The organism is Mycobacterium sp. 663a-19 (assembly GCF_035616495.1).
Lineage (GTDB): Bacteria > Actinomycetota > Actinomycetes > Mycobacteriales > Mycobacteriaceae > Mycobacterium.
Map to the genome: position 1 here is coordinate 114,803 of NZ_JAPJAV010000002.1, position 110,891 is coordinate 225,693.

Sequence of the window (110,891 nt, forward strand, 5' to 3'; positions counted from 1 at the left end):
AACGTTACGGTTTTCCTCGGCCCTCCTCGCCGGTCGTTGAATCGCTTGACGCGGAACGGCTTTCAGCCGCGTTCACGGAGCCGTAGCGCACCCGCAGCTCGGTCTTGAGCACCTTCCCGGCCGGGTTGCGCGGCAGCGCATCGACGATCTCGAGCGCCTTGGGGTGCTTGTAGCGCGCGAGCCGCTCGTTCAGGAACCCGTCCAAGTCGTCCAGCCGGAGCCCGTCGTCGGTGACGGCCGCGACCGCGATCGGCACCTCGCCCCACTTCTCGTGGGCGCGGCCGATGACGGCGACCTCGACGATGCTCGGGTGGGCGGCCAGCGCGTTTTCCACCTCCGCGCAGTAGATGTTCTCGCCGCCGGAGATGATCATGTCCTTCTTGCGGTCCACCACCCAGACGTAGCCCTCGTCGTCCATCCGGACGAGGTCACCGGAGTGGAACCAGCCGCCCGCGAACGCCTCCGCCGTGGCCGCCGGGTTGTTCCAGTAGCCGCTCATCAATGTCGGTGCGCGGTAGACGATTTCGCCCACCTCGCCGACGGGCACATCGTTCATGTTCTCGTCGACGACGCGGGCGGCGACGGTGGGGATCACCTTTCCGACCGACCCGCGCTTACGGATCGCGTCGTCGCCGAGCAGCATGCAGGTGACCGGCGACATCTCGGTCTGGCCGAAGGCGGCCAATATCTGGGTGCCGGGGAACGTCGCCGACATCTCGCGCAGCAGCGCGTCCGGCGCCGGGGCGGCCCCCCACGACATCACCCGCAGCCGCAGATCGCGCGGCCGCGCCTGCTGCTCGGCGCACACCGCCTGCCACTGCGCGGGCACCAGAAAGATGCCGGTGACCTTCTCGGCCTCCAGCACGTCGAGCAGCTGGCCCGGGTCGAACGCGCCGAGCGGGTAGATCACCGTGGGGATGCCGAGCAACATCGACGTCAGCATGTTGCCGATCCCGGCGATGTGGAAAAACGGGACGCCGATGAAACCGACGTCGTTGTTGATGTCGGCGCCGTTGGTGTACAGACCGGTCATCGTCTGGCCGGTCAGGTTCGCGTGGGTCAGCACGGCGCCCTTGGGGCGGCCGGTGGTGCCCGACGTGTACATGATCAGGGCCGGGGAGTCGTTCGGGATGTCCACGGGCTCGTGCGGATCGCCGGTCTCGTTGATCAGGTCCTCGTAGCCGACGACACCGTCGTCGGTCGCGCCGGCGGCGACGACGATCGTGTCCAGCAGCGGCTGGATGTCACGGACCCCGGTGGCCACCGGCGCGAGCACGGGCTCGGTGATCATCACGCGGGCTTCGCAGTCCTCGACCAGGAAGGCGATCTCGGCCGGGGTGAGCCGGAAGTTCAGCGGGACCGCGATGGCCCCGAGCATGTTGGCGGCCAGCACCGACTCCATGAATTCGGTGCGGTTGAGCATCAGGATCATGACCCGGTCGCCGAAGCGGACCCCGCGCCGGCTCAGCCCGTCGGCCAGCGCCGAGACCCGGCGCTGCAGCTCGCCCCACGTCACCGTGTTGCCCAGGAATCGCAGCGCCGTGGCGTTCGGCTGCATCATCGCGTGGCGCTCGAGCTGGTTCACCCAGTTCTGCCGCCGGGCGCGGTACGGCTGCTGCGTGACTTGGGAAGTCTGCGCGAGGTGGCCGGCCAATTGAGCGGTCAACTACTACCTCCCCTTACACTCGCGCACCGCTTGCGCCAGGTTGATATTTGATAAAACATGGTGTTGTGTGGGTCACACTATGGCTTTGACGCCCCCCTGACAAGCCCCTTTTCCAGCCCCTATCGAGTCCCGCCGAACCCCTGAAAGCCCTGACAGCCGCCGTGAACGCACCGATTTCCACGAAGCCGCGGAGCCGGCGGCCACTGCGCAGGGCACAGCTGTCCGACGAAGTCGCGGGTCACTTGCGTGCGGCGATCATGTCCGGCAGGTTGCGCCCGGGAACCTTCATACGCCTGGACGAGACGGCGGCCGAACTCGGGGTCAGCATCACGCCGGTGCGCGAGGCGCTGCTGAAACTGCGCGGCGAGGGCATGGTGCAGCTGGAGCCGCACCGCGGTCACGTCGTATTGCCGCTGACCCGCCAGGACATCCAGGACATCTTCTGGCTGCAGGCCACGATCGCCAGGGAGCTGGCCGCCGCGGCCACCGACCACATCACCGACGGCGAGATCGCCGAGCTCGACCGCATCAACAACGCGCTCGAGGCGGCCGTCGGGTCGAGCGACGCCGAGACCATCGCGGGCATCGAGTTCGCGTTTCACCGGGTCTTCAATCAGGCCAGCGGCCGGATCAAGTTGGCCTGGTTCCTGCTCAACGCCGCGCGCTACATGCCGGTGCTGGTGTACGCGGCCGACCCGCACTGGGGTGTGGCAGCCGTCGACAACCACCGGCAGCTGATCGCGGCGCTGCGCCGGCACGACGCGGCTGCCGTGATCGAGCACACCGTCTGGCAGTTCACCGACGCGGCGCACCGGCTGACCGAGATGCTGGACGGAGCGGGAATCTTCGACTGATCACCAGAGCCGCGACCGTGCGTGTTCGTACGCTGACACGCCGTCGCAGGCGTACAACTGCGCACGCTCGAACCGCTTCTTAGTTCGCCGACAGCTGCTCGGCGCGCTGCTTGAGGTTGTCGGCGAGGTGGTCGAGCACGTTGTTGAGCATGGACTTGACCATCGGCGCGGGCACCGGCATCGACGGCTCGACGTCGATATCCACCGTGAGCAGGCTCGACGCGCCGATCTCCACCACGCTGAACAGCTGCTCCTGCTTGGCGAACAGGTCGCCCTGCTGCATGACGGTCTGAATCTGGTTGTCGCCCGGGTAGTACACGGCCTGGATATAGGTGCCCGCCACGCCCTGCACCTCGGTGTCGAGCCGCAGCTGGCTGGGACGCCCGTCGTCGTAGCGGGCGAGCACCCACAGGCCCTTGATCTCGTCGTTCCATTCGGGATACGCCTCGAAATCGGCGACGATGGCCATGATCGACGCGGCGTCGGCACCGACCTCGACGGTCTTGCTCAAGACGGGCATGGCCGAAGCATATTGCTTCTATTTACGGGGCTCTGCCGGTGCCACGGTGGCCGTCGACAGCAGCGCGCGGATGGCGCCGGGGATCGGCACGGGCTTGCGGCTCGCCCGGTCGACGTAGACGTGCACCCAGTGCCCCAGGGCGGTGACGGCCTGCGCCTCGTCGGCGGCCAGCTCCTCGGCGGCCCGGAACACGCCGAGCCGATACGTCACGCTGCTGCGGCCGAGGCGGGTGACCGCCAGCCCGATGACGAGCCGTTCCGGGAAGTGCAGCTCGGAGAAGTAGCGGCAGCCCGACTCGGCGACGATGCCCAGCGACGGGATGGCCAGCGGGTCGACGCCGACGCTGGTGTTGATCCAGCCGTTGATCGCGGTGTCGAACAGCTGGTAGTACACCGCGTTGTTGAGGTGCCCGAACATGTCGTTGTCGGCCCACCGGGTGAGCACGGGCCACAGCACCGGGAAGTCGCGGCTGGTGAGCCCGTCCGGCGCGGGCGGAACCACTGGGACCGAAGCCATGCTGTCCTGACTACCAGTAGCGCATGGCTTGCCGAAACAGGTCCGCCAGAACCGGTTTGTCCATCTCCCGCGGGGCGTTCTGTAAGAGCCGCTGCTGCGGGTAGGCGCCCTCGGTCAGGGCCGCGACGTCGTCGTCGGTGTAGCCCACGGCGCCGAGCCCGTTCGGCATGCGGACCGCGCGCATGATGCGGATGAGCTCGCCGGCCAGCACCTCGCCCGCGTCCTTCGCGTCGGCGCCCCGGGTGTCGGCGCCGAGCAGCCGCGCACCCTGAAGGTGGCGCTCCGGGCTGACCTCCGCCGTGAAGCGGAACGACGACGGCGCGTTGAGGATGACCGCCATGCCGTGCGGCACGAGCGGCTCGTCGGCCGGGTAGCCCGGGGGGCGGTAGTCGCGCACCAGCCCGGCGACCGCGTACGCCATGCCGTGCGGCGCGTGCACGCCGGCGTTGCCGAACGCGATGCCGGCAAGCGTTGCCGCCCACATCATCTGCTCGCGGGCCTCGCCGTCGGAGGCGTCGTCGACGGCGCGCTCCAGGAACCGCCCCAGCAGGCGCAACGCCTCGCGGCAGCCCAGGTCGCTCCACGGGTTGGCGCCCTGACTCATGGGTCGCAGGCTGGGCCTTTCGGGTGCGCGCCGTTTGGTGTGGGGCCGCGCGGTGTAGGACTCCAAGGCGTGCGACAGCACGTCGAGCCCCGCCGCGGCGACGACCTCGGCGGGCAGGGTCGCGGTGCAGTCGGGGTCGACGAGTGCCTCGGTCGGACGCAGCGCGTGCGAGGCGATGCCCGTCTTGGCCTTCAGCGAGATGAGGTCGAAGATCGCGATGCCGGTGACCTCGCTGCCGGTGCCCGCGGTGGTGGGGCACGCGATGTGCGGCCGCAGCGGGCCGGGCACGGGTTTGCTCTCGCCGATGGGCGCGTTGACGTAGGTCAGCAGGTCGGCGGGATGGGTGGCGTACAGGTTGGCGGCCTTGCACGTGTCGATGACCGAGCCGCCGCCCAGCGACACGTAGCCGTCGGGGTTGCACTCGCGGGCGAAGCGGGCCGCGTCCAGAAACGACGCGTCGGTGGGCTCGACATGTACTGCGGTGTAAGCGATTACGTCCAGCCCGGCCGCGGCCAGCGAGTCGCGCGTCTTGGCGAAGATGGGCAGCCCGGCCACGACGGCGTCGGAGAACAACGCCACCCGCCGCAGCCCCAGCGCCCTGGCCCGGTCCCCCGCCTCCGCCAGGCAACCGCGCCCGAAGGTCACCCGGGACGCGTCGACGGTGAAGGCTCCGTCGCAGTCCTCGGCGGCGATTGGGACATCGCAGCGCGCCATGCTCGCCATCCTGTCAGACGGCGCTCAGGACAGGGCGCCCGCCAGCGCGTCGCCCTGCAGCTCGAACAGCCGCTGCGAGGCCGACCAGTCCGGCAGCAGCGAATCGAACCCGTGGCAGGCCCGCGGGAACACATGCAGCTCGGCGGACACCCCGGCGCGCAGCAGCGCCATCGCGTAGTCGACCGCCTCGTCGCGGAACGGATCGATCTCCGCGCAGGTGATCAAAGCCGGTGGCAGGACACGCAATTGGGCCCGGCGTGCGGGCACGGCGGATCCGGCCCCGCCCCGATCGGGGCCCAGGTAGTGGCGCCACATCAGCTCCGCCGCCTCGCCGTCGAAGGCCGGGCTGGTGCGAAACTCCGCCTTCGACGCGGTGGCCCGGTCGTCGAGCACCGGCTGATGCAGCAACTGGAACACGACCGGCGGCCCGCCGGCGACGCCGTGCGCGAGGCACGCGGCCAGGGTGGCGCCGGCGCTGCTGCCCCCGACGGCCACGCGCGCGGGGTCGACGCCGAGTTCCGTCGCATGGGCCGCCACCCAACGCAGCGCGGCGATCGCGTCGTCGAGCGCGGCCGGGTACGGATGCTCGGGGGCCAACCGGTAGTCGACCGACACCACGGTGCAGCGGCCGCGGCGCGCCAGCTCCACGCACTGCCGGTGATCGGTGTCCAGGTTCCCCAGCGCGAACCCGCCGGCGTGGCAGTAGACGAGCGCCGGCGCCGGATTCGTGTCCGCGCCGCGATAGATGCGCACCGCGACGCCGCCCGCGGTGTCGTCGACGATCCGCACGCCTTGGGTGTCGGTGTTGTGCGCGGCCTCGCGGCGGCGCTGGTTGAACTGTTCGCGCATCGGCTGAATCGAGTCGAGAGCGAAGTCCGTCCGCGCGGCGATCGCGCGCAGCGCGGGATCGAGTCGCTCGAAGCCGTCCATCATCGGATCTGCAGGCATTGCCCACCGTCGATGACCAACTCCGAGCCGGTGATGAACGACGCCTGCTCGGAGACCAGGAACGCGACGGCGTCGGCGATCTCGGCAGGCTGGCCGATCCGCCCGAACGCCGACGACGCGGCCAGCCGCAATTGGGTCGCGTCGTCGAGCATCGGCGTCGCGATGGGCCCGGGAAACACGGCGTTGACCCGGATGCCGAGCGGCGCGAGCTCGGCGGCGGCGTTCTGGGTCAGGCCGCGAAGCGCCCACTTCGCGGAGCCGTACGCGGCGTGTCGCGGGAAGGGGCGGATCGCTCCCGTGCTGCAGATGTTGACGACGGCCGCGTGCCCGGCCGCGCGCAGCTGCGCCAGCGTCGCCTGAATGCCCAGGAACGCGCCCAAACAGTTGACGCGCCAGGACTTTTCGAAGCCCTCGACCGTCTCGTCGGCCAGCGATGCCCGGTGCAGCACACCGGCGTTGTTGACCAGTGCGCTGAGCGACCCGAACCGGTCGACGGCGCGTTCGACGGCCGCGTCCCATTGCTCGGGTGAGGTGACGTCGAGCCGGATTGCGATCACCCCGTCGTCGCCCAGCTTGTCGACCGCGCTCGTCAATTCGTCGGACCTGAGATCGCAGGCGGCCACCGAATACCCGTCCGCGCGAAGGCGTTTGGTGATGGCCCAGCCCTGGCCGCCGGCGGCGCCGGTGACCAGGGCGACGCGCTGCGCGGTCATGCCGACGGGACCTCGGGGCTGTCGGCCAGTCCGGCGCTGGTGACGAATCGGCACCGCCGCCGCCGGAACAGCCAGCGCCCGTCCACGCGGACCAGCTCGTCGTCGTAGAGGGCGGGGCGCAGCTGCAGGCTGCCGGCCCGGACGAACAGCACCTGCGAGCGAGCCGACGCGGTGTCGTCGTGGACGTCGACGTGTGAGACGCCGGTCAGGTGCAGCCCGCGCGGCGCGTCCCGAAACATCTTGGCGATGCCGTCGCGCCCGGCGAAAGACCGTCCGTAGACCAGGAATTCGGCGTCGTCGGTGAACAGCCGCACGCACCCGTCGACGTCCCCCGCGTCGAGGGCCAGCGCGTAGCCGGCGATCAGTTCGCGAATGGCCCGCTCGTCAGTCACTGTCCGGTCGCCTCGCGCAGGTGCTCCGCCGCGCCGCGCCGCAGCGCCTGCGATTCGGCGGCCAGGGTGATCATCCGGAATCCCAGCTGCGCCATGGCGCGACCCGCCTTGCCCGTGCCGGCATGGATCCCGGTGACCAGCCCGGCGTCGGTCGCGACGCGATGGATTCGCACGATCGCGTCGAGCACGTCGGGATGCCTGGTCGCCCCGACGACGTCGACACCGAGCGAGATCGCCAGATCGGCCGGCCCGACGTAGATTCCGGTCAGGCCCTCGACGGCGCAGATCTCGCTGAGGCCGGACAGCGCGGCGGCGGTCTCGATCATCGCGAACACGCTCACCCGGGATTCGTGCGCGGCCGGGTCGAGGCCCAGCCCGGCGCGCAGCGGGCCGAAGCTGCGGACGCCCGCCGGCGGGTAGCGGGTGGCGGCCACGGCCGCGGCGGCCTGGTCGGCCGACTCGATCATGGCGATGACGACGGCGTCGGCGCCGGCGTCCAGCACCCGCCCGATGGGTGCGGCGTCGGCGTTGGGCAGGCGCACCACCGTGGCAATCGGCACGTGCTCGATGCGCGGCAGGACGCCGGCGATGTCGGCGTCGTCCAGGTACCCGTGCTGGGCGTCGAATCCCAGGTAGTCGTAGCCGGCGCCGGCGAATTCCTCCGGCCCGATCAGCGATGGGCCGATGATCCAGCCGCCCCAGGCCGGGGTTTGGCGGTTGGGGTCGAAGACGCTCATTCGGCGATCGCGATCTTGATGCGTCGCGGATCGGGCCGGCAGGCCAGCTCGAACGCGCTCTGGACGTCTTGGACGTCTTGGACACCGAAGGTGTGGGTGAGGTAGGAGCCGAGCAGCCCGGGGTGGTCCGCGGCGAACTTGCCCGCGAGTTCCAGCACCCGCCGCCGGTCAAGTGTCACACCGGATTTCAGCGTCAGGTTGTTGCGCAGCATGAGTCGCATGCTAATCGGGTAGGCGTCGTCGTCGGCAACGCCGAAGTAGAAGACGGTGCCGCCGGGCGCGGCGGCCTCGATGGCGTGCCCGAGGGTGGCCACCTGGTGACCGACAGCCTCGATGACGACGTCGGCCCGGTCCGCGGGCGCCAGCCGGCCGACCCAGCGGTCGCTGGTGGCGCGCACCGGGTCGTCGACGCCGAATGTCGTTGCGACACTTGCCCGGTCGACGGGGTCGACGCCGGTGACGCGGCGGGCGCCGGCCGCCTTGGCGACATAGGAGAACAGCAGGCCGATCGAGCCCTGACCGATGATCGCGACGTGCCGGCCGGCCAGGTCGGGCATCTGCTCGCAGGCATACAGCACGCACGCCAGCGGTTGCAGGCCGACCGCCTCGGCCGGGGTCAGCGCCGGGTCATACGGCGCCAGCCCGTCGCCGTCGGTGATCACGCGCTCCATCAGGCCGTCGAACCCGGAGGCCCAGCCCACCACCCGGTCGCCGGGGCGATGCTCGGGATGACGGCTGGCGATCACCTCGCCGGCGACCTCGTGGATCGGGAACCCGTCCTTCTCCGCGGCGTTGGGGCCGTCGTCTCCGGGCAGCCGGCCGCGGGCGCCGCGAAAGGCGGGCAGATCGCTGCCGCACACGCCCGCGGCCAGGAACCGCAGCAGCACCTGGCGGTCGGCCAGGCCGTCGGGGGTCTTGTCGGCGATCGACGTCCGCTCGAACTGGTAGGGGGCGACGATCCGGTAGGACCACACGTCAGACCTCCACCGGGATCTTGTTCCAGCCCCATTGGAAGCTGGACGGCAACCGGGTCGCGGCGTGGACCTGGATCGCGTAGTCCGGCACCCGGCGGAGCCATTCTTGCAGCAGCACATCGATTTCCAGCCGGGCCAGGTGGTAACCGATGCAGAAGTGCTGGCCGCGACCGAACGCCAGCGAGCGGCGGATGGGCCGGTTCCAGACGAACTCGTCGGGCTGTTCGTACTCCCGCTCGTCGCGGTTGGCCGACGCCAGCAGGGTGATGACCCGCTGGCCGGGCCGGATGGTCTCGCCGTGAATGGTGAAGGGTTTCCGCGCCGTTCGGGCGAACCATTGCGCGGGCGCGCAGAACCGGATCATCTCCTCCCGCGCGATCGGCACGTTGGCGCGTGCGTCGGCGCGCACCGCGGCGAGTTGTTCGGGCCGCCGGGACAGTTCCCACAGCCCGTGCGCGACGATCTTCGGCGCGGTCTCGGTCCCGCCGATGAAGATGCACAGCATCTGCGTCGCGGCCTCGACGTCGGACAGCGCGCTGCCGTCGGGCAGTCGGTAGCCGAGCAGGCCGTCGACGACGGGCAGCGCGTCGCCGGACGGGTCGTTGCGGCGACGCTGCACGGACGGCACGAGGTATTCGAGGTAGTTCGGCCGGGCCTCGGCGACCTCGACCCCGACGCCGGGCTCGGCGAGGCTGCCGGCGTTGACCGTGGCCAGCACCTGCGGCGCGAGATCGGTTGGGATGCCGAGCAGTTCGCACACGATCGAGGCGACCACGACACCGCCGTAGTCCTGGGTCAGGTCGAACGAACCCCGCGGCAGCAGCAGGTCGAGCCTCTCGTTGGCCAGCGCGCGGATCCGGTCCCGCAGCCCGGCGACGGCCCGGGGCCGCAGCGGCTGGGTGTGGGCGCGACGGATCTCGCCGTACAGGCCGGCGTCGAACACCGCGTGGAACGGCAGCGGATGCAGGGGCGGGTCGGCGACCGGCCCGTCGTTGTGCTCGGCCAACACCGATGCCGCGGGCAGCGTCCCCTCGGAGGCGACGAACGTGCCGTCGTTCACCTCCAGCACCCGCCAGATGTCGTCGAAGCGGGACAGCGCGTAGGTGTCCCACTGCGGCATGTAGTACAGCGGATGCTCGTCGCGCAGGATTCGGTAGTACGGCAACGGGTTTGCCATCACTTCCGCGTCGAACGGATCGTACGAAAAGCTCACTGCAGCGGCGAGGGCGGTAGGGCCTGCAGGATCGAGTCCTCCCAGCCGTCGCGCAGCGCGGGCGCGACGCTCATCCAGGTGACGATCTCGGCGGGCGGGCTGTCCTTCCACGAGGGGTAGTTGTTGGCGAAGCATTCCCAGCCGCCGTCGAGCGCCCAGTAGTGGATGACCTCGTTGTAGCGGAATGTCGTGGTGAACGAGCCCAGCCAGTGCTTGCCCGTGCGCTCCGACCACGGCACGTAGAGCCGCTCCAGCTCGCGGATGTAGTCGTCCTGGCGTCCGGGCTTGGTCTGCATGATCTCCTGAATCACCAGCGGCGCAGCGAAATTGGCCTCGCGCAGCTGGGCCAGCGTCTTGTTGCTGGGTCCGGGGTACATGATCCGCCCCTCCCCCGAGGCGCCGATGTCGGCCAGGAACGCCGACCACTTTCCGGCCGCGGCCTCGTGACTGCCGCCGCGGGCCTGCGCCGCCCCGATCCTGGCGTAGTCGGCGAAGGCGTCGATCTCCCAGATGATCGTCACCTGCGGCCAGTGGCCGTTGTAGGGGGTGGATTCCCAGATCGCGAACAGCCGGGCGCCGAGGTCGGCCATCATCGGCTGGTAGGTGTCGGTGAAGACTTCGGTGAAACGATCGCTGCGTCCGGAGCCCAGCGAGATCGTCTCGTGCAGATACAGCAGCGTATGGCCGTAGTACTTCTTCATGGTCTAGTCGAGCCGCGAACGGGTGTTACACAGCAGCGGCTCGGTGGGATCGACCGGCGCGCACGGGATCCCGGCCGCCGCGAGGGCGTGGCCCTTGAACGTGCGCGCCGCCCCGCTCAGCACGTGCTGCGCCCTGGTCATCGCGCGATTGACTCCCAGCGGCCACCCGTCGCCCCACAACGCGACTTCGGTCAAGCCGTTGTCCAGCGACTCGAGCACCCGCTCGCGCACCCGTTCATCCGCGGCGAACGCCTCGGCGCCGACGGCCAGGCCCTGGCTCGTCGGACCCGCCAACTGCGCCCCCAGCTCCGCCGTCGCCACCCCGAGGATCCGCAGCGGCCGGGGGTCGCAGTCGCGCGGCAGCGCCACGGTCACCTCCCACCCGGCCATCACCCGGTCGTAAAGCCAGCCCCCGGCCGATTGCACGACGTCGGCCGCGCCGGCCGCCACGACGTCCAATCGATAGCGCAGGCACTCGCCGTCCGCCCGGCCCGCCCGCGCGGCGCCGATCCGGCTGCTCTCGCCGATGTATGCAGTGACCATCAATCCGTTCCTCGCCGACTCACCGGACAGCCTTACACTTCGACGTAAATTTGTAAAGGTTCGGTGCCGGCTCAGGGCCGGCGGCGCGCCTCGAGTTCGGCCAGGATCTCGTCGGTGTGCTGGCCGAGTTCCGGTGCCGCGGAACGCGGTGCCCACGGCGTGCCGTGGAAATCCGCCGGCGTCGCCACCATCGGCACGCCGGATTGGTTGTCCGGGACGTCGACGATCCCGCCGGCGGCGTGGAACTGTTCGTCGGCGACGACGTCCTCGATGCTGTTGACGGGCGACCAGAAGAAATCGGGTTCCTTCGCGAAGATCTCGGCCCATTCGTCGAGCGATTTCGTCGCGAAGATCGCGTCCAACTCCGCGATGAGGGCCGCGCCGTTGACGGCGCGGGCGCGGGCATCGCCGAATCGGGGATCGTCGAGCCACTCGGGGCGGCCGACGGCGCGGCACAGCGGGGGCCAGTGCCGGTCGCCCTCGAGGCCGACGATCCAGAACCGGCGGCCGTCGCCGGCGGCGTAGTTGTTCATGCACGGGTTGCCCATGGTTTCGCGCTGCCCGATCGCGATCGGCTGGCCCGTCATCAGGTAGGTGTTGATGTCGAAGCTGACGGTGTAGGCGCCCTGGCGGTACAGCGACGTGGTCACCAGCTGGCCGGTTCCGGTGCGTTCGCGGGCGAGCAGCGCCGCGCAGATGGCCGCGGCCAGGGTCATGCCGGCCGAATGGTCACCCATGCCGCCCCGCTGGAACGGCGGGGTATCGCCCGGCCGGGTGAGCAGGTGCGCGACGCCGGCGCGCGACCAGAACGCCGCGACGTCGTAGGCGGCGCGCTCGGCGTCGGGCCCGGTTTCCCCGTACCCGGTGATCAGGCCGTACACCAGGCGGGGGTTGTGGGCGGAGACCGGCTCGAAGTCGAGGCCCAGCCGTCGCAGCGCGCCCGGGCGTACGTTGGTCACGAAAACGTCTGCGCCCGCGAGCAATTCGAACGCGGTGTGGTGTCCCGCTTCGGTGGCGAGGTCCAACACGATGCTGCGCTTGGAGCGGTTGTCCATCTCGAACGGCGGGTTGACTCCGAGGTCGCAGCCCAGCATCCGGCCGAACATGCGCCCGGGGTCGCCGCTCGGTGGCTCGATCTTGATGACGTCGGCACCCCAGTCGGCCAGGATGCCGCCGGCGGCCGGCCCGGCCACCCAGACTCCGAGCTCGACGACCTTGATGCCTTCCACCGGTCCCGCCATGGGTTACTTCTTACTCCGTGCCGCCGGAGCCTCTTACAGCGTCCAATTGATTGTGAAATCATGGCGCAGCACCAAGTCGACGAGTATGTCGGTCCGATCCGCGAGCACCCACCACTCTGTCGTCAATGCTTCATGTGAGAAGAACGCGTAATTGGTTGAGGTTTGGGGCGTGGTTCGTGAGCGGTACACGATCGCATCGAGGTCGGGCCACCAGCGTCGAGCGGCGTCGGCCAGCTGATGACACCGCTTCCAAACCTGGCTCTTTTGACCGGTGCTGATCTGATCGTCGACGTCAAGGGCGTCAAGGTTTCGCTGGGTCCTGAGGTCCAGGACCCGCAACGGTCGCGCAGCCACGAGCCTGATCAGGTAATGCGACGCGTGATCGGCGGGGACGGTCCGGCCGCTGTCTCGATAGCGTTCGCGAAAGGCGCCCGCACAGGCGGTGGCGGCATAGCGGGTACGAAAACCGCCTGACGCTGGATCGAACCTATAGCGAGGCTCGGCAAATCCGTCCCAATTCCAGTCGGCGGGTTCAGCGCCGTCAACCCGCCAAATTTCGGCGCCCGCGCGAACAATTCGACTGGCAAGGCCGACGGGGCGGTCGAACGGGAGCGACCCCCGATATCCAGCCGGCAGGCTAGGCACCGACGGCGATCAGCAGCTGCCGCGCAGTCCTTGCGGTCTTCTTACGACGCAGCGCCTGCGAGATCGACGCACCCGCCAAGTCGTCACGCTTGATGCGCATGATTCGATCGCCCACAACGGGATCGGACGTGAACCTTCCGAGCAGCTCGAGGATTTCGGGTAAATCTGAACGCAATCGATCGGACTCGAACTGCCAGGCCGGGAACCACGTGTTGTTGCCGACGGTCAAGCCAAGGAGTTGGCCGCGCCGGCGAAGCTGGTGGACCGCCTGAGGTGAGTCGTATCCCAGGCGGGATTGGGCGTCTCGCGTCGAGATCGCGCCCTCGAGGAAATCGCTCATCAGACCGCTGCGGCGCTCGTCGTTGAGCTTGCGGGCGGCGACTCGTTCCAGCTGTTCTCTCGGCGCCGTCGGCGCGTCGAGTAGGTCCTCGAGGAGCTCGGCGAAATCGGGATCGCGTCGAGCTCTTTCCTCGACTTGGCTGACAAGCAGGGCGACTGGAGGCATACAGTCATCGTACGCCGGTGCTTGCAATTGAAACAATTGTAACAAGCCGCCGGGTTGTGCCGAACGAGTACGATTGGGGCGATCGCGCGGGAACCTTAGGAGAAGCGCCATGAGTCTGGTAGCCGGACGTGGTCCGCTCAGCGGCGATCCCGCCGGGCGGTTCATTCCGCCGCTGCCCGCCGACGTGGTCTACATCGAGCCACATCCGCGGCGCGTGCAGGCCCTACGCAACGGGCGCCCGGTGATCGACACCGAGCGGGCGCTGCTGGTGCACCGGCGCGGTCATCCGCTCAGCTACGTCTTCCCGGTCGACGAGGTCGGCGACCTGGCAGGCGAACCCGAGCCGGAGGCGCCGGGCTTCGTCCACGTGCCGTGGGGCGCCGTGGACACCTGGGTCGAGGAGGGCCGCAAACTCGTTCACTACCCGCCGAATCCGTACCACCGCGTCGACTGCCGCCCGACGAAGCGTCGCCTGCGCGTCTCGGTTGCCGGCGCCACGCTGGTGGACACGGACGACACGGTGATCCTCTTCGAGACCGCGCTGCAGCCGCGGCTCTACGTCGACCCCGCACACGTGCGCACCGACCTGCTGCGGCGCTCGGAGACATCGAGCTACTGCAATTACAAGGGCTTCGCGACGTATTGGTCCGTCGGCGCCATCGAAGACGTCGCCTGGAGCTACGAGGATCCGCCCCCGGAAAGCCTTCCCATCAAGGGGTTTTTCAGCTTCGACGACGCCCGCGCCGACGTCGTCGCCGAGCTGCCACCCACCTAGCCCCGCGAAACTGTATTCCACTACACATCGCCCGAGTAGCGGCGTCGGTAGTTACAGTCTCGCGGAAAGCCTTACAACGTCAGGAGTAGCTCGGGCGCCCGAGCTTGAGCGCGTGCTGGGCGATCATGTTGCGGAACACCTCGAGGGTGCCGCCGTAGATCCCGAGCGGCAGCGCCAGCCGGTAAAGGTGTTCGGCGGCGCCGTCGGCGGCGGAGCCGGGGGCGTCGGCGGGCAGCGCCGACGCCGTCCCCAGGATGTCCATCAAATCCGCGGAGACCTCGCGCATCGTCTGCGCGATCGCGACTCGCCCGAACATCCCGGGCGTGGACAGCGCCGCCTCCATCCGTGCGACGGCGCGCCCGAGCCGGTATTTCACCGACTCGTCGTCCACCTGGGCGACGAGCGCCGCGACGGTGTCGACGACCTCGGCCATCACGTCGCCGTGGGCCCCCATCGCCGCAATGTATTGCAGGCCATGGTCTTCCGGATCCACCATGCCGTGCTCGGAGTCCAGCGCCGCGCGCATCACTGTCCAGCCGCCGTTGACTTCGCCGATGCGGTAGAGGTCGTCGACGCGGACGTCGCTGTAGTAGACGATGTTGGTGCGGTCGCCGTCCAGGGTGCGGATGGGTTGGATCTCGATGCCCGGCGAATCGAGCGGCACCAGAAACATGGTCAGGTTCTTGTGTTTCGGGCCCTGCGGGTCGGTGTTGGTGAGCAGGAAGACGTAGCGCGCGTTCTGCGCGTTGGACGTGAACATCTTGGAGCCGTTGATGATCCACGCCCCGTCGGAGCCGTCCTGCACCGCCCGGGTCTTGCAGGTGGCGACGTCGGAGCCGCCCTCGGGTTCCGTGTAGCCCAGACAGAGCCGGATCTCGCCGGACAGCACCCCCGGCACCACCATGTCGGCGAGCTGCGGCGCGCCGAATTGCTGCACCAGCCGCGCCACGACCGAGGTGGTCCCCCAGTGATACCAGGGCGTGTGGGCCCGGGCGATCTCGAGCGCAAAGATGCGCCGCCGGACCGGGCTGAACCCGCCCTCGGACTCCAGCCGCCAATCCGCGGCCAGGTATCCGGCTTCGCCCAGCGCCAGATGCACTCGCTCGTCGAAGTTTTCGCCGAGTTCGCGCTGGCGGCGCAGCACGTCGTCGGTGACGTGCTTGGCGATGAACGCGCGGGTCTCGTCGAGGAACGCCTGGTCCTCGGGGCTGAGCTCGACGGGTGAGAAGTCCATCTAGAGCGCGTCGATCACGAGGGTTCGGAAACGCTCGAGGGTGTCGAGCGCGTGCGCCATGCTGTCGCCGGGCAGGCCGACGCTGACCCAGGTCACCCCGATCTTGGCGAGCTTTTCCAGGCCGTCGAGGTAGGCGTCGGCGTTGAATTCGTCGCCGGCCGGGCTGCCGCCGTCGAAGTTGGTGAAGGTGATGTCGATCGCGGACCAGTCCCGGCCGGCCGCGTCGCAGCGGCGCCGCAGGTCCTCGATGCCGTCGGTGAGGCGCTGCACCGAATCGATGACGGCGGTGCCGGCCGTCTGCGCCAGCTGCGGCGGGGCCGGGAACGGGCACCAGCCGTCGCCGTACTGCGCGACCCGCTGGCGGGACGCCGTGGTGTTGCCGCCGATCCAGATCGGCGGGCTGCTGACGGGCCGGGGATGCGCGGTGATGCCGCGCGCGCTGAAATGCCTTCCCTCGTAGGAGATGTCGTCGGTGGTCCAGATCGCCCGGATCACCTGCAGCGCCTCCTCGAACAGCTCCGCGCGCTCGTCGTAGCTGACACCCAGCGCCGCGAACTCGCGCTTGAGGTAACCGACTCCGACCGCGAGCGTGAACCGGCCGCCGGAGAGCAGATCCAGCGTGGCGCCGGACTTGGCCACCACGAACGGGTTTCGGTAGGGCAGCACCACGATGTTGGGGATCAGCCGCAGCGTCGTCGTCGTCGCCGCCGCGAAACCCAGTGCGACAAAGGGATCCAGCGCGTCGTGCCCCCCGGCCTCCAGCCATCGCTGCGACGGTGCCGGATGGTCGGTGAACCCGAAGCCGTGAATCCCCGCCGCCTCGGTGGCCGCCGCCACCTTCCCGATGCCGTCCCCGCTCGCCAGCTCCGGGTTGTACGGATGGCTGTGCATCGGGTGCGTGATGGTGAAACGCATGGCGGTCAGAATCGCGCGCGCGAGTCGATCGCCGTGTCGCTGGTGCGCAGCGGGCGGATCAGCGCCTCCTGCGCGAACGAGCACAACAGCTCGCCCTCCTCCGAATGCACGGTGCCGCGCACGTACGACATTCCCGCGCCGACCTGGGTGCTCTCGTGCGTGTAGAGCAGCCACCCGTCCCAGCGCACCGGCTCGTGGAACGCGACCGAGATGCTCATCGGCGCGGTGGACACCGTCAGGTGCGCCTGGGCGGTGCCGATCCCCGGGTGCGCCCGCATGGTGGTCGAAATGCCAAGGTGCCCGGTGAAATACGCGAGGAGCGCCTTGGCCAGGTCGTCGCGCGTCGGGATCGGGTCGTAGCGCAGCCACGCGTAGAGCTCCGGCGGGCCGACCTCGTCGGGGCTGTTGACGTCGACCACGTCGACCAGGCGCAGTTCGCGGCCGACCATCGGCATCTCGGACACGTTTGCGTCGACGGGCGCGGCGACGTCGGGCCGCGGCAGGTGGTGACGGATGACGTCGGCGGTCGGGACGTCGGCCAGCACCGTGATGCTCAGGCAGCGCCGGCCGTTCTGATGCACCGCGACCACCGCGGTGGCGGTGGACCGGCCCTCGGCGACGACGTCGAGGACGAGCTCGATGGGCGGGCCGACGGCGACCGCGCGGGAGAACACCGCGTGCGCCGAGCGCACCGACTTGTCTCCGAATCGCTTGGCCACCGCGACGATCGCCTGGGCGAGCACCTGGGTGCCCTCGACCACCTGCCGCTCGTCGCCGACGGCGATGCCGGTGTCGCCGGTGAACCGGTCCTGCCCGTCGGCCCGCACGTCGAACAGGTCCAGCAGGCCCTGCACCGTCCACTCGGTCTGCTGGGATTCCTCGGAAACCTTGCTCAAAGCGCACTCCACCTCTCGCTAGCAGCTCACGGCTCAGCGTGACACTTTGAGTAGGATTTGTAAAGGTGGGCTAACAATGCGCGGGCGCGGCAAATTGACACCGGTACCCGCGGTGCGTGACACTTTTGCGGTGTTTTGTAAAGGCATGGGCGGATGATCCCCGAGCCGGTCGCCAACGGCTTCTGCTTCGGCGAGGGCCCGCGCTGGTTCGAGGGCCTGCTGTGGTTCTCCGACATGCTGGGCGAAGCCGTGCACACCTCGACCATGACTGGCTCGTTGACCACGCTGCCGCTGCCCGGCCACTCGCCGTCCGGGCTGGGCTTCCGGCCCGACGGGTCGCTGCTGATCGCCTCGACCGAAGACCGCCGGGTGTTGTGCTACGACGGCGAGACCGTCGTCACGATCGCCGACCTGACCGACATCACCCCGGCCGCCCTCGGTGACATGGTCGTGGACGACGCCGGGCGCGCCTACATCGGGTCGCAGGCGTTCTCCGGCGGGGTGATCGTCCGCCTCGATCCCGACGGCAGCGCCGCCGTCGTCGCCGGGGACCTCGACTTCCCCAACGGGATGGTCATCACGCCGGACCGCAAGACGCTGATCGTCGCCGAGTCGGTAGGCCGGCGGTTGACCGCGTTCACCATCGGCGAGGACGGCGCGCTGCACGGCCGCCGGACCTTCGCCGACGGCCTCGACGGCCCACCCGACGGCATCGCGCTGGACGCCGACGGGGCGGTGTGGACGTCGATGACGCTGGCCCACCAGTTCGAACGGGTCGCCGAGGGCGGCGCGGTGACCGACCGCATCGACATGGGCGAGCGTGTCGCCATCGCCTGCGCGCTCGGCGGCCCCGAGCGCCGCACGCTGTTCCTGCTGTCGAGCACCGACGCGTATCCCCAGCGCCTGGCCGGCACCCGGCTCTCCCGGCTGGACGCCGTCACGGTGACCACCCCCGGCGCCGGCCTGCCCTGACACCCGAAAGGTGGACGATGACCGACTCCTACTACGAGCTCATCGACCCGGCCGGCGCGCTGGGCGAGAAGTTCGGTGCCACCGACCTGGCGCGCGGCACCTGGTCGGCCGCGATACAGCACGGCGGGCCGGTGTCGGCGCTGCTGGTCCGGGCGCTGGAGCGGTGTGAGCGGCGCGACGACACCCGGCTATCGCGGGTCGTCATCGACCTGCTGGGCGGGGTGCCGGCCGAGGGCGACCTGTGGGTCACCTCGCGGGTGCTGCGCGGCGGCAAGCAGATCGAGCTGGTCGGCGCCGAGATGCTGGCCCCCGGCCCCGATGGCGAGCCGCGGCCGGTGGCGCGCGCCAGCGGCTGGCGGTTGCAGCACCACGACACCGAGGCGGTGGCGCATTCCCCGGCGCCCCTGCCTCGGCCGCGGACCGAGGCCCGCAGCCGCGACATGAAGCCATTGGATTGGGACCGCAACTACGTGCACAGCCTGGACTGGCTGTGGCTCACCGAACCGCTGAGCGCGGGCCCGGGCGAATCCTGGATCAACCCGACCGTGGACCTCGTCAAGGGCGAGACCATGACGCCGCTGGAGCGCCTGTTCGCGGTGGCCGACTGCGCCAACGGCATCGGCAGCAAGCTGGACATCAGCAAGTGGACGTTCGTCAACACCGACCTGGCCGTGCACGTGTTCCGCGTTCCCGACGGCGACTGGATCGGCATTCGCGCGGAGACCAGCTACGGGCCCGACGGCGTCGGCACGACGGTCGGCACGCTGTTCGATGAGCAGGGCGCGGTCGGCGCCATCCAGCAGGCGGTGCTGGTGCGCCGGCGGCCCAAGCGAGCCTGAGCCGGAGGAAATCGTGACACCTCGGCAATACTTCGTAAAGTTTGAGATATGACCGTTCCGGCCGCGGCGACCGACGCCGACACCTCGACGCGCCAGCGCATCCTGCTGGCGACCGCCGAGGTGCTCGGCCGCAACGGCAAGACCAAGCTCAGCCTGTCCGAGGTCGCCGCGCAGGCCGGGGTGTCGCGCCCGACGCTGTACCGCTGGTTCGCCTCCAAAGAGGAGCTGCTGTCCGCGTTCTCGCAATACGAGCGGCAGCTGTTCGAAAGCGGATTGGTCAAGGCCACCGCGGGCCTCAAGGGCGTCGACAAGCTCGACGCCGTGCTGCGGTTCATCGTGGAGTACCAGCATTCCTACTCCGGCGTGCGCATGGTCGACGTCGAACCCGAGCACACCATCGCCCAGTTCTCCCGCGTCATCCCGCAGATGCGCGACGGCCTGCAGCGGCACCTTCCCGGCCCCAACGCCGCGGTCAAGGCGGCGACGGTGATCCGGATCGCCATCTCGCACTACATCGTGCGCAGCGACGACGCCGAGCAATTCCTGGCCCAGCTGCGTCACGCCGTCGGCATCAAGGGCAGCTAGTCCGTTTGCCGCGACCGTGCGTATGCGTACAACTGCGCACGCTCGCGGCGAAGACGGATCAGTCGAAGAGCACCGCGGCGTTGAGGTAGCCGGCCGGGTCCAATGCGGCCTTGACCGTCCGCATTGCGGCGATATCGGCTGCCTCCCTTGACATTCCGAGGTACGCGCGCTTGCGGCTGCCGACGCCGTGCTCGGAGCTGACGTTGCCGCCGCACTGCGCGATGAGTTCCATCATCGGCCCGTACAGCGCCGCCTCCCGCTCGACCGGGCAGCGCAGCACATTGAGGTGCAGGTTGCCCTCGCCGATGTGGCCGAACAGCACCGGCAGCGCCTCGCGATCGCTCGCCGCGATCAGGGCGACCGCCTCCCGGGCGAAGCCACCAATTGCCGCCAAGGGCAACGAAACGTCGAACTTCAGCGGCGGCCCGTACACGCCGAGCACCTCGGCGAGCGACTCGCGGACCCGCCACAACCGTTGCTGCGCGGCCACATCCACGCCCACCGCCGGCTCGCCGCACATCCGCACGCCGTCGAGCAGGCCGGCGAGCCGATCGGTCTGATCGTGGTCGCCGGCCAGCTCCACCAACAGCAACCAGTCGCCGTCCACCGGCGCGCCGACCCCGAGGCGCTCGCCGGTCAGCGCGGCGGCGCGGCCGTCGATCAGCTCCAGCGCGGCGATCCCGTCCACGTCCCGGAACACCCGACCGGCCTCGACGAGCGACTCGAGGTCGGCGAACCCGCACACCGCCGTGACCCGGTGCGACGGGGTGGGGTGCAGCCGCAGGTCCAGCGCGGTGATGACGCCGAGGGTGCCCTCGGCGCCGACGAAGAGCGCCGGCAGGTCGTAGCCCGTGTTGTCGCGCAGCACCGCGCTGCGCCGGCGCAGCAGCGAGCCGTCGGGCAGCGCCACCTCCAGGCCGACGACCTGCTCGCCCATGTTGCCGTACCGGACCGTGCGCAGCCCGCCGGCGTTCGTCGAGGCCATGCCGCCGACGGTTGCGGTGTCCCGGGCCGCCAGGTCCACGCCAAACACCAAACCCGCTGCGGCAGAGGCGCTTTGGAGCGCGGCCAGCGTGGCGCCGGCGCCGACCGAGACACGGCGCTCGACCGTGTCGACCTCGCCGACAGCACTCAACCGCTCGGTGGACAGCAGCACGTCGTCGTGCTCGGGAACGGTTCCGGCCACCAGCGAGGTCCGGCCGCCCTGCACCGTGACGTGCGCCCCAGCGTCGCGGCACACCCGCAGCACCTCGGCGACCTGCTCGGCCGAGCCCGGCCGCACCAGCGCGCTGGCCCGGCCCCGGTAGCGCCCGGTGTGGTCGACGCTGCGGCCGGCCAGGACGTCGGGATCGGTGACGACGTGACTCGATCCGACCGCATCCGCCAGGCCGCGCAGCATGTTCGCGGTTATCGCCCTAGAACTCCTTGTGCGGCACGTCGGTCACCAACCCGCCGTCCATCACGAACTCGCTGCCGGTCGTGTACGACGACTCGTCGCTGGCGAGGAACAGCACGAACGTGGACACCTCCCGCGCCTCGCCGGGGCGGCCCAGCGGCACGGTGACCATGTCCTCGGGCAGCTTCTCGGTCATCGGGGTGCGGATGAAGCCGGGGTGTATCGAGTTGACCCGAATGTTGAACGGCGCCAACTCCAGCGCCGCCGACTTGGCCAGGCCGCGCACCGCCCATTTCGATGCGACGTAGGGGTGCACGGCCGGCGCGCCGCGCAGCCCCTCGATCGACGACACGTTGATGATCGAGCCGCCCCCGGCCGCGGTCATCGGGTCGACGGCCACCCGCATGCCCAGGAACGTGCCGGTCAGGTTGACGTCGATAACCTTCTGCCACTTGCCCAGATCGAAATTCCGCAGCTGACCCAGCGCCACGATGCCGGCGTTGTTCACCAGCACGTCGAGCTTGCCGAATTCGCCGGTGGCCGTTGCGACCGCGGCGTCCCACTGGTCGGGCTGGGTGACGTCGAGGTGGACGTAGCGCGCCGACTCGCCGATTTCGTCGGCCAGCGCCTTGCCCTCGTCGTCGAGGATGTCGCCGATCACCACCTTGGCGCCCTCCTCCGCGAGCAGGCGGGCGTGCGAGGCGCCCATCCCGCGGGCACCACCACTGATCAGTGCGACTTTGCCGTCTACCCGTCCCACGCGGGTCTCCTTTCGATTCGGTCCAATTTAGGTGGCCACCAAGGTGTTTGGCGCGTACAGGCCCCTGCCGGTCACCAGTGGCAGGTCGAGGGTGGTGCAAATCCCGGGCGGCGCGGCGACCACCGCCGGGATGGCGTTGACGATGCGGCCCGCGGCGCCGGCGATCGCGGCGTGGTTGTGGTCGCCCTTGCGGCTGCTCGGAACGACGTCCACGGCGTACGACGGCTCCCCGGTGATCTCGATGCGATACGAGCCGCCACCCGAAGCCGGTTGCCGCCACTCGGGTTTCAGGTCGGGGCGCAGCCGGGTGACGTGCTCGATCACGATGGCGGGATGCCCGGCGACCATGCCGCGGATCTCGAACTGCAGCGCGGCCTGCGTGCCCTTGGCGACGTGTCCCACCGCGATGTCGAAGTCTTCCGGCGCCGGCTCGCGCTGGTACGACTCGGTGATCTCGTCGACCTCGATGCCGAGGCCGGCCGCCAGCTGACGGATCGCCGCTCCCCAGGCGATGCCCAGCACGCCCGGTTGCAGGAGCATCGGCACCTCGTCCAGGGGCCGGGCGAACCCCATGTAGTGCATGACTTCCCGGCCGTTGTAACCCGCGTAGTCGTGGATCTCCATGCACCGCACTTGCTCGACGCGCTGACAGGTCCCGAAGAGCGCGAACGGGAGCAGGTCGTTGATGAACCCGGGGTCGACGCCGTTGATGAAGAGACTCGAATTGCCTTGCCGCGCAGCGGCTTCCACCGGTTCGACGTATTTCGCCGGCAGCACGCCCCACGGGTACTGCAGCAGGCCGGGCGAAGACCCGACGACGTTGACGCCGGCGGCCAGGATGCGCATCACATCCGTCATCGCGTCCGGCATCCGGGTGTCGCCCATGGCGCAGTACACGACGCAGTCGGGGTCGGTCGCCAGGATCTCGTCGAGGCTTCCGACGGCCGTGACGCCCGTGGTGACGTTCCCGTCCAGGCCGACGCCGCACAGTTCTCCGGCGTCCCTGCCCACCTTCTCGGGTGTGGACACGCACACCCCCGTCAGTTCGAACTGCGGATTGGTGATGAGTTCGGCCAACGCCAGGCCCCCGACATTCCCGGTGCCGACGTGCGCGACGCGGATCGCCATCAGAGTCTCCGTCCTTCGAAAGAAGCTGGAAAACCTTTCCAGACACTAGTCCACAGTTCGCGGCGGCATTCGGGCAGGCAGAATGGGCGCCATGACACAGCGCGAGGATGTCCGGTTCGCGTCCGGCGCCGACCGGATCAGCGCGTGGCTCTACCGGCCGGCCGCGGCCCACCCCACGCCGCTGCTGGTGATGGCGCACGGGCTGGGCGCGGTGCGCACCATGCGGCTGGACGCCTACGCCGAGCGGTTCAGCGCGGCCGGCTACGCCTGCCTGGTGTTCGACTACCGCAACTTCGGCGACAGCGAGGGCCGGCCGCGTCAGCTGCTCGACATCGGCATGCAGCTGTCCGACTGGGCCGCGGCCGTGGACTACGCCCGCACCCTGCCCGGCATCGACCCCAACCGAATCGGCCTGTGGGGCACGTCTTTTGGAGGTGGACATGTCATCGCCACGGCGGCCCGGCTGCCGGGCATCGCCGCCGCCCTGGCCCAGTGCCCGTACACCGACGGCATCGCCTCCTTGCGCGCGATCAGCCCGGTGACCGTCGCACGCATCACCGCGCGGGCGATTCGCGACGCCGTCGGGGCCATCGCCGGAAGGCCGCCGGTGATGATCCCCACGGCGGGCAGGCCTGGCGAGGTCGCGTTGATGACCGCACCCGACGCGTACCCGGGCTACCTGCGGCTGATCCCAGAGGGCCGAACCGTGCCCAACGAGGTCGCCGCCCGCATCGGGCTCAAGGTCGCCACCTACCGCCCGGGCCGCCTCGCCGCGAAGGTCCGCTGCCCAATCCTGTTCTGCGTGTGCGAAACCGACTCGGTGGCCCCCGCCGGCGCCACGCTGCGCCATGCCGCGCGGGCCCCGCGCGGTGAGGTCAGTACGTACCCCGAGGGCCACTTCGAGATATACGTCGGCGACGCCTTCGAGCGGGTGGTCGCCGACCAGATCGCCTTCCTCGACATGCACCTGACTCCCGCAGCACCGACTTAGCCGAAACGGGGGACGCCCCGCGGGGGCCGTCCTATGCTCAGTCTCGAGTCCAGGGGGAATGGGGAGATGGCGAGAAGGACGGGGCGATGTCGTACGTAGTCACCACCCCGGAAACGCTGGCGGCCGCGGCCGCGGATGTGGAGAACATCGGTTCGGCGATCAGCACCGCCAGCTCTACCGCGGCGGGGCCGACCACCGGCTTGGTTCCGGCGGCCGAGGACGAGGTGTCGGCGGCCATCGCCAAATTGTTCGGCGCCTACGGCCAGGAGTACCAGGCGGTCGTGTCGCAGGCCACGGCGTTCCACAACGAGTTCACCGAGGCGCTGGCATCCGCGGGAAATGCCTACCTGGACGCCGAGGCCGCCAACTCGTCCCTGATGATCGGGCCGCCGAACGCGCTGACGGCGGCGGCCGGCACCGGCGGGCCCGGCGGGCTCGGCGCGATGATGCCCATGTCGTCGCTGTCGTCGATGACGTCGATGTCGAACGCGACGTCGGCGGACCCGCTGATCGCGTTGATCATGGGCGGCACCGGTAACCCGACGCCGAATCCCGGCTATGTGGCAAGCATCTTCAACTCGTTCATCCAGCCGAACCCTGCCTTCGCCGGGGCGATTCCGCAGGGCCTGTTCACCCCCGAGCAGTTCTGGCCGATCACCCCCAATCTCGGCAACCTGACGTTCGGGCAATCGGTCTCGCAGGGCGTGAACCTGCTCAACACCGCGCTCGTCGGCCCCACCGGGGTGCTCACCCAGGGAAACAGCGCCCTGGTCGTCGGCTACTCGCAGAGCGCCACCGTCGCCACCAACGAGATCAGCGCGCTGATGGCGGCGGGCTCGCCGTATCAGGGCGACCTGTCCTTCATGCTGCTCGCGGATCCCAACAACCCCGTCGGCGGCATCCTGGAGCGCTTCCCTGGGTTTTACCTGCCGTTCCTGGACGTGCCGTTCAACGGCGCGACGCCGCCGCTTTCCCCCTACGCGACGAGCATTTTCACGATCCAGTACGACGGCATCGCCAACGCGCCGCAATACCCGCTGAATTTCGTGTCGGACGCCAATGCCTTCGCGGGCGCCCTGACCTTGCACCACACCTATCCCACGCTGACGGCCGCCCAGCTCGCCAACGCGGTGCAGTTGCCGACGTCGCCGGGTTACACCGGCAGCACCCAGTACTACGAGTTGCTGACGCAGAACCTGCCGCTGCTGCAGCCGCTTCGCGACATCCCGTTCGCCGGCAATCCCCTCGCCGACGTGGTCCAGCCCGATTTGCGGGTGCTCGTCGACCTGGGTTACGGCTCCTACGGGCCCGGCCTGAACTACGCGAACGTGCCCACCCCGGCCGGTCTGTTCGAGGTGGTCAACCCGTTCACCACCGGCCCCGACCTGCTCCTCGGGTCCGTGCAGGGGCCCCAGTCGGCGCTGGTGGATCTCGGGCTGCTGCCGCAGTCCGCGCTGCCGACCGCCTACCCGTATCTCCCGTCCATCGATCCGAACCTGAACTTCTTCCTGGGCCAGCCGAGCGTGACGGGGCTGTCGGTGCTCAGCGGCGTCACCGGGGACCTGCTGCACCTGATTCCGCCCATCCACTGACGGCCGGCGGCTCGGTTAGGGCCCGAGCGGAGAGGTGTTCCGGATCGTTTCGTCGCGGATCAGGCCGCGGAGCAGCGCGGTGCTGAATTCGGCGGCGATCTCCTTGGCGCTGCGCCGCCCATGCGGTCGCAGCCAGCGGTAGCTGCCCAGCGTCATCCCGATGTAGCCGAGCGCCACCACGTGCGAGTCGCACTCGAAGAACTCGCCGCTGGCGATCCCGCGGTCGATGAGGCCGTGCACGTGCTCGTAGACCTGCGCCTCCTTCTCGCGCACCTCGGCGACCTGCTCGCTGGTGAACCACTCGGTGATGTAGGGCTGTTCCTGGAAGTACACGGCGGCCCGCTCGGGATTGCTCGCGATGCCGGTGAGCAGCCGGATGGTGTATTGGTAGAGCGCCTCGCGCGCCGTCCAGGACGGGTCGTCGTGCACGGCGGCCAGCGTGCCCTCGGCGGCCTGACGGTAGATGTCGAACAGGATCAGCGACTTGCTGGCGTAGTAGTGGTAGACGGTCGCCTTGTTCAGGCCGATCACGTCGGCGACGTCGTCCATCCGGGTGCCGTGGTAGCCGCGGGCGGCGAACAGCTTGGTGGCGACGGCCAGCAACTCCTCGCGGCGGGTCAACCCGTTCTCGGATGGCATCTGTGCTCACTATCGTCATTGCCGGCGGGGCTGGTCGGATGCCGGGCAAGGCTAATTATCAATCAACTGGTTGGACAGTTTAGGCAAATCCCGGGTGTCAGACGGACAGGGATGGGACTAGACTTCAATTTTCGAAGCTGAAGTCGCGACTGGAGGGGTGGCCGATGGATCCGAACCCGGACTACGACATGAGCGACGAGATCGAATTCTTCTTCAGGTACGTCCCATGGGGTCTGCGGGGGGTCGTCGACGGCAACGGATACCCGCCGCCCGCATATCCGCCGGTCTAGAACGGCGCGAGCAGACATAAAAGCCCCCCACACGCTCGGCGTGTCGGGGGCTTTTATGTCTGCTCGCGCTCGCTAAAGCGCCTTTAACTCCTCGGCGACCTCGGTCACCGACTTCTTCGCGTCGCCGAACAACATCGTCGTCCCCTCGGCATAGAACAGCGGGTTGTCGATGCCCGCGAACCCGGAATTCATCGACCGCTTCAGCACGATCACCGACTTGGCCTTGTCCACGTTGAGGATGGGCATGCCGTAGATCGGACTGGAGGTCTCGTTGCGGGCCGCCGGGTTGGTGACGTCGTTGGCGCCGATGACGATCGCGACGTCGGTGCGGGCGAACTCGTCGTTGATGTCGTCCATGTCCTTCATCGCGTCGTAGTCGACCTCGGCCTCGGCCAGCAGCACGTTCATGTGCCCGGGCATGCGGCCGGCCACCGGGTGGATCGCGTACTTCACCGGCACGCCCTTCTCCTCCAGCAGCGACGCCATGTCCTTGACGGCGTGCTGAGCCTGCGCGACGGCCAGGCCGTAACCCGGGACCACGATCACCTGGTTGGCGTAGGCCAGCTGAATCGCCGCGTCTGACGCCGAGGTGGACTTGACGTGCTTGTCGCCGCCGCCTTCGCCGCTGGGAGCCACGCCGCCGCCGCCGAAGCCGCCGGCGACGATCGCGGGGATAGAACGGTTCATCGCCTTGGCCATCAGGTTGGTCAGGATCGAACCCGAGGCGCCGACGATCATGCCCGCCACGATCATCGCGGTGTTGTTCAGCGCCAACCCCGCTGCGGCGGCCGACAGCCCGGTCATCGCGTTGAGCAGCGAGATGACCACCGGCATGTCCGCGCCGCCGATGGGCAACACCACCATCAGGCCCAGCACCCCGGCCGCGGCGAGCAGGCCGATCATCCACCACAGCGACGCCCCGCCGGTGCCGGGATGCGCGTGCACGCCGATCACCACGGCGGCCGCGACGGCCCCGGCCAACAGCAGCACGTTGACCGGTTGCTGGGCCCTGCCGAGGCCGATCGGCGATCCGGAGATGATCTCCTGCAGCTTGCCGAACGCGATGATCGATCCCCAGAACGAGATCGACCCGATAATCGCGGCGAACAGCGATGCCACCACGATGTGCACGGTCGGCGACTCGTGGTGCTGGAAGGCCGAAAAGCCCGATGTCTCAATGAATTCCGACAGCGCGATGAGCGCGACGGTGCCGCCGCCGACACCGTTGAAGAACGCCACCAGCTGCGGCATGGCGGTCATCTTGGTGTAGCGGGCCGGCGGCACGCCGAGCACGACGCCGACCACGAGGCCGGTGACGATCAGCACCCATTGGTCGGTGTGCCGGATCTTGATCAGCGTCGCCGCCACCGCGATGGCCATGCCGACCGCGGCGATGAGGTTGCCGCGCACCGCGGTCTTGGGCCCGGTCAGGCCCATCAGGCCGTAAATGAACAGCGCGAACGAGACGATGTAGAGGCCGATCACCAGGTAGTTCATTTGGCGGCCGGCTCCTCAACCTTTGCCGGGGTCCGCTTCTTGCCCTTGAACATGCCCAGCATCCGGTCGGTGACGATGAAACCGCCGATGACGTTCAGCGTGCCGAACACCACCGCCACGAACAGGATGATCTGCACCGCCAGCGACGGGTGCTCCACCTCGCCGAACACCACCAGCGCGCCCAGCACCACGATCCCGTGGATCGCGTTGGTCCCCGACATCAGCGGCGTGTGCAACGTGTTGGGCACCTTGGAGATCACCGCGAAGCCGACGAACCCGGACAGCACCAGGATCGCCACGTTGGCCAATAACTCGTCGTACATCAGGAATCCTCCCCGCGGGTCACGCATGCCGCCGCGACGACCTCGTCGTCGAAGTCCGGCGCCAACTTGCCGTCGGTGATCAGCAGGTCCAGCAGCGCGGTGATGTTCTTGCTGTAGAGCTCGCTGGCGTGCTCGGGCATCGTCGACGGCAGGTTCAGCGGCGAGGCGATGGTGACGTCGTGCTTGACCACCGTCCGTCCCGGTTCGGTGAGCTCGCAGTTGCCGCCAGCCTCCCCGGCGAGGTCCACCACCACGCTGCCGGGCTTCATCGCCTCCACCGCCGCGGCGGTCACCAGGCGCGGCGCGGGCTTGCCGGGGACCAGCGCCGTGGTGATTACGACGTCGAACCCGCTGATCGCCTTCTCCAACGCCTCCTGCTGCTGGGCGCGCTCCTCCTCGGTGAGCTCGCGGGCGTAGCCGCCCTCACCCGACGCGTCGATCCCCACATCCAGCCATTGCGCGCCCACCGACCGCACCTGGTCGGCCACCTCCGGGCGTACGTCGTAGCCCGAGGTGCGCGCCCCCAACCGCTTTGCCGTCGCCAGCGCCTGCAGCCCGGCCACGCCGACGCCGAGCACCAGCACAGTCGCCGGCTTCACGGTTCCCGCGGCCGTCGTCAGCATCGGAAAGAACCGGGTCGACTCCGAGGCCGCCAGCAGCACCGCCTTGTACCCCGCCACGTTGGCCTGCGACGACAGCGCGTCCATCGCCTGGGCCCGCGAGATCCTGGGGATGGCCTCGAGCGCGAACGCCTGCACCCCGGCGCGCTTCAGCGCCCCGATCGAGTTCTCGGCGTTGCGCGGCGCCAGGAAGCCGATCAGGGTCTGCCCGCTGCGCAGCCTGGCGACCTCGTCGGCGGTCGGCGGGGCGACCTTGACCACGACGTCGGCGGCCCACGCGTCGCCGATGCTGGCGCCGGCCTCGGTGTAGAGCTGGTCGGGCAGCAGCGCCCCCTCGCCGGCGCCGGACTCGACCACCACCGCCACGTCGCTGCTCACCAGCGATGCGACCGCCTTCGGCACCAGCGCGACGCGCCGCTCATCGGGCCCGGACTCGGCCACCACCCCGACCCTGACGGCGTCGGCCTGCGGATCTGTCATGGCGCGTACATCTGCTTTCCTCACGTCTTCGGCTTGCCGCAGACACCCTATCGGCCGTCACCATAGCGGGATGTCTTGGCCATGTTCCGACGCCGGCCGGGGCCCGAAGTAGCGCCGCTCGGCCTCGGCGATCGGCACGTCGTTGATGCTGGCCTCCCGGCGTGCCATCAGCCCCGACGGGGCGAACTCCCACAGCTCGTTGCCGTAGCTTCGGTACCACTGACCGCTCTCGTCGCGGCACTCGTACTGAAACCGCACCGCGATGCGGTTGTCGTGGAAGTCCCACAGGCACTTGCGCAGCGAGTAGTCGAGCTCGCGCCGCCACTTGCGGGTCAGAAACGCCACGATCTCGTCGCGGCCGACGATGTGTTCGCCCCGGTTTCGCCATTCCGAGTCGGGCGTGTAGGCCCGGCTGACCTGCTCGGGGTCGCGGGTGTTCCAGGCGTCCTCGGCGGCCTGGACCTTCTGCAGCGCCGTGTCACGGGTGAACATGAGTCCAGTTCTAGCGCGAGCAGACACAAAAGCACCTTCTCAACGGCGTGTCGCGGTGCTTTTGCGTCTGCTCGCGCCGCCTTATCGCACGTGTCCTATCGTGGCGGACATGGACTTCGCGATGTCGGCCAAAGCGAGCGACTACCACAAGCGGCTGTCCGACTTCATGACCGAGTATGTCTTTCCGGCCGAGGCCGACTACGACAAATACCGCCACGAGGCCGGCCCCGACGACCACACGGTCCCGCCGATCATCGAGGAGCTGAAAATCAAAGCCAAGGCGGCCGGCCTGTGGAACCTGTTCCTGCCGGCCGAGTCGGGCCTGACCAACCTGGACTATGCGCCGCTGGCCGAGCTGACCGGCTGGAGCCTCGAGATCGCGCCCGAGGCGCTCAACTGCGCGGCACCCGACACCGGCAACATGGAGACCCTGCACCTGTTCGCCACCCCCGAGCAGCGCAAGCAGTGGCTGGAGCCGCTGCTGGCCGGCGAGATCCGCAGCGGCTTTTCGATGACCGAGCCGGCGGTCGCCAGCAGCGACGCCCGCAACATCGAGACGTCCATCGTGCGCGACGGCGGCGACTACGTGATCAACGGGCGCAAGTGGTGGACCTCGGGCGCGTCCGACCCGCGCTGCAAGATCCTCATCGTGATGGGTAGGACCAACCCCGACGCCGCCAGCCACCAGCAGCAGTCGATGGTTCTGGTGCCCATCGACACGCCGGGTGTGACGGTGGTCCGCTCGACGACGGTGTTCGGCTACCAGGACCAGCCCGGGCACTGCGAGATCGTCTACGACAACGTGCGGGTGCCGGTCACCAACCTGCTCGGCGAGGAGGGCGGCGGCTTCGCGATCGCCCAGGCGCGGCTGGGGCCGGGCCGCATCCACCACTGCATGCGCGCCCTCGGCGGGGCCGAGCGCGCCCTGGCGCTGATGGTGGACCGCGCGCGCAACCGCATCGCGTTCGGCCGCCCGCTGGCCGACCAGGGTCTGGTGCAACAGGCAATTGCCAAGTCGCGCAACGAGATCGACCAGGCCAGGCTGCTGTGCGAGAAGGCGGCGTGGACCATCGACCAGCACGGCAACAAGGCCGCCCACCTGCTGGTGTCCCAGATCAAGGCGGTGGCGCCGCAGGTGGCGTGCGACGTGATCGACCGCGCCATCCAGGTGCACGGGGCCGCCGGCGTCAGCGAGGACACGGCGTTGGCCCGGATGTACGCCTGGCACCGGGCGATGCGCATCTTCGACGGCCCCGACGAGGTGCACATGCGGTCCATCGCGCGCGCCGAGCTCGGCCGGGAACAGTCCGCGCTGGCGGCGGCGGTCACGCCCCATGGCTGAGGCCGCGGTGCGAGAACTGCCGGGCGCCTGGAACTTCCGCGACGTCGCCGACTCCACGCCCGCGCTGCGGCCCGGGCGGCTGTTCCGGTCCAGCGAGCTGAGCCGCCTCGACGACGAGGGCCGGGCGACGCTGCGCCGGCTCGGGATCACCGACGTCGCCGACCTGCGCGCGTCCCGGGAGGTCGCCCGGCGCGGCCCTGGGCTGGTTCCCGACGGCGTCGAGATCCACCTGCTGCCCTTCCCGGACCTGGGCGAGGACGAGGCCGACATCGACGGGCAGGCCCCGCACGAACACGCGTTTCAGCGACTGCTGACCGGCGAGGGCGGCGACGGCCTGTCGGTGGACGAGGCCGCCGCCCGCTACATGACCGACGAATACCGCCAATTCCCAACACGCAACGGCGCGCAGCGCGCGCTGCACCGCGTCATCACGCTGCTGGCCGCCGGCCGCCCGGTGCTCACGCACTGCTTCGCCGGAAAGGACCGCACCGGCTTCGTGGTCGCCACGGTGCTGGAGGCGATCGGCGTCGACCGCGACACCATCGTGGTCGACTTCCTGCGCAGCAACGACGCGGCACCGCAGCTCCGGGAACGGATCTCCGAGATGATCGCCCAGCGCCAAGACACCGAACTCACCCCGGAGGTGGTGACGTTTACCGAGGCGCGGCTGTCCGACGGGGTCCTCGGCGTGCGCGAGGAGTACCTGGCCGCCGCCCGCCAGGCGATCGACGAGACGTTCGGATCGCTGGGCGGCTACCTGCGCGACGCGGGCATCTCCGCGGCCGACGTGGACCGGCTGCGCGGCGCGCTGCTCGCCTGAATCGGGCGGCGCCGCAACGCCTTACAGCTTGAAGCCGGCCTTCTTCGCGGCGGACAGGTCGGTGATCTCGGCCCAGTGCGCGGCGACGTCCTGAACCGACGGCGGCTCGTCGAAGTTGACGCCGTCGTTCTGGAACAGTGCGGCGCGCTGCACCTTGCCGCCACCGACGATGAAAACCGATGCGCTGTCGGCACATTCCTCGGTGCACAGGTAGGCCACCACGGGCGCGACGAAGTCCGGGGTGAGCTTCTCCAGCACCTCGGGCGGCATGATGTCCTGGGTCATCCTGGTGGCCGCGATCGGCGCGACCGCGTTGGCGTTGATGTTGTACTTGGCGCCCTCCAGCGCCAGCGTGTTGATCAGGCCGACCAGGCCGAGCTTGGCCGCGCCGTAGTTGGTCTGGCCGAAGTTGCCGAACAGCCCACTGGTGGACGTCGCGACGACCACCCGGCCGTAGCTCTGCTCGCGGAAGTGCGGCCACGCGGCGCGGATCACGTTGTACCCGCCGTACAGGTGCACCTTGAGCACGGCGTCCCAGTTCTCGAACGACATCTTGTGGAAGGTGCCGTCGCGCAGGATCCCGGCGTTGCTGACGACGCCGTCGATCTTGCCGAACTCGTCGAGCGCGGTCTTGATGATGTTCTCGGCGCCCTCGGGCTCGGCGACGCTGTCGTAGTTGGCCGCCGCCCGGCCGCCCGCGTCCTTGATCTCCTTGACCACCTGGTCGGCCATGTTGTGGCCCGCGCCGGTGCCGTCGCGGGCCCCGCCGAGGTCGTTGACGACGACGCTGGCGCCCTCCCGGGCGAGGGTCAGGGCGTATTCGCGGCCCAACCCCCCGCCGGCTCCGGTGACGACGATGACGCGATCCTGCACTCCGGGCATCGGATTCCTCTCAGCTGTGAAAGATGGGGTTTAGCAAGTGATTTGGTGCGACAGGGGTGTCAGAACATCCTGCGGGCCATCTTGAAGGCCCGCTCGGTGTACGGCGGGTAGATGAAGCTCGACAGGTCGGGCCGCGTCGGCTTGGTCAGCACCGACTTGCGGTGGCTGAACTCCTCGAAGCCGTAGCGGCCGTGGTAGGCGCCCATGCCCGACGCGCCGACCCCGCCGAACGGCAGCTTGGCCGTCGACACCTGGAAGGCGAGGTGGTTGACCAGCATGCCCCCGGCCGGCACCTCCTTGATCACCCGCTCGCGGGTCGCCCGCGTCTTGGTGAACAGGTACGCCGACAGCGGCTTGGGCCGCGAATTGACGAAACGTATTGCGTCGTCCAGGGATTGGACGGTGATCACCGGCAGCACCGGCCCGAAGATCTCGTTGCGCATCAGCGGCCCGTCCGGATCGGGATCGACGACGACGGTGGGCTGGATGCGCAGGGTCGACGCGTCACAGCCTCCGCCGACGGCGACCTTGCCGTCCCCGCCGGACAGGTAGCCGCTGATCCGGTCGAACTGGCGCTGGTTGACGATCTTCACCCCGTCCGGCTTGTCGGAGGTGAACTTCGTGATGGCGGCGGCGATCTTGTCGACGAGCTCGTCGCGGATCTTCGCGTCGGCCAGGACGTAGTCGGGCGCGACGCACGTCTGCCCGGCGTTGAGCAGCTTCATCCACGCGATCCGCTTGGCCGCCACGTCGATGTCGGCGTCGGCCGCCACGATCACCGGGCTCTTGCCGCCGAGCTCCAGCGTGCACGGGGTCAGGTGCGGCGCCGCGCCCTCGTACACCTTGCGCCCGATCTCGGTGCCGCCGGTGAACAGCACCCGGTCCAGGCCCTGCGCGATGAGCGCCTGGCTGACGGAGCCGTCGCCCTCGATCACGGCGATCGCGTCGTTGTCGAGGTAGCGCGGCACCAGCTCGGCCATCAGGTGCGCCGACGCCGGCGCGATCTCCGAGGGCTTGAGGATGACGGCGTTGCCCGCGGCGATCGCGCCGACCGCCGGGCCGAGCGTCAGGTAGAACGGGTAGTTCCAGGCGCCGATGATCAGCACGGTGCCGTAGGGCTCGTACTCGATCCAGCCGCGGCCGGGCAGCTGCGGCATCTCGAGCAGCTGGTAGCGGCGCCGCGTCCACCTGCGCACCTTCTTGGCCGCATACTTCGCCTCGCCCGCGGTGGTCGCGACGTCGGCGATGAACGACTCGAACGGGTTGCGGTCCAGGTCGTCGGCGAGCGCGGCGGCGATGGCGGCCTCGTTTTCCTCCATCAGCTTGGCCAGCTGCAGCAGCTGGCGCTTGCGCCACTCGATGTCGCGGGTGCGGCCGGTGGCGAAGGTCTTGCGAAGCCGGTCCACCGTCGCGGCGATCTCGCCGCCTTGAGCTGCCGGGGCCCCGTTGGACTCAGACGTCTTCGGTGTAACCGATTCGGTGGTCATCAGTGTCTTCCTTCCCGGAGGGTGCCCACTGCTCGTCGCGCGAGCGCTCATGGGTGATACCCGCGATCCTAACCATCCGGTTGGGCGGGGAGTAAGGCGCAGCCGTCAGGGCCTGACGGCCGTGACCAAGCTGTTCACGAACGGCCGCGCGGTATTACAACCGCTCGGCGATCACAAAGTCGGAGAACGCGTCCTTGTCGTCGGCCAGCGGGACGTTCTCGATCCAGCGGCCCAGCCGGCGCATCTCGTCGGTCGAGTGCTGCGCGCGGGCGCGCCAGCCGTGTTCGTTCAGCCACTCGGTGACGTCCGCGCGGTGGTCGTCGCGGTACATCAGCTCCCCGACGTCGACGGTCTCCTCGAAACCGATCTCGTCGGCGACCCTCCGGAACCGCTCGCGCATCTGCTGGCGCCGCTCGTCGGCGTGGTTGGGGGCGGTTTCGGCCGAGACCCGGCTGCCGGGCGCGCTCAGCTCGCCGATCTGGGTGAACAACCGGTCCTGCGCCTCGGCCGGCAGGTACATCAGCAGGCCCTCGGCCAGCCACGCCGTGCGCTGCTTCGGGTCGAAGCCGGCGGCGCGCAGCGCGGCGGGCCAGTCCTGCCGCAGGTCGATGGCCACCTCGCGGCGATCGGCGGACGGCGCGACGCCGTTTTCGGCCAGGGTCGTCGACTTGTAGTGCAGGACCTGGGGCTGGTCGATCTCGTACACCGTGGTGCCGCCCGGCCAGTCCAGGCGGTAGGCGCGGGAGTCCAGCCCCGACGCCAGGATCACGACCTGTCGGATGCCGTCGGCGACGGCTTGCTTGAAGAAGGTGTCGAAGAAGTTCGTGCGCACCGCCTGGTAGCCGCGCATGTGGTGGAGGTGGGCGGCGGATTCGGCGTCGAGGTTTTCGATCCTGGCCGCGACCTCCGGGTCGAGCATGGCCTCCCACAACACCCCGGCGCCGGAGTTGGTCACCAGGAGCTTGGCGTACGGGTCGCGGATCAGCGCGTCGGGCTGCTCGGTTTCGACGGCCCGGGCGGCGGCCACCATCACGGCGGTGGTGCCGACGCTGGTCTTGATGTCCCAGCTGTCGTCGTGGGTGCGCAGTGAGCTCATCGGGTTGCTCCTTGGTCGGGTCAGGCGGTCGGGTCGCCGAGGCGCGCGCGCAGCAGCGTGCTGCGGACGGCCTCGTCGGCGAGGTCTTCGGGAACCGGGCGGCCCAGGCGGGCCATCTCGTCGTGGTTGTTCACGCTGTGCACCCGCCAGCCGTGGTCGGCCAGCCACGCCGCGGCGTCGGTGCGGTCCGGCTCGTGATAGGTCAGCGCCTGGACGTTGACGTCCAGGCCGAGCCGCTCGCGCATGCGCAGCCACCGCTGCGAGTTGCTGCGCGAATTCATGCCGAACACCTCGACGGCGACCCGGCTGCCCGGCGCGCTGAGCGCGGTGAACATCTCGAACAGCCGGTCCTGGGCGTCGCTGGGCAGATAGGGCAGCAGGCCCTCGGCCAGCCAGGCGGTCGGTTGGGACGGGTCGAATCCGGCGGCGGTCAGGGCCGCCGGCCAGTCGTCGCGCAGGTCCACCGGGACGGGGCGCCGGCTCGCGGTCGGGACCGCGCCGTGCTCCTCGAGGATCCGGGTCTTGTACTCCAGCACCCGGGGCTGGTCGATCTCGTAGACGGCGGTGCCCGCCGGCCAATCCAGCCGGTAGGCGCGCGAGTCCAGCCCGGCGGCCAGGATCACCGCCTGCCGGATCCCGGCGCGTGCGGCGTCGGCGAAGTACTCGTCGAAGAAGTGCGTGCGCACGGCCTGGTAGTCGATGCCGAGCCGGTGGGCGCGCCGCCCGTGCGGATCGTCGTCGAGCCAGGCCAGTTCGGGGTCGGCCAGCCGGGTCCACGCGGGGCCGGCCGAGCACACCAGGACGCGCGCGAAGTCGTCGCGAATCAGCGGGTCGGGTCCGGCCGTCTCCACGGCGCGCGAGGCGGCGACGCCCAGCGCGGTGGCGCCGACCAGTTCGGTGATGGACCAGCTGTCCCCGGTGGTCCGCAACGACGGCGGAAGGGCGGCGTCGACATCAGTCATGGCCACACCATGCTACCGAATAAGTTAGTTAGCCTATACGCTTTGTGCGGGATCTCACTGCCGCTGCGGCCGGGTGCCGGTCAGGTTTGGGGACGCCACAGCGCGCCCTCCAGCAGCTGCCGCAGCACCCCGGTGACGGCCAGCATCTCCCGGTAGCTGCGGACGTAGCCGGAATAGAAGCCGACGCCGCAGAGCACCACGAGCAGGGTCTCGACGACCGCGGGGGCATCGATGTCGGCCGCGAGCTCGCGATGCGCGATCGCGTCGTTGACCACCCGCGTCAGAAACTCGCGGGTCATCCGCACCGCGTCGTTTTCGGTGGTGTTCAGATCCGGATGCCGCTGCGACTCCAGCACGGTGGTGACCAAAAATGCTGACGCGGAAGGGTTTTCGGAGTTCGCTTGCATCGCCGCCGAGATGAACGCGGTCAGCCGCCCCAGCAAGGTGGTCTCGCACTCGGCGCGCCGGATCCCGGCCGCGACGACGAGTTCGTTGGTTTGGTTCACCACTTCCCGATACAGCGCCCGCTTGCTGGAGAAGTAGTGGTTGATGGCCGGCCTGGTCAGATCGGCGCGGACGGCGACGGCCTGAAACGTCGCCCCGTCGTATCCGCGTTCACTGAAGACCAGGCGAGCGGCGTCCACGATTCGCTTGCGGGTTTCGTCAGCCTTTGCTGCGGGCGGACGGCCCGGCCGGCGACTAGCCGTTGGCGCCATTACTGCAGTGTGCCACCACCTCGATGCGGCATTAACGCGTTGGGTGGAATATGGCCGAACTTCCCGGCCTGGTAATCCTGCAGCGCCTCGACCAGCTCCGCGCGCGAGCTCATCACGAACGGGCCGTAGTGGAACACCGGCTCCCGGATGGGCCGCCCGCCCAGGAGCAGCACGTCGAGCGCCGTTGTGCGCGACGACTCCTGGACCGACCGGGCGCGCACGGTGATGCGGTCGCCGGGCCCGAGCACGGCCAGCTGGCCCGAGCGGATCGGGTGGGCGACGGGGCCGACGTATCCGCTGCCGGACAGCACGTAGACCAGCGCGTTGAAATCGCGCCGCCACGGGATGTCGAGCCGGGCTCCCCCTTGAATCGTCGCGTGCGCCAACGTGATCGGGGTGTGGGTGGCGCCCGGTCCGCGGTGGCCGTCGATCTCGCCGGCGATGATGCGCACCAGCGCCCCGCCGTCGCCGGAGGCCAGCAGCGCGGCGTCGCCGCCCTCGATGGCCTGATACCGCGGCGGCGCGAACTTGTCCTTTCTCGGCAGGTTCACCCACAGCTGGACGCCGTGGAACACGCCGCCGCTTTCCACCAGCTCGGCGGGCGGGGTCTCGATGTGCAGGATGCCGGAACCGGCGGTCATCCACTGCGTGGCGCCGTCGGTGATCAGGCCGCCGCCCCCGTGGGAGTCCTGGTGCGCGAACTTCCCGTCGATCATGTAGGTGACCGTTTCGAAGCCGCGGTGCGGGTGCCAGTCGGTGCCCCGGGGCTCCCCGGGCTGGTACTCCACCTCGCCCAGCTGGTCCATGTGCACGAACGGGTCCAGCGCGGCGGCGCTCACCCCGACGAACGCGCGGACGACCGGGAAGCCCTCCCCCTCGTAGCCGCGCGGGCCGGTGGTGATCGATCGGACCGGGCGCTCGGTGTCGACGGGAGCGGGCGCGCCGATCCGGGGCAATGTCAGGGTGTCTGCGGTGACGGCGGGCATGGGTACCTCCTCAATGAGAACTACCCATATAACCGGACCGTGGTCCGGATATTCCGTCCAGCTGGATGGGTTGGCCAGTGTGTTTGCTAGGACTTGGCCCGGGCGGTGCGCGCGGCGTCCCGTTCGGTGGCCGTGCCCTCGTGGGTCAGCTTGCCGCCCGCGCTTTCCAGATGCGCCCGGACGAACCACTGGAACTTCTCCAGGTTTTGCGCCTGGTCGATCAGCAGGTCCTGGGTGACCCGGTCGATATCGTCCGTGTCGTCGATGGCCTGGCGAATGTCCTCGATCACGCCGGTGTAGACCAGGTCCAGTGCGGCCAAATGCGCCTGGACGGTGTCCCTGCCGACGGAATAGTCGTCCCACGAGCGGTCCCGGATGATGGCGGCCGGGGTCCCCTGCGGCGAAGCGCCAAGGGCCGCAATGCGTTCGGCGACGTCGTCGGCGAAACCGCGTACCGCTTCGACCTGCGGGTCGATCATCTCGTGCACGCCGATGAAGTTCGGCCCCACCACGTTCCAGTGAATGTGCTTGAGCGTCAGATGAAGATCGTTGTAGGTGCTCAGCTGCTTCTGCAGCAGTTCGGTGAGCCGAGCCGCCTGTTTGTCGGTCAATCCCGGAATGGTGAACTGAGTCATAGTTTTTTCGGGCTCCCTTCCTTCGGGTTCGCACACGGTACTTGCGCTGAGGGATACCCGACGACCGGGTGGGAAAACACCGGCAGGTCAGAGGGAATGTATTTGCTGCACCGGCAGCCGGGCGCCGCGCCGCGGCTCGTACGCCAGGCCGCTGGCTTCGAGCAGGCGGACCACCCGATGGCGGTGCGGCCGCATCGGCTCCAGCAACTCGAGCATCGCCGCGTCGTCGACCGGGCGGCCCAGCAGCGTCCAGCCGACCATCTTCGGGATGTGATAGTCGCCCACCGAGACGGCATCGGCGTCGCCGAACGCCCGTTGCGCGGTCTCGGAGGCGGTCCACTCGCCGACCCCGGGCAGCGACGTCAGCGCCTGGCGCGCCTGCGCCGGCGGCCGCGAAGGCAGCCGTTCCAGCGCGGCCGCCCGTCGCGCACAGCCCACCACGGTCTGAGCCCGTCGCGGGTCGACGTTGGCGCGGTGAAACTCCCACGACGGCACGTTGCGCCACGCCTCGGCCGACGGCGGCACCCGCATGCCGGGCGGCGCCGGTCCCGGCGCCGGCGTCCCGTACCGCGACACCAGCACCCGCCACGACCGAAACGCGTCGGCACCGGGCACCCGCTGCTCGATGATCGCCGGGACCAGCGCCTCCAACACCCGCCCGGTGCGGCCCAGCCGCAGGTGCGGGACCCGTCGGTGCGCGGCGGCGACCGTCGGGTCGCGCGGCACGAAGTCCGAGGCGTCGTCCTCGGCACCCAGCAGCGCGGGCAGCGCGTCGAGGAACTCCTCGGCGCCGCCGCCCCACGCCTCGCAGCGGACGGCGTTGGCCGCGGCGCGGCTGATCCGCGCCACGACGGGCCCGCTGGGCAGCAGGCTGGTTTGCCAGATCGCGCCGTCGTCGGCGATCCGGAAACACGGATCCAGCGGGCCGCGGCGAAGCGGCGCCAGCGTGTGCCCGAAGCTGACGGTCCCGGCAAACGTCACCGTACGGGCACCGTTCACGCGGACTCCGAACCCGATTGACCGGCCACTATTTTCCAAGACAGTATTGCGATGTGATGACGCCGTTCGACAACCCGCATGCCGAACTGGCCTGGATGTTCCTGCAGAGCGTAAGCGAGGGCGGCGACACGGAGGAGGGTTTCGCGCTGCTGAGCGACGACTTCACCTACTGGAGCATCATCACCCGCGCGTGTTTCGACAAGGAGACGTTCCGGCGGGCCAACGAGCGGCGCAGGCAAATCGTCGAGATCAACATCGACCTGCGGCGCTGCGTCACCGAGGGCGACACGGTGGTCGTCGAGGCGCAGGCCTCGGGAACGTCGAAGGACGGCGTCGAATACGACACCCCGTTCGTCTGCATCTTCGAGACCCGCGACGGGCAGATCGTGTCGATGCGCGAATACAGCGACACCAAGTCGGCCGCCGTGTTCACCGGTTGAGCCCGATTGGGCCCTACCGATCCAAGACGCTGATCTCGGCCTTGTCGGGGTAGAAGGCGACGTGTCCGGCGATCGCCGCGACCGCCGGGTAGGGCTGCTCGTAGGTCCAGATCGCGTCCTGCACGGTGTCGCCGGCCGAGGTGGTCACGCTGTAGTAGCTGGCGTCGCCCTTGAACGGGCAGTGGGTGCTGGTGTCGGTGCGGGTAAGCCGGTCCCGCACCACGTCGCCCAGCGGAATGTATTGCACCGCAGGCAAAGTCGCCTCGCGCAATTCCAGTGCCGCGGTCGTGTCGGCGATCAGCTCGCCGTTGACGCGAACCTGCACCCGGCCCGGAGTCGGCTCGATGGTGATCGGGTGCCCGGCGCTGGGTTCTTTGATTTCCGGGTGGCTCATGCTCGGTCCCTCCTCAAGACGCGGATACGGGTTTCAACACCGGGCCGTGCTCAACGCTTCCCAATCAGGCCGGCCCGAACGCGTAGCGATGGTATTGCGCCATGTTGGCTACCGCGGGGACCAGCGACATGACCCTGCCCATCGCGCGGTATGCGCGCGGCAACCGCAAGAAATTGTCCGATTCGAACCACCGCACCCAGGACAGCAACCGGATCCCGGGGACCGCCTCGAGGATGTCGCCGGGGCCCTCGATGCCCCAGCGCAGCGTCGATCCGGACCGGCGCACCACCGAGTTCATCCACTGCGACCTGATGCCCAGCCGGTTGAAGGCGTCGAACTGCAGCTCGCCGGACCCGAAGCCGTCGACGACCCGCCGCAGCAACGCCACGCCCTCGCGCTCGCTCAGGTACATGGTCAGGCCCTCGCCGATCATCAGCGCGGGCCGGTCGTGGGGAATCTGGGCAAGCCAGGCCGGATCGGTCACCGACGCGGCGACGACGTGGTGGTGCTCCGCGGCGGGGAAAAGCCGGCGGCACAGCGCGGCGACCTCGGGGTGGTCGACGTCGTACCAGTCCACCTGCGGACCCGGTTGAAGCCGGAAATAGCGGGTGTCCAGCCCGCAGCCCAGGTGCAGGACGACGGCACTGGGATGCGCGTCGAGGAATTGGCGCGCCCACGTGTCGAAGTGCGCCGTGCGGGTCGTCACCGACGGTGAATTGCGCGCGGTGATAGCGGTTTTCGCCCAGTCATAGTCGATCCGCTCGACGATCCCCTTGGCGTAGCGATCGCCCAGAATCGGGTTGGGCGCGTCGGCGTCGAGCGCCTTGGCGTACAGCGTCGCCAGCATCGTCTGCGGCGGTCCGTTGAGGTCGACACGAACTCGGTCCACCGGGCCGAGACTATTCAAGATCAATTGGGTTTGAAAAGATCGCGCGCCGCCGCCGGATCGCGCATCGCGGCCCAGAAGCGGGCGGCCTCGCGGATCGATTCCTCGACCGGGCGTGGCTCCCAGCCCAATTCGCGCATCGCCTTGCTGGCGTCGACGTCGGCCTCGGCGCGCATCATCCGCACCGACGTGAGGCTGAGTTCGGAGTCCTTGCCGGTGAGCCGGGCCCGCAGGCTGCCCAGCGCGCCCAGGGCGTAGAGCACCGGAACCGAGATCGAGCGTCGCGGCGGGGCGACGCCGGCCTCGTCGGCGGCGATGCGGATCACCTCCTTCAGCGGGATCATCTTTTCCGAGACGAGGTACCGCTCGCCGATCCGCCCGTATTCGGCGGCCAGGATCATCGCCCTGGCGGCGTCGTCGACTCCGACGACCTCCAGCTGGATGCCGTCCATCGAGAAGGGCAGCTTGCCGAAGACGGCGCCGGCGATGAACGCGCCGTGCGGGGTCCGGCCCCAGTCCCCGCTGCCGTAGGTCGTCGACACGCACATGGCGACGGCGGGCAGGCCGGTCTCGGCCACGTACCGCATCACCAGGTCTTCGGCCTGAACCCGGGACTGCACATACGGCGTCAGCCGACGGGGGTCGACAACGTCGTCCTCGGTCGCCACGTGGCCGTGGCGGCGGCCCACCGTCGCGTAGGTGCTGGTGAAGATGAACCGGCGCAGGCCGCGCTCCTTGGCCGCGACGTCGAGGACGTTGCGCAGCCCTTCGACGTTGGTGCGAAACAGCGGTGCCGGGTCGCGCAGCCACGCGCGGGTGTCGACGACGCAGTAGTACACGTCGTCGGCACCGTCCATCGCCTCGCGCAGCGTTTCAGAGTCGAACACGTCGCCGTGAAAGCGGGTCAGCTCGAGGTCGTCGATGGCGCGAGTGTTGGCGGTCGGGCGCACCATCGCCCGCACCTCGGCGCCCTCGGCGACGAGCTGGCGGGTGACATGCGACCCGAGAAAGCCGTTGGCGCCGATGACCAGCTTGGGCTTGGTACTCGCTTTCGGGCTCATTTGAGCTCCTCGGCTCCTCCGTATTGCTGCATCCACCGCGCCGCGTCCTCGTCGAGCGTGCCGAGGGCCTGCGCCTTGCGGCACCACTTCAACCCGGCCCGCAGGAAGCGCAGCGGGTTGTAGATGTCCTCCTCGCGGCTCCACAGGCCGTCGCCGGCGTAGGTGATGATCGTGATGTTGGTCGCGCCGATGACGCTGCCGTCGCCGGGGTCGCGCATCGGGTTGTCCAGCTCGAGGATCACCCGCCCGGTTGGGTCGTCGATGACCGACCACAGCGTCGGGAACGCGACCATGTGGCTGCCCGGGAACGTCGTCATCGTCCGCTTGATCCACTCGCGCACTTGATCGCGTCCGTGCATGGTGCCCGCCGCGTGTTCGATGTACTCGACGTCCGGCGTGTACTGCTCGGCCCACGCGTCCCAGTCCCGGGTTTCGGCGGCCCGGGCCACGGTCTCCTCGAATTTCCCGAAGGCGGCGGCCAGTTCGTCGCGGGAGAACGTGCTCACGCGGGCCTCTTCGCAGCGTTGCGGCTCATCGGCGGAGTGTAGCCTGGGCTTCGTTGTGGGCGGCTAAGGAGTACAGGCAATGACGAGCACTCGAAGGGCGATCCTGGCCGGCGGCTGCTTCTGGGGAATGCAGGACCTGATCCGCAAGCAGCCCGGTGTGATCTCGACCCGGGTCGGCTACAGCGGCGGCGACACCCCCAACGCGACCTATCGCAATCACGGCACGCACGCCGAGGCGGTCGAGATCATCTACGACCCCGCGGTCACCGATTACCGCGCGCTGCTGGAGTTCTTCTTCCAAATCCACGATCCGACAACGAAAGACAGGCAGGGCAACGACCGGGGGTCCAGCTACCGGTCGGCGATCTTCTACACCGACGAGGAGCAGAAGAGGGTCGCGCTGGATACCATCGCCGACGTCGAGGCGTCCGGCCTGTGGCCCGGCAAGGTGGTGACGGAGGTGAGCCCGGCCGGGGACTTCTGGGAGGCCGAGCCCGAGCACCAGGACTACCTGCAGCGCTACCCCAACGGGTACACCTGTCACTACGTGCGCCCGGGCTGGAAGTTGCCGCGCCGCGCCACCGCCGACCAATAGGCCGATCAATAGGCCGACCGCTCAGCGCCGGCGCACCACGATCCGTCCCCCGTCCTTGGGGGTGTAGGCAACCCCGCGGCAGTGCCACCGCTCGCCCGGTGCCGACGTCGTCTCGATGGTGAAGTGGCGCAACACCGTTCGAAGCACCACGTCCATCTCCATGTTGGCGAACGCGGCGCCCACACAGCGCCTGGCGCCGCCGCCGAACGGAATCCACGCGAACGTCGGCGGCTTGGTTCCGATGTAGCGGTGCGGGTCGAAGCGCTCCGGGTCGGGGAAGACGTCGGGGTCGTCGTGTATCTGCGCGATGCTGACGATCAGCGAATAGCCCCGCGGAATGGTCCATTCGCCGAGCTGGAAAACCGGCGGATAGACCCGGCGGGCGGCGAAGTCGATCACCGTCCTGGCCCGCTGCACCTCCAGGATCGTCGCCTGGCGAAGCTCGTTGCCGCCGCTGTCGGCCTCCTCCACCAGCGCGGCCAGCAGATCCGGGTGCCGGGTGATCCGCTCGAACGCCCAGCCGAGCGTGGCCGCGGTGGTTTCGTGCCCGGCCGCCAGCAGCGTGAGCAGCTCGTCGCCAATGTCCTTGCGCGACATGATCGAACCGTCGTCGTAGGTGCTGCGCAGCATCAGGGCGAGCACGTCGGTCCGGTTCTCGAAGTCCGGGTCCGCCCGTTCGAGGTCGATCAGCTTGTCGATGACGATGTCGTATTGCCGCCGCCATTGCGCCAGCCGACCCCACGGCGTGAACCGGCCATAGGTCCGCGCCGGCTTCGGCAGCGCCGCCATGCGCGAGCCCAGCGTGACCCACGGCGGGATGAGCCGGCGCAGCTCGTCGAGTTCGGCCCCGTCGGCCCCGAACACCGCACGCAGGATGGCGTTCAGCGTGATGCGCATCGTCGACGGCATCGTCGGGAATGGCCGGCCCTCCGGCCAGTCGGCCGTCTCGCGCAGCGTCTCCTCTTCGATGATGGCCTCGTAGTTCTTCATGCTCTTGCCGTGGAACGGCGGCGCGAGCAGCCGTCGCCGGCGGCGGTGATCGTCGCGGTCGAGCGCGAACACCGAGCCGCTGCCGAACAGCCGGCTCAGGTTGGGCTGGATGTTGCCGAGCTCGTCGGGGCTGGTGGTGAAGATCTGCTTGGCCAGCTCGGGCTCGCCGACGATCACGACGCGGCCGAACATCGGCAGGTGGACCGCGAAGACGTTGCCGTAGCGGCGCGCGAGGCGCTTGATCATCCCCCGCCGCGAGGTGGCGAAGAACAGGCCGCTGATGGCCTTCGGGACCGGTACCGACGGGGGCAGCCTGATCGCTGACGGTGGGGCGGTGACCAGTTCACTCAATGATTGCTCCCAACATCTGCCCCGAAACCGGGCTGGTACCACGGTGTACCACGGGTCTTTACGGGTACGGTACTCTCGAGTACCAAGCCTGACAAGGGTCTACAAGGGTCACCGAAAGGGGCGTCGGCGGTGATATCAGCGGTGACAGCCGATGTACTCGGCGACGCTCCGGCCGCGCCGGACCCGTTCCGGCTGCGCCTGCTCGAAGGCCTGGCCGCCTCGATCGACGAGCGCGGCTATCGCGCCAGCACGGTCGCCGACATCGTGCGCAACGCGCGGACCTCCAAGCGCACGTTCTACGACCACTTCGCCGGCAAGGAACAGTGCTTCCTGGAGCTGCTGAGCACCGACATCGAGAAGCTCGGCGAAAGCATTGCGGCCGCGGTCGATCCGGAGGCCGACTGGCACCACCAGATTCGCCAGGCCGTCGAGGCCTACGTCGGATACATCGAGGCGCGCCCGGCCATCACGCTGAGCTGGATTCGCGAGCTCCCGTCGCTGGGCGCCGTCGCCCGCCCCGTGCAGCGCCGCGGGCTGCAGTTGCTGTCCAGCCTGCTGATCGACCTCAGCGCCAGCCCGGGATTCCGGCGGGCCGACCTGCCGCCGTTGACCGCACCGCTGGCCGTAATCCTGCTGGGCGGGCTGCGCGAGTTGACCGCGCTCGCGGTCGAAGACGGCAGGGCCGTCCGGGAGATCGTCGAACCGGCCGTCGACGCGTCCATAGCCCTGCTGGGTCCGCGACACTAGGCTCAAGCGATGCGGCTATCAACTCGAAACCAGCTCAAAGGCACCATCACCGAGGTCGATCTCGGCAACGTGATGGCGATCGTGAAAGTCAAGCTCGACGGCGGCGACCAGATCGTCACGTCCTCGGTCACCAAGGACGCCGCGACGAGCCTCGGCCTGGCGGTGGGCCAGCCGGCGACGGTGTTCATCAAGTCGACGGAGGTCACGATCGGCGTCGAGTGACGCGGGGCGCCACCCCCGGATAGCGCGACACTTAAATCACGCACACGACACGCCGAAAAGTGGTGCCGTAGTTTAAGTTTCGAGGCGAAGGAACGCCCGGATCCGGTCGAGGACCAGCTCGGGTCGCTGCTCGACGATCCAGTGGCCGGCGTCGTCGACCAGCTCGACCTCGAAATCGCTTATGCGCTCGGCATATCCGTCGGTCAGGTCGGCGGTGATCACCGGGTCCCTGGTGCCGGTCAGCCAGCGGACGGGGACGTTCACGCGCGCGTCGTTGTATTCGCCACGCATCCAGCTCCGCATCTCCTTGGTCTGGAACGAGCGATACCAGCGCGAGCCCGCCTCCGCGTGGCCGGGCTGTTGCATGCACTCGAGGTACATGCGGACGTCGTCCTCGGGGAGTGTGAAACCGCCGCCGACCCAGGAGCCCAGGACCCGGAAGAACCGGGAGTCCGGACGACTGATGATCCGCGGGCCGACGACCGGCAACGAGATCGGGATCTGATACCAGAACCGCCAGATGTTGCGGACCGACGACAGGTCGCGCTTCACCCAGGGTGCCACGGTGTTAACGCCGAAAAAGCCCGTCACCCTTTCCGGGTGGCGCAGCATCAAGATGAACGCGACCGGCCCGCCCCAGTCGTGGGCGACGAGCTTGACCGTCGCGACGCCCAACCGGTCCAGGACGCCCACCAGATCGCCGGCCATCTCGCTCTTCAGGTAGGTGCTGCGCGGCGCGGAACTCCAGCCCGCGCCACGCAGGTCGGGGCACAGCACCCGGTAGCCGTCGGCGGCCAGCGGCCCGATCATCTCGTGCCACTCCCACCAGTTCTGTGGGAAGCCGTGGACCAGCATGACTACCGGCCCGTCGGCCGGACCGGCATCCGCGACGTGGATCGTGACACCATCGCCGACGTCGACGTACCTGTGTTCCAACGCGACAGAGCCGTCCAGTTCGGGCATGGTGACCATGCTCAGAAGGTAGCGGACGCGGCTACGCCAGGAAACGCTCGACGTAGGGCGCGAAGCGCGCGGCCAGGTCCTTCTGCGTCAGGCCGAACATCTCGCACGAGGTTTCGATGTTGCCCAGCCGGCCGCGCCGGTGGCCGGAGAGGTAACCCGCGATCGCCGTTCGCGCCTCCTCGCCGAACGGTTCCCCGGCCAGGTCGTAGACCCGCTCGGCGACGCCGAGTTCGTCGGCCATGAAGTCGTCGAAACGGATGTCGATCGAGCGGTCGGGACCGATGGTGTCGCGATCGCGGACGAGCGCGGACAGCATCCGCTCGAGGCGGTCGATCCAGAACCCAGCGATCCGCCGCACCGGCACCGGGGAGCGGTGCATGCGCGCGGAGTAGGTGATCATCGCGATCATCGACAGCGCCACCGGCACCGGGTCGCGGTGCGTGAACACGACGATGCTGTCGGGGAAGACACGATTGAGCACCGGCACCTGCTCGAGGTGCTGGGGCGACTTGAGCAGCCACCGCCGCCCGCCGCGCAGGAACTGCATCGCCTTGAGTTGCCGCGCCAGGTATTCGTAGTGCGGCGTCTGGTCGTGGGCCTGGTAATAGTCCCGCCACCGGGGCACGTCGGCGAGCGTCTCGAAGAGCATCGTGGAGAAGTCGTTGGCCAGCAACTGGATCTCCTCGTGGACGTGGTCGGTGGTCATCTCGTGCATGAGCGCGAAATGCGGCATCACCGTGTTGATCACGCCGACCGCGACGTCCATCCGCGCCCGCCGCGGGTCCGGCTCTTCGCCGTCTTCGGCCGGCAGCGGGAACGGCTCGTTGCTCTCCCAGTAGGGCATGGTCCGGAACGTGGGCGCCGCGGCCAGCAGGTTGTGCAGGTGGGTGGTGCCGGTGCGGGGCAGCCCGGCGATCACCACCGGAGCCCGCAGCTCGATGTCGTCGATCTCGGGATGCCGCTTGAGCAGGTCGGTGAACAGCAGCCTGTTCTTGAGCAGCTGCAGCAGCTGGCCGTAGAAGTTGACGACGCCGGCGCCGTGCAGCCCGTCGATGTCGCGCAGCGCGGCGAGGTAGACGTCGAGCCTTTCCCGATAGTCCTGCGCGCCGAAATCGTCGAGCCCGGTGTCGGCGCGGGCCTGCGCGTGCAGCGCGTCGGCGTCCAACGGGCAATTCGGGGCCATCGCGGCCATCATGTCGAGGATCTGCTGGGCCTCCGCGGAGAACCGGGGTTGGGCCAGGTCGTCGAGGCGAACGAGAGCGGCTTCGGTCACGGCGACTTATGTTACTCTGAGTTTCGTAATGGTAGTAGACCTCGGCCGGCCCCGTGACCCGCGCATCGACGGTGCGGTACTGGCCGCGACGGCCGAACTGCTCGCCGAGACCGGCTATCCCGGGCTGTTGGTGTCCGCCATCGCCGAGCGGGCCGGCACCAGCAAGCCGGCGATCTACCGGCGCTGGCCGAGCAAGGCGCACCTGGTGCATGAGGCGGTGTTCCCGATCGGTGCCGCGACCGAGATCCCCGACACCGGTTCGCTGCCGGACGACCTGCGCGAAATGGTGCGCCGCGCAATGACTTTCCTGACGACGCCGGCCGCCCGCGCCGCGCTGCCCGGGCTGGTCGGGGAGATGGCGGCCGACCCCACCCTGCATTCGGCGCTGCTGGAGCGGTTCGCCGGCGTCATCGGCGGCGGCCTGGCCGAGCGGCTCGAGGCCGCCGCGGCCGCCGGCGAGGTCCGGGCCGACGTGCCGACCGCCGAATTGGCCTCCCAACTGACCGAGGCCATCGCCGGCATCACGCTCATGGGCCTGCTCACCCGCGCCACCGAGCTCGACGACGCCTGGGTCGACCGCACCACCAGGTTGCTCCTGAAAGGAATCAGCGCATGACCGAACACGAGTCGACCGCCGCGTGGCGGGAGCTACTGGCCACCGTCGACGGGCTTGACCGCTCCTTCCTGGGGGGAGACCGTGCGGTCACCGACGACCGGCACATCGCCGACGGCTACCGCATGCTCGCCACCACGCTCGGGGTGGCGTTCGACACCTACCTGTTCCCCGAGCCCGGTCGCCCGCAGTTCGTGGCGGTCAACACGCCGTTTCGCCGCGACCGCCGGTGGGGCGGCGACAACACCGACGCCTACTACTTCATCTGCCCGGTCGATCCGAACCGGCGTTACCGCATCAGCGGCAACAAGGGTGACAGCGTGTACTTCTCGGTGACCGCCTACAACGAACCGTCGCCCGGCGCCTGGTCGGACCGGGTGGTGGCCATCGTGCGCGACACCGATCTCGACGTCGACGCTGACGGCAACTTCGCCTTCGAGTTCCCTCCGACGCCCGACGCGGCCGTGCTGATGACCCGGGACTACCAGGCCGATCCGCTGACCGGCCGCCCGGTCACGTGGCAGATCGAGGCGCTCGACGAGCCGGACCCGATACGGCACGGCGACGCGGAGACCGCCGCCCGGCTGCGGGCGGCGGCGGCCTGGTTGCGCACGATGTTCGCCATCGTGCCGCTGCCCGTCGGGTCACGGGCCGGCGACGAGCACGCGCTGGGGCACGAGACCGCCCACGCCGCAAACGAATTCGCCGACCCCTACCAGGTGCCCGACGCCAACTTTGGCTGGTCGGCACGCGATGCCTGCTACTCGTACGGCAGCTTCGTGCTCGACGAGGACGAGGCCCTGGTCATCACGCACCGGCCGCCGTTGTGTCGGTTCTGGAACCTGGTGGTGTGGAATCAGTTCATGGCCACCTACGGCGCCTCCGACGCGCGTTGCTCCATCAACGGCCACAGCGCGGTGCCCAACGCCGACGGTTCGGTGACGGTCGTCTTGTCCCGCGGGATGACGTCGCATCCGAATTCGCTGACCGCGCTGGGCTATCCGCGCGGCAACCTCGCCTTCCGCTGGTTCCTCGCCGACGGGGTGCCGGCCCGGCCCGAGGTGAAACTGGTGAAGGCGTCCGAGGCGCCGGCCGCCTCCAACTAACCCGCCGACCGCCTCCACCTAACCCGCCGAGCGTGCAGCTGCTGCGAAATTTTTGCGAAAAAGCCTCCACCAGTTCACGTTCGGCGAAGGTCACTCGGGGAAGGCCAGCTTGACGATCTTGCGGACCACGGTGCCGAACTGCCGCAGCAGCGGGCCCTTGTTGTAGGGGATGCCGTAGCGCCGGCAGATCCGTTCCACCTCGGGGGCGATCTCGGCGTACCGGCGGGCCGGCATGTCCGGGAACAGGTGGTGCTCGATCTGGTGCGACAGGTTGCCGGACATCAGGTGGAAGACCTTGCCCCCGGTCAGGTTCGCCGAGCCCAGCACCTGGCGGAAGTACCACATGCCGCGCGACTCGTCCTTGGTCTCCTCGACGGTGAATTCCTGTGTGCCGTCCGGGAAGTGGCCGCAGAAGATGATCATGTACGACCACACGTTGCGCATCAGGTTGGCCGTCAGGTTGCCGGCGAACACGAACGGCGCGAACGGGCCGGCCAGCAGCGGGAAGGCGACGTAGTCCTTCAGCGTCTGCCGGCGCGTCTTCGCCCAGATCACCCGCAGCACCTCACGCTTGTCGGCCAGCCGGATCTCGCCGGAGCGGATGCGCTCGGTTTCCAGCTCGTGCAGGGCGACGCCGTACTGGAACAACACCATCAGCAGGAACGCGTAGACCGGGTTGCCCAGGAAGTACGGCGTCCAGCGCTGGTCCTCGCTCATCCGCAGGATGCCGTAGCCGATGTCGCGGTCCATCCCCACGATGTTGGTGTGGGTGTGGTGCATGTAGTTGTGCGAGTGCCGCCACTGGTCGGCCGGGCAGGCGGTGTCCCATTCGAACGAGCGCCCGGAGATCGTCGGGTCACGCATCCAGTCGTACTGGCCGTGCATGATGTTGTGCCCGATCTCCATGTTGTCCAGGATCTTCGCGATGCCGAGCATCCCGGTCCCTAGCAGCCAGGCCGGGGGCAGGAACAACAGCACGCGTCCACCGACCTCGAGCGCGCGCTGCGCCTTGATGACCCGGCGGATGTAGTCGGCGTCCTGCTCGCCGAGGTCGGTCATCACGCGTTCCTTGATGGCGTCGAGCTCGCGGCCGAAGGCGTCGGCCTGCTCGGGGGTCAGGGTGATCGTGTTGTGAGTCATGGTTTTCCTCCTAGAGGGATAGGTCGACGTCGCCGACGGGGACGGACACGCAGATCTGCACGTCCTCGTCCGGGGCGGTGGAGACGGCGCCGGTGACCAGGTTGCGCACGGTGCCGGCGGTCTTGCGTCGGGTGCAGGTGTGGCAGATGCCCATGCGGCAGCCGTTGTCGGGCGTCAGGCCCGCCGACTCGGCCTGTTCCAGCAGCGAGCGGCCGTCGTCGACGACGTCGATCCCGCTGTCCGCGAACGTGACTCGGCCGCCCGACGGGTTCGCCGGGGCCTCGAACGACGGCGGCACGAAGCTCTCGTAGTGGACGTTGTCGCAGTGTTGCCGCACCGCGTCGAGCAAAGCGGTTGGCCCGCAGGCGAATACGGCGTTTGGCGCGGGCATGGCCTCGGCCAGGTGCTCCGGCCCGAAGCGGCCGGCCAGGTCGCCGTCCCGCGATCGGGTGTAGCCGTGCAGCACCCGCACGCCCGGCAGATCATCGTGGGCGGCCAGCTCGTCGCGGTAGCACGCCTCGACGGGGTTGCGGGCGTAGTGGATGAACGCGATCTCGCCGCCGCGGGTCCGCGGGTGCCGCTCGGCGACCAGCGTGCGCAGCATCGCCATGACGGGCGTGATGCCGCTGCCGCCGGAGACGAACAGTATGCGTCGCGGTCGTTGCACCGGCAACACGAAGTCGCCGCCGACGCCGTCCAGGCCGACCACCATGCCGCGGCGGGCGCGCTCGTACAGGTGGGTCGAGACCAGCCCGCCGTCGTGGTGACCGATCGTCAACTCGAGGTGCGAGTCGCCCTCGGCGTTGGCGGGTGAATAGCAGCGGGTGTGCCGGCGGCCGTCGATGTCGACGGTGAGGTTGACGTACTGCCCCGCCCTGATGGTGTGCGCGGCCGTGAAGGCCTCGTTCGGGGCAAGGGTGAGGGTGACGCTGCGCGGGGTGGTCCTGCGGACGTCGACGACTTTGGCGCGGGCCTGTCCCAGCGTCCACGTCGGCGCCACCAGCTCGGTGTAGCGGTCGACGCCGTGCGGGCCGGTGAGCAGGTCGACCAGGTCGGAACCCAGGACCCGCTTCTGGAAAGCTTTGACAAAGCCGCGACCGGAGGTCTGAGCGGTTTGAGTGAACATATGTACACCGTGCTGCCGTGGGCCGCAGCTAGTCAAGGGTTTCTAGGCTTCTGTGGTAGGGTTCACAACAGTGAACAGTCGTACTCCTGGCTCACGGTCGCACCGGTCCGGCCGTGAGCGCTCACGCGAAAGCCCCTCGCGCGGAGAGCGCAAGGAGGCGACCCGGCGCGCCATCATCGCCGCGGCACTCAAGCTGCTGCAGGACCGCAGCTTTTCCAGCCTGAGCCTGCGTGAGGTGACCCGCGAGGTCGGCATCGTGCCCGCTGCGTTCTACCGCCATTTCGAGTCGATGGAGGCGCTCGGGCTGGTGCTGATCGACGAGTCGTTTCGCATCCTGCGCGACACGCTGCGCGAGGCGCGGGCGGGCAAGCTCGACCCGAACCGGGTCATCGAATCGTCGGTCGAGATCCTGGTCGCCAGCGTCGCCGAGCGACGCGAGCACTGGCGGTTCATCGGCCGGGAACGCAACAGCGGCCTGTCGGTGCTGCGCTACGCCATCCGCACCGAGATCCGGCTGATCACCTCCGAGTTGGCCACCGACCTGGCGCGCTTCCCCCGGCTGCACGAATGGAGCACCGAGGACCTCAACGTGCTGGCGACGCTGTTCGTCAACGCGATGATCGTCGTCGCCGAGGCGATCGAGGACGCCCAGAGCGCCGAGGCGCTCGAAGACATCCGCCGGCTCGCGGTCAAACAGCTGCGGATGATCGCCGTCGGTATCGCGGGCTGGCGCAGCGGCCCGTGATCGGCGGCCGCTACCGCGGCGCCCGCCACATCGCCCACATCGTCGGGCCGCCGTCGGGCAGCACGATCTCGCCGGTCACCGTGAACCCGAAACGCTGGTAATACGGCACGTTTTCGAGTTTCGTCGACTCGAGATACGCCGGGCAGTGCTCGGCGTCGCAGCGGTCCAGCCGCGACCGCATCAGGACCTGCCCGAAGCCACGGCCGCGGACCGTCGGGTCGCTTCCGATCACGGCCAGATACCAGTGCGGCTCTTCGGGGTGGACGCGTTTCATCAGTTCCTGGACCGCGCGTCCGCGCATGGAACGCAGCCCGAACACCCGCAGGAACGTCGGTGTCATCGCCAGCTTTCCCCGGCGCGTCTCCAGCCAGTGGTTCGGCGGGTCCCACAGTGCCGCCGCGCCGATCCCCGGCCCGTCGCAGGCCACCTCCACGCCGCCGAGCGCCAGGTGGTGATGGCGGGTCATCGTCGTGAACAACCGGCGCAGGTGCGCGATCCGCGGCTTCTCGTCGGGAAGGAGCCAGACCATCACCGGGTCGTCGTAGAACGCCCGGGCCAGGGTGCGGGAAAGCTCGCCGACGTCGGCTCTGCGCGCCGGGCGCGGCTGCGGGCTCACCCCGGCAGACTACGAGACGAAGCCGGCCGTCCCGAAACCGGTGTGTCGGGCCGCGCGACGGGTATCCGGAGCCGATGGCTGACATCTCGCGGCGGGTGTTCGGGCGGATGGCCGCCGGGGCGGGCATGCTCGGGACCACCGGGCTGTCCGGTGGCTGCGGCAAACGGGGCGCCGATCACGGCCAGCCCGCCGCGGGGCCGCCGGCGGGCAAGGGCGTGGGGTTTGTGCTCTCGCACGAGCAATTCCGCACCGATCATCTGGTGGCGCAGGCCCGGGCGGCCGAGGAGGCCGGTTTTCAGTACGTGTGGGCCAGCGACCACATCCAGCCCTGGCAGGACAACGAGGGCCATTCGATGTTCCCGTGGCTGACGCTGGCGCTGGTGGGCGCCAACACCACCCGCGTCTCCTTCGGTACCGGGGTGACCTGCCCCACCTACCGCTATCACCCGGCGACCGTGGCGCAAGCCTTCGCCTCGCTGGCGATGCTGTATCCGGGCAGGGTGTTCCTGGGCCTGGGCACGGGCGAGCGGCTCAACGAACAGGCCACCACCAACGCGTTCGGCAACTACGCCGAGCGCCACGACCGGTTGGTCGAGGCCATCGGGGTGATCCGCCAGCTGTGGAGCGGTTCACGAATATCGTTCGCCGGCCGCTACTTTCAGACGAACGCCCTGAAACTCTACGACGTGCCTCCCACGCCGCCACCGATTTTCGTCGCGGCCGGCGGGCCCAAGAGCGCGAAGCTGGCCGGTCGGTACGGCGACGGGTGGATCACTCAGGCCCACGACGTCACCAACCCCAAACTGCTCGCCGCGTTCGGCGCCGGCGCGCACGCCGCGGGGCGCGACCCCGCCGGCATGGGTAAGCGCGCCGAGATGTTCGCCGTCGTCGGCGACGGCGCCGCGGCCGGGCGCGCCGCCGTGCTGTGGCGGTTCACCGCCGGGGCCGTCGACCAACCCAATCCCGTCGAGATCCAGCGCGCCGCCGAGTCGAACCCGATCGACAAGGTACTGGCGAATTGGACGGTGGGCACCGACCCCGCCACGCACATCAAGGCCGTGCAGGCGGTGCTCGACGCCGGCGCCGTGCCGTTCCTGCATTTCGCGCAGGACGACCCAATCAGCGCGATCCAGTTCTACCGCGCCAACGTCCTGCCCAAGCTGCGCTGAGCACGAAAAGCGTTGGTGTGCTTCATATCTGGTAGTCAGGAGATGTAGCGGACGATGCTTTCGGCCACACACGCCGGCTTCGGCGACCCGTCGATCTCGACGGTGGTCGACACGATCGCCTGCACGGCGCCGTTGCCGAGGTCGTCGACGCTGACCAGTGAGCTCTGCGCGCGCACCCGGGACCCGACCGGCACCGGTGCGGGAAAGCGAACCTTGTTGAGGCCGTAGTTGATCGCGAGCTTGATGCCGTTGACCGTATAGATCTGGTGCTGCAGGCGCGGCAGCAGCGACAACGTCATGAAGCCGTGCGCGATGGTGCCGCCGAACGGGCCCTTGGCCGCCCTCTCCGGGTCGACGTGGATCCATTGGTGGTCGCCCGTCGCATCCGCGAACAGGTTGACGTCCTCCTGAGTGATGGTCACCCAGTCGCTCTGCCCGAGGCTCTCGCCCGCCGCGGCGGCGAGGTCGGCGACTGACTCGAAGGTGCGCATTCGGTGTTCTCCTTCGTCGTGGTACCAAGCAGACTATCCGGCCGCCTCGGCCGTGTTTCCGCGGCGGCCGTCGCGGGAACGCCATGTCGACGAACCCGCCGAGCGTCAGCAACACGGAAAGGGATTCCGACATGCGCAAGGGCCACAAGACCGAGGCCGACGTCGAGCCCGAGGTCCACGAATCGCGGTCGCGCGCCCGCAAGGGCGACGACGACGGCACCTACGTGGGGGCGGCGGGCCCCGATGACGCCATCGACGCCGGCGAAACCGGCGCCGAAGCACGCAGCCGACGCCGCTGAGGCTTTGACCGTGAATCCTTGGCTTTCGGTGTGAATCGTGGGCGGTGAAATCGCGCCGTAGTCCCGCTGTGGGTGCACACCGAAAGCCCTGGGCTCACGCTCGATGGCCGGGCTAACACGCCAGGCTCAGGAACAGTTTTTCCAGCTCATCGACCGACACAGCCGGCCGGCCCGCCGGCCTGAACCTCGGTCGCCATCACGCCTTTCCCAGCATACCCCACTGGGTATATACCTAACGCTGGCTGATACCCCACCGGGTATGGTATTACTGGTTTGGCGGTGTGTGCCTGCCGGCCCCCGAGGTGCAGGCCAAATGGCCCTATCGGCGAGAGCGGCGGCGGCTGAAACTCCCTACCAGAGACCACGAGCGAAAGGAAACGTCAGTGTCCACGTTTCTGAAGCGGGCTTGGGTGCCGCTTGTCGTCGTGGCGGCGGTCGCGCTGGGCGGTGTCGCCGTCGACCGGCTCCGCGGCGTCTTCGGCTCCGACGCGATCTTCACCGCGACGGGCAGCGGCGCCGCACCGCTCGAGCCCTCGCACATCAAGCGGGTGACCTACGAGGTGTACGGGCCCAGTGGCACGACGGGAAGCGTGAGCTACCTGGACAAGAACGCACAGGCGGAACAGGTGAACTTCACCACCCTGCCGTGGACTCTCACCGTCACGACGACGGTTCCTGCCGTCATCGCGAGCGTGGTGGCACAGGGCAACAGCGACGACATCGGGTGCCGCATCAGCGTCAACGGTGAGGTCAAGGACGAGCGGTCCTCGGCCGGGCGCCATGCCCAAACTTCCTGTCTGGTGAAAGCCGGATGAACACCGACGACGACGCCCGTCCGAAATTCATGCGATTCGTCCACAGGTTCGCGTGGCCGATCATCATCGGATGGCTACTGCTCACCGTGGCCTTGAACGTGCTTGTGTCGCCGATCGAGTCCGTCGCGCGAAACCATGCGGTGACGATGTCGCCCCAAGATGCGCCGGCGATGATCGCCGCCAAACGCATCGGCGCAACCTTCCACGAGTCGGACTCCGACAGCACCGCGATGATCGTCCTGGAGAGCGACGGGCAACTCGGTGACCAGGCGCACCGCTACTACGACGGCCTGGTGCAGATGCTGCGGGCGGACCCCAAGCACGTCCAGCACGTCCAGAACGTGTGGGGCGATCCGCTCACCGCCGCCGGTGTTCAGAGCCGCGACGGGAAAGCCGCCTATGTCCAACTCAACCTGGCCGGTAACCAGGGCAGCACCCTGGGCAACCAGTCCGTCGACGCGGTGCGCAAGATCGTCGAGAAGTCCGAGCCCCCGCACGGGCTCAAGGTCTACGTCACCGGCCCGGCCCCCCTGACGACGGACATGAACGAGGCCGCCGACAAGAGCATGTTCAAGATGATGGGCGTCACGGGCGTGGTCATCATGGTCATGCTGTTCATCGCCTATCGATCCGTCAGCACCGTGCTGCTGGTCCTCGTCATGGTCGGTTTCGAAATGGGCACGGCGAGGGGGCTTGTCGCGCTGCTCGGAAGCCACCAGCTCCTGGGGTTCTCGACGTTCGTCGTTGCGATGTTGTCCTCGTTGGCGATTGCGGCGGGAACCGATTACGCCATCTTTCTCATCGGCCGCTACCAGGAGGCGCGGCAGGCCGGCCAGGACCGAGAAACGGCCTACTACACCATGTTCCGCGGAACCTCGCACATCATCTTGGGCTCGGGGTTGACCATCGCGGGGGCCACGTTCTGCCTCCACTTGGCGCGCCTGTCGTACTTCAAGGCGCTCGGCATTCCGTCCGCCCTGGGCCTGCTCGTCGTCGTCGCGGGGGCCATGACCGCCGCGCCGGCCGTGGTGGCGGTGGCCAGCCGGTTCGGCCTGCTCGACCCGAGACGGATGATCAAGACGCGCGGGTGGCGCCGCGTCGGCACGGCCACCGTACGGTGGCCGGGCCCGGTTTTCGCGGCCTCGCTGGTGATCGCGATCGTCGGCATCCTGATCATGCCGAGCATGAAGGTCAGCTACAACGACCGCTATTACATACCCGGCGGCCTGCCGTCGAACGTCGGATATGCGGCCGCGGAGCGCCACTTCAGCGCCGCCACTATGAATCCCGACATCCTCATGCTCGAAAGCGACCACGACATGCGGAACAGTGGCGACATGATCATCCTGGACAGGGTTGCCAAGGAGGTCTTCGCGTCGCCCGGAATCGCGATGGTGCAGAGCATCACCCGGCCGCTCGGCGGCCCGATCGAGCACACTTCCATACCGTTCCAGATCAGCGCCCAGTCGATTCCCATCCGGCAGAACCTTCAGTTCATGAGGGACCGCATGGACGACATGCTCAAGATGAGCGACGACCTCGGCGCCATGATCGCCTCGATGCAGCGGATGCAGGGCTTGATCGGCCAGATGAGCGGTGCGACCCATCACATGGTCGGCGACATGCACGAGATGCAAGCCACCCTGGACGAGATGCGCGACCACCTCGCCGACTTCGACGATTTCGCTCGGCCGCTCCGCAGCTATCTGTATTGGGAACAACACTGTTTCAACATCCCCGTGTGCTGGGCTACGCGGTCGGTCTTCGAGGCGATCGACGGCGTGGACAAGTTCAGCGAGAACATGAGCACGCTCATCAAGGACGTCGGCAGCGTCGACGCGATACTGCCGCAGCTGCTCGCCGAGTTCCCGCCGATCATCGCCATCGCAAAATCGATGCAGGGCACCCTGCTCACGATGCACAGCAGCTTCTCCGGTCTGGTCACGCAAATGTCGCAGATGACCGACACCGCGAGCGCAATGGGTCAGGCGTTCGACGCCTCCCGCAGTGGCGACTACTTCTATCTGCCGCCGGAAGCGTTCCAGAACCCCGACTTTCAGCGTGGTCTGAAGCTTTTCCTGTCGCCGGACGGCAAGGCCGCGCGCTTCATCATCACCCACGCGGCGGATCCGGCGACCCCGGCGGGCATCTCGGCGGTGATGGGGGAACTGTCCGCCGCGCATCATGCGGTGAAGGGGACAAACCTGACCGGCGCCAAGTTCTACCTCGCCGGCACGGCGGCGATCTATCGCGACATCCAGGCCGGCTCCCATTACGACCTGCTGATCGTGGGACTCGCCGCGATCACGCTGATCTTCGTCGTCATGGTGATCATCACGCGGGCGCTGGTCGCGTCGCTGGTGATCGTCGGCACGGTGCTGCTGTCGCTGGGGGCCGCGTTCGGTCTCTCGGTGTTGGTGTGGCAACACCTGTTCGGTCTCGAATTGAACTGGATTGCACCGGTTTTCGGGTTGATCATCCTGCTGGCCGTCGGATCCGACTACAACCTGTTGCTGGTGTCGCGGTTCCAGGAGGAGGTCGGTGCGGGGCTGCGAACCGGCATCATCCGATCGATGGGAGAAACCGGCGGCGTCGTCACTGCGGCGGGCCTGGTCTTCGCGTTCACCATGATGTCGATGGTCGCCAGCGACCTGCGCTCGATCGGCCAGGCCGGCAGCACGATCGGTCTCGGCCTACTGTTCGACACGTTGATCGTGCGCTCGCTGATGACGCCGTCGATCGCCGCGCTGCTCGGTCGGTGGTTCTGGTGGCCGCTGCGGGTGCGGCCGCGCCCGGCGAGCTCCATGCTGCGGCCCTTCGGCCCGCGCCGCCTCGTTCGTTCCCTACTTCTCGGTGAGGACGGGGATGCGCCGGCGCCGACCACCGAACCCCGGAAAGTCATGGCTTCGTCGGTGGGTGAGACCGCGGGCGCAAGATGACGGTGTGAGGCTGCTGCTGATCGCCGACACCCACGTCCCGCGACGCGCCCGCGACCTGCCCGCCAAGGTGTGGGACGAGGTCGCCGGCGCCGACGTCGTCGTGCATGCCGGGGACTGGGTGGCGCCGGAATTGCTCGACGAGCTGGAAGCCCGGGCCGCCCGGCTGGTGGCCTGCTGGGGAAACAACGACGGGCCCGCGTTGCGCCGACGGCTGCCCGAGCGCGCCGACGCGGTGCTGGACGGGCTGCGCCTCACCGTGGTCCACGAGACGGGCGCCGCGGCGGGCCGGGAGGCGCGCATGTCGCGGCTCTACCCGGACACCGACGTGCTGGTGTTCGGCCACAGCCACATCCCTTGGGACACAACGGCACCCACGGGGTTGCGACTGCTCAATCCCGGCTCCCCCACCGACCGGCGCCGGCAACCGCACTGCAGCTACATGACCGCGAGTGTCGACAATGGCGTACTCATCGGCGTCACCCTGCATCGCCTGGACAAGTAACGCGGTTCCGACAGCCGATTGTGACCCGATCGCAACGATTTCGGGCCGACATCGAATCGTTAGCCAACCGCGACTTCGAACTGCGGCCGTGACAGCCGGATTGCCCGCCCGCCCTGTGTTTGACTCCCCGAGAACGGATTCGACCGCGCCTTGCGGCAGATGAAAGTTGAGATGGGGTAGGAGCTATGTCGTTCTTCGAGCAAGTGCGGAAGTTGCGTGGCGCAGCGGCGGCCATGCCGCGCCGACTGTCCATCGCGGCTGTGGGGGCTGCCCTGCTGACCGGTCTGGTCGGTTTCGTCGGCGGCTCGGCGACCGCGGGGGCATTCTCCAAGCCGGGTCTGCCAGTGGAATATCTGGAGGTGCCATCGCCGTCGATGGGCCGCAACATCAAGGTTCAATTCCAGGGCGGTGGCCCGCACGCGGTTTACCTGCTCGACGGCCTGCGCGCCCAGGACGACTACAACGGCTGGGACATCAACACCCCGGCGTTCGAGGAGTACTACCAGTCCGGCCTGTCGGTGATCATGCCCGTCGGCGGCCAGTCCAGCTTCTACAGCAACTGGTACCAGCCGTCGCAGGGCAACGGCCAGAACTACACCTACAAGTGGGAGACGTTCCTGACCCAGGAGATGCCCACCTGGTTGCAGGCGAACAAGCAGGTTTCGCCGTTCAACAACGCGGTGGTGGGCCTGTCGATGTCGGGCGGCTCCGCATTGATCCTGGCCGCGTACTACCCGCAGCAGTTCCCCTACGCGGCGTCGCTGTCGGGCTTCGTCAACCCGTCCGAGGGCTGGTGGCCGACGCTGATCGGGCTGGCGATGACCGACTCGGGCGGCTACAACGCCAACAGCATGTGGGGTCCGTCCACCGACCCGGCGTGGAAGCGCAACGACCCGATGGTGCAGATTCCGCGGCTGGTCGCCAACAACACCCGGATCTGGGTGTACTGCGGCAACGGCACGCCCAGCGACCTCGGTGGCGACAACATGCCGGCGAAGTTCCTGGAGGGCCTCACGCTGCGCACCAACGAAACCTTCCAGAACAACTACGTGGCCGCGGGTGGACGCAACGGCGTGTTCAACTTCCCGGCCAACGGGACGCACTCGTGGCCCTACTGGAATGCCCAGCTGGTCGCGATGAAGCCCGACATCCTGCAGGTGCTCAACGCCGGCAACAACTCGGCCTGACGGCGACCGAACACCCCGAGTCGGCATCGGCAGCAGCGCCCCGGTCAGCGCTGCTGCCGATGCTTTTCGACGGCTAATCCAGCAGGGCCCGCCGATCCTGGTGGAAGTAGGTGTATCCGGTGGGTTGTCGGTGGTGACGGTTAGGTTGCCTGGGTGTCGCGTTTCCGGTTGCTTCCGACTGCTGAGCAGGTGGTGGTGTTGGCCGAGCATTGTCGCCATGCCCGGTATGTGTGGAATTTGGCGGTCGAACAGCAGCGGCACTGGCAGCCGGGTCGGCGCGCGCCGGGCTATAACGAGCAGTGCGCGCAGTTGACTGCGGCCCGTGCCGAATACGAGTGGTTGGCGGCGGGCTCGCAGACGGTGCAGCAGCAGGCGTTGCGGGATTTCGCTCAGGCGATGCGCAACTTTTTCGCTGGAACGCATCGCCGCCCGACGTGGCGCAAAGCCGGTGTGCATGAGGGCTTTCGGCAGGTCGCGGTGAAAACCCATCACGTTGAGCGCCTGAACCGCCGGTTCGGTCGGGTGTGGGTGCCCAAGATCGGCTGGATCCGGTTCCAGCTGTCGCGGCCGGTCCCCGAGAGTGTGAAGTCCTACCGGGTCACCTGTGATCGGGCGGGCCGCTGGCACATCGCGTTCGCCCACGCACCTGAACCTATTCCCGGGCCCTGCGACGGCTCCGTGGTGGGTATCGACCGCGGCGTGACGGTGGCGGCCGCGTTGTCGACCGGTGAACTGCTCTATGCCCCCGGCCTGAGCCGCGGCGAGGCCAAGCGCGTGAAGGTGCTGCAGCAGCGCCTGGCCCGCGCCCAACGTGGTTCCAACCGGCGCGCTCGCACCAAACGCGCGATCGCCAAACTCAAGGCCCGTGAGACCGACCGACGCAAGGACTGGGTCGAAAAGGCCACCACCGACATCGCGCGGCGGTTCGAAACGATCCGCATCGAAGCCCTTGATGTGCGTGCGATGACGCGCTCTGCGCGCGGAACGGTGGAGCACCCCGGTGTGGGAGGTGCCGCCAAACGCGGCCTGAACCGGGGGATCAGGCGCAGCTGTTGGGGCCTGCTTGCTGCGCGTTTGCATGACAAAGCCTCTGGCCGGGTCGAGGAGGTCCCTGCCGCGTACACCTCGCAACAATGCGCCGTGTGTGGGCACGTTGCTCCCGGAAACCGTAAGAGCCAAGCGGTTTTCGAGTGCCAAGCTTGCACTGCGGGGCCATGCAACGCGGACGTGAACGCCGCACGCAACATCGCCGCCGGACGGGCGGTGACAGCACGGGGAGACCTCGGCGCTAGCCGGTCTACGAACCGTGAACCTCAACTCTGCTCTCCCGCCGCATAGGTAGTGGGACGGGGTTGGAATCCTCTGGCCACAGCCAAAGGAGGACGTCAAGAACGTGACGAAGTAGCCGGCGGCGGCGGCGCGGCGCCGGCGGCGGAGTGGGTGAACGCGGTCGCGCCGAGCACCCCGGCCAGCCCCGCCAGCACCCACGACAACCGCGCCTCGCTGTCGAAAACCTCGCTCGCCACACCGACATGCTTGCAGAGCGCGCCGGTGCACGCAGCGAGGACGAGGTCAGGCGGTGGTGAGCCGCGCGATGGACCGCAGCGGGATCGGCAGCCACCCGGGCCGGTGCCGCGACTCGTAGCCGGCCTCGTAGACCGCCTTGTCGAGCTCGTAGGCCGCCAGCAGCAACGCCGAATCCCGCGGGTCGGTGCCCGACCCGGCGGCGTAGCCGTCGCAGAAGGCGGTCCGGTTGCGCTCCACCCATTCGCGGGCGCGGGCGGCCAGCTGCTTGTCCGTGTTTTGAGAGCCCTGGTCCACCAGCTGCCCGTAGGCGGCGTACTCGAACGAGCGCAACACCCCGGCCACGTCGCGCAGCGGCGAGTCCGGCGCCCGGCGCTCGTCCAGCGGCTGACCCGGCTCGCCCTCGAAGTCGATCAGCAGCCAGCTCTCCGGGGTGCGCAGCACCTGGCCCAGGTGCAGGTCGCCGTGTATCCGCTGCACGGTGATCGTCTCGCCGGCGAGCTTGGCGAACCGCTGCTCGATCGTGGGCGCGTACTCCTGCAGCTCCGGAACCAGCGCCACGGTCGACGACAGCCGCGCCAGCACGTTGTCCAGCGGGAAGGTCACCTGCGCGGTCCCGAGGCACTCGGCCAGGGTGGCGTGCACGGATGCGACGGCCTCGCCGAGCCGGTTCGACTCGCCGGCGAAGTCGCCGCCGACCTCGTGGGCGTACAGGTCGCCCTCGGCGAACAGGTCCCGGACGCTGGCGGTGGCCATCGCCCAGCCCTCGGCCGCGTTGGACGCGAACTCGGTGACCATGCCCAACGGGCACGTCTGGTCGCCGAACACGTCGGGCGCGTCGATCTCGTAGGTGCCCAGCAGCCGGGCCACGTGCGGGTTGCCGGCGCGACCCAGCGCCCGGTTCAGTTCGATGTCGGGGTTGATGCCGCTGCTGACGCGGCGGAACACCTTGAAGATCGCGTCCCGGTCGAAGATCACGCTGGTGTTGCTCTGCTCGGCGTCCGAGACGTGCGGCATGGCCTCGAGCGGCAGTTCGACGCCGGGCTCCTTGACGAAGCGCAGCTGCGCGCCGGACGCGTCGCGCTCGGCCGACGAGTCGATCAGCGACAGCAGAAACCGCGGCGCGTCCTCGTCGTAGAGGGCGTCGAACCCGGTCCGGTCGTCGGCGGCGCCGATGGTGGCCACGGTGCTGTATTCGGACAGCGGCGCGAAGTCCCACCCGACGATCACCTGGTAGCGGTCCGCGGAACCGTTGGAGTAGTGCGCGTCGACCAGGACCAGGTCGAGATCCTCCCGGAGCCCGACGACGACCCCGGCCTCGGCGGAGACCAGTTCCCGGTTGCGGCCGGCGTACCAGCGTTGCTGCGGCAGCCACTCGGACCAGGGCAGCTTGTGCGGGGAAGTCATGCGTTCTCCTCGGACGGGGACAGCTGGAACCAATAGAACCCGTGTCCCGGCAGGGTCAGCAGGTAGGGCAGGTGCCCGATGCGTGGGAATTCCACGTGCCCGGTCAGCTCAATCGGGGTGTACCCGCTCCAGTGCTGCAGGCTCAGCTCGATGGGCTGCGGAAAGCGCGACAGGTTGTTGACGCAGAGCACGGTGTCGCCGTCGTCGGCGGCCTGGCGCACGAAGGCCAGCACCGACGGGTTCGACCCGCCCAACTCCTCGAAGATGCCGATGGCGAAGGCGTTGTGCCGGCGCCGCACCGACAGCATCATGCGGGTGAAGTTGAGCAGCGACGTCGAGGTGTCGCGTTGGGCCTCCACGTTGACGGCCTGGTAGCCGTAGACGGGGTCCTGGCTGGGCGGCAGGTAGAGCCGGCCGGGGTTCGCGGTGGAAAAGCCGGCGTTGCGGTCCGGCGTCCACTGCATCGGGGTGCGCACCCCGTCGCGGTCCCCCAGCCAGATCACGTCGCCCATGCCGATCTCGTCGCCGTAGTAGAGGACGGGTGAGCCGGGCAGCGACAGCAGCAGCGCGGTGAACAGCTCGATCTGGTTGCGGTCGTTGTCCAGCAGCGGCGCCAGCCGGCGACGGATCCCGACGTTCGCCTTCATCCGCGGGTCCTTGGCGTACTCGGAGTACATGTAGTCGCGCTCTTCGTCGGTGACCATCTCCAGCGTCAACTCGTCGTGGTTGCGCAGGAAGATCCCCCACTGCGCCAGGTCGGGGATCTCCGGCGTCTGCGCCAGGATCTCCGAGATCGGGAACCGGGACTCCCGGCGGACCGCCATGAAGATGCGCGGCATCAGCGGGAAGTGAAACGCCATGTGGCATTCGTCGCCGCCGGTGCTGGGGTCGCCGAAGTACTCGACCACGTCGGCCGGCCACTGGTTGGCCTCGGCCAGCAGCACCCGGCCGGGAAACTCGTCGTCGACGACCTTGCGGACCCGCTTGAGGAACGCGTGCGTCTCGGGCAGGTTCTCGCAATTGGTGCCCTCCCGCTCGAACAGGTAGGGCACCGCGTCTAACCGAAACCCGTCGATGCCGAGTCCGAGCCAGAAGCGGATCACGTCGATCATCGCTTCTTGCACGCCCGGGTGGTCGTAGTTCAGGTCCGGCTGGTGGGAGAAGAACCGGTGCCAGTAGAACTGGCGGCGGACCGGGTCGAACGTCCAGTTCGACTCCTCGGTGTCGACGAAGATGATCCGCGCGTCGGTGTAGCGCTCGCTGGTGTCGCTCCACACGTAGTAGTCGCCGTACGGCCCATCGGGATCGCGGCGCGACTCCTGAAACCACGGGTGCGACTCGGAGGTGTGGTTCATCACCAGGTCGGTGATCACCCGGATCCCCCGCTCGTGGGCCGCGTCCAGCAGGTCGACGAAGTCGTCGACCGTCCCGAACTCGGGCAGCACCTTGTAGAAGTCCCGGATGTCGTAGCCGCCGTCGCGCAGCGGGGAGTCGTAGAACGGCGGCAGCCAGATGCAGTCGATCCCGAGCCACTGCAGATAGTCCAGGCGGTCGATGAGCCCCCGCAGGTCACCCTGCCCGTCCGCGTCGGCGTCCCGGAAGGCCCGGACCAAGACCTCGTAGAACACCGCGTGCTTGAACCACGTGGGGTCGGCGGGCAATGCGGCGGCATTGTCGAAATCCTCGACGTCCGGATGCTCGACCACGCCGCCCTCGACGCGACTGCCCTCCGCGGGATCGTGCTCGACAGCGTCTCGTGCGTCGTTCATCGCTTCCACGATGCCACGTGTACCCGAGGCGCGACTTCGGGAACCACCCGGGCAAACTCGCCGGGCGGCAACCGAATTAGCGAGCCGCCCGGCGATACCCGTGCGCGGGTCAGGCCGGGGGCCCCTCCGCCGCCGTCACGTTCACGGTGCGCTCTCCGACGCCGTTGCTGCGCAGGTGCACGGCGAGGGTGTCGCCCGGGTGATGCGGGACGAGCGCCTCCGTCATCGCGGTGGCCCCGTTGATCGCGACGTTGTCGAGGCCGACGATGACGTCACCCGGCACGATCCCGGCCGCGGCCGCCGGACCGGTCGCGACCACGCGCTCGACCCGCGCGCCGTTGCCGCCGTTGTCCATCACGCCCAGGCCGAGGAAGGCCGTCGGCCCGATGTGCACGGTGTTCGACCCGGCGCCCGACCGGATCTGGTTGGCGACCCCCATCGCGGTGCCGATCGGAATGGCGAACCCCTGGCCCTTGGACATCTTGTAGCTGTCGGTGGCGGCGGTGTTCATGCCGATCACCTGCCCGTTGCCGTTGACCATCGGCCCGCCCGAGTCGCCCGGCCTGATCGGCGCGTCGGCCTGGATCAACCCGCCCAGCGTCTCGTTGGCGCCGGTGAGGGTGTCGGTCGCCGAGACGGTCTGGTTGAGCGCGACGACCTTGCCGGCCACCGCGCTGGGCGTCCCGCCCTGGCCACCGGCGTTGCCCAGCGCGACGATCGGGTCACCGATCGCGACGCCGTCGCCGATGTTGGCGGCGGGCAGGCCGCCCCCGCCGCGCAGCTGCAGGACGGCGACGTCGGCTGTCCGGCTGTAGCCGATCACGTCGACGCCGTAGGTCTGCCCGTTGCCGACGGCGAACGCGCTGATGTCGGTGGCGCCCGAGATCACGTGGTTGTTGGTCAGCACGACGCCGCCCGGATCGATGACGATGCCGGTTCCCGCCCCGACGGCGTTGTTGTAGCCGAACTTGGTGCTGATGTCGACCACCTGCGGCCCGACCTGGCCGACCACCGACGAGGGATCGAGCGGTAGCAGCGGGCTGTCGGCGAACCGGTCGAGCGGCGCGGCGGGCGGGCCGGCGGCCGCGGGCACCGTCGCCAGGCTCAGGCCCAGTCCGACCACGGCCAGCACGCTGACCAACCATGACCACCAGACCGAGCGGTGGTGCCCTTTGCTCATCCCGTTACCTCCTGCGTCGCGGTGCGAACCATAATCGGCCCAGGCTCCGGGTCTGGGCGGCCTTGATTAACCCGTATAACCGTAATGCAGGTAGCTATGCGCGCGGTGAGGATCCCGGCGCGGGCGCGATGGGGTGGGCGAGGTGGCGGCTGACGTCGCCGACCATGTCGATCAGGGTCAGGTCGCGATAGCAGAACCGCCACCGGCCGTCGACCCGCTCGAATCGGTCGTGGTAGCGGCCGGTCACGATCGTCTGCGGCGCGGCCGGGTCGGTCTGCTGCAGCACCGTGTAGTAGCTGCGGCAACTGGCGGTGCCGGCTTCCTCGTCCACCTCGACGATCGGGTTGGTGGTGACGTGCTTGGTTCGGGGCGTCCCGTCGGCGTGCAGCACGATCAGCGACTTCCAGATGTCCAGCAGCTGCGCGGCGTCGACGGTCTCCTCGGCGCCCACCCGGATGCGGGCGTGCGCGAAGAGCTCGGCCGCGGCCTCGAGGTCGCCGGCGTCGATGCATTCGGCGTAGCGGTACAGCAGGTTGGTGATCTGGGTTTCCGCCAGCATGCGGTTAACCTAGGCCCCTAGGCTGGCGTGGTGGGCGAATTCGACCCCAAGGCCAGGTTCACGTCATCCGCGGTGGCCCGGCTGGCCACGGTCGCGCCCGACGGCACGCCGCACCTGGTGCCGGTGGTGTTCGCGCTCGGGGACGACGCCGACGTCGTCTACACCGCGGTCGACGCGAAGCCGAAAACGACGCGGCGGCTGCGCCGGCTGGCCAACATCGAAAGCAATCCGCGGGTCAGCCTGCTCGTCGACCACTACGCCGACGACTGGACGCGGCTGTGGTGGGTCCGCGCCGACGGTGTCGCCGCGATCCATTCCGGCGGGGACGCGATGCGCACCGGGTATCGGCTGCTGCGCGCGAAATACCCTCAGTACCAATCCGTTCCGCTGGACGGTCCCGTCATCGCGGTCACGGTGCACCGCTGGGCGGGCTGGCACGCCTGACGGGCCGGCCCGATTGTGGTCGGCCCGTGGCCTTGTATTGGGCGGCCGTTGGGGGAAAAGTTGCGTACGCGGCCTGTGGGCCAGAACACACTGAGACACGCCGCGCGGACCTAAGCCCGGAGATAGTCCCAGAGAAGGAGAAAACCATGGCCGACAGAGCAGGCGCTCCCCAGGGCGCGGGAGCGGCTCCGACTGCGGACGGCCCGAGCGCCGTCCGAAACGTGGTTCTGGTGGGGCCGTCGGGGGGCGGCAAGACCACCCTCGTCGAGGCGCTGCTGGTCGCCGGCGGGGTGCTGAACAGGCCGGGTTCGGTCACCGAGGGCACCACGGTCTGCGACTTCGACGAGGCGGAGATCCGGCAGCAGCGCTCGGTGGGCGTCGCGGTGGCATCCCTGTCGCACGACGGGATCAAGGTCAACCTGATCGACACGCCGGGCTACGCCGACTTCGTGGGCGAGCTGCGGGCCGGGCTGCGCGCCGCGGACTGCGCGCTGTTCGTGATCGCCGCCAACGAGGGCGTCGACGAGCCGACCAAGTCACTCTGGCAGGAATGCAGCCAGGTCGGCATGCCGCGGGCGGTGGTCATCACCAAGCTCGACCATGCCAGGGCGAACTACCAAGAGGCGCTGACCGCCGCGCAGGAAGCGTTCGGCGACAAGGTTTTACCGCTTTACCTGCCGACGGGTAACGGACTGATCGGCCTGCTGTCGCAGACGCAGTACGAGTACACCGACGGCACGCGGACGACACGCTCTCCGGATGAGTCGGACGCCGACCGGATCGAGGAGGCGCGCGGCACCCTGATCGAGGGCATCATCGAGGAATCCGAGGACGAGTCGCTGATGGAGCGCTACCTCGGCGGCGAGACGATCGACGAATCGGTTCTGATCGACGATCTGGAAAAGGCCGTGGCCCGGGGCTCGTTCTTCCCGGTGATCCCGGTGTGCAGCGGCACCGGCGTCGGCACCGTGGAATTGCTGGAGATCGCCACCCGCGGCTTCCCGTCCCCGCTGGAACACCCGCTGCCGGAGGTCTTCACCCCCCAGGGCGCTGCGCACACCGCGCTGGCCTGCGACGCGAACGGGCCGTTGCTCGCGGAGGTGGTGAAGACGACGTCGGACCCCTACGTCGGCAGGGTCAGCCTGGTCCGCGTCTTCTCCGGAACCATCAAGCCCGACGCGACGGTTCACGTGTCGGGCCACTTCTCGTCCTTTTTCGGGGGGTCCAACGGGAGCAGCAACACCCACCCCGACCACGACGAGGACGAGCGCATCGGGGTCCTGTCGTTCCCGCTGGGCAAGCAGCAGCGCCCGGCGTCGGCCGTGGTGGCCGGTGACATCTGCGCGATCGGCAAGCTCAGCCGCGCCGAGACCGGCGACACGCTCTCGGACAAGTCCGAGCCCCTGGTGCTGCGGCCCTGGACGATGCCGGAGCCGCTGCTGCCGATCGCCATTCAGGCGCACGCCAAGGCCGACGAGGACAAGCTGTCCGTCGGGTTGGGCCGGTTGGCCGCCGAGGACCCGGCGCTGCGGATCGAGCAGAACCAGGAGACGCATCAGATCGTGCTCTGGTGCATGGGCGAGGCCCATGCCGGTGTCGTTCTCGACGCGCTGGCCAACCGGTACGGCGTCACGGTGGACACGATCGAGCTGCGGGTGCCGCTGCGGGAAACCTTCGCCGGCAAGGCGAAAGGCCATGGGCGCCACATCAAGCAGTCCGGTGGGCACGGCCAGTACGGGGTGTGCGACATCGAGGTGGAACCGCTGCCGGAGGGCTCCGGGTTCGAGTTCGTCGACAAGGTGGTCGGCGGGGCGGTGCCGCGGAATTACATCCCCAGCGTGGAGAAGGGCGTCCGCGCGCAGATGGAGAAGGGGGTGCACGCCGGGTATCCGGTGGTCGACATCAGGGTCACGCTGTACGACGGGAAGGCGCACAGCGTCGACTCGTCGGACTTCGCGTTTCAGGCCGCGGGCGCGCTGGCGCTGCGTGAGGCGGCGGCCGCGACGAGGGTGATCCTGCTCGAGCCGATCGACGAGATCTCGGTGCTGGTGCCCGACGATTACGTCGGCGCGGTGATGGGCGACCTGTCGAGTCGCCGCGGCCGCGTGCTCGGCACCGAGGCCGCCGGGCACGAGCGCACGGTGGTGCGGGCCGAGGTGCCCCAGGTCGAGCTGACCCGGTACGCGATCGACCTGCGCTCCCTGGCGCACGGGGCGGCGTCGTTCACCCGTTCGTTCGTCCGCTACGAACCCATGCCGGAATCCGCGGCCGCCCGGGTGAAGGCCTCCGCCTGATCGTCATGACGACGGTCAACGGGCTCCCGGCGCACATCCTGCTCAACCATTTCGTCGTCGTGCTGGGCCCGCTGACGGCGATCCTGGCGATCCTGTGCGCGCTGTGGCCCGCCGCGCGGCGACGGCTGATCTGGCTGGTGCTGCTGCTGGCCGTGATCACCCTGGTGTTGACCCCGCTGACCACCGGCTCGGGAATGTGGTTGCGCGACAAGCTCGGTCCCTCCCCCGCGATCAGCAAACACCAGGAACTCGGCGAAACGCTGATCTACCTGGTGGCGGCGCTGGCGGCCACCGTGATCGTGCTGGCCGGCGTGCACGTCCGCCAGGCGCGCGGGCGCACGGTGAAGTTCGCGCTGCACGCCGTGCTGGGGCTGCTGGTGATCGCGGCCGCGGTGGCGACGCTGGTGCAGAGCTATCGCGTCGGCGAATCGGGTGCGCGGGCCGCGTGGGGAACCACCGCCTCGGCCGCCTCGGCTCAGGCCCTGCGGCCGAACTGTTCGGCGACGGCGCGGCGGTCCAGCGAACCCTTTGCGGTGTGCGGCAATTCGGCGGCCACCTGAAACTCCGCGGGCACCTCGAACGCCGCCAGCCGCTCGCGGCAGAACACCGCGAGCTCGGCCGGGGTCGGCGCGGCGGGCTCGCGGGGCACGATCACCGCCGCCACGGTCTCCCCGTACATCTTGTCCGGCACGCCGAACACGGCGGCCTCCATGACGCCGGGATGGCCGGCCAGCACGCCCTCCACCCGCTCCGGCGAGATCTTCTCGCCGCCCCGGTTGATCAGTTCCTTGATCCGGCCGCGGATGGTCAATTCGCCCGTCGCCGAAAGGGATCCGAGGTCGCCGGTGCGCAGCCACCCGTCGGTGAAGTTGGCCGCCGTTATCGCCGGGTCGCCGAGGTAGCCGCGCACCACGGTGGGGCCGCGCAGCCAAACCTCCCCGACGGCCTCGGCGGGCAGGGGCCGTCCGTCGGGTCCGCTGATGCGGATTTCGGGCCCCGTCGACCGCCCGACGAGACCCGTTGTCGCCGCGGGGTTTTCGGTGTCATCGATGCCGGTGGTGGCCACCTGGTGCGTCGCCTCGGTCATGCCGAACGCGCACACCACCGGCGCCGAGAACTCCTTGTGCAGCGCCTGCGCCGTTTCCGGGGTGAGCGGGGCACTGCAGCTGCGGATGAATCGCAACGCGGCTCGCCGGCTTGCGGGCCGGCCGGGCTCGGCGCGCTCCAGCAGGATCTGGTGAATCGTCGGGACCGCCGTGTACCAGGTGGCCCCGACGGCGTCGACGTCGTCGGCGAACGTGTGCGCCGAGAAACGCCCCCGCGCGGGCAGCAGCACCGTGCCCCCGGAGGCCAGCGTCGACAGCAGGGCGGCGAGCAGTCCGTGGCCGTGGTACAGCGGCATCACCGCGACGGTCGCGTCCCCCGGGCCGAGCCGGTAGCCGGCGACGATGGCCCGCACCGAGCCGGCGATGTTCCCGCGCGTCCAGGGGACCATCTTCGGCACGCCCGTGGTGCCGCCGGTGAACATGATCATGGCGTCGTCGTCGCGGAGGCCCTGGGGCGTCGAGACGCCGCGCGCCGGCGCCGCGGCCGCGTCCAGGCCGACCTCCGCGGAGTCGTTTCGGGCGGTCACCGCGACCGGCCAGCACCGCAGCGCCGGTTCCGCGTCGTCGCCGGCGCCGCGGCCGTCGTCGACGAGCACCACCCGCACGCCGGCGGCCTCGCACCGGGCGCGCTGCTCGGCGACGGGCAGGGCCGGGTCCAGCGGGACCGCGACGAGGTCCGCCCGCGACGCCGCCAGCAGCCCGACGACGAATTCGGCGTTGCTGGCCGCGCGCAGCGCGACCCTGTCGCCCGCGGCCAGACCGCCCAGCTTCAGCCGCCGGGCCAGGTCGTCAACCAGCCGCATCAGGTCGCGGTAGCCGATCGGTGTCCGGTCGGCGGTGACCACGAGCGCCGGCGCGTCCGGGCGCCGGGACGCGGCGGCCTCGACCAGGTCGGCGACGCGCGGGTCCGCGGATTCGCCGGGCGGTTTCGCCGTGAACTGGTCGGACGTCATCGCCACGCTCCCTCCGCTGTCCCTTGTGCGACCAACGCACCTCATCGCACCATGCCGCGCCGGTTGCCCGTTCGTCCAATACCCAGCCGCGCACGCCGGATAATCGTCGGCTATCGAACGTCTTGGACACCCGCGGGGCCGGTGGACCACAGTGGTGACACGGCACGCGAGAGGAGCCGCCACCATGACCACCGCTTCGGCACGCTTGACCGACGGCTTCCACCTCGTCGTGGACGCCCTCAGGGCCAACGACGTGGACACCGTGTACGGGATCGTCGGCATCCCGATCACCGACCTGGCCCGCACCGCGCAGGCGTCGGGCATCCGCTACATCGGGTTTCGGCACGAGGCCTCGGCGGGCAACGCGGCCGCGGCCGCCGGGTTTCTCACCCAGCGGCCCGGGGTGTGCCTCACGACGTCCGGGCCCGGTTTCCTCAACGGCCTGCCCGCGCTGGCCAACGCCACCACGAACTGCTTCCCGATGATCCAGATCTCGGGGTCCAGCGACCGCGCGGCCGTGGACCTGCAGCGCGGTGACTACCAGGACCTCGACCAGCTCAGCGCCGCAAGGCCTTTCGCGAAGGCGGCGTATCGGATCGGCCGCGTCGAGGACATCGGCCGCGGCGTCGCGCGCGCGATCCGCTCCGCGGTCTCCGGCCGCCCGGGCGGGGTGTACCTCGACATTCCGGGCGAGATCCTGGGCCGGGCCATGGACGCTTCCGCCGCGGCGGACACGATCTGGCGGGTCGTCGACCCCGCACCCCGCCAGCTGCCGGCCCCCGACGCGGTCGACCGCGCCCTCGACGTGCTCGCGGGGGCGCGGCGACCGCTGGTCGTGCTGGGCAAGGGCGCGGCGTACGCGCGGGCCGACGGCGCGATCCGAGAGTTCGTGGAGGCCAGCGGAATCCCGTTCCTGCCGATGTCCATGGCCAAGGGACTGCTGCCCGACTCGCACCCGCAGTCCGCCGCGGCCGCGCGCTCGCTGGCCCTCGCCCGCGCGGACGCGGTGCTGCTGGTCGGGGCGCGGCTCAACTGGCTACTCGGCCAGGGGGATTCGCCGCCCTGGGCGGCCGACGCCAAGTTCGTGCAGGTCGACATCGCGGCATCGGAGTTCGACAGCAACCAGCCGATCGCGGCGCCGCTGGCCGGCGACATCGGGTCGGTGATGGCGGCGCTGCGCGACGGCCTGGCCGCCCGGCCGATCGCCGTGCCCGCGGAGTGGACGGGCGAGCTCGCCGAGCGCCGGGCCGACAACGACGCGAAGATGCGCCGGCGCCTGGCCGAGGAGACGCACCCGATGCGGTTTTACGGCGCGCTCGGCGCCATTCGCGCCGTGCTCCGGGATCAGCCGGATGTCTATGTGGTCAACGAGGGAGCCAACGCGCTCGATTTGGCCCGCAACGTCATCGACATGGAGGTGCCGCGGCACCGGCTCGACACCGGCACCTGGGGCGTGATGGGCATCGGGATGGGCTACGCCATCGCCGCCGCGGTCGAAACCGGCGGGCCCGTCGTCGCGATCGAGGGCGACAGCGCGTTCGGTTTCTCCGGCATGGAAGTCGAGACCATCTGCCGGTACCGGCTCCCGGTGACGGTGGTGATCCTGAACAACGGCGGCGTCTACCGCGGCAGCGAATCGGCCGCCGGCAGCGACCCGGCACCCACCGTGCTGAACGCCGGTGCGCGGCACGAGCTGATCGCGGAGGCGTTCGGCGGCAAGGGATATCACGTCGCCACGCCCGCGCAGCTGCGGTCGGCGCTGGCCGAGGCGCTCGCCTCGGCCGGCCCGTCGGTCATCGACTGCGAACTCGACCCGGCGGCGGGCGTGGAAAGCGGTCACCTGTCGAACCGCAACCCCGCCAGCGCGGCCACACCGCCACCGGTCAACGCCGGCGGGTGATCCCCAGTTGACGGAAGAGCACCGCTAGCAGACCAGCCAATCCAGCGTCTCGGGCAGGGTTCGCACGTCCACCCCGATGGCACGGCATTCCTGGACGCCGCGGTCATACAGGCCGGACATCGCGTCGGAAACCAGCACGATCCGGAAGTCGCGTTCGGACGCCTCGTAGATCGACGTTCGGGGGCAGTTCGGAAAGTTGCACCCGGCGAAAACCAGTGTGTCAACCCGGCTTTCGCGCAGGTGCCGTTCGAGACCGGTGGCGTAGAACGCGCCCCACCGCGACTTGTACATCACGTGTTCGACGGCGCCGATCCGCTGCAAGCCCCCGGCCAGCAGCAATTCATGGTCCAGCTCAACGACTTTGGGCAACAACTCGGGGGCGATCTGCGAGCCGGCGCTGCCGGGCACGGCCATCCGCGCACCCCGCTCCACCGCCTCCCGCCGCACCGCGTCCACGTTGGACCCGTCCGGTCGGTACAGCCGGACGACATGCACGATCGGGAGGCCGCGTCCGCGGAAGGCCGTCGCCAGCTTGGCCATTGCCGGGATCGCCGCGTGCGTGCCGGCAACCGGCATCGCGGCGTCGTGCCCGGGGATGTCCAGGAAATCCCGCTGCACGTCGATCAGCACCAGCGCGGCCGAGCGCGCCATGGGACGCGTGTAGCGATCGTTTGCCGTCATGCCGCTCCCTCGCCGCCCTCCCTCGTGACGGGACCGAACTCAACAGGTAGTCGGATCGTTATCGTGACGGCCCGACGGGCCGCCATTGTTTGCTAAAACCCGCAACGGGTAGATCGTCAGTAGAATACCGTTGTGTTGATCGCACCATCTCGAAGGGCGGAGGCCATGCGCCGTACGGTTCGTTATCTGTTCGTTATGGTGGCGATCACGGGCCTTGGCGTGCTGGGCAGCGGCGCCCGCAGCGTCGCCGCGGTCCCGCTGCCCCAACCGATTCCCGCGGTTGCCCAGGTTTTGCCGGCCGACGGCGCGGTGGTGGGCGTGGCGCACCCCGTGGTGGTGACGTTCACCGCGCCCGTCACCGATCGCGTTGGCGTCGAACGGACCATCCGCGTCACCTCGCCGAGCAACGTGCCGGGACACTTCGAATGGGTCGACAGCAATGTCGTGCAGTGGGTTCCGAACCGCTACTGGCCCACCCACAGCCACGTCTCGGTGGGTGTGCAGGCGTTGACGACGGGCTTCGACACCGGTGACGCGTTCCTCGGCGTCGCCAGCCTTTCCTCGCACACCTTCACCGTCAGCCGCAACGGCGAGGTGCTCCGCGAGATGCCGGCGTCCATGGGCAAGCCGTCCCGCCCGACGCCGATCGGCAACTTCTCCGCGCTTTCGAAGGAGCGCACGGTGGTGATGGACTCCCGGACCATCGGCATCCCGCTGAGTTCCCCCGACGGATACAAGATCACCGCGTCGTACGCGGTGCGCGTCACGTGGAGCGGTGTCTATGTGCACTCGGCCCCGTGGTCGGTCGACTCGCAGGGCCATGCCAACGTCAGCCACGGGTGCATCAACCTCAGCCCGGACAACGCGGCCTGGTACTTCAACAACGTGAACATCGGCGACCCCATCGAGGTCGTGACCTGACGGCCTGAGCGAGCGGGGGCTTGCGGCCGCAACGGTTTGATTCGCCTGCGAAGGAGATCGAGATGACGGCTGCGACGGCGCGCGCCGTGCGGTTCGACCGCTACGGGGGCCGTGATGTGTTGTACGTGGCCGACATTGACATGCCGTCGCCCGGGCCGGGCGAGGTGGTGGTCGAAGTCCGCGCCGCCGGGATCAATCCCGGCGAGGCGGGCATCCGGGTGGGTGCGCTGCACGAGATGTTCCCCGCCACGTTTCCGTCCGGCGAGGGCAGCGACCTCGCCGGCGTGGTGACCGCGGTGGGACCCGGGGTCACCGAGTTCGCGGTCGGCGACGAGGTGCTGGGTTTCAGTCTCCGGCGATCCAGCCACGCCACCCACACCGCGGTCCCCGTCGGCCAGCTGATCCGCAAGCCTCCCCAATTGAGTTGGGAGATCGCGGGTTCGCTGTACGTGGTGGGCGTGACGGCGTACGCCGCCGTGCGGGCGGTCGCGCCCCAACCGGGGGAAACGGTCGCCGTTTCGGCGGCGGCGGGCGGGGTCGGCAGCCTCGTCGTGCAGCTGCTGGTCCTGCGCGGGGCGCGGGTGCTGGGAATCGCCGGGCCCGGCAACGCCGACTGGCTGCGCGCGCACGGCGTCGTCCCGATTTCCTACGGCGACGGCCTGGCCGACCGGCTGCGCGCGGCCGCGCCCGACGGAATCGACGCCTTCATCGACTTGTTCGGCCCGAACTACGTCCAGCTCGCGGTCGACCTGGGCGTGCCGCCCGAGCGGATCGACACCATCATCTCGTTCCAGAAGGCGGGCGAGGTCGGCGCCAAGACCGAGGGCAGCGCGGAGGCCTCCACACCGGAGGTGCTCGCCGAGATGGCCGACCTGGTCACCACCGGCGCCATCGAATTCGACGTCGCCGCAACCTATCCGCTGGACCGCGTCGCCGACGCGTTCGAGGAGCTCGAGCGCCGCCATACCCACGGCAAGATCGTCTTGCTGCCCAACGGTTCGCCGTAGTCGCGCGAATACCGTTCAGGCGATGGCGGTCTGGACGACCTTGACGACGACCAGCGCGACGGCCACCACCAGGTAGCCGCGCAGCGTGAACAGTGCCGCCCGGCGGGTCGGCGACAGGGTCGCGCGGGGCAGGACCGCGAGGTTGGGCGTCTGCCAGTTCTCCCGGTCCTGCCGGCGCACCGCGCGCCGTTCGGCGGGCGTGAGCAGCGGCGTGTCGTCGAGCTCGTCGACGTCTTCGGGTTCCAGCCCACCCCCGAGCGTCCGCACGACGGCCTCCGCGTCGCGCAGGTCGTTATACCGCCGGTCGGCGACGATCACGGCGGCGCCGCCGGCGATGCCGATCAGCGCGCCGGCCACCAGCCCGCCCTCGATGGTGGCGGTGGACAGGCGCGGGAAGAACGTCGTCGCCGTCAGCGCGAGCGACAACAGCACCAGGGACCACACGATGGTCCACGCAATGATGTTCTGCCGCACCGTGTTCACCCACGGGCCCAGCACGGCCCGGTCATTGCAGAGCAAAACCAGGAACACGGTCGCCGACGGCAGCAGCACGCCGGCGAGCGCCTGCACACCCTGGGTCACCAGGCCCAGGATGTGGTCGGGGCTGAACGCGACCGCCGCCGACACCGCGAGCAGGAATGCGTAGCCGCCGTAGAACAACGGGGCTTCGCCGATCTTCCAGTGCAGCGAGTGCCGCTTGCCCAGCGCGTCGCCGACGGCGTAGGTGGTGGCCAGCCCGATGGCGTTGGCGCCGATCAGCGATGCGTCCAGCAGGATGATCGCGAACAACGCTCCGACCGCGCGGCCGGCGTGGTGGGAAAGCGCGGACGCGACGGCGCCCGCGTCGGTGAAGTGGCCGACGTCGGCGGTGCCGGCCAATCCGAACGCGGCTACCGCCATCAGCACGGTCGCCCCGGCCATGACGACGACGATCCCGATGACCAAATCGGCTCGCGCGTAAGGAATCCAGCGTGCCGTGATGCGCTTGTCGACCACGTTGGACTGCTGGAAGAACAACTGCCACGGCGCCACCGTGGTGCCCACGATCGCGACGACCAGCAGCAGCACGGTGGAGTTGAGCCCGCCCGGGAACTGCGGCATCAGCCCGCCGGCGCTCGCCGTCACCGAGGGGTGCACCAGCAGCACCATCGGGACGATCAGGACGTTCACCGCGATCAGCAGGAACATCAGCGCCTCCCAGCGGCGAAACGAGCCCCCGGCCACCACGGCGAACAGCAGCGCGGCGGCGGCCGGGATCGCAACGATCCGCGGGCAGCCCAGGAAGCCCAATGCCAGTGAGACACCGATGAATTCGGTGACGATGGTCAGGGCGTTGAGGATCAGCAGGTCACCGACGCTGAAGGCGCCCCAGAACTTGCCGAAGCGCTCGAAGATCAGCCGCGCGTGACCGACCCGGGTCACCGCGCCGAGCCGCAGCACCATCTCCTGGTTCACGTACAGCACCGGAATCAGCATCGCCAGCGTCCACAGCAGGCCCATCCCGTAGTTCTGCCCGGCCTGCGCGTAGGTCGCGACGCCGCCGGCGTCGTTGTCGCCCACCATCACGATGAGTCCCGGGCCGGTGATGACCATCAGCGTCCGCAGGCGGCGCCAGCGCCCACCGAACGCGCCGGTGCCGTCCCGCCGGATGCGTCCGAACGCGCCGACGATGTCGCCGGCGTGCGCGGAATCCAGCACGGCCTGCCCGGACGCGTGCAGTCCGCGCTGCTGGGCCGAGATCGAGGTCATAGGATCACCGGCGGGTGTCGGCACGGTCCGACGGGTGTCCGCCGAGCGAGGCGGTGACCACCGCGATCGGCATCCGCGAGACGTACAGGTTGGCGCGCTCCTGCGGCGTCAGCGCGTGCCCCGCGCACAACCTGCCCATCAGCTGGCGGCCCGCACGCAGCATCGACCGCCCACGCAACCTGGTAACACCGGAAACACGGTGTGCAACAACAAAAGCCATGATCGTCACCTCTTTCGGGTCCGATCGGCTCGTGACATTTCGCGCCGGAGCGTGCGGGGCGGCGCGCCGTCGACGGCGCGGAACCCGCGAGTGCTCGTGAAGTTCAGGCGGTACGAAGAGTGCCGGAACCGGATCGGGACAAGACGGATTTCGGATAGGGACTATCACCGGGACTCATCTCGCCCTCACCTCCTCACGGCCGGGACACGCACGGGTGCCATCACATTTCACCTGAACGGAAGGGGCGATAACCGGCGCCAATGACGCCGGTCGCACCCCTCTCGTCGGAGCTTCGGCACTGCACGGCGTATCCGGAAGATCTCCGGAAGCCACTTGGGCTCAACCCTTGAGCCGGGAAGAGCTGTCCTGACCCGGGGCGTCTCTCGACGTTCGGGGTCAGTGGCCTGTATCCATGCAGACGCCTCACCTACCGAGGTGCTTGCCCGTCCATGCTGGCACGCGGCCCGCTGCGCGTCAAACTCATTAGCGGTTTCGTTACGCCGTCGTGGCTACCCTCGAGGACATGGCCACAACATTGCGGGATCCCCGGGTTTCCACCGTGCTCGATCGGATGTACGCCGAATCGAAGGAGCAGATGTCGCTGCTGCGTGAGCGGCGCGACCAGTTCGACCGGCCGATGACGGCCGCGGAACGCGCCGAGGCGATGAGCGAGTTCTACATCCCGGTGACCCCCGAGGCCGGCCGGCTCCTCTACGCGCTGGTGCGCGCGACGCGCCCGGCCACGGTGGTCGAGTTCGGCATGTCCTTCGGCGTCTCGGCCATTCACCTTGCGGCGGCGGTGCGCGACAACGGTTCCGGGCGGGTGGTGACCACCGAGCTCAGCGGCACGAAGATCGCCGCCGCGAAGAAGACTTTCGCCGAGACTGGACTGGACGACGTCATCACCATCCTCGAGGGGGACGCGCTCAGCACGCTGCGGGGCGTGGACGGACCGGTCGGGTTCGTCCTGCTCGACGGTTGGAAGGACCTGTACCTACCGGTGATCAAGCTGCTCGAACCGCGGCTGCCGACGGGCGCGTTGATCGTCGCCGACAACACCAGCGCAGCGGACACCGGGCCCTACCTCGACCTCGTGCGCAATCCCGAAAACGGCTACACCAGCTTCAATTTCGCGGTCCGGGAAAGCGACAGCATGGAAATCAGCTGCCGCACCGACGATTGACGATCACCGCAGGGATTCCTCCAGCCACGGCGTCAGCCACTTCACCCCCTCCGGGGTGAGGTGGACGCCGTCGCTGCGCACCTTGATCCCGTCGACCTTGGCGGTGTAGACGCCGTCCGGGCACAGCTTCTTGTTCAGGTCGAGGATCGCGACGTTGGGATGGTGGGCAACCGTGTTGCGCAGCATGGTGTTCCACTGGTTGACCCGGTCGGGCTGGTCCTCCGGGTACAGCCGGCCATCCGGCTTTTCGCCGCCGCGGCTGTAGGGCACGGTCGCCACCACCACGCGAACCCCGGTGGAGCTCACGATGTTCAGGGCCCGCTCGAGTTCGCCGTTGAGGTACGCGTCGAAGGTCGGATCGCCGATGTGGGTCCACTGTCCCTCGTTGACCCGGTCGACGGTTTCCCAGCGGCCGATGATCAGTAGCGCGACGTCCGGCTGGTCCTGGCTGACCTGGGCCGACCAGCGGGCCGGCCAGCTGTCGCATTCGGGCCGTTGCTCCAGCGTCTGGCCGATGTAGCGGTACGGCGTGCCGCGCACCAGGCTGCAGCCGATGACGGTGTGATCGAGGAAGGCGAATCCGGGCGTCGGCGGAAGGTAGTGCATCCAGGTCCAGCCGATCGAATCGCCGAACACCGAAACGGTGAACGGCCGGTTGGGATCCCTCGGCCGCGGGTGACCGGTGCCCGGCGGCGACGGCGACACCGCCGCGACCGCCGAGACGCCCGGCGGCAGCCCGTTTTCCCGCAGCGCGGGCCCGGTCCCCACCGGGATCAGCAACAGCGTGATCGCGGCGGCGCTGGCCACCGTGGCGGCCGCCAGCGGCAACAACGGCACCCGCGCCGGGGCCCAGCGCCGGACCGGCTGCTCGATCAGCCACCACGACGCGGCGGCCACGGCCACCGTGGCCGCGCACCGGGTGGCGAACAGCGGCAGCCCGGTCCATCCTGTGCGTTCGCCGTTGAGCGCCAAAAAGATTGGCCAGTGCCACAGGTACACGCCGTAGGAGATGGTGCCCAGCCACACCAGCGGCGGCGCGGCCAGGATGCGGGCGACCAGGCCGCGCTGTTCCAGGGCCACCGGGGCGATCACCAACACGGCCGCGACCGCCACCCCGATCAGCAGACCGTGGCGGAATTCACCCACGTCGCCGGTTGCGTAGTGGGCGGCGGCGGCCAGGCCCGCCACCCCGGCGAACGGCAGCAGGCGGGCGACGCGGCGCCCCCACCGGGTCCGGATCATGCACCAGCCGCGGTTCAGCGAGGGCCAATCCCGGACCAGCAGGGCCGCCGCCGCCGAGCCGATCAGCAGCGCCTGCGCGCGGGTGTCGGTGCCGAAATAGATTCGGTCACGCGTGCTGTCGGAGACGAAGACGATGGCGGCCGCGGCGGACGCCAGCGCCCCCAGCGCGGCGATAACGAAGACGGCGAAGCGGACCCCGCCCACGGTCGCCCGCATGAAGTAGCGCCGGGCCCGCGCCGCCAGCAGCAGGGTCACCGCGATCAGCAGGACCGGCCAGACGAAGTAGTACTGCTCCTCGACCCCGAGCGACCAGGTGTGCTGCAGGGGCGAGGGCGGGGCGCCCTGCGTGAAGTAATCGGTCTTCTGGGCCACGAACCGCCAGTTCGCCATCCACAGGAACGCGGCGATCGCGTCGTCCCGCAGCCCGGTGAGGGCCTGGTAGGGCAGGAGTTCGCGGGCGGCGCCCACGGTGAGCACCATCAGCACCAGCGCGGGCAGCAGCCGCCGCGCGCGGCGAATCCAGAAGCCGGTCAGCTCGATACGGCCGCTGCGCCGCAACTCGTCGAGCAACAGCGAGGTGATCAGGAACCCACTGAGGACGAAGAAGACGTCGACGCCGATGAACCCGCCGGTAACCCCGGGGATGCCGCCATGCCCGGCGAGCACCAGCGCGACGGCTATCGCACGAAGCCCGTCCAGGGCGGGTATGCCGCCGCGCCGTTCTGGTTGATCCCAAATCGCCAGCCGGCCGGCGCGTCGCACGGGTGCGACCCATCGGGGGCGCCGAGCAGAAGGCGCCGGCGCGGGGTGCGTCCCGCCCGGCTCAGCGCTCGCCTTTAGCGCGCCCTGACCTCGCCCGGCGCCGTAGTTGCTGCCGATACGTCGTTGCCCCTCCTCGTGATCTCAGCAAGCTTAGAGGCGGCGCCGCCCGATCCAGGCGAAGACACGCGAAGACACGCAAGGGTTTTGGCTCACCTACCGGCCAGCAGCTTGGTGGCCAGTTCGCGAAGCTCACCGGCCTTGATCTTGGCGTTGCCGGTGACCGCCACCTCGTCCTCGCGGAAGAACAGCAGATGGCGCGGCACCTTGTAACTCGCCAGTCGTTGCCGCAGGAAGGCCAGTAGCTGCTCGGTGTCGAGGGTCACGCCGTCGTGCGGCACCACGCAGGAGACGACGACCTCGCCGAGCGTTTGGTGCGGAACACCGACGGTCTGGGCCACTTTGACGCCGGGGTGTGCGATCAGGGCCTCGTCGACCTCGCGGGGCGAGACGTTGGCGCCGCCGGTCTTGATGATGTCGGTGAGCCGGCCCTGCCAGTACAGCCGGCCGGCGTCGTCGAGGTAGCCGCCGTCGCCGGTGGGGAAGAAGCCCTCGGGGTCGAGCGTCTCGTCGAGCGGGACGCCGATGTAGCCGAGCATCAGGGTGGGCCCCTTGACGCCGATCTCGCCGGCTTCGCCGCGCGCGACGACGCGGCCGCTGAGCGGGTCCGTGATCTTCAGCGTCACGCCGGGCAGCGCCACCCCGAAGCTGTCCGCGTGCACCTCGGGCGGGGTGTTGGCGGGGTAACCCGTTGTGATCGTGAATGTTTCGGTGTTGCCGTACGCGTGGCCCGGCTCGTGCCACTCGCCCGAAACGGTGGGATGGTGCGCGATCGGGGTCTTGTAGTCCGCGAACCGCACGCTGCTCAAATCGACGCTGCCCCAGTTGGGCGCGCCTTCCAGCTGGGCCCACTGGTGGGGCCAGGCGAACGGGAAGTTCACCCGCTCGACGGCGATGAGCTCGAGCGCCTCGGCGGCGTCGAAGGTCGACTGCAGGACCAGGGCCCCGCCGCTGGCCAGCGTCGAGCCGAGCACCATCGCGAAATTGCCGGACCAGAAGAAGCCGTTCGCGGTCCAGCCGCGGACGTGATCGTCGGGGGTGAACCCGTACATGCGCCGGAACCGCCACAGCTGGATGCACACCCCGCGATGCGCGCTGAGGATGCCCTTCGGCTTGCTGGTGGAGCCGGACGAGAAGAACAGCACGGCCGCATCGCTGGGCCGTGTCGCCGCGGCCGTCGCCTCGACGAGCTCGCGGGGTTCGCCGTCACCGGACGCCAGGAACTCGTCCCAGGTTTCGATGCCCGGCGCCGGCTCGCCGACCGAAACCAGTCGGCGCAGGAACGGGTACTGCGCCGGTTGCAGCCCGGCCAGGATGGCGGCGAAGTCCTTCGACGGCACCCTGCGCTCGAACAGCAGCACCGACACGGCGGAGGCCCGCAGCAGGTAGTCCAGCTCGGACGGCGTGGAAAACGTGCTGAGCGTGACGGCCACCCCGCCCGCCAGGGACGTACCGAACACGGCGGCAAGCCATTCCGGCCGGTTGGTCATCAAAACACCGACCCGGCCGTCCTTGCCCAGCCCGCACGCGCGCAACGCGCGCGCCACCTGCATCGCGCGCTCCCACAGCTCGGTGTACGTCCACCGGACCACGCCGTCGGCGGTGCGCCACACCAGCGCCTCCCGCTCGCCGTACGCCCCTGTCACCTCGCGCAGGAAACCGGGCAGCGTGAGCGCCCCCAGCCCGGGCTCGTCCGCCAGCGGCGGCCCGGTCACTATCGAAAGGCGGTGCGCCGCTTCCGAATCCGTCTCGTCGGCCATGGCTACCACCGTCTACAACGGCAGTTCGACCTCGGCCGTGCAGCCCACTAGCATGTCGCCGTTCTGGTTGGTCAGGCGCAGCTTGACCTGCACGAGGGGCACACCCCAGGTCGATTCCGGTTGCTTGTCGACGACCTCGGCGTCGAAATAGGTCACGTCGCCCTCGAAGGCGGGCGCCCGGAAGTCGGCCTTGGAGTGGCGCACCATGCCGTCGTGGCCCGCCCAGTACGCCAGATAGTCGGTGCACCATGCGCCCATCGTCGCGCCGTACCCGTAGGCGCGCGCCATCCCGACCTCGCTGGCCCGGTCGGCGTCGATGTGCCCGCGCGACGGGCCGACGTAGAGCCCGTCGCGCTTGCGCGGGTCGATCTTCGCGTCCTCCTCGTCGAACGCGAAGTCCTTGCCCCAGCCCGGATCCTGATAGACCCACGGATCCTCGATGCCGGGCGGCGCGACCCATCCGAAGGTGCCCCAGATGTTGAACAGGAACGCCCGGTACTCCGTGGTGAAGCTGGCGATGCTGTGCGGACCGATCACCCGGCGCGGCAGCGTGTCGCCGACCTTCACCTCGTCGAAGCGCGGTGACACACCCAAGCGGTTGGACTCCAGCCACTCGCGCCGCAGCCGTTCGACTTCCTCGAGCTCGGTTTGGGTCCAGCGTTTGATGTCACCGAGCTGGTTTTCGAACATCCCGCGCTTGGTCGCCTCCTCGTAGAGGTAGCGGATCGCGGTGGAACGCTCGCGCGCCACCAGGGTGCCGTGCTGGTTGGTGTGGACGGTGTCGCCGCGCGAGAACATCGTCGGGCCGGCGAACTTGGTCTCGGTCACCTTGTAGTCGTGAAACCGCCTCTTCTGGAACAACTTGTCGCCGGGCCGCACGGGGCAGCCGTAGAACCACCATTCCTCCCCACCGAAGATCAAGTGGCTGTTCGGAATGTGGCCCACGCACGCGGGCGCCGCGCCGTGCCCGTAGTCCAGGGCCACCGCGATGGACTGCGGCGCCACGATGCCGCCGAACTTCGAGTCGCGGGCGAACAGTTCGTCCCAGTGCAGCGGGTTGGGGTAGTCCATCGCCATCACCCACCGCCGGATGTCCGACGAGCTGCACGGGTCCCACAGTTGCCCACCGCCGACCGGCTTGCCGACCCGGTGATCGACGTCGGACAAATCGAGCTCGGCCATCAGCGCTCTCCTCAGCGGTTGACGTCGACGACGATGCGGCCGCGCACCGTGCCGTCCATGAGTTCCCCGGCCGCGGGAATCGCCTCGCCCAGCCCGATCTCGCGGGCGATGGAATCCAGCGTGCCGGGATCGAGGTCGCGCGCCAGCCGTTGCCAGGCGGCCAGGCGCCGCTCCTTGGGCGCCATCACGCTGTCGATGCCCAGCAGCGAAACGCCGCGCAGGATGAACGGCGCGACCGTCGCCGGGAAGTCCATGCCCTGGGCCAGCCCGCAGGCGGCGACCGCGCCGCCATAACGCGTCTGCGCGCAGGCATTGACGAGGGTGTGACTGCCGACGGTGTCCACCACGCCCGCCCAACGCTCCTTCTGCAACGGCTTCCCGGCCGCGCCGAACTCGGCGCGGTCCAGCACCGTCACGGCGCCGAGTTGCTGCAGGAACTTCTCCTCCGACGACTTTCCAGTCGCCGCGGCCACTTTGAACCCGGCCGCGCTCAGCAACGCGATCGCAACGCTGCCGACGCCACCGGTCGCCCCGGTCACCAGGATCTCGCCCTGCTCGGGCGAAACCCCATGCCGCAGCAGGGCATCCACGCACAGACTGGCCGTGTAGCCGGCGGTGCCGATCGCCATCGCCTGGCGGGTGCTGAACTCCGGCGGCAGGGGAATCAGCCAGTCACCGTTGAGCCGGGCGCGCTGGGCCAGCCCACCCCAATGCGTCTCACCCACCCCCCACCCGTTGAGCACCACGCGGTCGCCCTTGCTCCAGTCGGCGTGGCTGCTGTCGGTCACCACGCCGGCCAGATCGATTCCGGGCACCATCGGGAACTTCCGCACCACGGGCGATTTGCCCGTAATCGCCAGGCCGTCCTTGTAATTCAGCGTGGAGTACTCGACGTCGATGCCGACGTTCGCGTCGGGCAGCTGCGTCTCGTCCAGCTCGGTGACCCCGACCGTCTGCCCCGCCCCAGTTTCCGAGCCCTTTTCGATCAAAACTGCCGAAAACATCCGTGTCTCATCCCTTCTGGGGCGCATAGCCCAAGGTGCTCTTGACCTCCAAGTACTCGTGGAACCCGGCCTCGCTCCACTCCCTGCCGTTGCCGCTGTGCTTGTAACCGCCGAACGGCGCGTTCAAGTCGAAGGCGTGATTGATCGTCACCCAGCCGGCGCGGATCTTGCGGGCCACCTCCCGCGCCTTGTCGAGGTCGGCACCCGAGACGTAGCCGGCCAGGCCGTAATCGGTGTCGTTGGCGATCTCGACGGCCTGATCGATGTCGTCGTAACCGAGGATGCACAGCACCGGCCCGAAGATCTCCTCGCGCGCGATCGTCATGTCGTTGGTGACGTTCGCGAAGACCGTCGGATTGACGTAGTAACCCGTGTCCAGCCCCGCCGGCCGGCCCGGGCCGCCGGCGACGACGGTCGCGCCCTCGTCGATGCCCTGCTGGATCAGGCGCTGAACCTTCTCGAACTGCGCCCTCGACGCCACCGGCCCGATCGCGGTCTTGTCGTCGGGGCTGCCCACCTTCACCTGCTCGGCGGTCTGGCGCGCGATCGTGATCGCCTCGGCCATGCGCGAATTCGGCACCAGCATGCGCGACGGCGCGTTACAGCTCTGCCCGGAATTCGGCATCATGTTGACCACGCCGGCGCGGACGCTGTCGGCGAAGCCCGCGTCGTCGAGGACGATGTTGGGGCTCTTGCCGCCGAGCTCCTGGGTCACCCGCTTCACCGTCGGGGCGGCGTTCTTGGCCACCTCGATGCCGGCGCGGGTGGATCCGGTGAACGACACCATGTCGATGTCGGGATGGCTCGCCAGGGCGGCACCGACGCCGGGGCCGTCGCCGTTGACCAGGTTGTAGACGCCGGCCGGCACGCCCGCGGCATCCAGAATCTCGGTGAAGATGTAGGCCGAGAACGGCGCCACCTCAGACGGTTTCAGGATCATGGTGCAGCCCGTCGCCAACGCCGGGTAAACCTTGCACGCGATCTGGTTGAGCGGCCAGTTCCACGGCGTGATCAGCCCGCAGACGCCGATCGGCTCCTTGACGATCAGCGTCTCCCCGTGCTGCTCGTCGAACTGGAAGTTCTTCAGCACGTCGATCGCGGTCATCAGGTGGCCGAGCCCGAGCTGCACCTGCGGGCCGGCGGCCAGCGACGGCGGGGCGCCCATCTCCTCGGTCACCGCGTCGGCGAGATCGCCCGCCCGCTTCTGGTATTCGGCAAGGATCGCCTGCAGCAGGTCCAGGCGTTGTTCGCGACTGCTTAGCGACCAGCCGGCGAACGCGCGCCGCGCGGCCTGGACCGCCGCGTCCACGTCGGCGGCCGAGCCGAGCGAGATCTTCCCGGAGACCTGCTCGGTCGCCGGATTCTCGACGTCAAACGTGTTGGGCCGCGCCGGGTCAACCCAGCGCCCGTCGATGTAGAACTTCAGGTATTCGCGCATGACATCACCTTCTCGTTACTGGGTTCCTTCGGCATACCAGGTGCGGAATTCGTCGTACTTGGGCATCTCCTCGGAGTTGGCCTTCGGATCGATGCAGACGTGCACGACGGCCGTCTTGCCGCTCGCGTAGGCCCGTCGGATCGCCGGGCCGATCTCGTCCTCCTTCTCGACGTACTCGCCGTGGCAGCCGAAGCCCTCGGCGACCTTGTCGAGGCGGACGTCCTTGCTCCAATGCACCCCCGGCTGCGGCGACGGCTGGGGGAAGGTGCGCTTGTAAACGCCCACCTCGAGACCCCACTGATGGTCGACACCCACCACGCATACCAGTGGAACGTTTTGCCGTGCAGCGGTTTCCAGCTCGGCGATGTGGAAGAGGAACGCCGAGTCGCTGGTCAGCAGCATCACCGGGCGTTTGCCGCCCTCGGCGACCGATGCGCCGATCGCGTACGGCAGGCCGGTGCCGAGATGGCCGAAGTTCTGATTCCAGATGACGTCGCGCGGCTTGGCCTGCGAGTAGGTCCACTGGAATATGACGGTCGCGCCGCCGTCGCGGACCATGATGCCGTTCTTCGGGAAGGCTCGGGTGGCCTCGACGACGAACCGCGCCGGGTGCACCGGCGTCCGGCCCGTCGGCGCGTTCTCGGCGAGCTGCGCCAGCTCCGCCGCATCCGACTTGATCCACCGGTCAAGGTCGGCCGACGGCGTTCTCGGGGTGTCGCGCAGCGCCTCCACCAGCTGGGGCACCACCCCGCGAAGGTCACCGACCAGGGGGATGTCGATGGGGCGGTTGACGCCGATGGCCACCGGATCCTGTTCGACCAGAATCCATTTGCGCTTCGCGTCGTTCTGCGCCCAGTGGCGGGTCCGGCCGTAGTGGCTGGGCTCGCCGAGCTCCGTGCCCAGCGCGACGCACAGGTCGGACTCGACCACCGCCTCCACGGCCGCCGGCGAGAATCCGTAGGCGAAGGTGCGGTCCTCGAGACCATCGATGAACGACGTGCCGCCGGAGGTTTGGATCACCGGGCAGGCCATGAGGTCGGCCAACTCCTTGACCGCCGCGCCGGTGCGCGACGTGTGGACGCCGTGGCCGACCAACAGGATCGGACTCTTCGACGCCCGAATCAGCCTCGCAGCCTCGGCCACCTCGCGCTCGCCCGCGGTCTGGTTGACGAGCCGGTACCGGTTGGGCGGCAGCGGATCCGGCACGTCGAGCTCCTCGAGGATCACGTGCGACGGGTACTCGACGTAGGCCGGGCCGGGTGTGCCGGACATGGCCCGGCGGATCGCCTCGTGGATGATCTCGTCGGTCTGGTCGGCGTACTCGATGGAGGCGCTGTACTTCACCGACGGCGCGAACAGCGGCTCCTGCCGGACGAATTGGATGCGACCGCGCCGGACCCGGCGCTCGGTGATGCGGGCCCTCTGACCGCCGAGGAAGATCACCGGTGAATTCTCCACCTTCGCGCATTGAATCGCCCCGGCGATGTTGGCCATGCCCGGGCCCAGCGTGCCGATGCACAGGCCGGGTTTGCCCGTCATCCGCGATGCCGCTTCGGCCATGAAGCCCGCGCTCAGTTCGTGATGCGGCGCGACCACCGACCACCCGCGGGCGTCGGCCTCGGCGAACATGTGCACGAAGTTCGGGTCCGGGATGCCGAACAACGTGTTCACGCCCTCGGCCTCGAACAGGTCGAGGATGCGCTTGTAGACGGGCACGGCCATGGTCAAAAGTCCCTTTCCTCGCGAGCAGACGCAAAAGCACCCTCTGACGGGGTATTTCGGGTGCTTTTGCGTCTGCTCGCCCCAATTTCGGCGAGCACTTCCGCGGTGTCGGCGCCCAGCTCCGGCGCCGGGCCCGCGACGCGTCCCGGTGTCCGGGAGAACCAGGTGGGCACTCCCGGGAAGCGCACCGGCCCGTGTGGGGTGTCCACGGTCTCGAACATGCCCACGGCGTTCAGATGCGGGTCGTCGAACAGCGCACCGGGCGTGTTCAGCGGTGCGGCCGGTATCTCGAGTTCTCGGAACAGCGCCAGCCACTCCTGGGTGGAGCGCTGTTTCATCGTCTCGGCCACCAGCCCGTAGATGGTGTCGATCTGGCGTGCGCGTTGTTCCAGCGTCGAGTACAACTCGCTGGCCCACGGGGGCCGCACGGCGCCGATGAAGGCCTCCCAGTGCTTGTCGTTGTAGATCAGCGCGGCGATGTGGCCGTCGCTGGTGCGATACGGGCGGCGGTTGGGCGCCACGGTCCGCGGGTACACCGCCGGCCCCAGCGGAGGGTCGAACAGGGCGCCGTTGGCGTGTTCGACGAGCATGAACGAGGCCATGGTTTCGAACATGGCGACCTCGACCTCCTGCCCCTCCCCGGTGCGCTCCCGGTGATACAGCGCCATGGTCGTCGCGTACAGCGCGGTCAGCCCGGCGACCTTGTCGGCCATGATCGTTCCGACGTAGTCGGCCTCGCCGGTGAGTTGCTGTTGCACCGCCGGAAGGCCGCATTCGGCCTGGATGGTGTCGTCGTAGGCGGGCCGGTCGCGGTCGGGTCCCCGCCGCCCGTACCCGTAGCAGTTGGTGTAGACGATCGCCGGGTTGATGGCGGCGACGTCGTCATAGGCGAAGCCGAGCTTGGCGATCGCCTTGGCGCGCATCGAGTGGACGAACACGTCGGCGGTCTCGACGAGCGCGCGCAGCGCCCGGGCCCCGGCGTCGGTTTGCAGGTCCAGGACGACGCTGCGCTTGCCGCGGTTGACGTTGACGAACACGCCGCTCATGCCCGGCGCGGGACCGACCGAGATGTAGCGGGTGTTATCGCCTTGCGGCGGTTCGACTTTGATCACGTCGGCGCCCATGTCGGCCATGATCTGCGTGCAGTAGGGCCCCATCACCATCGCGGTGAGGTCGATCACCCGCACGCCGGCCAGCGGCCCGCTAGGCATGGCCCGCCCCCTGAGCGGCTTGGGCGGCCATCGAGAAGCTGTATCGGATGTGGTCGCCGTGGCCGTCCGGCACGACGGGGAAGACGACGGGATGAGACGCATCGCGGATCGCGTCGAGATGCCCGCCAACATCCTCGACCGTCCACGCGGGGCGATGCACGCCGGGGCTTTCGGCGATGACCGCCCGCGCCACCCGGCCCGCCAGCGCGATGAACACCTCCCCTGTCACAGAACAGGTTTCGTGCGCGAGCCAGCCCACCGTGGGCGCGACGAGCTCCGGGCCCATCGGTGGGTACGCCGAGGTGTCGATGCCGGCGGCCATCCGCGTCACCGCGGCCGGCGCGATCACGTTGCATGTCACGCCGTGGGCGGCGCCTTCGAGCGCCGCGACGTCCGACAGCCCGATCACGCCGGCCTTGGCGGCGGCGTAGTTCGCCACGTTGTGGTTGCCGTACAGGCCGCCGATCGAGGACGTCAGCACGATGCGCCCGTACCCGGCCTCGCACATGACCGGAAAGGCGGGCCGCAGCACATGGAACGCGCCGCGCAGGTGGACGTCCAGCACCGCGTCGAAGTCCTCGTAGCTCATCTCCGTCAGCGGCGCGTAGCGCACGATTCCGGCGTTGTGGATGAGGATGTCGACGCGCCCGTAGGCGTCGAGCGCCGCGTCGATGATGGCCCTGCCGCCGGCCGCGGTGGCGACCGAGTCGGTGCTGGCGACGGCTTGCCCACCGGCGGCGGCGATCTCGCGCGCCACGTCGCGGGCCGGGCCGGGATCGGTGCCGTCGCCGGCGAGGTCGCCCCCCGCGTCGTTGACGACGACCTTCGCGCCCCGGGACGCGAGCAGCAGGGCGTAGGAGCGGCCGAGCCCGCGGCCGGCCCCGGTGACGACCGCCACCCGGCCGTCGAAGTTCAAGGAGTTCAAGTCAGCCATCCCCGAGGACCAGACCGTCGAGGTCACCCTTGGCGCGCCAGGCCTTGAGCATGTCGTCAAACACGTAGAAGCCCGGCATGTACGGGTCGCCGATGGCCGAGCGGATGCCCTCGCCGCCACCGCCGCCCTCGTTGTTGTAATAGCCGGGCGTGCAGGAGACGGCGAATTCCGTGGCGTCCACGGAGGTTTCGCGGATCGTCTTGACCCAGTTGTCCTGGGCCTCCTGGCTGGGCTCGACGGTGGTGGCACCGCGCGCCATCGCCTCGGAGATGATGTAGGCGATGTGCTCGGTCTGCTGCTCGAGCATCGCGGTGGTGTTCCCCGCGACGCCGCCCTGGATGAAGCCGGTGAAGAACTGGTTGGGGAAGCCGCGGCTGGTCATCCCGTGCAGCGACTTGTAGCTGTCGCGCCAGTGGTCGAACAGCGACAGGCCGTCGCGGCCCTCGATCGCGTCGATCGCGTAGCGGCGGCTGATGTCGGTGGTGATCTCGAAACCGCTGGCGAAGATGACGCAGTCGACCTCGTACTCGATGCCGCCCGCGACGATCCCGTTCTCGGTGAGCCGTTCCACGCCTTTGGATTCCGACACGTCGACCAGCGTGACGTTCGGGCGGTTGAACGTGGGCAGGTATTCGTCGTTGCTGCAGGGCCGCTTGCACATGAACCGGTAGTACGGTTTGAGCGCCTCGGCGGTCTCCTGTTCCTCGACGAGCTCCGCGACGCGCCGCCGCAGCCGCTCCATGACCTTGTAGTCCTCCTCCTCGCGGATGGCCATGATCTGCTCGATGGTCAGCGACGTGGGATCGTCGAACGCCGCGATCCGCGCGGTCAGGTTGCGCCCGAGCTCCGTCCAGAAGTCGCACACCAGGTCGGGCTCGTCGAACACCGCCCCCTCCCCCAACGGCGACCAGCGGTGGAAGTTGCGCTTGCGGTTCTCCTGCCAGCCCGGCTGCAGCGACGCCACCCACCGCGGGTCGGTGGGCTCGTTGCCCCGCACGTCCACCGAGGACGGCGTGCGCTGAAACACGAAGAGGTGCTTGGCATCCCGGCCCAGGTGCGGGACGAGCTGCACGCCCGTCGCGCCGGTGCCGACGAGCGCGACGCGCTTGTCGTGCAGCTTGTGCAGCCCGCCGTTGGCGTCCCCGCCGGTGTAGTCGTAGTCCCAGCGGGCGGAGTGGAACATGTGTCCCTTGAAGTCCTTGATGCCGGGGATGCCGGGCAGCTTCGGCCGGTTGAACGAGCCCTGCGCCATCACCACGAACCGGGCGCGGATGTCGTCGCCGCGATTGGTGGTCAACCGCCAGCGCTCGATCGTCTCGTCCCAGCGCACCGTGCGAACCTGGGTGGACAGGATGGCGCCGTCGTAGAGCCCGAAGTGCTTCGCGATGCGACGGCAGTGCTCGTAGATCTCGGCGCCGTCGGCGAACTTCTTCGACGGCATGAAATTGAGCTCTTCGAGCATCGGTATGTAGCAGTAGGCGTCGTTGTCGCACTGGATTCCGGGGAAACGATTCCAGTACCAGACGCCGCCGAAGTCCCCGCCCATCTCGATGATGTGCACGTCGTCGACGCCCGCCTTCTTCAGGTACGCGCCCGCCAGCAGGCCGGCGATGCCGCCGCCGAGGACCGCCACGTCGATGTTCTCGTCGATCGGCGCGCGCGGCGCCACGGGCGTGTGGGGATCGACCTCGTAAAGGTCTGCGAACTCGTCCTTGAGTTCCAGGTACTGCTTCGAGCCCTCCGGGCGCAGCCGCTTGTCGCGCTCGAACAGGTACTTTTCCCGCAGCGCCTGGATGTCGATGTCGTCGGGCGTCTGCGTGGGTCCGCACGTTTCGAACATGGTCATCTGTCTGTGAGCTCCTGCGGTTCGCCGGTACCCATGTACTTCGACAATTGGTAATGCAGATTGACGGTGCTGCGTTCGCGGTAGGGGTTGGGCTTGGTGCCGGGGAAGCCAAGGGATTTCATGCCCCGCTGCACGGCGGCCATGTTCGAGAAGTCCTGCGGCAGGACCGAGCGCCACCGGGGGTCGCCGACCGGGGTGTACTCCCACTCCGTCTGGGGCTCTTGGCCTTTCGGGAACAGCTCGAACACCGACACCTCGAAGATGCACTTGTCGGGGTTGTAGCTGGGGTGGGGCCGCGCGCTGTAGCACAGCGCGCTGGTCAGGCCCTGCCCGATCTGGAAGTTCGGAAAGATCTGCCAGGCGGTGCCGGCCTGGCCGAGGATGTCCGACGGAATTGTCGGCCAGATGACGCCGCGGGCCTCGTCGTCGCGGCGCGCCGACGCGAGCCAGTGCTCCAGGACCTTGTCGGCCGGTGTGCCCTCGGGCAATTCGTCGACCAGCCGCTTGGCGGCGTTCACCAGAGTCTGGGTGGTTGTGGCGTTGGTCTCCTCCATCGTGTACACCTGCATCTCCGCGGTCGACACGCGCGGGTCGGCGCCGGTGCCGAGGCGGATCTTGGATTTGGTGGCCTCCATGTCTTCCGGGGCGTCGTAGCCGATGTTGCTGTGCTTGCCCTGCGCCTTCGCCCAGCCCTTGAACTCGCCGAACTTGTTGAACTCCGGATGCGTCGTATAGACGTGGTAGGTCTCGTTGAAGGCCTCCATCGCGACCTTCCAGTTGCAGTCGAATTCCAGCCACTTGCGCCACTTGTAGCGCATATTCTCCAGGCCGAACGGGTCGAGGATCTTCGCGGCGGGGAACAGGTAGTCGGCCAGCGGCTCGCAGTCGGGGTCCATGTTGATCCACAGCCAGCCACCCCAGGTGTCGACCTTGACCGGGCGCAGGTGGGTGTTGTCCGGTGTCAGCGCCTCGCGCCAATCCTGTTGCTCGCGAATGTGAATGCACGCCCCGTCCAGGCCGTAGGTCCAGCCGTGGAAGCCGCAGACGAACGACTTGCGGGCGCGCCCGCACGCGTTCTTCGCGCCCTCGGGGGTGTCGATCAGCCGGCGGCCGCGGTGCATGCAGACGTTGTGGTGGGCCCTGAATTCGCTTGCGCCGGTGCGGACCACGATGATCGAGTCGTCCAGGACGTCGTAGGTCAGGTAACTGCCCACCTCGGGCAGCTCCTCGACGCGGCCGACCTGCTGCCAGACCCTCCGCCACAGCCGGTCCCGCTCGGCGCGGGCATAGTCCTCGCTGATGTAGGCTTCCACGCCGATGGTCATCGGCTTCGAAAGCTCTTCGGCCGCTTGGACTTCGGTATCGGTCATCACATCCTCCTGATGGCAGCGCGGAAGGATTCGTCCTTGAGAAACAGCGAGGTGTTGTCGGCACCGAGGTGGCTCCATCTGAGGTCGAGGCCGCCGTCGACGAGCAGCGTCTGGCCGGTGACGTAGCTCGACAACTCCGAGAGCAGGAAAAGGATGGTGCCGGCCTGTTCCTCGGAACGTCCGCGCCGGCCCATCGCGATCGCCCGCCGGTCCCGGTCCGGGTCCTCGTCGACGTAGGCGCGCGAGGCGGCGGTCTCGGTGACGCCCGGCGCCACGGCGTTCACCCGGATTCCGGCCAGCGCCAGCTCGAGCGCCATGGTGCGGGTCATCGCCGTGATCGCGGACTTGGCGGTGCCGTAGGCGATGTGGAACGGCGCGGTGTTCATGCCGCTGATCGAGGAGATCGACACGATCGACCCGGGCAGCTCCCGCGCGACCAGTTCGGCCGCCACCGCCCGGCTCATGAAGAACGCCGTCTCGAGATTGTCGGTGAAGATCTTGCGCCAGTCGTCGCGCGTCACCCGGGTCGACGGCATCCACGTCGACGGCTCGGCCCCGCCGGCGACGTTGACCAGGCCGTAGAGGCTGCCGTCGGCGCGCCGCGCCTGCTCCATCACCGCGGCGATGCCCTCGTCGGTCGACGCGTCGGCCGCCACCGGCACGACCGCGAGACCCTGCTGCGCCAGCGGGACGACGTGCTCGTCGAGGTTCTCCTTCGACCGGCTGACCGCAATCACCGTGGCCCCCGCCCGGGCCGTCATCGCCGTGACGGTCGTGCCGATGCCGCCGCCGCCGGCGCCGGAGACCACCACGATGCGACCGTCGAGCCCGAGGAGATCTTCCATGACCTGCTTTCCCCTGGCATTTTTGTCCGGACAATATATCGGGTTCTGTCCCTTGGAGAACACTATTCCCATCGGCGAACACGCCTGTCAAGGGCGGTGCCGATTCCCCATCCGCTATTGTCTGGACTAGCTGGGCTTGATAACGTCCAGGCCCAACTGGGCACTTCCGGCTAGCGGGAAGGATCTCGGCGAGACATGTCCAATTCGCAGGCCGTGTCCTCGCGGCCGTCGCGGTACGCAGTGGATCATCCGGTCGACCTCGCGCCGGGCTGGCGACTCGAGCGGGTGACCGCTCCGAGCCGCCTGTTCGGCGCCAACGGTCTGCGCACCGGCCCGGACGGTCGCGTCTACATCGCCCAGGTGACCGGCAGTCAGATCAGCGCGCTGGACCCCCGCACCGGGCAACTGGTCACCGTGAGCACCAGGGGCGGCGCGATCGTGGCGCCCGACGACGTCGCCTTCGACGCGAGCGCCAACCTGTACGCGACCGAGGTGATGGACGGCCGGGTCAGCGCGCTGGACACCACGGGCCGAACCCGGGTGCTGCGCGACGACGTCCCGTCGGCCAATGGCATCACCGTTCATCGGGGCCGCTTGTTCATCGGCGAATGCCGGGAGGGCGGGCGCCTGCTGGAGCTCGACCTGGGCGGCGGCCCGCCGCGGGTGCTGCTGGAGAACGTGCCGTCGCCGAACGCGATGGAGGTCGGCCCGGACGGCCTGCTGTACTTCCCGGTGATGGGCGCCAACGAGATCTGGCGCATCGATCCCGACGGCGGCGAACCACAGTGCGTCGCAAGCGATCTCGGTGTGCCCGACTCGGTCAAGTTCGACGCGCAGGGCCACATCGTGTCGACCCAGGTGGCCAGCGGGCAGGTGCTGCGCATCGATCCGCGCAGTGGCGAGCGGCGGGTGCTGGCCCAGCTGAGCCCGGGCCTGGACAACTGCACGTTCGTCGGCGAGAAGGTGCTGGTGTCCAACTTCACCGGGGAGATCACCGAGATATCGCCCGACGGCACGACGCGAACGGTGCTGCCCGGCGGGCTGAACTGGCCGCTGGACCTGGCCGTGGGTCACGACGGGCAGCTCTACATCGCCGACGGCACCTACTTCTATGCCGCCCGGCCCGACGGGTCGCTGCGGACCGTGGCGATGTTGTTCAGCCCCGGCTATCCCGGATTCCTGCGCGGCGTCGTGCCGAGCGGGCCCGGCGAATTCGTGGTGACGACGTCGGGCGGCCAGGTCGCCCGCTACCGGCCGGCGGCGAGCGAAAGCGAGGTGCTGGCAGACGGTTTCGACCAGCTGTACGGTGTCGCGCTCGGTGCCGGCGGCGTGGTCGTCGCCGAACTGGGCACCGGCCGGCTGCTGTCGGTACGGTCGGGTGGCCTCGACGTGTTGGCCGGCGGCCTGCGCGACCCGGTCGGCGTCGCCGTCGACGCGGGCGGAGCGTGCCTGGTGGCGGAGGCCGGAGCCGGAACCGTCGTCAGGGTCAACGGGTCGGGGACCGACACCGTCGTCGCCGATCTGCAACGCCCGCAAGGCATCCTGCTACGCGACCGGGCGCTCTACATCGTCGACGCCGGCGCCAAGGAGCTGATCGCCGTCGACCTGGACACCAACGTGCGCAGCACCATCGCGTCCGGGCTGCCGGTCGGCCCGCCGCCGGGGGTGGTGCCCAAGCCGCTGAACGGAATGCCGCCGTTCTCCGGACCCCAGGGCCCTTTCGCCGGCATCGCCGCCGCGCCCGACGGGACGCTCTACGTCTCGGCCGACGGCGACGGCAGCGTCCTGGCCGTGCGCCGGTCACGGGACGGCCGCTGATGTCCCAGGCCGTCTCCAGCGAGCATCGCTACCTGCAGATCGCGCGCACGCTGCGCAAGGAGATCGTCGACGGCGTCTATCCCGTGGGCTCGCGGCTGCCGACCGAACACCAGTTGTGCGAGCGGTTCGCGGTCAGCCGCTACACCGTTCGCGAGGCGCTGCGGCGGCTGCGCGAGGACAACCTCGTCGCGTCGCGGCCGCGGGCGGGCACCCGCGTGGTTCCCCGCCCGGCGTCCAGTTCCTATGCGCAGGACGTGATGTCGATCGACGACCTGCTCGAGTTCGCGGCCGGCGCGCAGCTCAACATCGAGTCCAGCGCGATGGTGACGGTCGATGACGAGCTCGCCGCCCGGACCGGCCTGCAGGCCGGCACACAGTGGCTGTCCGTGTGCGGCTACCGGCAACCCGACGGCGCGCCGGTGCCGCTGTGCCGAACGGAGTACTACATAAGCCGCACGTTCGCCGCCGTCGGCAGGCTGCTGCAGCGCCACGCCGGCCCGATCTTTCCGTTGATCGAGGACCTGTTCGGCGTGACCATCGCCGAACTGCACCAGGAGATCGCCGCGGTGCTGCTCTCCCCCGAACTCGCCGACGGGCTCGGAGCCGAGCCCGGGACGGCCGCCCTGCAGATGCGGCGCACCTACAAGACCTCCGACGACGAGGTCGCCCAGGTTACGATCAACACCCACCTGTCGTCGAGCTTTCGGTATGCGATGACCATGCGCCGCGTGAATGATTAGGCCGCGCGCCGCGGAGGCGTACCGGCGCGGGCTCTTTGTGCACACCACGCTGGCCGATGCGCTGCGCGCGGCCGCGGAGACCTCGCCGCGGCGAACCGTGTTGGTGGACAACGACACTCGGCTGGACTGCGCCACGCTGTACACCCAGGCCGACCGGCTGGCGTCCGCCCTGCTGGCGCGGATGGCGCCCGGCAGCGTCGTGTCGTTCATGCTGCCGAACTGGCACGAGGCCGCCGTCGTCTATCTGGCGGCGACGCTGGCCGGGATGGTGGTGAACCCGATCCTGCCGTCGCTGCGCGACCACGACCTGCGTTTCATCCTCGAGGACGCGCAAACCGCGATGATCTTCGTCCCGCACCGATTCGGCGGAGACGATTTCGCGGCGATGCTCGACCGGGTGACCGCGGCGATGGCCACCGCCCCGGAGGTGGTGGTGCTGCGCGGCTCCAAGACCGGCGGTTCGCACACGCCGTATGCGGCGCTGTTCGAAGATTCGGGCGCGTCGACGCCGCCGGCGCTGGATCCCGACTCCGTGCGGATGGTCCTGTACACATCCGGCACCACGGGCCGCCCCAAAGGCGTTCTGCACAGCCACAATTCGCTGCACGCGCTGATCCGCCAGATCCGCGACCACTGGGCCGTCGACCCGGGCGACACGTTTCTCGTCCCGTCGCCGATCGCCCACATCGGGGGCTCGATCTACGCGTTCGAATGCCCGCTGCTGCTGGGCACCACCGCGGTGCTCATGGACCGGTGGGACCCCGCCGCGGCGGTGGCCCTGATGAACGGCGAGCGGTGCACCCACATGGCCGGCGCGACGCCGTTCCTGCAGCAGCTGCTCTCCGCCGCCGAGCGCGCCGGAACCCGGCTGCCCGACCTCAAGGTGTTCATCTGCGGCGGCGCGTCCGTCCCGCCCTCGCTGATCCTCCGCGCCGCAGCGTATTTCGACCGGGCGGTCGTCACCCGGGTATACGGCTGCACGGAGGTGCCCGTCGCGACCGTCGGCGCGCCGAGGCAAGACGAGGCCGACCGCGCCGCGGACACCGACGGACGGCCCGGCATCGCCGACATCAAGCTCGTCGCGCACGAGGCCGCCCCGGCCGGCGACGGTGAGATCCGCGTGCACGGCCCGCAGATGCTGCTGGGTTACCGGCATCCCGAGGACGACGCCGACGCGTTTGACGACGAAGGGTTTTTCCGCACCGGGGATCTCGGGCGCTGGGTCCAACACCGGCAGGACCGGTACCTCGTCGTGACCGGCAGGGCCAAAGACGTCATCATCCGCAGCGGCGAGAACATCTCGGCGAAGGAGGTCGAGGACCTGCTCGCCGAGCATCCCGGCATCGCCGAGATCGCGGTCGTCGGGCTGCCCGACGAGCGCACCGGGGAACGGGCCTGCGCGGTGATCGTGCCCGCGGGCGCGGCGCGGCCCGACGTCGCGAGCCTGCTCGCTTTCCTGACCGCGAAGGGCGTCGCGAAGTTCAAGGCGCCGGAACAGGTGGCCATCTGGGACGCGCTGCCGAAGAACGACGCGGGAAAGATACTCAAGCATCGGATCCGGGCGGCTCTGATGCAGGCGTCGACACAGACACGGGATGGGTGAGATGCAGGTCGCAATCGTCACGGGAGCAAGCAGCGGCATCGGCCTCGGGTGCGCGACGAAACTCGCCGCGATGGGCATGGCGATCGTCGGCACGGGCCGCGACCGGGACCGGCTGGCCGAGCTGGAAAGGGCCGTCGGCGATCCGGATCGCGTCGCGACGGTCGCCGCCGACTTGACCCACGACGACGCGCCGCAACGCATCGTGGACGCGGCGGTCACTCGGTGGGGCCACATCGACTTCCTGATCAACAACGCCGGAGTGGGCAGCCCCAAACCGCTACACGAAACAGACGACGAGACGCTGGACTACTTCCTGGGTTTGATGCTGCGCGCCCCGTTCCGGCTCGCCCGCGAGTCGCTGCCGCACATGGCGCCCGGGTCGGCGATCATCAACCTCACGTCGACGTTCGCGGTCGTCGGCGGGCTGCGCGGCGGCGCCTACTCCGCGGCTAAGGGCGGGCTGACCGCGCTGACCACCCACATCGCCTGCCAGTACGGGGCGTCGGGCGTCCGCTGTAACGCCGTCGCGCCCGGTGTGACGCTGACGCCGATGGTCGAGAAACGCCTGCAGGACGAGCGATTCCGCAAGATGAACACCGAGATGACGCCGCATCCGCGATTGGGCACCATCGACGACGTCGCCAGCACCGTCGCGTTCCTGTGCTCGCCGGGGGGCAGTTTCATCAACGGCCAGACGATCGTCGTCGACGGCGGATGGAGTTCGACGAAGTATCTGTCGGAGTTCGCGTTGAATTCGGAGTGGATCCAGCGGTGAATTGACTCATCCCGACCGCTCAAGCGGATTCGAAGTGGCGACGGATGCCGCCCAGCATCGCGATGTGCGCCTTGACCGCCTCTCGGGTGGTCACCGCGGCCAGCAGCCGGGGCGCCGTGATCCGGATCCGCTCGGTGACTCGGGTGCCGCCGCCGGCCGGCTCGAAGCTCACGGCGCCCCGCAGACGCACCCCGGGGGACTGGTCGGCCTCGGTCAACACGTCGCCGACGGCGGGAACCTGCAGCCGCGCGTGGTAGGTGGTCCGGATGACGAACGGCCCCAACGGGATTCGGTCGACCACGCGATAGCTTTGCCGGTAGCCGTCGGGGGTTTCGGTGCGGGACAGCGCTTCCACGGACACGATCAGCGGATGCACCAGCTTGATGTTGTCCAGGTCCACATAGAAGTCGCGGACCTGATCGGGCGGCGCGGGCACGTCTTCGGTCATCGTCCGCTCGGCGTGGGCGGTCCACCAGCTCATGGGAGACAACCTAGCCCGGCGCGGCTTACCGTAGACGCCATGGGCAACGCGGTTGAAATCGGCACCGGCGTGGTGGAGCGCTACCTGGACTGCCTGGCGGCCCACGACTGGGATGGGCTGGCCGACACCATCGCCGACGAGGGCCTGACCCGGGAGGGCCCGTTCTGCGACCGCGTCGACGGCAAGGCGCACTACGTGGCCTACCTGCGCAAGGTGTGCACCAACCTGGAGGGCCACCGGCTGGAGGTCCAGCGGGTCTCGCACGTGGACGCCCGGCTGTCCTTCGCCGAGCTGAGCGAGACGTTCGTGATCGACGGCGTCGCCACCACCTGGCCGGAATGCATCCTGTTCGAGCAGGGAGACGACGGTTTGATCGCCCGCGTCAGCGTGTTCTTCAAGCAACCCGGGGCCGACACGCCCTGACGCCCGGCGGGAGAACTATTCCCTGATCCGCGGAGTTGACCTAACGTGTCATGGATGGAGGAGAACGGAACCCCGGAGTCAGTGCCCGTCGAGAGATTGCACTCGGGCGACCCGATCACCGATTGCGGCCAGCGGTACATCGTCCTCGAATCGAAAACTCTCGGCGACAGCTGCGTAGTTCTCGAGCTCGAGTCCAGGGTGGACCACCAGCTGCAGGTCATCGAGAAGTCCTTCCCGGCCGGCTATCAGGTGGACAGGGCAAACCACCGGATCTTGTAAAGCGAAATCTTCGCAAGCCCCAGTAGTGCGCGAGTAGCCGTTTGGACGGCTACCGCGCACTCTTGTTTTGGGCGGCCGTATGTCGTTGGGACCGTTGGGATCCGGCGCTGACTAGGCCACCAGGCTGGAGTCGGACAGGTCCCGCTTGAGGATCTCGACGGCCTGCTCCAGGTAGGCGTTGCCCTCTTGGACGAAGGTCCCGCCGCGGCTCAACTCGTTGACGTCATAGTCGTCGACGCCGGAGATGCAGTAGTGCAGGCCGGTGTCGTAGTCACTGATCGCCTGCTGCAGCGGGACATTCAGCGCGGGGTCCGGCGAGGGCATTTTCCGCTGCAACTCCGCGTTGGCGGCGTAGGCGTCGCGGCAGCCCGCGCCGACGCCCGCGATGTCCTTGTTCGCCGCCGCGACGCTGACTCGCTGGAAGGCGCCCCGGAGCTCTTGGATCGGCTCCAGCGTGCCGGACAGCCATGCCCTCAACTGGACGTCCATCGGCGGCGGGGTGGGTGTGAGCGTGACGGTGCTGGGTGGCAGCGGCGCGGCGACGACGCTGGTTGTGGCCGAACCCGGCCCCGGCGACGGCAGTGGTCGCGTGTTGTCGTACGACAAGCCGGCCGCGGCCAAGGCCAGGATTCCACCCGCGACGAGGGCCGCGAGGGGGCCCGGGCGTCGGTACCAGGACCGCCTCGGAGGTTGTCCGGGCCACGGCATGGCCGGCGGGTAGGGCGGGTAGGGCGGGTAGGACGGGTAACCGGGGTTGCGGGCCGGCGGTTGATTGATGAGTGTGGCCATGGTGGTGCTCCCCCCTCGATAGCTACGTACTTGATGTGGCCGACTCCGATGTTCGCCGGGGAGACGGCCGCGAACGAGAGGAATACGGCCCGCGTGGGAGTGGCCTACGTGGATTGCGGGGCCGGCCGAAAGTCAACGCGCCATGGGGCTTTATGCCCCATGCATCGATGACGCGCGTCGTTCACCGCGTTTGGATTGCCCCAAAGTAGGTAAGCCCGCCACAGTCATCGCCGCCATCCCACGGCGCGCCGTCGAGCCGATATGTGGACAGGCCCTCGAGACGCCAGGAGTATAGGCGCGGTAGAGGTGATCGAAGGGTGACCAGATGAGGATTCCGGGTGTAGCCAGCGTCGTCGCTGGCGTCACCGGCGGTGCGGCCCAGGTGTTGCGGGCCGGCGTGTCCACCGCGGCCGACGCCGCGGGCACCGTGCAGATGCTGGCCAGCCCGGTGGTGGAGCTGGCCGGCCCGGTGGTGCACTCGGTAACCAGTTCGGCCGGCCGGGCGTTCGGATTCAACGGTTCCCCCAACGGTTCCCGGAACGGCGTCACCCCGCCCGTGCGCTGGCGCAGCGGGTCGCGGGTGCACCTGGACCTGGATCCACTGCTGCCCTTTCCCCGCTGGCACGAGTACGCGGCGGTGGTCGAGGAGCCGGTTCGCAGGATTGCGGGCGTGGCCAAGGCCCATGTCGAGGGGTCGCTGGGCCGGTTGGTGCTCGAGCTCTCCGACGAGGCCGACCACGACGCCGTCCTGGACGAGGTGCGGGAAACGGTCTCCGCCATCGCCGCCGACATCGCCTCGTCGGGGCCGGGCTCGGCGCCCCGTTCCGCGCCGTTCGCCGACCCGGGCAACCCGCTGGCGATTCTGGTGCCGCTCACCGCCGCGGCGATGGACGTGGTCGCGGTGGGTGCCGCGGTCACCGGCTGGGTCACCCGCCTGCCCGCCGCGCCGCAGACCACCCGGGCCGCGGCGGCCCTCATCAACCATCAGCCGCGCATGGTGTCGATCCTGGAGTCGCGGCTGGGCCGGGTGGGCGCCGACATCGCGCTCGCCGCGACGACGGCGGCTGCCAACGGGCTGACCCAGGCGGTCGGAACCCCGCTGCTCGATCTGACGCAACGCACCCTCCAGATCTCCGAGGCGACGGCTCACCGCCGCGTGTGGCGGGACCGCGAACCCCACCTCGCCTCGCCCGAGCGGCCCCAGGCCCCGGTGGTGCCCGTCATCTCGTCGGCGGGCGCCAAATCGCAGGCGCCGCGGCACAGCTGGGCCGCCGCGGCGGCGGGCGAGGCGTCGCACGTCGTGGTCGGCGGGTCCATCGACGCCGCGATCGACACCGCGAAGGGGTCGATGGCCGGTCCGGTGGAGAGCTATGTCGATTCGGCGGCGAACGGCTCGCTGATCGCCGCGGCGAGCGCGCTGGTGGCCGGCGGCGGCACCGAGGACGCGGCCGGCGCGATCGAGGCCGGGGTGCCGAGGGCGGCGCACATGGGCCGGCAGGCATTCGCGGCGGTGCTGGGCCGCGGCCTGGCCAACGCCGGTCAGCTGGTCCTCGACCCGGGTGCGCTGCGGCGCCTGGACCGGGTCAAGGTGGTGGTCATCGACGGCGCCGCGCTGCGCGGCGACCACCGCGCCGTCCTGCGCTCCCGCGGGGATGCGCCCGGCTGGGACGACGACCGGGTCTATGAGGTCGCCGACGCGCTGCTGCACGGCGAGGAGGCACCCGAGCCCGACCCCGACGAGTTGCCGGCGACCGGCGCGCGGCTGAGATGGGTTCCGGTGCAAGGACCGTCGGCCACGCCGGCCCAGGGCCGGGAGAGCGCCGAGCTCGTCGTCGACGGCGAATGCGTGGGCAGCGTCGACGTCGGCTGGGAGGTCGACCCCTACGCGATCCCGTTGTTTCAAACCGCGAACCGGACCGGGGCCCGGGTGGTCTTGCGCCACGTCGCCGGCACCGAGGACCTGACCGCCAGCGTCGGAGCGACGCATCCGCCCGGCACGCCGCTGCTGAATCTGGTGCGCGAGCTGCGGGCGGATCGCGGACCGGTGCTGCTGATCACCGCGCTGCACAGCGATTTCGCGTCGACCGACACGCTGGCCGCCCTGGCCATCGCCGATGTCGGTGTGGCCCTTGACGATCCGCGCGCGGCCACGACGTGGACCGCGGACATCATCACGGGCACCGACCTGGCCGCCGCCGTGCGCATCCTCTCGGCGATCCCGGTGGCCCGGTCGGCCAGCGAATCGGCCGTTCACCTCGCCCAGGGCGGCACGACGCTGGCGGGGCTGCTGCTGGTCACCGGTGAGCAGGACAGAACCGCCAACCCGGTCAGCTTCCGCCGCTGGCTCAATCCGGTCAACGCGGCCGCGGCCACGGCGTTGCTGGCGGGAAGCTTCTCGGCCAGCCGGGTGCTGCGGCTGCCCGATCCCACCCCGCAGCCGCTGACCGCCTGGCACGCGCTGGACCCCGAGATCGTCTACTCGCGGCTGGCCGGCGGCGCGCGGCCGTTGGCGGTCGAGCCGGGCACGCCGTCCTGGCGGCGCCGCCTCGACGACCTGTCCTACAGCCCCGCGCTGGCGCCGCTGCGCGGACCGCTGAGCAGCGTGGCGCGGCTGGCCGCGGCCACCCGCGCCGAGCTGGCCGACCCGCTGACCCCGATCCTGGCCGTCGGGGCGGCCGCGTCCGCGATCGTCGGCAGCAACATCGACGCTCTCCTGGTCGCCGGGGTGATGACCGTCAACGCGATAACCGGTGGGGCGCAACGGTTACGGGCCGAGGCCGCCGCCGCCGAACTGTTCGCCGAGCAGGATCAGCTGGTGCGCCGGGTCGTCGTCCCGGCCGTCGCGACCACGCGCCGCCGGTTGGAGGCGGCCCGGCACGCCACCCGCACGGCCACGGTGTCGGCCAAGTCGCTGCGGCCCGGCGACGTCATCGACCTGGCCGCGCCGGAGGTGGTGCCGGCCGACGCGCGCCTGCTGATGGCCGAGGACCTCGAGGTCGACGAGTCGCTGCTCACCGGCGAGTCGCTGCCGGTGGACAAGCAGGTGGACCCCGTCGCCGTCAACGATCCCGACCGGGCCAGCATGCTGTTCGAGGGCAGCACAATCGTCGCGGGACACGCCCGGGCGATCGTCGTGGCCACCGGGGTGGGCACCGCGGCGCACCGCGCGATCTCGGCGGTCGCCGACGTCGAGACGTCGGCCGGCGTCCAGGCGCGGCTGCGAGAGCTCACCAGCAAGGTCCTGCCGCTGACGCTCACCGGTGGCGCCGCGGTGACCGCCCTGGCGTTGCTGCGGCGCGCGTCGCTGCGGCAGGCCGTCGCCGACGGCGTCGCGATCGCGGTGGCCGCCGTCCCGGAGGGCCTGCCGCTGGTGGCCACCCTGTCCCAGCTCGCCGCCGCCCAGCGGCTGACGGCGCGCGGAGCGCTGGTGCGGGCCCCGCGCACCATCGAGGCGCTGGGCCGGGTCGACACCATATGTTTCGACAAGACCGGCACCCTCACCGAGAACCGGCTGCGCGTCGTGTGCGCGGTACCGGAAACGGCCGATCCGCGGGATCCCTTCCCCGACAACGCCGATCCGCGGTCCGTGAGCGTGCTCAAGGCGGCGGCGCGGGCCTCCACCCAACCCCACGACGGGCAGGGACACGCGCACGCCACCGACGAGGCCATCCTCACCGCCGCGAGTTCGCTGCCCGGCCAAGGCGATTCGGAGTGGACGGTGCTCGCCGAGGTGCCGTTCGAGTCCAGTCGCGGTTTTGCGGCCGCGATAGGCACGCTCAACACAAACGGGTCGTCGCCGATCCTGATGCTCAAGGGCGCTCCCGAGGTGATCCTGCCGCGGTGCCGGTTCGCCGATCCGGACGGAGACCGCGAGCACGCGGAATCGTTGGTGCGCAGCCTCGCCGAGCGGGGTCTGCGGGTGCTGGCGGTGGCGCGGCGCGGCTGGGACAACGGCACCACCGACGACGAGGAGACCGACGCGGACGCCGTCGACGCCGCCGCCGTCGACCTGGAGCTGCTCGGCTACGTGGGTTTGGCGGACACCGCGCGGGCGTCGGCGCGCCCGCTGATCGAAGAGCTGGAGGACCTCGACCGCAACGTGGTGCTGATAACCGGCGATCATCCCGTCACCGCACGCGCGATCGCCCATCAATTGGGCATGCCCGCCGACGCGCGGGTGGTGACCGGCGCCGAGCTCGCCGGCCTGGACGAGGATGCGTGCGCCAAGCTCGTCGCCGACGTCCAGGTGTTCGCCCGGGTCAGCCCGGAGCAGAAGGTGCAGATCGTGGCCGCGCTGCAGCGCTGCGGCCGGGTGACCGCGATGGTCGGCGACGGCGCCAACGACGCGGCCGCGATCCGGATGGCCGACGTGGGCATCGGGGTGAGCGGTCGCGGTTCGTCGGCGGCGCGTGGGGCCGCCGATATCGTGCTGACCGACGAGGACCTGGGCGTGCTGCTCGACGCGCTGGTCGAGGGCCGCAGCATGTGGTCCGGGGTTCGCGACGCGGTCACGATCCTGGTCGGCGGCAACGTCGGCGAGGTGCTGTTCACCATCATCGGGACGGCCCTGGGCTCCGGTCGGGCGCCGGTGGGCACCCGGCAGCTGCTGCTGGTCAACCTGCTCACCGACATGTTCCCCGCGCTCGCGGTGGCGGTCACGTCGCAATACGTCGAGCCCGACGAGGCCGAGTACGCGACCGACGAGGAGGCCGAGGAGGCCCGGCGCCAGCACCGCCGCCTGGTGCTGACCGGGCGCACCCCCTCCCTGGACGCTCCCCTGATGCGGCAGATCGTCACCCGGGGCGCCGTCACGGCCGCCGGGGCGACGGCCGCCTGGGCCATCGGGCGCTGGACGCCCGGCAGCGAACGCCGCACGGCGACAATGGGATTGACGGCGCTGGTGACCACGCAGCTGGCGCAGACCCTGCTGACGCGGCGGCACAGCCCACTCGTGGTGGCCACGGCGCTGGGCAGCGCGGGCGTGCTGGTCGGCATCGTGCAGACCCCGGTCATCAGCCAGTTCTTCGGCTGCACGCCGCTGGGGCCGGTCGCCTGGACGGGCGTGCTGGGCGCAACGGGCGGCGCCACCGCGATCTCGGCGCTGGCGCCCAACTGGCTGGCCAAGACCGTCGGCGTCGCCGAGGAGGACGAGGAGGACGAGTAACGCCGCGGCGGCGCGATCAGTGGTGGCGTGTCCAGATGGTCCAGATGGTGATGCCGACGGCGACCGCCACGATCGCCAGGGCCAACGGCACGGTACCGCTGTGCGGTAGCACCGCATCCGTTGGCGGGGTGGCCCGGTGCGGCACCCGAGGCTCGACGTCGCCGCTCGGGGTTCGCTCGCGCGCCACCGGACGTGCGGGTGGGTTTTCGCGCCGGTCGCGGCCGCGCTCGTGCCGCCGGCGTGGCACCCAGGTCTCGTCTCCCAACTCGTCGGGGATCAGCCACATCAGCAGCCCGAGGTTGACCACCGCCAGCACGCCGTGCAGCACGACGTCGGCCGCGTGAAACCCGAACGGCGTCGGCATGTCGCGCGCGCTGGCGACACTGCTGAAAAACAACAACACCGTGTAGGAGACCGCGCTGAGCGCGGTAACCGCCACCGCCGCGCGGCGTTTGGCGACGGCCCCGACGGCCGCCACGCCCAACGCCAGCAGTACCGCGCTGTGCGCCGGAGTCGATTCCAGGCCGAGGACCGGGGCGCCGGTAGGCCCGGCGTGGGGATGCAGGGTCGCCGACACCAGCCCGACGATGCCGAACGCGCTCACCAGCACGCCCTCGGCCAACAGGAACCAACGCCCGCTGCGGAACCGCTTCGGGTCCGTGCGGACCCTGCGCAACCGCGACGTCGCACCAGGGACGTGCCCCGCTGTCACCGGCATCGCGCAACCTCCAGCCTGAACAGCAAGTCTCCTGATGTTGGCTACCCACCGATGGCCAGGAATAACGCCGGCGCCGCCGGCGGTTAGGTGTCCGGGAGTTGGCTGCGGACGACCTTGCCGGCGGGATTGCGCGGAATGCCGTCGACGACGTGGATGTCGCGGGGCTGCTCGAAGCGAGAGACCTTGCCCTTCAAGTACTCCCGCAGCCCCGCCTCGTCGATGTCGCGCTGCGGGCGCGGAACGACGAACGCGGCCAGCCGCCGCCCGAACTGCTCGTCGGCCACGCCGATGACCGCGGTCTCGGCGACGTCCGGATGGTCGGCGAGCGCGTTTTCCAGCGCGCGCGGATAGACGTTCTCACCGCCCGAGACGATCATGTCGTCCTCGCGGCCGACGATGTACAGCCGGCCCGAATTGTCGAGATAGCCCATGTCGCCCGTGCTGGTCATGCCGTCGATGACGGCCTTGGAGCCGCCGCCGACGTAGCCCTTCGCGCCCAGTTCGCCGCCGACGAAGATGCGCCCCGTCACGCGCGGCCCGACCGGCCGGTCGTTCTTGTCGAAGATGCGCACCGGGCACCCCGCCACCGGGCGCCCCACGGTTTCCGGGGCGTTGCGCAGCTCGGTCGGTGTGGCCAGGGCGCCGATGCCGACCTCCGTGGAACCGTAGCCGTTGTAGAGGATGTCGCCGTAGGCGTCCATGAACCGGCGTGCCAGGCCGGGGTCGAGCCGGTCGCCGCTGGATATCACGACTTGCAAGGACGGCAACGGGTTTCGCGCCCGCACTCGCTCCGGCAGATCGAGGATGCGCGCCAGCATGATCGGGACCACGCTCATCGCGTCGGCGCGCTGCAGCGACGCCCGCGCCAAGGTGGCCTCGGCGTCGAAGCGCCGGTGGGTCAGCACGGTGCCGCCCAGGCTCACGGTGATCATCAGCATGCCGAACCCCAGCCCGTGAAACATCGGCACCGCCACCGCCATTCGCGTCCCGACCCGCAGCCCGGTGCGCTCGAGAAGCGTCATGCCGACGCCCACGCCCAACCTCATCTTCGGGACCCGCGGGACGCCCCGCGGCACACCGGTGGTGCCCGAGGTCAGCAGAACCAGTCGGCCCGAGCCGGCGACCTTGGGCCGGGACTCGCCGGGCCGGGCCTCGACGGCCGCCGGGTCGATCGCGTTAATGCATTCGTCGGCGCGGTGTATTTGGTCGGCAAATTCATTGTCGCAGAACATCGTTGCGATCCGGTGTGCGCTGAGCGCGCCGGCGAGCGCGTCGGTGCGAAACTCGGTGTTCACCAGGACCACGTCGGTGCCGGCCAGGGCCGCGGCGAAGGCCGACGCGGCGAAGTTGCGTCCGTTGCGGCACATGACCCCGACGGCCTGGCCCGATCCGACACCCGCGCGAGCGAGCTCGCGCGCCAGCGCCTCGGTCTTCGACTGCAGCTCGCGGTAGGTGACGGCGCCGTCGTCGTCGATCATCGCTGTGCGCCGCGGCCACCGGGCCGCCGCGACGGCGAGCAGGGTGTAAAGATTCGTGCCGCCCCGGTACACCTCGCGGGCCAGGCGCAGCACCCCGAGGGGCGCGGGCGGGCTCAGCAGCCCCGACGATGCCAGCGCACGCGCCGTGGTGGCGACCACGCTGTCGGTCATGAGGCGTCCTTCTCGCCGCCGGGATCGGCGAAGAACCGGCGGTGCCAGATCCGGGCGGCGCGCTCGGCGGGCCCGGCCAGCAGCACCGAGGCCAGCTCGGCCGGTCGTAGCCACGGCGGTTCGTTGCTGCGGGGCCGGTCGATGATGGCCTTGGCGACCGCGTCGGCGGCCTGATCCGCAGACAAGCCGGGCAGCCTGCCCAGGATCGGGGTGGGCTCGATCATCCGGGTGCGCACCAGCGCGAAGTAGACCGACGTCACGTCGATGCCGTCCGCGTGCAATTCCGGCGCCACGCTGCGCAGCCACCGATCGAACGCTCCCTTGGACGCCTGGTAGGCGCCCCATTGCGGGCCGGGCACGACGCGCACGCCGACGCTGGACACGTTCACGATGTGGCCGCCGCCGTGTTCGCGCATCGCCGGCAGCAGCCCGAGCAGCAGCCAGATCGGTCCCAGGTAGTTGATGTCGATCGTGCGCTGGAAGTCGTGCGGCCGGTCGTACTGCTGGTGCAGCGACCGGCGCAGCGACTTGCCGGCGTTGCTCACCACGATGTCGAGCGGGCCGTGGTCCTCGGTGACCTGCTTGGTCAGCGCGGTGACGGCGGCCTCGTCGCTGAGATCGGTGGGGTAGGCCACGGCGCGGCCGCCGCCGGCGTTGATCGCCGCCGCCAGGTCGTCGAGCCGTTCCGCGGACCGCGCGACGACCAGCACCTTCGCCCCCGCCGCGGCGAGCCGGCGCGCCGTCGCCTCGCCGATTCCATAGGACGCGCCGGTCACCAGCACGGTCTTGCCGCACACGGCGGCGCGCAGCCTGTCGGGATCCGATATCCGCGCCGGGTTGGCCAACCGGTCGGTGGCCGTCTTCAGGGCCTCTGCTACTACGTTCACCTTCACCGCATTCACCGAAATGGCAAGTCCTGGTGGCGCTGCCGGCCCACCCCACTCGACTCGTAACCTACAGCTACCAGACCGCACGCACAGCCCCAACGGTAGGCCGGTCAATCCCTGATAAAGCCCTTGTTGCGCATCAGCGCCTCTGCCAAAAACCCGTCGTGCGGGATTTCGGGCGCCGTGTGCCAGGTCGGGTAACGGCCCCAGTACACGTTGGCCAC

Annotated in this window: 108 protein-coding genes, 1 pseudogene and 1 riboswitch (1 of these 110 cut by a window edge); of the genes and pseudogenes, 38 read left to right on the forward strand and 71 right to left on the reverse strand. The window is 69.4% G+C overall.

Going from position 1 to position 110,891, the window contains the following annotated elements; translation table 11 throughout:
* Nucleotides 1-4 precede the first annotated feature (4 nt).
* Nucleotides 5-1,666 (reverse strand): fatty-acid--CoA ligase FadD5, encoded by a 1,662-nt coding sequence (gene fadD5 / locus OQ968_RS04840; protein ID WP_324675290.1) that lies wholly within the window; start codon nt 1,664-1,666, stop codon nt 5-7.
* A gap of 161 nt (nt 1,667-1,827) precedes the next feature.
* Here fadD5 and OQ968_RS04845 point away from each other — a divergent pair, with 161 nt between their 5' ends.
* Complete coding sequence (locus OQ968_RS04845; protein ID WP_324675292.1) at nt 1,828-2,520, forward strand: GntR family transcriptional regulator; 693 nt, start codon at nt 1,828-1,830, stop codon at nt 2,518-2,520.
* Nucleotides 2,521-2,599: 79 nt separating this feature from the next.
* Here the strand turns inward: OQ968_RS04845 and OQ968_RS04850 are convergent, their stop codons facing one another.
* From OQ968_RS04850 to OQ968_RS04915, 14 genes are all read right to left on the reverse strand, one after another.
* On the reverse strand, nt 2,600-3,040 hold the full coding sequence (locus tag OQ968_RS04850) for an SRPBCC family protein (protein ID WP_324675294.1): 441 nt from the start codon (nt 3,038-3,040) through the stop codon (nt 2,600-2,602).
* An 18-nt stretch (nt 3,041-3,058) separates the two neighbouring features.
* Entirely contained in the window at nt 3,059-3,556 is a 498-nt protein-coding gene (locus OQ968_RS04855) for a thioesterase family protein (RefSeq protein ID WP_324675295.1), read from the reverse strand.
* 10 nt (nt 3,557-3,566) lie between these two features.
* On the reverse strand, nt 3,567-4,874 hold the full coding sequence (locus OQ968_RS04860) for a hydroxyacid-oxoacid transhydrogenase (protein WP_324675297.1): 1,308 nt from the start codon (nt 4,872-4,874) through the stop codon (nt 3,567-3,569).
* Between the two features lie 24 nt (nt 4,875-4,898).
* Nucleotides 4,899-5,822, reverse strand: a complete 924-nt coding sequence (locus OQ968_RS04865) for an alpha/beta hydrolase (RefSeq protein WP_324675299.1) — start codon at nt 5,820-5,822, stop codon at nt 4,899-4,901.
* Nucleotides 5,804-6,535: an SDR family oxidoreductase gene (locus tag OQ968_RS04870; protein ID WP_324675301.1), complete on the reverse strand. Its 732-nt coding sequence runs from the start codon at nt 6,533-6,535 to the stop codon at nt 5,804-5,806. Before OQ968_RS04870 ends, OQ968_RS04865 begins: the two co-directional genes overlap by 19 nt.
* Complete coding sequence (locus OQ968_RS04875; RefSeq protein WP_324675303.1) at nt 6,532-6,927, reverse strand: nuclear transport factor 2 family protein; 396 nt, start codon at nt 6,925-6,927, stop codon at nt 6,532-6,534. Before OQ968_RS04875 ends, OQ968_RS04870 begins: the two co-directional genes overlap by 4 nt.
* Complete coding sequence (locus OQ968_RS04880) at nt 6,924-7,664, reverse strand: HpcH/HpaI aldolase family protein (protein WP_324675305.1); 741 nt, start codon at nt 7,662-7,664, stop codon at nt 6,924-6,926. Before OQ968_RS04880 ends, OQ968_RS04875 begins: the two co-directional genes overlap by 4 nt.
* Entirely contained in the window at nt 7,661-8,638 is a 978-nt protein-coding gene (locus tag OQ968_RS04885) for a zinc-binding dehydrogenase (RefSeq protein ID WP_324675307.1), read from the reverse strand. The genes OQ968_RS04880 and OQ968_RS04885 overlap by 4 nt, the downstream gene beginning before the upstream one ends.
* Before the next feature lies 1 nt (nt 8,639).
* Nucleotides 8,640-9,851, reverse strand: a complete 1,212-nt coding sequence (locus OQ968_RS04890; protein ID WP_324675309.1) for a cytochrome P450 — start codon at nt 9,849-9,851, stop codon at nt 8,640-8,642.
* Nucleotides 9,848-10,552 (reverse strand): NIPSNAP family protein, encoded by a 705-nt coding sequence (locus OQ968_RS04895; protein WP_324675311.1) that lies wholly within the window; start codon nt 10,550-10,552, stop codon nt 9,848-9,850. Before OQ968_RS04895 ends, OQ968_RS04890 begins: the two co-directional genes overlap by 4 nt.
* 3 nt (nt 10,553-10,555) lie before the next feature.
* Nucleotides 10,556-11,095 (reverse strand): hypothetical protein, encoded by a 540-nt coding sequence (locus OQ968_RS04900; protein ID WP_324675313.1) that lies wholly within the window; start codon nt 11,093-11,095, stop codon nt 10,556-10,558.
* A gap of 71 nt (nt 11,096-11,166) precedes the next feature.
* Entirely contained in the window at nt 11,167-12,336 is a 1,170-nt protein-coding gene (locus OQ968_RS04905) for a CoA transferase (RefSeq protein WP_324675315.1), read from the reverse strand.
* A 33-nt stretch (nt 12,337-12,369) separates the two neighbouring features.
* Entirely contained in the window at nt 12,370-12,981 is a 612-nt protein-coding gene (locus OQ968_RS04910; RefSeq protein WP_324675317.1) for an RES family NAD+ phosphorylase, read from the reverse strand.
* Entirely contained in the window at nt 12,974-13,486 is a 513-nt protein-coding gene (locus OQ968_RS04915; protein WP_324675319.1) for a hypothetical protein, read from the reverse strand. Before OQ968_RS04915 ends, OQ968_RS04910 begins: the two co-directional genes overlap by 8 nt.
* Nucleotides 13,487-13,595: 109 nt before the next feature.
* Here OQ968_RS04915 and OQ968_RS04920 point away from each other — a divergent pair, with 109 nt between their 5' ends.
* A complete protein-coding gene (locus tag OQ968_RS04920; RefSeq protein WP_324675321.1) occupies nt 13,596-14,261 on the forward strand; it encodes a DUF427 domain-containing protein in 666 nt (221 codons plus the stop codon).
* A 79-nt stretch (nt 14,262-14,340) separates the two neighbouring features.
* Here OQ968_RS04920 and OQ968_RS04925 read toward each other — a convergent pair whose 3' ends face one another.
* From OQ968_RS04925 to OQ968_RS04935, 3 genes are read right to left on the reverse strand one after another with little or no spacing between them, the layout of a single operon-like run.
* Nucleotides 14,341-15,495 (reverse strand): acyl-CoA dehydrogenase family protein, encoded by a 1,155-nt coding sequence (locus OQ968_RS04925; RefSeq protein WP_324675323.1) that lies wholly within the window; start codon nt 15,493-15,495, stop codon nt 14,341-14,343.
* Complete coding sequence (locus tag OQ968_RS04930) at nt 15,496-16,410, reverse strand: LLM class F420-dependent oxidoreductase (protein ID WP_324675326.1); 915 nt, start codon at nt 16,408-16,410, stop codon at nt 15,496-15,498.
* Nucleotides 16,411-16,415: 5 nt separating this feature from the next.
* Complete coding sequence (locus OQ968_RS04935) at nt 16,416-17,318, reverse strand: acyl-CoA thioesterase (protein WP_324675328.1); 903 nt, start codon at nt 17,316-17,318, stop codon at nt 16,416-16,418.
* Nucleotides 17,319-17,459: 141 nt separating this feature from the next.
* Between OQ968_RS04935 and OQ968_RS04940 the strand changes: the two genes are divergently transcribed.
* From OQ968_RS04940 to OQ968_RS04950, 3 genes are read left to right on the forward strand one after another with little or no spacing between them, the layout of a single operon-like run.
* On the forward strand, nt 17,460-18,278 hold the full coding sequence (locus OQ968_RS04940; protein ID WP_324675330.1) for an SMP-30/gluconolactonase/LRE family protein: 819 nt from the start codon (nt 17,460-17,462) through the stop codon (nt 18,276-18,278).
* 17 nt (nt 18,279-18,295) lie between these two features.
* Entirely contained in the window at nt 18,296-19,117 is an 822-nt protein-coding gene (locus tag OQ968_RS04945; protein ID WP_324675332.1) for a thioesterase family protein, read from the forward strand.
* 48 nt (nt 19,118-19,165) lie between these two features.
* On the forward strand, nt 19,166-19,702 hold the full coding sequence (locus tag OQ968_RS04950) for a TetR/AcrR family transcriptional regulator (protein WP_324675334.1): 537 nt from the start codon (nt 19,166-19,168) through the stop codon (nt 19,700-19,702).
* Nucleotides 19,703-19,760: 58 nt separating this feature from the next.
* Here the strand turns inward: OQ968_RS04950 and OQ968_RS04955 are convergent, their stop codons facing one another.
* Genes OQ968_RS04955 through OQ968_RS04965 form a run of 3 tightly spaced genes read right to left on the reverse strand, consistent with a single transcriptional unit; the run spans nt 19,761 to nt 22,986 of the window.
* Nucleotides 19,761-21,101: an FAD-binding oxidoreductase gene (locus OQ968_RS04955; protein WP_324675336.1), complete on the reverse strand. Its 1,341-nt coding sequence runs from the start codon at nt 21,099-21,101 to the stop codon at nt 19,761-19,763.
* A gap of 16 nt (nt 21,102-21,117) precedes the next feature.
* On the reverse strand, nt 21,118-21,858 hold the full coding sequence (locus tag OQ968_RS04960) for a glucose 1-dehydrogenase (protein ID WP_324675338.1): 741 nt from the start codon (nt 21,856-21,858) through the stop codon (nt 21,118-21,120).
* Between the two features lie 27 nt (nt 21,859-21,885).
* Nucleotides 21,886-22,986, reverse strand: a complete 1,101-nt coding sequence (locus OQ968_RS04965; RefSeq protein ID WP_324675340.1) for a diacylglycerol kinase — start codon at nt 22,984-22,986, stop codon at nt 21,886-21,888.
* A gap of 91 nt (nt 22,987-23,077) precedes the next feature.
* Between OQ968_RS04965 and OQ968_RS04970 the strand changes: the two genes are divergently transcribed.
* Complete coding sequence (locus OQ968_RS04970) at nt 23,078-23,977, forward strand: alpha/beta hydrolase (protein ID WP_324675342.1); 900 nt, start codon at nt 23,078-23,080, stop codon at nt 23,975-23,977.
* A gap of 86 nt (nt 23,978-24,063) precedes the next feature.
* The gene (locus OQ968_RS04975) at nt 24,064-25,569 is read left to right on the forward strand and encodes a PE-PPE domain-containing protein (protein ID WP_324675344.1); all 1,506 of its coding nucleotides are present in this window, start codon (nt 24,064-24,066) and stop codon (nt 25,567-25,569) included.
* A 15-nt stretch (nt 25,570-25,584) separates the two neighbouring features.
* Here the strand turns inward: OQ968_RS04975 and OQ968_RS04980 are convergent, their stop codons facing one another.
* Nucleotides 25,585-26,208 (reverse strand): TetR/AcrR family transcriptional regulator, encoded by a 624-nt coding sequence (locus tag OQ968_RS04980; protein WP_324675346.1) that lies wholly within the window; start codon nt 26,206-26,208, stop codon nt 25,585-25,587.
* Nucleotides 26,209-26,372: 164 nt separating this feature from the next.
* Between OQ968_RS04980 and OQ968_RS04985 the strand changes: the two genes are divergently transcribed.
* Nucleotides 26,373-26,498, forward strand: coding sequence for a hypothetical protein (locus OQ968_RS04985; protein WP_156746919.1), 126 nt, complete (start codon nt 26,373-26,375; stop codon nt 26,496-26,498).
* A 72-nt stretch (nt 26,499-26,570) separates the two neighbouring features.
* On the opposite strand, the gene OQ968_RS04990 is transcribed toward OQ968_RS04985, so the two are convergent.
* From OQ968_RS04990 to OQ968_RS05005, 4 genes are read right to left on the reverse strand one after another with little or no spacing between them, the layout of a single operon-like run.
* Complete coding sequence (locus OQ968_RS04990; protein WP_324675349.1) at nt 26,571-27,995, reverse strand: NAD(P)(+) transhydrogenase (Re/Si-specific) subunit beta; 1,425 nt, start codon at nt 27,993-27,995, stop codon at nt 26,571-26,573.
* On the reverse strand, nt 27,992-28,318 hold the full coding sequence (locus OQ968_RS04995) for an NAD(P) transhydrogenase subunit alpha (protein ID WP_324675351.1): 327 nt from the start codon (nt 28,316-28,318) through the stop codon (nt 27,992-27,994). Before OQ968_RS04995 ends, OQ968_RS04990 begins: the two co-directional genes overlap by 4 nt.
* Nucleotides 28,318-29,418 carry a Re/Si-specific NAD(P)(+) transhydrogenase subunit alpha gene (locus OQ968_RS05000; protein ID WP_324675353.1) on the reverse strand — a complete coding sequence of 367 codons (1,101 nt, stop codon included), beginning with the start codon at nt 29,416-29,418 and terminating at the stop codon, nt 28,318-28,320. Before OQ968_RS05000 ends, OQ968_RS04995 begins: the two co-directional genes overlap by 1 nt.
* A 57-nt stretch (nt 29,419-29,475) precedes the next feature.
* The gene (locus OQ968_RS05005; protein WP_324675355.1) at nt 29,476-29,910 is read right to left on the reverse strand and encodes a nuclear transport factor 2 family protein; all 435 of its coding nucleotides are present in this window, start codon (nt 29,908-29,910) and stop codon (nt 29,476-29,478) included.
* A 121-nt stretch (nt 29,911-30,031) separates the two neighbouring features.
* Here OQ968_RS05005 and OQ968_RS05010 point away from each other — a divergent pair, with 121 nt between their 5' ends.
* Nucleotides 30,032-31,252 (forward strand): acyl-CoA dehydrogenase family protein, encoded by a 1,221-nt coding sequence (locus OQ968_RS05010; protein WP_324675921.1) that lies wholly within the window; start codon nt 30,032-30,034, stop codon nt 31,250-31,252.
* A complete protein-coding gene (locus OQ968_RS05015; protein ID WP_324675357.1) occupies nt 31,245-32,072 on the forward strand; it encodes a tyrosine-protein phosphatase in 828 nt (275 codons plus the stop codon). Before OQ968_RS05010 ends, OQ968_RS05015 begins: the two co-directional genes overlap by 8 nt.
* A 21-nt stretch (nt 32,073-32,093) precedes the next feature.
* Here the strand turns inward: OQ968_RS05015 and OQ968_RS05020 are convergent, their stop codons facing one another.
* The 8 genes from OQ968_RS05020 to OQ968_RS05055 all read right to left on the reverse strand — a co-directional run bounded on the left by OQ968_RS05020 (nt 32,094) and on the right by OQ968_RS05055 (nt 39,835).
* Nucleotides 32,094-32,954, reverse strand: coding sequence for an SDR family oxidoreductase (locus tag OQ968_RS05020; RefSeq protein WP_324675358.1), 861 nt, complete (start codon nt 32,952-32,954; stop codon nt 32,094-32,096).
* Nucleotides 32,955-33,013: 59 nt separating this feature from the next.
* On the reverse strand, nt 33,014-34,444 hold the full coding sequence (locus OQ968_RS05025) for an aldehyde dehydrogenase family protein (protein ID WP_324675923.1): 1,431 nt from the start codon (nt 34,442-34,444) through the stop codon (nt 33,014-33,016).
* Nucleotides 34,445-34,595: 151 nt separating this feature from the next.
* A complete protein-coding gene (locus tag OQ968_RS05030; protein ID WP_324675360.1) occupies nt 34,596-35,537 on the reverse strand; it encodes a class I SAM-dependent methyltransferase in 942 nt (313 codons plus the stop codon).
* A gap of 20 nt (nt 35,538-35,557) precedes the next feature.
* Nucleotides 35,558-36,499: a class I SAM-dependent methyltransferase gene (locus OQ968_RS05035; RefSeq protein ID WP_324675362.1), complete on the reverse strand. Its 942-nt coding sequence runs from the start codon at nt 36,497-36,499 to the stop codon at nt 35,558-35,560.
* An 80-nt stretch (nt 36,500-36,579) separates the two neighbouring features.
* A complete protein-coding gene (locus tag OQ968_RS05040; protein WP_324675363.1) occupies nt 36,580-37,215 on the reverse strand; it encodes a TetR/AcrR family transcriptional regulator in 636 nt (211 codons plus the stop codon).
* On the reverse strand, nt 37,215-38,201 hold the full coding sequence (locus tag OQ968_RS05045) for a pirin family protein (RefSeq protein WP_324675365.1): 987 nt from the start codon (nt 38,199-38,201) through the stop codon (nt 37,215-37,217). Before OQ968_RS05045 ends, OQ968_RS05040 begins: the two co-directional genes overlap by 1 nt.
* 86 nt (nt 38,202-38,287) lie before the next feature.
* Entirely contained in the window at nt 38,288-38,836 is a 549-nt protein-coding gene (dps, locus tag OQ968_RS05050) for a DNA starvation/stationary phase protection protein Dps (protein WP_324675367.1), read from the reverse strand.
* 87 nt (nt 38,837-38,923) lie between these two features.
* On the reverse strand, nt 38,924-39,835 hold the full coding sequence (locus OQ968_RS05055) for a DNA-3-methyladenine glycosylase 2 family protein (RefSeq protein WP_324675369.1): 912 nt from the start codon (nt 39,833-39,835) through the stop codon (nt 38,924-38,926).
* 56 nt (nt 39,836-39,891) lie between these two features.
* Here OQ968_RS05055 and OQ968_RS05060 point away from each other — a divergent pair, with 56 nt between their 5' ends.
* A complete protein-coding gene (locus OQ968_RS05060) occupies nt 39,892-40,275 on the forward strand; it encodes a nuclear transport factor 2 family protein (RefSeq protein ID WP_324675925.1) in 384 nt (127 codons plus the stop codon).
* 13 nt (nt 40,276-40,288) lie between these two features.
* Here OQ968_RS05060 and OQ968_RS05065 read toward each other — a convergent pair whose 3' ends face one another.
* The 4 genes from OQ968_RS05065 to OQ968_RS05080 form a co-directional block, all read right to left on the reverse strand.
* A complete protein-coding gene (locus OQ968_RS05065) occupies nt 40,289-40,669 on the reverse strand; it encodes a DUF427 domain-containing protein (protein ID WP_324675371.1) in 381 nt (126 codons plus the stop codon).
* A 64-nt stretch (nt 40,670-40,733) separates the two neighbouring features.
* On the reverse strand, nt 40,734-41,516 hold the full coding sequence (locus OQ968_RS05070) for a class I SAM-dependent methyltransferase (RefSeq protein ID WP_324675927.1): 783 nt from the start codon (nt 41,514-41,516) through the stop codon (nt 40,734-40,736).
* 62 nt (nt 41,517-41,578) lie between these two features.
* A complete protein-coding gene (locus OQ968_RS05075; RefSeq protein ID WP_324675373.1) occupies nt 41,579-42,616 on the reverse strand; it encodes an NAD-dependent epimerase/dehydratase family protein in 1,038 nt (345 codons plus the stop codon).
* A complete protein-coding gene (locus OQ968_RS05080; protein ID WP_324675375.1) occupies nt 42,613-43,122 on the reverse strand; it encodes a nuclear transport factor 2 family protein in 510 nt (169 codons plus the stop codon). Before OQ968_RS05080 ends, OQ968_RS05075 begins: the two co-directional genes overlap by 4 nt.
* 79 nt (nt 43,123-43,201) lie before the next feature.
* On the opposite strand from OQ968_RS05080, the gene msrA reads away from it, so the two are divergent.
* Nucleotides 43,202-43,717, forward strand: a complete 516-nt coding sequence (gene msrA, locus OQ968_RS05085; RefSeq protein ID WP_324675377.1) for a peptide-methionine (S)-S-oxide reductase MsrA — start codon at nt 43,202-43,204, stop codon at nt 43,715-43,717.
* Between the two features lie 21 nt (nt 43,718-43,738).
* Here the strand turns inward: msrA and OQ968_RS05090 are convergent, their stop codons facing one another.
* Nucleotides 43,739-45,058, reverse strand: a complete 1,320-nt coding sequence (locus tag OQ968_RS05090; RefSeq protein ID WP_324675379.1) for a cytochrome P450 — start codon at nt 45,056-45,058, stop codon at nt 43,739-43,741.
* Between the two features lie 141 nt (nt 45,059-45,199).
* Here OQ968_RS05090 and OQ968_RS05095 point away from each other — a divergent pair, with 141 nt between their 5' ends.
* Nucleotides 45,200-45,805 (forward strand): TetR/AcrR family transcriptional regulator, encoded by a 606-nt coding sequence (locus OQ968_RS05095; protein WP_324675381.1) that lies wholly within the window; start codon nt 45,200-45,202, stop codon nt 45,803-45,805.
* A 9-nt stretch (nt 45,806-45,814) separates the two neighbouring features.
* Nucleotides 45,815-46,027 carry a TOBE domain-containing protein gene (locus OQ968_RS05100; RefSeq protein ID WP_324675383.1) on the forward strand — a complete coding sequence of 71 codons (213 nt, stop codon included), beginning with the start codon at nt 45,815-45,817 and terminating at the stop codon, nt 46,025-46,027.
* A gap of 72 nt (nt 46,028-46,099) precedes the next feature.
* Here OQ968_RS05100 and OQ968_RS05105 read toward each other — a convergent pair whose 3' ends face one another.
* Both OQ968_RS05105 and OQ968_RS05110 read right to left on the reverse strand, forming a co-directional pair.
* A complete protein-coding gene (locus OQ968_RS05105; protein WP_324675385.1) occupies nt 46,100-46,999 on the reverse strand; it encodes an alpha/beta hydrolase in 900 nt (299 codons plus the stop codon).
* A gap of 22 nt (nt 47,000-47,021) precedes the next feature.
* The gene (locus OQ968_RS05110) at nt 47,022-48,185 is read right to left on the reverse strand and encodes a sulfotransferase family protein (protein WP_420715847.1); all 1,164 of its coding nucleotides are present in this window, start codon (nt 48,183-48,185) and stop codon (nt 47,022-47,024) included.
* A gap of 106 nt (nt 48,186-48,291) precedes the next feature.
* On the opposite strand from OQ968_RS05110, the gene OQ968_RS05115 reads away from it, so the two are divergent.
* Nucleotides 48,292-48,879, forward strand: a complete 588-nt coding sequence (locus OQ968_RS05115; RefSeq protein ID WP_324675389.1) for a TetR/AcrR family transcriptional regulator — start codon at nt 48,292-48,294, stop codon at nt 48,877-48,879.
* The gene (locus OQ968_RS05120) at nt 48,876-49,982 is read left to right on the forward strand and encodes a DUF1214 domain-containing protein (protein WP_324675391.1); all 1,107 of its coding nucleotides are present in this window, start codon (nt 48,876-48,878) and stop codon (nt 49,980-49,982) included. Before OQ968_RS05115 ends, OQ968_RS05120 begins: the two co-directional genes overlap by 4 nt.
* A 90-nt stretch (nt 49,983-50,072) precedes the next feature.
* On the opposite strand, the gene OQ968_RS05125 is transcribed toward OQ968_RS05120, so the two are convergent.
* Together OQ968_RS05125 and OQ968_RS05130 are read right to left on the reverse strand one after the other, a co-directional pair.
* Nucleotides 50,073-51,122 (reverse strand): acyl-CoA desaturase, encoded by a 1,050-nt coding sequence (locus OQ968_RS05125; RefSeq protein ID WP_324675393.1) that lies wholly within the window; start codon nt 51,120-51,122, stop codon nt 50,073-50,075.
* A gap of 10 nt (nt 51,123-51,132) precedes the next feature.
* Entirely contained in the window at nt 51,133-52,248 is a 1,116-nt protein-coding gene (locus OQ968_RS05130) for a ferredoxin reductase (protein WP_324675395.1), read from the reverse strand.
* Nucleotides 52,249-52,318: 70 nt separating this feature from the next.
* On the opposite strand from OQ968_RS05130, the gene OQ968_RS05135 reads away from it, so the two are divergent.
* Nucleotides 52,319-52,993, forward strand: a complete 675-nt coding sequence (locus OQ968_RS05135) for a TetR family transcriptional regulator (RefSeq protein ID WP_324675397.1) — start codon at nt 52,319-52,321, stop codon at nt 52,991-52,993.
* A 10-nt stretch (nt 52,994-53,003) separates the two neighbouring features.
* Here OQ968_RS05135 and OQ968_RS05140 read toward each other — a convergent pair whose 3' ends face one another.
* Nucleotides 53,004-53,609, reverse strand: coding sequence for a GNAT family N-acetyltransferase (locus OQ968_RS05140; RefSeq protein WP_324675399.1), 606 nt, complete (start codon nt 53,607-53,609; stop codon nt 53,004-53,006).
* 74 nt (nt 53,610-53,683) lie between these two features.
* Here OQ968_RS05140 and OQ968_RS05145 point away from each other — a divergent pair, with 74 nt between their 5' ends.
* Nucleotides 53,684-54,778, forward strand: a complete 1,095-nt coding sequence (locus OQ968_RS05145) for a F420-dependent hydroxymycolic acid dehydrogenase (protein WP_324675401.1) — start codon at nt 53,684-53,686, stop codon at nt 54,776-54,778.
* 35 nt (nt 54,779-54,813) lie between these two features.
* On the opposite strand, the gene OQ968_RS05150 is transcribed toward OQ968_RS05145, so the two are convergent.
* Nucleotides 54,814-55,269: a MaoC family dehydratase gene (locus OQ968_RS05150; protein ID WP_324675403.1), complete on the reverse strand. Its 456-nt coding sequence runs from the start codon at nt 55,267-55,269 to the stop codon at nt 54,814-54,816.
* Nucleotides 55,270-55,400: 131 nt separating this feature from the next.
* Between OQ968_RS05150 and OQ968_RS05155 the strand changes: the two genes are divergently transcribed.
* The 6 genes from OQ968_RS05155 (at nt 55,401) to OQ968_RS05180 (ending at nt 62,349) form a co-directional block, all read left to right on the forward strand.
* Nucleotides 55,401-55,568: a hypothetical protein gene (locus tag OQ968_RS05155; RefSeq protein WP_324675405.1), complete on the forward strand. Its 168-nt coding sequence runs from the start codon at nt 55,401-55,403 to the stop codon at nt 55,566-55,568.
* A 383-nt stretch (nt 55,569-55,951) separates the two neighbouring features.
* On the forward strand, nt 55,952-56,383 hold the full coding sequence (locus OQ968_RS05160) for an MmpS family transport accessory protein (RefSeq protein ID WP_324675407.1): 432 nt from the start codon (nt 55,952-55,954) through the stop codon (nt 56,381-56,383).
* Complete coding sequence (locus tag OQ968_RS05165) at nt 56,380-59,322, forward strand: MMPL family transporter (protein WP_324675409.1); 2,943 nt, start codon at nt 56,380-56,382, stop codon at nt 59,320-59,322. The genes OQ968_RS05160 and OQ968_RS05165 overlap by 4 nt, the downstream gene beginning before the upstream one ends.
* 4 nt (nt 59,323-59,326) lie before the next feature.
* On the forward strand, nt 59,327-59,824 hold the full coding sequence (locus tag OQ968_RS05170) for a metallophosphoesterase (RefSeq protein WP_324675411.1): 498 nt from the start codon (nt 59,327-59,329) through the stop codon (nt 59,822-59,824).
* A 185-nt stretch (nt 59,825-60,009) separates the two neighbouring features.
* A complete protein-coding gene (gene ag85C, locus OQ968_RS05175; protein WP_324675412.1) occupies nt 60,010-61,011 on the forward strand; it encodes a diacylglycerol acyltransferase/mycolyltransferase Ag85C in 1,002 nt (333 codons plus the stop codon).
* Between the two features lie 153 nt (nt 61,012-61,164).
* Nucleotides 61,165-62,349 carry a transposase gene (locus tag OQ968_RS05180; RefSeq protein WP_324675414.1) on the forward strand — a complete coding sequence of 395 codons (1,185 nt, stop codon included), beginning with the start codon at nt 61,165-61,167 and terminating at the stop codon, nt 62,347-62,349.
* 39 nt (nt 62,350-62,388) lie between these two features.
* Here OQ968_RS05180 and OQ968_RS05185 read toward each other — a convergent pair.
* The 5 genes and pseudogenes from OQ968_RS05185 to OQ968_RS05205 form a co-directional block, all read right to left on the reverse strand.
* Nucleotides 62,389-62,537: pseudogene (locus OQ968_RS05185) on the reverse strand (hypothetical protein); the annotation flags it as partial.
* 46 nt (nt 62,538-62,583) lie between these two features.
* The gene (locus OQ968_RS05190) at nt 62,584-63,942 is read right to left on the reverse strand and encodes a maltokinase N-terminal cap-like domain-containing protein (RefSeq protein WP_324675416.1); all 1,359 of its coding nucleotides are present in this window, start codon (nt 63,940-63,942) and stop codon (nt 62,584-62,586) included.
* Nucleotides 63,939-65,711, reverse strand: a complete 1,773-nt coding sequence (gene treS / locus OQ968_RS05195; protein WP_324675418.1) for a maltose alpha-D-glucosyltransferase — start codon at nt 65,709-65,711, stop codon at nt 63,939-63,941. Before treS ends, OQ968_RS05190 begins: the two co-directional genes overlap by 4 nt.
* 109 nt (nt 65,712-65,820) lie before the next feature.
* Nucleotides 65,821-66,891 (reverse strand): S1C family serine protease, encoded by a 1,071-nt coding sequence (locus OQ968_RS05200; RefSeq protein ID WP_324675420.1) that lies wholly within the window; start codon nt 66,889-66,891, stop codon nt 65,821-65,823.
* 94 nt (nt 66,892-66,985) lie between these two features.
* Nucleotides 66,986-67,450: a nuclear transport factor 2 family protein gene (locus tag OQ968_RS05205; protein WP_324675422.1), complete on the reverse strand. Its 465-nt coding sequence runs from the start codon at nt 67,448-67,450 to the stop codon at nt 66,986-66,988.
* Nucleotides 67,451-67,480: 30 nt separating this feature from the next.
* Here OQ968_RS05205 and OQ968_RS05210 point away from each other — a divergent pair, with 30 nt between their 5' ends.
* The 3 genes from OQ968_RS05210 (at nt 67,481) to OQ968_RS05220 (ending at nt 70,748) form a co-directional block, all read left to right on the forward strand.
* The gene (locus tag OQ968_RS05210; RefSeq protein ID WP_324675424.1) at nt 67,481-67,894 is read left to right on the forward strand and encodes a TIGR03668 family PPOX class F420-dependent oxidoreductase; all 414 of its coding nucleotides are present in this window, start codon (nt 67,481-67,483) and stop codon (nt 67,892-67,894) included.
* Nucleotides 67,895-68,040: 146 nt separating this feature from the next.
* Nucleotides 68,041-70,188: an elongation factor G-like protein EF-G2 gene (locus OQ968_RS05215; protein ID WP_324675426.1), complete on the forward strand. Its 2,148-nt coding sequence runs from the start codon at nt 68,041-68,043 to the stop codon at nt 70,186-70,188.
* A gap of 5 nt (nt 70,189-70,193) precedes the next feature.
* Nucleotides 70,194-70,748, forward strand: a complete 555-nt coding sequence (locus OQ968_RS05220; protein ID WP_324675427.1) for a DUF2231 domain-containing protein — start codon at nt 70,194-70,196, stop codon at nt 70,746-70,748.
* Here OQ968_RS05220 and OQ968_RS05225 read toward each other — a convergent pair.
* On the reverse strand, nt 70,664-72,247 hold the full coding sequence (locus tag OQ968_RS05225; RefSeq protein WP_324675429.1) for a FadD7 family fatty acid--CoA ligase: 1,584 nt from the start codon (nt 72,245-72,247) through the stop codon (nt 70,664-70,666). The genes OQ968_RS05220 and OQ968_RS05225 overlap by 85 nt on opposite strands.
* 184 nt (nt 72,248-72,431) lie before the next feature.
* Here OQ968_RS05225 and oxc point away from each other — a divergent pair, with 184 nt between their 5' ends.
* Nucleotides 72,432-74,147 carry an oxalyl-CoA decarboxylase gene (oxc, locus tag OQ968_RS05230; RefSeq protein ID WP_324675432.1) on the forward strand — a complete coding sequence of 572 codons (1,716 nt, stop codon included), beginning with the start codon at nt 72,432-72,434 and terminating at the stop codon, nt 74,145-74,147.
* 24 nt (nt 74,148-74,171) lie between these two features.
* Here oxc and OQ968_RS05235 read toward each other — a convergent pair whose 3' ends face one another.
* Nucleotides 74,172-74,828 carry an isochorismatase family cysteine hydrolase gene (locus OQ968_RS05235; RefSeq protein ID WP_324675433.1) on the reverse strand — a complete coding sequence of 219 codons (657 nt, stop codon included), beginning with the start codon at nt 74,826-74,828 and terminating at the stop codon, nt 74,172-74,174.
* A gap of 165 nt (nt 74,829-74,993) precedes the next feature.
* Here OQ968_RS05235 and OQ968_RS05240 point away from each other — a divergent pair, with 165 nt between their 5' ends.
* Both OQ968_RS05240 and OQ968_RS05245 read left to right on the forward strand, forming a co-directional pair.
* The gene (locus OQ968_RS05240) at nt 74,994-75,749 is read left to right on the forward strand and encodes a L,D-transpeptidase (RefSeq protein WP_324675435.1); all 756 of its coding nucleotides are present in this window, start codon (nt 74,994-74,996) and stop codon (nt 75,747-75,749) included.
* Nucleotides 75,750-75,811: 62 nt separating this feature from the next.
* Nucleotides 75,812-76,756 (forward strand): NADP-dependent oxidoreductase, encoded by a 945-nt coding sequence (locus OQ968_RS05245; protein ID WP_324675437.1) that lies wholly within the window; start codon nt 75,812-75,814, stop codon nt 76,754-76,756.
* A gap of 15 nt (nt 76,757-76,771) precedes the next feature.
* On the opposite strand, the gene OQ968_RS05250 is transcribed toward OQ968_RS05245, so the two are convergent.
* Complete coding sequence (locus tag OQ968_RS05250; protein ID WP_324675439.1) at nt 76,772-78,505, reverse strand: NRAMP family divalent metal transporter; 1,734 nt, start codon at nt 78,503-78,505, stop codon at nt 76,772-76,774.
* A 4-nt stretch (nt 78,506-78,509) separates the two neighbouring features.
* The gene (locus OQ968_RS05255; protein ID WP_324675973.1) at nt 78,510-78,725 is read right to left on the reverse strand and encodes a hypothetical protein; all 216 of its coding nucleotides are present in this window, start codon (nt 78,723-78,725) and stop codon (nt 78,510-78,512) included.
* Nucleotides 78,726-78,994: 269 nt separating this feature from the next.
* Nucleotides 78,995-79,167: riboswitch (M-box (ykoK) riboswitch) on the reverse strand.
* Between the two features lie 81 nt (nt 79,168-79,248).
* Here OQ968_RS05255 and OQ968_RS05260 point away from each other — a divergent pair.
* Nucleotides 79,249-79,908: an O-methyltransferase gene (locus OQ968_RS05260; protein ID WP_324675441.1), complete on the forward strand. Its 660-nt coding sequence runs from the start codon at nt 79,249-79,251 to the stop codon at nt 79,906-79,908.
* Between the two features lie 3 nt (nt 79,909-79,911).
* Here the strand turns inward: OQ968_RS05260 and OQ968_RS05265 are convergent, their stop codons facing one another.
* The 11 genes from OQ968_RS05265 to OQ968_RS05315 form a co-directional block, all read right to left on the reverse strand.
* Nucleotides 79,912-81,912 carry an acyltransferase family protein gene (locus OQ968_RS05265; protein ID WP_324675443.1) on the reverse strand — a complete coding sequence of 667 codons (2,001 nt, stop codon included), beginning with the start codon at nt 81,910-81,912 and terminating at the stop codon, nt 79,912-79,914.
* A 209-nt stretch (nt 81,913-82,121) separates the two neighbouring features.
* A complete protein-coding gene (locus OQ968_RS05270; protein ID WP_324675444.1) occupies nt 82,122-83,789 on the reverse strand; it encodes a class I adenylate-forming enzyme family protein in 1,668 nt (555 codons plus the stop codon).
* Between the two features lie 12 nt (nt 83,790-83,801).
* Nucleotides 83,802-84,971: an FAS1-like dehydratase domain-containing protein gene (locus tag OQ968_RS05275; RefSeq protein WP_324675446.1), complete on the reverse strand. Its 1,170-nt coding sequence runs from the start codon at nt 84,969-84,971 to the stop codon at nt 83,802-83,804.
* Nucleotides 84,972-84,982: 11 nt separating this feature from the next.
* Complete coding sequence (locus OQ968_RS05280; RefSeq protein ID WP_324675448.1) at nt 84,983-85,975, reverse strand: MDR family oxidoreductase; 993 nt, start codon at nt 85,973-85,975, stop codon at nt 84,983-84,985.
* A gap of 7 nt (nt 85,976-85,982) precedes the next feature.
* A complete protein-coding gene (locus OQ968_RS05285) occupies nt 85,983-87,413 on the reverse strand; it encodes an aldehyde dehydrogenase family protein (RefSeq protein WP_324675450.1) in 1,431 nt (476 codons plus the stop codon).
* Nucleotides 87,414-87,428: 15 nt separating this feature from the next.
* Entirely contained in the window at nt 87,429-89,135 is a 1,707-nt protein-coding gene (locus OQ968_RS05290) for a thiamine pyrophosphate-binding protein (RefSeq protein ID WP_324675451.1), read from the reverse strand.
* 2 nt (nt 89,136-89,137) lie between these two features.
* A complete protein-coding gene (locus tag OQ968_RS05295; RefSeq protein WP_324675928.1) occupies nt 89,138-90,331 on the reverse strand; it encodes a CoA transferase in 1,194 nt (397 codons plus the stop codon).
* 7 nt (nt 90,332-90,338) lie between these two features.
* The gene (locus OQ968_RS05300; RefSeq protein WP_324675453.1) at nt 90,339-91,280 is read right to left on the reverse strand and encodes an SDR family NAD(P)-dependent oxidoreductase; all 942 of its coding nucleotides are present in this window, start codon (nt 91,278-91,280) and stop codon (nt 90,339-90,341) included.
* Complete coding sequence (locus OQ968_RS05305; protein WP_420715833.1) at nt 91,273-93,126, reverse strand: flavin-containing monooxygenase; 1,854 nt, start codon at nt 93,124-93,126, stop codon at nt 91,273-91,275. The genes OQ968_RS05300 and OQ968_RS05305 overlap by 8 nt, the downstream gene beginning before the upstream one ends.
* The gene (locus tag OQ968_RS05310; protein ID WP_324675454.1) at nt 93,123-94,496 is read right to left on the reverse strand and encodes an aromatic ring-hydroxylating dioxygenase subunit alpha; all 1,374 of its coding nucleotides are present in this window, start codon (nt 94,494-94,496) and stop codon (nt 93,123-93,125) included. The genes OQ968_RS05305 and OQ968_RS05310 overlap by 4 nt, the downstream gene beginning before the upstream one ends.
* Nucleotides 94,496-95,341 (reverse strand): SDR family oxidoreductase, encoded by an 846-nt coding sequence (locus tag OQ968_RS05315; RefSeq protein WP_324675456.1) that lies wholly within the window; start codon nt 95,339-95,341, stop codon nt 94,496-94,498. The genes OQ968_RS05310 and OQ968_RS05315 overlap by 1 nt, the downstream gene beginning before the upstream one ends.
* 195 nt (nt 95,342-95,536) lie before the next feature.
* Here OQ968_RS05315 and OQ968_RS05320 point away from each other — a divergent pair, with 195 nt between their 5' ends.
* From OQ968_RS05320 to OQ968_RS05335, 4 genes are read left to right on the forward strand one after another with little or no spacing between them, the layout of a single operon-like run.
* Nucleotides 95,537-97,159 (forward strand): SMP-30/gluconolactonase/LRE family protein, encoded by a 1,623-nt coding sequence (locus OQ968_RS05320; RefSeq protein WP_324675458.1) that lies wholly within the window; start codon nt 95,537-95,539, stop codon nt 97,157-97,159.
* On the forward strand, nt 97,159-97,899 hold the full coding sequence (locus tag OQ968_RS05325; protein ID WP_324675460.1) for a GntR family transcriptional regulator: 741 nt from the start codon (nt 97,159-97,161) through the stop codon (nt 97,897-97,899). The genes OQ968_RS05320 and OQ968_RS05325 overlap by 1 nt, the downstream gene beginning before the upstream one ends.
* A complete protein-coding gene (locus OQ968_RS05330) occupies nt 97,892-99,502 on the forward strand; it encodes an AMP-binding protein (protein WP_324675462.1) in 1,611 nt (536 codons plus the stop codon). The genes OQ968_RS05325 and OQ968_RS05330 overlap by 8 nt, the downstream gene beginning before the upstream one ends.
* Nucleotides 99,495-100,277 carry an SDR family oxidoreductase gene (locus OQ968_RS05335; protein ID WP_324675464.1) on the forward strand — a complete coding sequence of 261 codons (783 nt, stop codon included), beginning with the start codon at nt 99,495-99,497 and terminating at the stop codon, nt 100,275-100,277. The genes OQ968_RS05330 and OQ968_RS05335 overlap by 8 nt, the downstream gene beginning before the upstream one ends.
* Before the next feature lie 19 nt (nt 100,278-100,296).
* On the opposite strand, the gene OQ968_RS05340 is transcribed toward OQ968_RS05335, so the two are convergent.
* Nucleotides 100,297-100,758, reverse strand: a complete 462-nt coding sequence (locus OQ968_RS05340; protein ID WP_324675466.1) for an SRPBCC family protein — start codon at nt 100,756-100,758, stop codon at nt 100,297-100,299.
* A gap of 39 nt (nt 100,759-100,797) precedes the next feature.
* Between OQ968_RS05340 and OQ968_RS05345 the strand changes: the two genes are divergently transcribed.
* Together OQ968_RS05345 and OQ968_RS05350 are read left to right on the forward strand one after the other, a co-directional pair.
* Nucleotides 100,798-101,181: a nuclear transport factor 2 family protein gene (locus tag OQ968_RS05345; protein WP_324675468.1), complete on the forward strand. Its 384-nt coding sequence runs from the start codon at nt 100,798-100,800 to the stop codon at nt 101,179-101,181.
* Nucleotides 101,182-101,235: 54 nt separating this feature from the next.
* Nucleotides 101,236-101,460, forward strand: coding sequence for a hypothetical protein (locus OQ968_RS05350; RefSeq protein WP_324675470.1), 225 nt, complete (start codon nt 101,236-101,238; stop codon nt 101,458-101,460).
* A 111-nt stretch (nt 101,461-101,571) separates the two neighbouring features.
* On the opposite strand, the gene OQ968_RS05355 is transcribed toward OQ968_RS05350, so the two are convergent.
* Nucleotides 101,572-102,249, reverse strand: coding sequence for a hypothetical protein (locus tag OQ968_RS05355; RefSeq protein WP_324675472.1), 678 nt, complete (start codon nt 102,247-102,249; stop codon nt 101,572-101,574).
* A gap of 325 nt (nt 102,250-102,574) precedes the next feature.
* Here OQ968_RS05355 and OQ968_RS05360 point away from each other — a divergent pair, with 325 nt between their 5' ends.
* Nucleotides 102,575-107,413: a cation-translocating P-type ATPase gene (locus OQ968_RS05360; protein WP_324675474.1), complete on the forward strand. Its 4,839-nt coding sequence runs from the start codon at nt 102,575-102,577 to the stop codon at nt 107,411-107,413.
* Between the two features lie 16 nt (nt 107,414-107,429).
* Here the strand turns inward: OQ968_RS05360 and OQ968_RS05365 are convergent, their stop codons facing one another.
* The 4 genes from OQ968_RS05365 to OQ968_RS05380 form a co-directional block, all read right to left on the reverse strand.
* On the reverse strand, nt 107,430-108,131 hold the full coding sequence (locus OQ968_RS05365; RefSeq protein ID WP_324675476.1) for a DUF4383 domain-containing protein: 702 nt from the start codon (nt 108,129-108,131) through the stop codon (nt 107,430-107,432).
* 83 nt (nt 108,132-108,214) lie between these two features.
* A complete protein-coding gene (locus tag OQ968_RS05370) occupies nt 108,215-109,780 on the reverse strand; it encodes an AMP-binding protein (protein ID WP_324675478.1) in 1,566 nt (521 codons plus the stop codon).
* Nucleotides 109,777-110,667 carry an SDR family NAD(P)-dependent oxidoreductase gene (locus OQ968_RS05375; protein ID WP_324675480.1) on the reverse strand — a complete coding sequence of 297 codons (891 nt, stop codon included), beginning with the start codon at nt 110,665-110,667 and terminating at the stop codon, nt 109,777-109,779. The genes OQ968_RS05370 and OQ968_RS05375 overlap by 4 nt, the downstream gene beginning before the upstream one ends.
* Nucleotides 110,668-110,777: 110 nt before the next feature.
* Nucleotides 110,778-110,891: the end of an aldehyde dehydrogenase family protein gene (locus tag OQ968_RS05380; protein ID WP_324675482.1), read on the reverse strand. It continues 1,284 nt past the right edge of the window; 114 of the gene's 1,398 nt are visible here — the last part of the coding sequence; its start codon lies beyond the right edge, outside the window; the stop codon is at nt 110,778-110,780.

What these genes read in the sequence shown, in the direction of transcription:
- OQ968_RS04990 (WP_324675349.1), bottom strand. Translation starts at nt 27,995, where the DNA reads ATGAACTACCTGGTGATCGGCCTCTACATCGTCTCGTTCGCGCTGTTC.
- OQ968_RS05105 (WP_324675385.1), bottom strand. Translation starts at nt 46,999, where the DNA reads ATGGTCACCATGCCCGAACTGGACGGCTCTGTCGCGTTGGAACACAGG.
- OQ968_RS05260 (WP_324675441.1), top strand. Translation starts at nt 79,249, where the DNA reads ATGGCCACAACATTGCGGGATCCCCGGGTTTCCACCGTGCTCGATCGG.
- OQ968_RS05145 (WP_324675401.1), top strand. Translation starts at nt 53,684, where the DNA reads ATGGCTGACATCTCGCGGCGGGTGTTCGGGCGGATGGCCGCCGGGGCG.
- OQ968_RS04905 (WP_324675315.1), bottom strand. Translation starts at nt 12,336, where the DNA reads ATGGCGGGACCGGTGGAAGGCATCAAGGTCGTCGAGCTCGGAGTCTGG.
- OQ968_RS05205 (WP_324675422.1), bottom strand. Translation starts at nt 67,450, where the DNA reads ATGCTGGCGGAAACCCAGATCACCAACCTGCTGTACCGCTACGCCGAA.
- OQ968_RS05325 (WP_324675460.1), top strand. Translation starts at nt 97,159, where the DNA reads ATGTCCCAGGCCGTCTCCAGCGAGCATCGCTACCTGCAGATCGCGCGC.
- OQ968_RS04985 (WP_156746919.1), top strand. Translation starts at nt 26,373, where the DNA reads ATGGATCCGAACCCGGACTACGACATGAGCGACGAGATCGAATTCTTC.
- OQ968_RS05225 (WP_324675429.1), bottom strand. Translation starts at nt 72,247, where the DNA reads ATGACGTCCGACCAGTTCACGGCGAAACCGCCCGGCGAATCCGCGGAC.
- OQ968_RS05300 (WP_324675453.1), bottom strand. Translation starts at nt 91,280, where the DNA reads ATGGCTGACTTGAACTCCTTGAACTTCGACGGCCGGGTGGCGGTCGTC.
- OQ968_RS05335 (WP_324675464.1), top strand. Translation starts at nt 99,495, where the DNA reads ATGGGTGAGATGCAGGTCGCAATCGTCACGGGAGCAAGCAGCGGCATC.
- OQ968_RS05355 (WP_324675472.1), bottom strand. Translation starts at nt 102,249, where the DNA reads ATGGCCACACTCATCAATCAACCGCCGGCCCGCAACCCCGGTTACCCG.
- OQ968_RS05340 (WP_324675466.1), bottom strand. Translation starts at nt 100,758, where the DNA reads ATGAGCTGGTGGACCGCCCACGCCGAGCGGACGATGACCGAAGACGTG.
- OQ968_RS05245 (WP_324675437.1), top strand. Translation starts at nt 75,812, where the DNA reads ATGACGGCTGCGACGGCGCGCGCCGTGCGGTTCGACCGCTACGGGGGC.
- OQ968_RS04895 (WP_324675311.1), bottom strand. Translation starts at nt 10,552, where the DNA reads ATGAAGAAGTACTACGGCCATACGCTGCTGTATCTGCACGAGACGATC.
- OQ968_RS05165 (WP_324675409.1), top strand. Translation starts at nt 56,380, where the DNA reads ATGAACACCGACGACGACGCCCGTCCGAAATTCATGCGATTCGTCCAC.
- OQ968_RS05115 (WP_324675389.1), top strand. Translation starts at nt 48,292, where the DNA reads ATGGTAGTAGACCTCGGCCGGCCCCGTGACCCGCGCATCGACGGTGCG.
- OQ968_RS04920 (WP_324675321.1), top strand. Translation starts at nt 13,596, where the DNA reads ATGAGTCTGGTAGCCGGACGTGGTCCGCTCAGCGGCGATCCCGCCGGG.
- OQ968_RS05010 (WP_324675921.1), top strand. Translation starts at nt 30,032, where the DNA reads ATGTCGGCCAAAGCGAGCGACTACCACAAGCGGCTGTCCGACTTCATG.
- OQ968_RS05150 (WP_324675403.1), bottom strand. Translation starts at nt 55,269, where the DNA reads ATGCGCACCTTCGAGTCAGTCGCCGACCTCGCCGCCGCGGCGGGCGAG.
- OQ968_RS05370 (WP_324675478.1), bottom strand. Translation starts at nt 109,780, where the DNA reads ATGACCGACAGCGTGGTCGCCACCACGGCGCGTGCGCTGGCATCGTCG.
- OQ968_RS05220 (WP_324675427.1), top strand. Translation starts at nt 70,194, where the DNA reads ATGACGACGGTCAACGGGCTCCCGGCGCACATCCTGCTCAACCATTTC.
- OQ968_RS05005 (WP_324675355.1), bottom strand. Translation starts at nt 29,910, where the DNA reads ATGTTCACCCGTGACACGGCGCTGCAGAAGGTCCAGGCCGCCGAGGAC.
- OQ968_RS05280 (WP_324675448.1), bottom strand. Translation starts at nt 85,975, where the DNA reads ATGTTTTCGGCAGTTTTGATCGAAAAGGGCTCGGAAACTGGGGCGGGG.
- msrA (WP_324675377.1), top strand. Translation starts at nt 43,202, where the DNA reads ATGACGAGCACTCGAAGGGCGATCCTGGCCGGCGGCTGCTTCTGGGGA.
- OQ968_RS05155 (WP_324675405.1), top strand. Translation starts at nt 55,401, where the DNA reads ATGCGCAAGGGCCACAAGACCGAGGCCGACGTCGAGCCCGAGGTCCAC.
- OQ968_RS05120 (WP_324675391.1), top strand. Translation starts at nt 48,876, where the DNA reads ATGACCGAACACGAGTCGACCGCCGCGTGGCGGGAGCTACTGGCCACC.
- OQ968_RS04980 (WP_324675346.1), bottom strand. Translation starts at nt 26,208, where the DNA reads ATGCCATCCGAGAACGGGTTGACCCGCCGCGAGGAGTTGCTGGCCGTC.
- OQ968_RS04865 (WP_324675299.1), bottom strand. Translation starts at nt 5,822, where the DNA reads ATGCCTGCAGATCCGATGATGGACGGCTTCGAGCGACTCGATCCCGCG.
- OQ968_RS04995 (WP_324675351.1), bottom strand. Translation starts at nt 28,318, where the DNA reads ATGTACGACGAGTTATTGGCCAACGTGGCGATCCTGGTGCTGTCCGGG.
- oxc (WP_324675432.1), top strand. Translation starts at nt 72,432, where the DNA reads ATGACCACCGCTTCGGCACGCTTGACCGACGGCTTCCACCTCGTCGTG.
- OQ968_RS05350 (WP_324675470.1), top strand. Translation starts at nt 101,236, where the DNA reads ATGGAGGAGAACGGAACCCCGGAGTCAGTGCCCGTCGAGAGATTGCAC.
- OQ968_RS05290 (WP_324675451.1), bottom strand. Translation starts at nt 89,135, where the DNA reads ATGGCCGTGCCCGTCTACAAGCGCATCCTCGACCTGTTCGAGGCCGAG.
- dps (WP_324675367.1), bottom strand. Translation starts at nt 38,836, where the DNA reads ATGACTCAGTTCACCATTCCGGGATTGACCGACAAACAGGCGGCTCGG.
- OQ968_RS05330 (WP_324675462.1), top strand. Translation starts at nt 97,892, where the DNA reads ATGATTAGGCCGCGCGCCGCGGAGGCGTACCGGCGCGGGCTCTTTGTG.
- OQ968_RS05015 (WP_324675357.1), top strand. Translation starts at nt 31,245, where the DNA reads ATGGCTGAGGCCGCGGTGCGAGAACTGCCGGGCGCCTGGAACTTCCGC.
- OQ968_RS05035 (WP_324675362.1), bottom strand. Translation starts at nt 36,499, where the DNA reads ATGACTGATGTCGACGCCGCCCTTCCGCCGTCGTTGCGGACCACCGGG.
- OQ968_RS05190 (WP_324675416.1), bottom strand. Translation starts at nt 63,942, where the DNA reads ATGACTTCCCCGCACAAGCTGCCCTGGTCCGAGTGGCTGCCGCAGCAA.
- OQ968_RS05250 (WP_324675439.1), bottom strand. Translation starts at nt 78,505, where the DNA reads ATGACCTCGATCTCGGCCCAGCAGCGCGGACTGCACGCGTCCGGGCAG.
- OQ968_RS04855 (WP_324675295.1), bottom strand. Translation starts at nt 3,556, where the DNA reads ATGGCTTCGGTCCCAGTGGTTCCGCCCGCGCCGGACGGGCTCACCAGC.
- OQ968_RS05045 (WP_324675365.1), bottom strand. Translation starts at nt 38,201, where the DNA reads ATGCCCGCCGTCACCGCAGACACCCTGACATTGCCCCGGATCGGCGCG.
- OQ968_RS05270 (WP_324675444.1), bottom strand. Translation starts at nt 83,789, where the DNA reads ATGGCCGACGAGACGGATTCGGAAGCGGCGCACCGCCTTTCGATAGTG.
- OQ968_RS04930 (WP_324675326.1), bottom strand. Translation starts at nt 16,410, where the DNA reads ATGCGTTTCACCATCACGCACCCGATGCACAGCCATCCGTACAACCCG.
- OQ968_RS05020 (WP_324675358.1), bottom strand. Translation starts at nt 32,954, where the DNA reads ATGCCCGGAGTGCAGGATCGCGTCATCGTCGTCACCGGAGCCGGCGGG.
- OQ968_RS05000 (WP_324675353.1), bottom strand. Translation starts at nt 29,418, where the DNA reads ATGACAGATCCGCAGGCCGACGCCGTCAGGGTCGGGGTGGTGGCCGAG.
- OQ968_RS05215 (WP_324675426.1), top strand. Translation starts at nt 68,041, where the DNA reads ATGGCCGACAGAGCAGGCGCTCCCCAGGGCGCGGGAGCGGCTCCGACT.
- OQ968_RS05305 (WP_420715833.1), bottom strand. Translation starts at nt 93,126, where the DNA reads ATGACCATGTTCGAAACGTGCGGACCCACGCAGACGCCCGACGACATC.
- OQ968_RS04900 (WP_324675313.1), bottom strand. Translation starts at nt 11,095, where the DNA reads ATGGTCACTGCATACATCGGCGAGAGCAGCCGGATCGGCGCCGCGCGG.
- OQ968_RS05285 (WP_324675450.1), bottom strand. Translation starts at nt 87,413, where the DNA reads ATGCGCGAATACCTGAAGTTCTACATCGACGGGCGCTGGGTTGACCCG.
- OQ968_RS05365 (WP_324675476.1), bottom strand. Translation starts at nt 108,131, where the DNA reads ATGCCGGTGACAGCGGGGCACGTCCCTGGTGCGACGTCGCGGTTGCGC.
- OQ968_RS05240 (WP_324675435.1), top strand. Translation starts at nt 74,994, where the DNA reads ATGCGCCGTACGGTTCGTTATCTGTTCGTTATGGTGGCGATCACGGGC.
- OQ968_RS05030 (WP_324675360.1), bottom strand. Translation starts at nt 35,537, where the DNA reads ATGAGCTCACTGCGCACCCACGACGACAGCTGGGACATCAAGACCAGC.
- OQ968_RS04925 (WP_324675323.1), bottom strand. Translation starts at nt 15,495, where the DNA reads ATGGACTTCTCACCCGTCGAGCTCAGCCCCGAGGACCAGGCGTTCCTC.
- OQ968_RS05065 (WP_324675371.1), bottom strand. Translation starts at nt 40,669, where the DNA reads ATGAGCCACCCGGAAATCAAAGAACCCAGCGCCGGGCACCCGATCACC.
- ag85C (WP_324675412.1), top strand. Translation starts at nt 60,010, where the DNA reads ATGTCGTTCTTCGAGCAAGTGCGGAAGTTGCGTGGCGCAGCGGCGGCC.
- OQ968_RS04975 (WP_324675344.1), top strand. Translation starts at nt 24,064, where the DNA reads ATGTCGTACGTAGTCACCACCCCGGAAACGCTGGCGGCCGCGGCCGCG.
- OQ968_RS04940 (WP_324675330.1), top strand. Translation starts at nt 17,460, where the DNA reads ATGATCCCCGAGCCGGTCGCCAACGGCTTCTGCTTCGGCGAGGGCCCG.
- OQ968_RS05040 (WP_324675363.1), bottom strand. Translation starts at nt 37,215, where the DNA reads ATGGCGCCAACGGCTAGTCGCCGGCCGGGCCGTCCGCCCGCAGCAAAG.
- OQ968_RS04850 (WP_324675294.1), bottom strand. Translation starts at nt 3,040, where the DNA reads ATGCCCGTCTTGAGCAAGACCGTCGAGGTCGGTGCCGACGCCGCGTCG.
- OQ968_RS05075 (WP_324675373.1), bottom strand. Translation starts at nt 42,616, where the DNA reads ATGAGCCCGAAAGCGAGTACCAAGCCCAAGCTGGTCATCGGCGCCAAC.
- OQ968_RS05060 (WP_324675925.1), top strand. Translation starts at nt 39,892, where the DNA reads ATGACGCCGTTCGACAACCCGCATGCCGAACTGGCCTGGATGTTCCTG.
- treS (WP_324675418.1), bottom strand. Translation starts at nt 65,711, where the DNA reads ATGAACGACGCACGAGACGCTGTCGAGCACGATCCCGCGGAGGGCAGT.
- OQ968_RS04965 (WP_324675340.1), bottom strand. Translation starts at nt 22,986, where the DNA reads ATGGCGATCCGCGTCGCGCACGTCGGCACCGGGAATGTCGGGGGCCTG.
- OQ968_RS05110 (WP_420715847.1), bottom strand. Translation starts at nt 48,185, where the DNA reads ATGATGGCCGCGATGGCCCCGAATTGCCCGTTGGACGCCGACGCGCTG.
- OQ968_RS05100 (WP_324675383.1), top strand. Translation starts at nt 45,815, where the DNA reads ATGCGGCTATCAACTCGAAACCAGCTCAAAGGCACCATCACCGAGGTC.
- OQ968_RS05200 (WP_324675420.1), bottom strand. Translation starts at nt 66,891, where the DNA reads ATGAGCAAAGGGCACCACCGCTCGGTCTGGTGGTCATGGTTGGTCAGC.
- OQ968_RS04955 (WP_324675336.1), bottom strand. Translation starts at nt 21,101, where the DNA reads ATGCTGCGCGGCCTGGCGGATGCGGTCGGATCGAGTCACGTCGTCACC.
- OQ968_RS05275 (WP_324675446.1), bottom strand. Translation starts at nt 84,971, where the DNA reads ATGGCCGAGCTCGATTTGTCCGACGTCGATCACCGGGTCGGCAAGCCG.
- OQ968_RS05235 (WP_324675433.1), bottom strand. Translation starts at nt 74,828, where the DNA reads ATGACGGCAAACGATCGCTACACGCGTCCCATGGCGCGCTCGGCCGCG.
- OQ968_RS04880 (WP_324675305.1), bottom strand. Translation starts at nt 7,664, where the DNA reads ATGAGCGTCTTCGACCCCAACCGCCAAACCCCGGCCTGGGGCGGCTGG.
- OQ968_RS05320 (WP_324675458.1), top strand. Translation starts at nt 95,537, where the DNA reads ATGTCCAATTCGCAGGCCGTGTCCTCGCGGCCGTCGCGGTACGCAGTG.
- OQ968_RS04915 (WP_324675319.1), bottom strand. Translation starts at nt 13,486, where the DNA reads ATGCCTCCAGTCGCCCTGCTTGTCAGCCAAGTCGAGGAAAGAGCTCGA.
- OQ968_RS04970 (WP_324675342.1), top strand. Translation starts at nt 23,078, where the DNA reads ATGACACAGCGCGAGGATGTCCGGTTCGCGTCCGGCGCCGACCGGATC.
- OQ968_RS05345 (WP_324675468.1), top strand. Translation starts at nt 100,798, where the DNA reads ATGGGCAACGCGGTTGAAATCGGCACCGGCGTGGTGGAGCGCTACCTG.
- OQ968_RS05125 (WP_324675393.1), bottom strand. Translation starts at nt 51,122, where the DNA reads ATGACTCACAACACGATCACCCTGACCCCCGAGCAGGCCGACGCCTTC.
- OQ968_RS05130 (WP_324675395.1), bottom strand. Translation starts at nt 52,248, where the DNA reads ATGTTCACTCAAACCGCTCAGACCTCCGGTCGCGGCTTTGTCAAAGCT.
- OQ968_RS04870 (WP_324675301.1), bottom strand. Translation starts at nt 6,535, where the DNA reads ATGACCGCGCAGCGCGTCGCCCTGGTCACCGGCGCCGCCGGCGGCCAG.
- OQ968_RS04860 (WP_324675297.1), bottom strand. Translation starts at nt 4,874, where the DNA reads ATGGCGCGCTGCGATGTCCCAATCGCCGCCGAGGACTGCGACGGAGCC.
- OQ968_RS05315 (WP_324675456.1), bottom strand. Translation starts at nt 95,341, where the DNA reads ATGGAAGATCTCCTCGGGCTCGACGGTCGCATCGTGGTGGTCTCCGGC.
- OQ968_RS04950 (WP_324675334.1), top strand. Translation starts at nt 19,166, where the DNA reads ATGACCGTTCCGGCCGCGGCGACCGACGCCGACACCTCGACGCGCCAG.
- OQ968_RS05255 (WP_324675973.1), bottom strand. Translation starts at nt 78,725, where the DNA reads ATGGCTTTTGTTGTTGCACACCGTGTTTCCGGTGTTACCAGGTTGCGT.
- OQ968_RS05310 (WP_324675454.1), bottom strand. Translation starts at nt 94,496, where the DNA reads ATGACCGATACCGAAGTCCAAGCGGCCGAAGAGCTTTCGAAGCCGATG.
- OQ968_RS05360 (WP_324675474.1), top strand. Translation starts at nt 102,575, where the DNA reads ATGAGGATTCCGGGTGTAGCCAGCGTCGTCGCTGGCGTCACCGGCGGT.
- OQ968_RS04945 (WP_324675332.1), top strand. Translation starts at nt 18,296, where the DNA reads ATGACCGACTCCTACTACGAGCTCATCGACCCGGCCGGCGCGCTGGGC.
- OQ968_RS05070 (WP_324675927.1), bottom strand. Translation starts at nt 41,516, where the DNA reads ATGCTGGCGACGCTGTACGCCAAGGCGCTCGACGCCGACGCGCCCAAC.